This is a genomic window from Pseudidiomarina fusca, assembly GCF_032227045.1.
Lineage (GTDB): Bacteria > Pseudomonadota > Gammaproteobacteria > Enterobacterales > Alteromonadaceae > Pseudidiomarina > Pseudidiomarina fusca.
In genome coordinates this window covers 1-84841 of the sequence record NZ_JANFPJ010000015.1, presented here as the reverse complement: position 1 = coordinate 84841, position 84841 = coordinate 1, and the positions used below count along the sequence as shown (strand labels likewise).

Here is an 84841-nt window from a genome sequence, read left to right as displayed (position 1 = left end):
CTGCCAATGTGGGTTGGCTAAATTATGAACAGCAAAGATCAACAGCAAAGATCAACAGGCCCTAATCAGTTTCAGGTAGCGGCAAGCTATGTGTTTGCTGAAGATGACTTCGTTGACGATGGCATCTCGCTAAGCTTGGCTTATGGCGATAAAAAACTGAAACAAACCCAGTTTCATGCAGCCATTGCCGTAGATGATAGTGTTAATGGACGCGATATCGTGCGTGCCATGGGGATGACCAAAGTAGGTGATACTCAGCTTGGTCTGTTGTGGCAAGATCAAGAAAATGTTGATGGTACTGGTCAAGCCGATGGGTGGGTCGCGAATGTGATTCAGCCGTGGCAGAATTTCAGTTTTAAATTCCAATATCAAATGATGGATTTTGACGATGGTGATAAATCAGCTATTGCCGCTGGCGCTGACTATAAACTCGGCGACAACACCACAGTTTACGCTTGGTATACCGGCCGTGATCTCGATAATATCGATGCACAGCAACGATACCTGGCGATTGGTATCGAGCACAAGTTTTAACTAGCAGCAAAGCAAGGTAAACTAATGCCATCAATTCCAACAGATGCAGATGATGGCGAACTTTATCTTTATCGCCGGCTACGTAGTCATTGGTTTACTGCTACAGCGTAGTCGGCAATTTCCACAAAATACCGGTCAAATTCTTAATGCCTACGTGATTTATGTGGCACTACCTGCCGTGGTGTTGCAGAAAATCCCTAGCCTAACCTTTGGCAAAGAGCTGCTTTACCCAGCCATTATGCCGTGGCTGTTATTAGTACTAACGGTGCCACTTATAATGTGGTTAGGTAAGTTGTTTAAGTGGTCGCGCAATACCTTGGGTGCCATGTTAATTGTCATCCCGCTTGGCAATACCTCGTTTGTTGGGTTTCCTATGATTGAGGCTTTTTTTGGCCCCGAGGGGATCCCATACGCACTGCTTTATGACCAACTAGGGTCATTCTTTATTCTCTCCATTTATGCCACCATTATTGCTGCGGTCTATGCTCATGATGAGGGGCAAGCAGCACAGCGACCTTCCTTGGCACAATTATTGATGAAAATCGCCAAATTCCCGCCTTTTGTTGCGCTTGTTGCAGCCTTTGCTCTAAGGCCCTTTAGTTATCCAGAAGTAGTGAGTAGTTTTATCGATTCGCTCGCCATTACCTTGGTGCCAGTAATCATGGTAGCGGTTGGTTTTCAGCTGAAATTCAGATTGCCACAAGAAGATCGAGGGCCATTGTACTGGGCTTTAGGTATAAAGTTAGTGCTTACTCCAATGATTGCCTTATTAGCTTTGTGGGCGTTTGATTTGCAGCAACTGGCGGTTCAGGTCACCATCATGGAAGCAGCCATGCCGGCGATGATTTCAGCCGGCGCGCTGGCTATTATGGCCGGCTTAGCGCCGATCTTATCAGCCGCAGTGGTGGGCTACGGAGTATTGCTGTGTTTTATCAGCTTGCCACTCTGGTTTTATCTGCTGCAATGGCTGGCTCAATCAATTTAGTCTCCAACCTTGGTGGCCTTAAACTCACCTTTGGCGACACGGACGTTAAACACCTGTTGTGGAGCAAGCTCAGCGGGGTCACGAATCACTTGGCCTTGGTCGTTCTGCAGCACCGCATAACCACGCGCAATAGTCTCTAAGGGGCTAACCACTTGCAGTGTTTGAATGGTGCTTTGTAGTCGCAGATGGGCTTGTTTTAGCACGCTGCGCATGGCGGTTTGTTGGCGCTGCTGCAATTGTTGCAATTGTAACTGCGCAGGTGCCAGTAGCCGTTTGGGATGAGCTGCTAGCAAACGTTGTTGCAGTTGTTGTTGATGTTGCTGATGCAATTTAGATTGCCGCAGCAGGGCAGATTGGGCACGGTTGCTGAGTTCATCTAAGCGTTGACTATTTTGCTGTAGCTGACGTTGGGGATGTTGTTGCTGTAAACGTTGCTGTAAATACCGTTGCTGGTGTTGCCAACTCGTCATTTGGGCCTGCCAAACGCGGGCTAAACGATGCTCTAAGTGAGTAATTACTTGCATGGTTTCGCGCTGATCACGGGTTACTAACTCAGCCGCTGCCGATGGTGTAGCTGCGCGTACGTCGGCGACAAAATCAGCAATAGTAAAGTCGACTTCATGCCCGATTGCCGCAATGGTCGGAATCGGGCAGGCAAACAACGCATGAGCCAGTTGTTCGTTATTAAAACACCATAAATCTTCTAATGAGCCACCACCGCGACTCACAATGAGTACATTAACCTCGTTTCGTGCGATTGCCCGTTGCAACATCTGTAGCAGCTCTTGCGGAGCACTTTGGCCTTGTACGCTAGCAGGGTAGATAATCACCTCTACCGCTGGGTCGCGGCGTTTCATTACGGCTAAAATATCGCGCACGGCCGCTCCTGTGGGGGAGGTGATCACGCCTACCCTATTAATGCGGGTCGGCAGTGCTTGCTTGGTTTGAGGATCGAACAAGCCAGCTGCTTGGAGTTTGGCTTTAAGTTGTTCGTATTGTTGCTGCAGGAGGCCGGCCCCAGCGTCTTCCATATGTTCTATGATCAGCTGATAATCGCCGCGCGGTTCATACACGGTCAATTTGGCCCGTACTAAAACCTGCATGCCTTGTTGCGGCTGTATCCGTACCCGTTGATTAGCATTGCGAAACATCGCTGCTTTAATTTGCGCACGCTCATCTTTTAAGGTGAAATACCAATGGCCAGAGCCAGGAGCGGCAAAGTTTGAAATTTCGCCAACCAGCCAAACCGAGCCAAAGCCCTGCTCTAATACTTGCCGAACTTCGCTATTAAGGCCATGTACGGTAAAGATGTGCGACTGCTGCATGATAAAACCCACTGGAAAGTTGAGAAATCAGTTTACTGAAAAGCGCTTTGCGAGTAAAATCTGCACGCAACATTAAGTCAGCCAGTGAGATGTTGCCATGCTACGAATTGCCCAAGAAGCTCTTACCTTTGACGACGTTCTTCTCGTCCCAGGACACTCCACCGTTTTACCCCATACAGCCGATTTGCGCACGCGTTTAACGCGCTCGATTGAATTGAATATTCCCCTTGTGTCAGCGGCCATGGATACGGTAACCGAAGCAGCATTAGCCATTGCTCTAGCGCAAGAAGGCGGGCTAGGCTTTATCCACAAAAATATGACCATTGCTGAGCAAGCCGCACATGTCCGTAAAGTTAAAAAATACGAAAGCGGTGTGGTTTCAGACCCAGTAACAGTTACTCCCGACACTACTTTAGGTGAAATCAGAGCGCTGGCCATCGAGCATGGCTTTCATGGATTTCCTGTGGTTGCAGAAAGTGGTGAGCTAGTAGGTATTATCACCGGTCGAGATACTCGCGCTGAAAAAGATGATAGCCGCTTAGTTAGCAGCATCATGACCCCTAAAGACAAATTAATTACCGTGAAAGAAAATGCTGGCAGTGATGAAATCTTAGGTTTGATGCATCAACACCGCGTAGAAAAAATCTTGGTCGTAAACGACGATTTTCATATGCTTGGCATGATCACCTTGAAAGATTTCACCAAAGCTGAAAACAAGCCTAACGCCTGTAAAGACGATTTAGGGCGGTTACGAGTGGGTGCTGCGGTAGGTGTGGGTCCAGGTACAGAAGAACGCGTAGCGGCATTGGTTGAAGCCGGGGTAGATGTACTGTTGATTGATACCTCTCATGGCCATTCACAAGGGGTTATTGACCGAGTGATGTGGGCACGCAAAACTTACCCAGACTTGCAAATCATCGCAGGTAATGTGGCAACGGGTGCTGGGGCGAAAGCCTTGGCTGATGCCGGGGTAGATGCGGTAAAAGTTGGGATTGGTCCTGGCTCGATCTGTACTACGCGCATTGTTACCGGTTGCGGTGTGCCGCAAATTACGGCTATTTCAGACGCCGTAGACGCACTTAAAGGAACCAACATTCCGGTTATTGCTGATGGCGGGATTCGCTTCTCTGGAGATATTGCGAAAGCTATCGCTGCTGGAGCTGATTGCGTGATGGTTGGCAGTATGTTGGCGGGTACTGAGGAGTCACCCGGTGAAGTAGAGCTTTATCAAGGCCGTTACTACAAATCCTATCGTGGCATGGGCAGTATTGGTGCTATGAATCAGCGTCACGGCTCGTCGGATCGTTACTTTCAAGCAACGAACGAAGCAGAAAAACTGGTGCCTGAAGGGATTGAAGGTCGCGTTGCGTACAAGGGACCGATTGCCACTATTATTCATCAACAAATGGGAGGTTTACGTTCAGCCATGGGCTTAACCGGCTGTGCCACCATGAAAGAAATGCGCACCAAACCGCAGTTTGTCAAAGTAACAGCGGCGGGTATGGGTGAATCCCATGTGCACGATGTGCAAATCACCAAAGAAGCACCTAACTACCGGATGGGATAAGCAATCATGCAAGATATTCATGCGCATAAAATATTAATTTTAGATTTTGGTTCGCAGTACACTCAGCTGATTGCTCGCCGTATTCGTGAACTAGGTGTTTATTGTGAACTTTGGGCTTGGGATGTGAGCGAAGCTGATATCCGCGAGTTTAAGCCGAACGGTATTATCTTGTCAGGGGGGCCCGAATCTGTCACTGCAGCTGACTCTCCGCGCGCACCTGATTACGTGTTTAACGCTGGGGTACCGGTATTTGGTATCTGTTATGGCATGCAAACCATGGCGGCCCAGTTAGGTGGTCAAGTGCAAGGCTCTAGTGAGCGTGAATTTGGCTATGCGCAAGTAGAACGTATTGCGCCCTGTCCACTGTTTCATCACATTGAAGATAGCGTTCACGAAAGCGGCAATCCTAGCATTGATGTCTGGATGAGCCATGGTGATAAAGTGATTGAAATGCCACCGGGTTTTACCCTTGTGGCGCAAACACCAACCTGCCCGATTGCGGCTATGGCCGATGACACCCGCGATTTTTATGGTGTGCAGTTCCACCCCGAAGTAACTCATACGCGCCAAGGGATGCGGATGCTAGAGCACTTTGTGGTAGAAATCTGCGAGTGTGAACAAAACTGGACGCCGGCACACATTATTGATGATGCAGTTGCTCGAATCCGAGCCCAAGTAGGAACCGGAAAGGTGGTGTTGGGCTTATCCGGTGGGGTAGATAGTTCGGTTACTGCCATGCTGTTGCACCGTGCCATTGGTGACCAGTTAACCTGCGTCTTCGTTGATAACGGTCTGTTACGCTGGCAAGAAGCAGAGCAAGTTATGGAAATGTTTGGTGACCACTATGGTCTAAATATTATTCATGTTGCTGCCGAAAATCGTTTCTTAGATGCCCTTGCTGGTGAGCAAGAGCCCGAGGCTAAACGTAAAATTATTGGTCGTGTGTTCGTTGAAATATTTGATGAACAGGCGAGTCTAATTAAAGACGTATCTTTCTTAGCCCAAGGTACGATTTATCCGGATGTGATTGAATCGGCTGGCTCGAAAACGGGTAAAGCCCATGTGATTAAATCTCACCATAACGTAGGTGGTTTGCCGGCCGATATGAAGCTGAGCTTGGTGGAGCCATTACGTGAATTATTCAAAGACGAAGTGCGTAAAATTGGTCTTGAGTTAGGGTTGCCATATGACATGCTTTATCGTCACCCCTTCCCAGGACCAGGCTTGGGCGTAAGGGTCTTGGCTGAAGTTAAGAAAGAATATTGCGACTTGTTGCGTCGTGCTGACCACATCTTTATTTCAGAATTACGCAAAGCTGGTTTGTACCATGAAGTAAGCCAAGCTTTTGCGGTCTTCTTACCGGTACGTTCAGTTGGCGTTATGGGTGATGCTCGAAAATACGATTGGGTGATTGCACTACGCGCCGTAGAAACGATAGATTTTATGACCGCACGCTGGGCACATTTGCCATACACTCTGTTAGAAACCGTATCTAATCGTATTATTAACGAAATTGATGGTATCTCACGGGTGGTATACGATATTTCCGGCAAGCCGCCAGCTACCATCGAGTGGGAATAGGCTAAGATGCTGCGAGTTCTGCTTAGCTGTTGCTGGTTGTTATTGATAGTTGGCTGTACGCCAGCTCCAGAGCCCAGTCAGCTAGAGCAAATCAAAGCCCGCGGCGTATTAAAGGTAGGGACCTTGATGGGTCCCTCAACCTATTACCTTGATGCCAATGGCGAAGCAGGCATTGAAGCGGCCTTGGCGCAGCAATTTGCTGATGAACTCGGCGTAGCCCTAGAAATGGTGCCGCGCTATAACGTCAAAAACTTACTCGATTTACTGGCTAACAACGAAGTAGACCTGTTGGCAGCTGGGTTAGATCGTACTCCCCAACGCGACCAACTGTTTCGTTTTGGCCCTCCTTACCTTGAGGTAAGCCAGCGAGTCATTTACAAACAAGGCTCGCGTGATCGGCCGCGCAGTTTAACCGAGCTAGATGGTGAACTGGTGGTGGTGGCTAACAGTAGTCACCACGATTGGCTGCAAAGTATTAGTAGTGATTATCCTGAGCTGAAATGGCGCGCGACTGATGATCAAGACACCCAAGAGCTTCTGCGCCGCGTCATGTTAGGTGAGATCGACTTTACCATCGCGGACAGCAATACACTTGATATCCAACGTCGTTATTACCCCAATCTAAGCGTGGCCTTTACGGTACGAGACCGAGTTGATGTGGGCTGGATGCTAGCATCCCAGGTGGATGGCTCTCTTTATGCTGAAGTGATTGATTTTTTTGGTGAACTGCGTGCGTCAGGCCAGTTGGCACAGTTGATGGACCAGCATTTTGGCCATGTTGCTAACTTTAATTACGTGGATGCTAGTTTGTTTATTCAAGCAGTAGAAACTACCTTACCGCGTTACCGCGAGATGTTTGAACGCCATGCAGGTAGTCTCGATTGGCGTTTATTGGCCGCTATCAGCTACCAAGAAAGCCATTGGAACCCGCGTGCTTTATCGCCAACTGGGGTTCGCGGCATGATGATGCTGACCCTGCCTACGGCTAAGGCTATGGGCGTAACCAGTAGACTTAACCCCGAGCAAAGCATTCGTGGCGGAGCACGCTATTTTGAGCGAATGCTGCAGCGAATTCCGGCCCGTATTCAACATCCTGACCGCATTTGGTTTGCGTTGGCTGCCTATAATATTGGCTTTGGCCATCTTGAAGACGCACGGATTTTGACTCAGCAGCAGGGCGCCGATCCTGATCGCTGGATAGATGTGAGAAAACGTCTACCTTTATTACGACAGAAAAAATATTACCGACAAACCAAGTATGGTTTTGCTCGAGGTGATGAACCGGTGCGGTATGTAGGAAACATCCGTCGTTATTATGATACCTTGATTTGGCTTGATAGCCGTGGACGCATTCCAGCCAAACCCATGCAAATTCTGCTTCCGCAAGGTAGTGGTGACGAGATGAACTAATGCGTAGAAACCGTCGGTTGGTGTCGCCTGAAAGACGCCGTGCTTTGCTAAGAAAACGTCATCGATTACAACTGGAGCGCCGCCAAAAGTGGTTCCGGTTGTGTGAGAAAACTGATAATTGACCCTCGATAATTTGGAGAGAGATCTGTGGAAATAGTACGTGGCGCTCCGGCCTTGTCAGAATTTCGTACCGAAAAGCTATTGCAACGATTACAGGCTGCTGAGCTTCCGGTTACCGAAGTTTATGCAGAATTCATGCATTTTGTAGATGTAGCCCAAGCGCTCGACGATGCGTCGCGTGAGGTATTGGGGAAATTACTCAGTTATGGCCCTTCGATGGCGCAGCACTTGCCTGAGGGTAGCTTACAAGTGGTGGTGCCACGCCAAGGAACGATCTCACCTTGGTCATCAAAAGCAACGGACATTGCGCATAACTGTGGGTTGACCCAAGTTAAGCGCATCGAACGCGGTATTGCCTACTACCTCAGTGGTGAGCTGAGTGTTGAGCAATTAGCTCAGGCAGCCGCTTTGTTGCATGATCGTATGACCGAAATGGTGTTGGCAGAATTGCAGCAAGCAAGCATCTTATTCGAACATGCCGAGCCGGCTCCACTGCAAAGTATTGATATTTTAGCTGGTGGTCGAGCAGCCCTGGCACAAGCCAACGTGACCATGGGGCTAGCGCTTGCGGATGATGAAATTGATTATTTGTTTGAGAATTTCAGTGCGTTAAAGCGTAATCCAAACGACATAGAACTCTATATGTTTGCACAAGCAAACTCTGAGCATTGTCGCCACAAAATTTTTAACGCCGATTGGACTATTGATGGCGAGCAGCAGCTTAAATCATTGTTCAAAATGATTAAGAACACCTACGAAACGCACCCTGAAAACGTGTTGTCGGCATATAAAGATAATGCTGCGGTGATGGTAGGGTCTGAAGCTGGGCGCTTTTACCCATACCCAGCCGGCAGCGCCGCCGCAGGTGAATACAGCTATTTTCATGAGCCTATTCATATTTTAATGAAGGTGGAAACCCATAACCATCCTACAGCCATTTCACCGTATCCGGGTGCCGCCACGGGGTCTGGGGGCGAGATTCGTGACGAAGGTGCAACGGGGCGCGGCTCGAAGCCTAAGGCCGGGTTGGTTGGTTTTACCGTGTCTAACCTGCGTATTCCTGGCTTTGAACAGCCTTGGGAAGAAGACTTCGGTAAACCAGAACGGATTGTTACCGCACTGGATATTATGCTCGAAGGACCCTTAGGTGGCGCTGCTTTTAATAATGAATTTGGCCGCCCAGCTTTAACAGGTTATTTCCGTACCTATGAAGAAAAAGTAACCAGCCACAACGGCGAAGAAATCCGTGGTTATCATAAGCCTATTATGATTGCCGGCGGTATGGGGAATATTCGCGAGCAACACGTTGAGAAGGGTGAGATTCCGGTCGGCGCCAAGCTTGTGGTATTAGGCGGCCCGGCCATGAATATCGGTTTAGGTGGCGGTGCGGCATCATCGATGGCATCTGGTACCTCTACCGAAGATCTCGACTTTGCTTCGGTTCAGCGTGATAACCCAGAAATGGAGCGGCGCTGCCAAGAAGTGATTGACCGTTGCTGGCAACTGGGCGACAAGAACCCCATTGCATTTATTCACGATGTAGGCGCTGGTGGTTTGTCGAATGCCATGCCAGAGCTGGTGGGTGATGGTGGCCGTGGTGGTATTTTTGACTTACGTAAAGTGCCCAACGATGAGCCAGGTATGTCGCCGCTCGAGATTTGGTGTAACGAATCGCAAGAACGCTACGTGATGGCTATTGCGCCAGAACATATGGATGTTTTTGAACAGATTTGTCAGCGTGAGCGGGCGCCATTCGCAGTGATTGGTGAAGCCACTGAAGCGCAACATTTAACCATGACAGATCCGGTATTTGCTAATAAGCCCATTGATTTGCCACTGAACGTGCTACTTGGTAAACCACCGAAAATGCATCGTGACGTAAGTTCAGCGCAAGTTCAGGGACAAGCGCTTGAAACCAGCTCAATTAAGCTTAACGACGCCGCCAAGCGCTTGTTACGATTGCCAGCGATTGCAGAGAAAACCTTCTTGATTACCATTGGTGATCGGTCTGTGACTGGTTTGGTTGCGCGTGACCAAATGGTGGGACCATGGCAAATACCTGTAGCCGATGTGGCGGTAACTGCTGCTAGCTACGATACCTATGCCGGTGAAGCTATGGCCATGGGTGAACGCACACCACTGGCGTTATTAAACTACGGCGCGTCTGCACGGATGGCCGTGGGCGAGGCTTTGACCAACCTTGCTGCCGCTGATATCGGCGATTTAAGTTTTGTAAAATTGTCGGCAAACTGGATGGCTGCTGCTGGTCACCCAGGCGAAGATGCTGGTCTCTATGAAGCAGTCAAAGCGGTCGGTGAAGAACTTTGTCCAGCGCTTGGAATCACCATTCCGGTGGGTAAAGATTCGATGTCGATGAAGACTCGCTGGCAGGATAGTGCCGGTAATGAACAAGCAGTAACCGCACCGCTGAGCCTTGTCATTACTGCCTTTGGTCGCGTACGTGATGTGCGTCGAACGCTAACCCCGCAGCTGCGGATGGATAAAGGCGACTCTAAATTAGTCTTGATTGATTTGGGGCAAGGGCAAAACCGTCTGGGTGGTTCAGCGTTAGCCCAAGTTTATCGTCAGTTAGGTGATGTCACGCCTGACGTGGATGACGCCGCCTTGCTGAAAGGCTTCTTCAACGCCATCCAACAACTGGTGCACAACAAGCAATTACTGGCCTATCATGATCGCTCTGATGGTGGTTTGTTTGTGACGGTGGCAGAAATGGCCTTTGCTGGTCATTGTGGGGTTGAAGTAGCCCTTGATGAAGTTGGTACAGACGATCTTGCGGCACTCTTTAGTGAAGAATTAGGCGTTGTCATTCAGGTAACTGTTGAGGACTTGCCGGCAGTGCAGGCAGTATTTGCTGAACATGGGTTAGCTGATTGTGTGAAGGTTATCGGTCAGCCTGTGCGCGAAGATGTGGTGCGATTTAATCGCAATGGACAAGAAGTGCTGTCTCATTTGCGTAGTCACTACCGTGCTGTGTGGGCAGAAACTACTCATCAGATGCAGCGTTTACGAGATAACCCAGAGTGCGCTGACGAAGAGTTTGAAGCTAAGCAAAACCTTAATGATCCTGGTTTGTTTGCCGAACTGACGTTTGATGTGGCTGAGGACATTGCGGCTCCGTACATCAATACAGGGCGTGATCCTGTGGTGGCTATTTTGCGTGAGCAAGGGGTGAACTCGCACATGGAAATGGCCGCAGCTTTCGATCGCGCCGGCTTTGCTGCGATTGATGTGCACATGAGTGACATTTTAAGCGGTCGCATCAGCTTAGATAAGTTTGATGGTTTAGCTGCTTGTGGCGGTTTCTCCTACGGTGACGTACTAGGTGCAGGCGAGGGTTGGGCGAAGTCGATTTTATTTAATGGCCGTGCCCGCGATGAGTTCAGTGCTTTCTTTGAACGCCAACGCACGTTCGCGCTAGGGGTGTGTAATGGCTGTCAGATGTTATCAAATCTGAAAGAACTAATTCCTGGTGCAGAAGCTTGGCCACGTTTTGTTACTAACCGTTCAGAGCGGTTTGAAGCGCGTTTTAGCTTGGTTGAAGTGCAGCCTAATGACTCGTTGTTCTTCTCTGGTATGGCTGGCTCGAAAATGCCAATTGCGGTATCTCATGGTGAAGGGCGGGCTGAATTTAGTGGCAACAACCTAGAGTTAGTACAGCAACAGCAATTAGTGACCTTGCGCTACATTAATAATAAGGGCCAAGTTGCTAGCAGCTATCCGGCTAACCCCAATGGAACCCCAGCAGGGATCACCGGGTTAACTACCAGCGATGGTCGAGTGTCTATTATGATGCCGCATCCAGAGCGGGTATTCCGAACTGTGGCTAATAGCTGGCATCCGGAAGAATGGGGTGAAGATAGCCCGTGGATGCGTATGTTCCGTAATGCTCGGGTCTATCTAGGCTAAGATAGTCCTGCGTAGGACACCAGCAAAACCCGAGATCATGTAAGCAGCTGTAGACGCTTACTTGGTCTCGGGTTTTTCGTTATTGGATCGGTGTAATTTCTCAGCCGCTTGTTGCGCGCGGCGTTGTTTAAAAAAATCCTTTAATTGCTGCGCACAGCTATCTGCTAGTACGCCACCTATAACCTCAACCTGATGATTCATACTGCTGTGGTTTACTACTTGGATGGCGCTACCCGTTGCGCCTGTACGCGGATCGCTGGCGCCAAACACGAGAGTTTTGATGCGGGCATGAGTGATCAGCCCAGCACACATTGCGCAGGGCTCTAGGGTCACATATAAAGTCGTGTCTACCAGGCGATAATTATTTAGTTTTTGACCAGCTGCGCGAATCGCCATCACTTCTGCATGGGCGGATGGGTCATGCAAATGAATCACTTGGTTAAAGCCTTCACCGATAATTTCACCTTGTTGTACTAAGACAGCCCCCACGGGGACTTCACCCAAGGCTTGAGCCTGCTCGGCTAGTTGGCGTGCACGTTGCATAAAATGCTGGTGCTGTTGGTTGGAGTCGAGCATAGATAGAAAGACGCTTCGTTGTAAAATGATGGCCTATCATAAAAAAAAGCCCCCGCAGATGCGAGGGCTTGTTTCAACTATAGCGTTATTAGGCTTAGAAATCGTATTTAAAGCCTAAACGGATGCTCCACAATGATGGTGCACCTGAACGACCTTGTACGCCGTCAATACGTGAGCTCAATGACTCAAATACATATTGGTTTTGGTCGTTAATTGATACGTTAGCTACGCCAATTGAACGAGGGAAGCTTGCTTCATACAACACGCCCCAATCATCGTTTAACAGGTTAGTTAAGTTATCAACCACAAAGTACAGGCTTGATTTGTGACCATCGGCAAAACCAGGTAGGTCTTGTTCGAATTTGAAGTCAACTTTGTGCCACCAGCTGCTGTAGAACTCGTTACGAGGTGCAATACCACCAGCGTACTTGTCTAAGCCAGCTTCTTCGATAAAGGCAAAGAATTTGTCAGTATCAAAGCCAGCAGCAAAGATTGCATTCGGGTCAGTTAAACCCGTTGGTACGTATAACAATGCACGAGCAGAGCTAGTGATATCACCGAACACGTTACCGTTCATAGTGTAGCTGTACGGACGACCTTTGTTAGCGCTACCGAATAAGCTGAACTTAGTATCGTAACCATCTAACCACTCAGTGGTGTAGGTAGCACGGAAAGTAAAGCGGTGTGGAATTTCGTAGTTAGAAGTTGCCACGCCTGGGTTTTGTAAATCAGCAGCCGCTACGTTGGTGTAGTTTGAGTAAGCTACCGAGCTGGTCATTGGGTTAACGTCTTCAGCTTTGTTCCAAGCGTAAGCCAAGGTCCAGTCTAAACCAAAGTCATGGGATTTGCTTACCGCCAATGACAATGAGGTTTGCTTACCAGAGTCACCATCAACGTTGGTTAACAAGAAGGCATCAGAGCCTGAACCGGCATAGATTGGACGACCGTCTGGAGCTGTATCCACTTGCGTACGGCGTAAGTCTTTGATGATTGCAGCATTGTCTTTTTCAGTGTGCAACAAGTCAGCCATGAAAACATAGCCGTTATCAAAGGCGTAGGTGGCACCAATGGCATATTTCCATTCTTTAGGTAATTCAAAGTTAGGATCTAATGCGTTAACAGGGCCAACACCAGCAGCGTTTGCTACTTCGTCATACATGGACTGTGGAATGTCGATTAATGGATTACCAGAGCCAGTGTGAGGGATATCAAACAGGCTGCCACCATTTAAGAACAGGTTTGATTCGTACAAGCTCACGCCGTTGTTTGAGTAGTTGTTAGACAACCAAACGTTCGGGTTACCGCCAGAATACAAACCAATACCACCACGTACTTCAAGCTCTGGGCTTACTACCCAGTTCACGCCTAAGCGTGGCTGTACTAAACCTTCACCGTCTAAAGTAGCGGTGTTGGCGTAGCCATAAGTGCTTTGGAAGTTAGCGTTCAGCGCTGGCTCATCACTGGTGGTGTACCAGTCATAACGTAAACCAGCAGTTAAGGTTAAGTCTTGGTCGATAAAGTAGTATTCATCTTGTGCATACAAGGTGTTTACTGAGTACTTGAATTGACCAGCACCATCATTTGGATCGTTACTACCAGCGGCGTTTTCATAGATCACGCGGCTAGGAGTACCAGCTTCAAAGGCATCGATAGAGGCAAACCGGAACTCACCTTGTGCTTCTTGAATAAACAAGTTGTACACGTCGTAACTTTCGCGCTCATAACCGAAGGTGAAAGTATGATCTTCATACAAGTAAGTACCAGCAACTTTGAAGAAAGTTGTGTCGTAGTACAACTTGTTGGCATGACGAGAGTCGTCAGCACCAAGATAAATAGTGTTGCCATTGTGGCGGATTTGAACTTCACCTACTTCAGTACCGCCAAGTGGGTTAACGCGAGCGTCTAACTCAGAGTAACCAGCACGAATTTCGGTAGAGAAGTTGTAGGTCCAGTCTGAGTACAACTGTGCTACATAAGAAGTGAATTTAGAACCGCGCTCATAGAAGTGGTTAGAGAATTCTAGTTCGTTGTCATCACCGTCAGACTCAGCGATAGAGTAACCGTCGTTGTAGTTGTAGGTAAAGGCCGCACGATGCTGGTCATTAATGTACCAGTCTAATTTCGCTAAGAACTTCTCGTCTTCTACTGGAATACTAGCTGGGAAACCGCCTGGCTCGAAGCCGTAAACATCACGGGCGATGTTAGCAATTCGGTCAAGATCTGCTTGCGTAACGCCTAGTACTGGCGTGGCTGCAGAGCCATCTTCTGGGCCGCGATCGAACGTATCAGCGCCTTCTAGTTTTTCATAAGCAATGAAGGCGAAAAGTTTATCATCAATTAATGCGCCACCACCGTTGAAACCGTAACGACGTTCATTGAAAGCACCTACGTTGATCGAGTCACCTTCAAGCTTATCGCCTTGCAGGCTGTCGTTGGTGTAATCAAAGAAAACGCTACCAAATAGCTCGTTTTCACCTGATTTGGTTACGGCGTTGATGTTACACGCGGTAAAACCACCGTATTGCACGTTAAAAGGAGCTAACTCTACTGCTACCTGTTCAATAGCATCATAAGAGAAAGGCATCCGCTCGGTAGGGTAACCACTTGAATTCAAACCAAAGTTATCGTTCATGCGCACGCCGTCAACAGTCAAGCTGTTGAAACGCGGGTTAGCACCGGCGCACTGAATGTCACGTGCGTTAGTTTCATTGATATAGATACGCGGGTCATTACGTACAATATCTTTGATGTCGCGGTTTACTGTAGGAGCACTTTGCAAATCAGCTAGGCTGAAGGTTGCAGTTGGACCATTAGTACCAGAAGTCGTAGTGAGTTGCGAACCAGTGACAGCAATGCGTTCTACGGACTGCTGAGGCACTGCCACGCTTAAGTTTTCGGTCTCGCCCAAGGTTAAGAAGACGTTCTCAATAACCTCGCTGTTACCCATCGCATCGGTGACAGTTAACGTGTATGGACCACCTACGGCAAGGCCGCGGGCAGAGAACAATCCATTGTCGTTAGCTGAAAGTGTACTAGTAGTACCGGTGCGTTCATCCTTTAACGTTACCGTTGCATTCGCGATAGCTTGTCCGGTTGCTTCGCTCGTTACCACACCACGAATACTTGATGTAGTTTCTTGCGCAATGGCCGCTGAGGAAATCCCGATAGCCAAGGCAACTGCGGCGGCTATACGGCTGGGTTTACTATTGAACATGATGTTGTTTCCCTAGTTGTGTTAAACAAACAGTTTTATCAATAAAAAAGTTGGGTTGCGAAGTGTAGGTAATAACTATGACAAATTGATGACTTTGTCGTTTAAAAAAAGCCCCCGCATTGCTGCGAGGGCTTCTGTATTGCTAAATTAGAAACGATAGCGAACACCAATCTTGGCCTGCCATGATGAGCGAGTAGGCTCATAACGGGTAGGCGATTGGTTCAATACGTCCCAGCCGTCGCCACTGTTATATGGCCGACCATAAACGTAACGGCCTTGATCGTCGATATTGACAGAGGCGATTTGACGCGCGTTATCACCGAAAGGTAAGACGTGCTTCTGGCCTGCATCTTTATCGAACAGAGCAATCAGGTTACGAACGTTGATGTAGAACTCGCCCTTATGGCCGTCAACAAAACCTGGAATCTCTTGCGAGAATTTAAAGTCTAGGTTGGTGGTCCAAGGAGCACGACGAGTGTTACGTGGAGCGTAACCGCCAGCATATTGATCAAGACCCGTTTCTGCTAAGTAACCAGCAAAAGTGTCATAGTCTAAACCGCCGGTGTATACCACGTTCGGATCATCGGCACCTGTTGGAATGTACGGCAAGTAGCGAGCAGTACTTTCGAAGGTTGATTGGTCACCAAACTTGTTGAAGCGGAAGGTGTCTAGCACATAACCCCATGGACGACCTGAGTAACGTTCCCAGAATAAGCCAAAGGTAGAAGTGTAGCCACTGAACAATTCAGTTTTGTAGGTGATATCGGCCATCAAACGGTGTTCAACCATGTACGATGCCGTACCGGCTTCAACATTGTTCGGGTCGATAGCAACTGGGTAACGGAAGTTAGATACCGCAGTGCTTGAACTACCTGCTACTGCTTCTTGTACGTCTTGGTTGGTGTAGCTAGTACGTAAGCTTAAACCGTTGTCCCAAGCTTTACCAAGAGTTGCAGTAAAGATACGGCTGTTACCACCGTCACCATTGGTCAACATCAGGTCATAACGCTCAACGCCGTTATCATCGCCTGGAGCCATTGGTTCGTGGTCATCTAATGGATCGTCAACAACATAAATTGGACGGCCGCCGTCAGCAGTAGTTACCGGGTTACCGTTTTCGTCAAGTAATTGACGACGCGCTAAATCTACCCACTGCACGTCATCTTTACGACGGCTGTAGATGTATTCTGCACTCGCAAACCACTCTTCGCCCATGAATGGGATATCGAAGCTTTCGAAATCAACCGCTAAGCTGGCGCGCCAGTCGGTTGGTAACTCGAAGTTTGGATCGATAGCATTTACGTAACCGTCTTGAGTTAATGATTGTTGTACTAACTCAGGAACAGTCGTTGGGTCTACGTTGTTGCTGTAAACCGAAGATGGCAAGCTGCTGGTATTGAACTGCGAGAATGCCATACCGCTGTTGGTATACGAGTTGGATACCCATACGTTTGGACGACCACCGCCGTAACGACCGAAGCCACCACGTACTTTGATATCGTCAGCTGCTTGGTATTTGAAACCAAAGCGCGGCAAAATTAAGTCTTTACCGTCTAAGTTTTCAGTGTTGGCGAAGCCATAACGCTCAGCAAACAATGGGTTATAAGTTGGCTTGTCTTTTGCGAAAATACGCTCGTAACGCACACCAAACGTTAACTCAAGATCCCAAGTAGGAGCCCAAGTGTCTTGCAGGTATAGCGCTTGATAACCTTGAGTAAAGTCGGCCGCAGCATCGTTTACGTCACCGGTTAAGCTGCCCGCGTAATAGAAACGGTTAGCAGTTTTGTTACGGAAGTTATCTAGGCTCCAGAATTCCCATGAACCCAACGCGTTCTGTACGAACAAGTTGTAGATATCAGTAGAAGAGTACTGGTAACCAAATGACAACGCGTGGTCGCCAATTAAGTATTCACCGTTTAATTGCAATTCTAAGGTGCTGTTTTCACCGTAGTTAGCATGGCGTGAGTAGTCAGGACCAAAAGTGATTTCGTTACGGTCGCCATCTACTTGGACAGTAACAGAACCCATGGTGCGGCCGTTCATTGGCTCTTGCAAAGCTTCAACATCTTTGTACGACAATTTCATGTCAGTTGAGAAGTTAGAGCTCCAGTTTGAGTACAGCTGCAACGCGTAAGCATTTAAGGTTTGCTCGTTGTTGTACCAGCTAGAAGATAAAGCTAATGAGCTATCGCTACCGTAATGGCCACGAATTGAGTTACCTTTGGTAGCCTGATAAGTAAAGGCTGCACGGTGCTCATTGCTGATGTTCCAGTCTAATTTCAACAACAATTTTTCGTCGTCTTCTTCAGCTGGCATGTTCCAGTCGCCAAGTTGGCTATCGGTTAAGCCGTATACTTCACGAGCGATAGATAAAACTTCTTCTAAAGCTTCTTGAGATACATTGGCAATGTTAGATGCATTTGAGCCGATAGGACCACGATACGGGCTTTCTGATTCGCTCGATTTTTCGTAGTTAGCGTAGAAGAATAAGGTGTCTTCGATGATTGGACCGCCGATACCGATACCGTAGGTTTTCTCATCATAATCTACGTTTGGTACGCCAGAGCCTGGCTCATAAATAGATTCGCTAGGGTTACCAGCTAAAGAATCGCTAGTGTACTGAACGAATACAGAACCTTTTAATTCGTTGGTACCAGATTTGGTTACCGCGTTAACTTTAGCACCAGTAAAGTTGCTTTCTTTAGCGCTAAACGGCATCACATCAACGTTAATTTGTGCAATAGCGTCGATTGAAATAGGTGAACCTTGGGTTGGGTAACCGTTGTTGTTCAAACCGAAATCATCGTTCTGGCCGATACCGTCGATAGTGATTGAGTTGTATTTTGGGTTGTTACCAGCAACAACTAATTGGTCGCCGTCGCCAAGCTGAGTGGCTAATGGGTTCAAACGAACGATTTCTTTTAAGTCACGGCCGTAAGTAGGCAGTGATTCAATTTGTTCTTGGCCAAACGAGCTTGAAGAACCGTTGTTCATTGAAGCATAGTTGATGGCGCGACCAGTAACGCTGATACGCTCAGCAGCTTGAGTCTCAAGTTGCGCATTCAAACGGTAAGTTTCGCCTAATTTCAGGTAAACTTCTTCGTAGGTGGCGTCACGGTATACGTCTGAGTCTAAGGTTACACGGTAAGGACCGCCAACACGCAGACCACTGGCAATAAATGAACCTGATTCGTCAGTCGTTACTTCTAAACGACTGCCTGAAGGCATGTGTTCGATTACTACTTTGGTGTTGGCTGCGCCAGCACCTTGTGGACCGACAATAGAACCACGCATTGCTGCAGAGGTATCTTGTGCAATAGCAGTTGCTGAGACTAAGCCCAATGCAACGGCGATAGCACTGGCGGTGCGTGTTAATCGCATAGATGTACTCATCTTTATTTCCTGGGTTGGTTGCTTTTAATAAAAATCGAGTTAAGGCATAACCGCTTGTTTTGACGCCTTAATGACATTCGTGCGCATTTATAGCACGCAGATATGTCAAAAATGTGACAATATTTTACGCAATTTTCTTTTCAATTGCATCGTTAAATTAGAACCTTTATTGTTTTTATTTGTCTCAGTTCTCCCACTAACGGAAATCATCAAGTGAAAAAGTCAATCTTAGTGCCTGTTATAGCGGCATTTGCAGTAGTTTTGACCGGATGTGATATGGCCAAACCAGAACCTGTTGAACCGGTAAGCTTACGCGTGGCAACCTTCAATGTCAGTATGGATGCTTCCAATTATCTACCGAACGACAAATTGGTCGCGGAAGGGGCCGGTGCATTAACCCATGCGCTTGCTGACCAACATCCACAAATTCAAGCAATAGCCGAGATCATTCAACATGTTCGGCCTGATATTTTGGTACTCAATGAATTTGACTATGTGCCAGCTGAGCAAGGCATAGAGGTATTCTTAAAAGACTATCTGGCGCATAGCCAGCGTGGTGAGTCTCCGATCGATTATCCGTACTACTTCATTGCCCCAGTGAATACCGGTGAACCTAGCCCCTTTGACTTGGATCAAGATGGCCATGCTAGCGGTGTAGGCAACGATGCTTGGGCGTATGGCAATTATCCAGGACAATACGGGATGGTGGTGCTGTCTAAGTATCCCCTTGCTGATGAAGCGATTCGTACGTTTCGCAATTTCAAATGGAAGGATATGCCGGGCGCGCTGCAGCCACTTAAACCCGGAACTCAAGAACCTTGGTACCCAGCCGCAGCTTGGCAAGAGTTTCCGTTAAGCTCAAAATCTCATTGGGATGTGCCGGTCATGGTCGGTGATTTTGCTTTGCACTTGTTAGTGAGCCATCCTACGCCGCCGGTGTTCGACGGGCCTGAAGATCGAAACGGCCGTCGCAATCATGACGAAATCAGATTCTGGGCTGATTACCTCCAGCCGCACCTCAGTGATTACATCTACGACGATCAGGGTCGCAGCGGCGGTTTAGCTCCACAACAGCGGTTTGTGGTAGCGGGCGATTTAAATGCGTCAGTGGAGAGCACCGATAATTATCCTGGCACTATTGCGCAGCTGTTGCAGCACCCGGCGGTTCAAGCAGAGCCCACGCCAACCAGTGCTGGCGGCAGCGCTCACACCCCGAACAATCCTCATGCCGCAACTCATACGGCCGGATGGCGTAAGCGCGCTGATTACGTGCTGCCATCAGTCTATGGTACGCGGGTGATTCAAAGTGGTGTGTTTTGGCCGACAGTAGGACAACCCAAGGCAGATTTAGTAAGTGAACGGCAACGCTCTTCAGACCATCGATTAGTTTGGGTGGATCTGCAACTTATTGCCGCAGAATGAAATAAATGTCATCTATTTGCAGCATTTTCATAAAAGTGTCATAAAGTATCTGAATAATTGGCGCTGTTGGAAAATAACAGGTAACGCACATGTCTAGAAAGATACTGATTGTTGAAGACGAAGCTCCGATTCGTGAGATGCTGAGCTTCGTCATGGAGCAGCACGGCTATCAAGCTGTGGAGGCGGGTGACTACCAAACAGCCCTAGAAAAAGTGGTTGAGCCCTTCCCTGATATGATTTTGCTGGATTGGATGATTCCTGGTGGGTCTGGTATTCAGTTAGCGAAAAAGCTAAAAGGCGATGATTTTACCCGCTCGATCCCGATCATCATGCTAACGGCACGAGGCGAAGAAGAAGATAAAGTACGTGGGTTAGAGGTGGGTGCCGATGACTACATGACTAAACCTTTCTCGCCAAAAGAGTTAATGGCCCGCATGCGGGCGGTGTTCCGCCGTGTCGCGCCAACTGCGTTAGATGAGCCGCTCGAGGTAGAACATTTGAAGTTAGACCCAGTATCGCATCGCGTGAGTGCTTTTAATGACCGTTTAGAAATGGGCCCCACCGAGTTTAAATTACTGCACTTTTTTATGACTCATCCAGAACGGGTTTATAGCCGTGAGCAACTGCTAGACCATGTGTGGGGCACCAACGTTTATGTCGAAGACAGAACCGTTGATGTGCATATACGACGTTTGCGCAAAGCGTTAGAATTGCATGGTCATGATCGCCTCATTCAAACCGTACGGGGCGTCGGTTATCGGTTTTCAAAAAACTAAACAGCGATAGACAAGCGGATGCGCACCAATGGATAGACGCTACTCGGTTTTCTTTATTCTACGGGGCTTACTGTGGTATGTGCTGCCGTTAGCGGTCGTTGGTGCGTTGTTTGATGTGTTTTGGCCATTGATGGCCATCGCTTTGTTTATGCTGGTGGCTTGGCATTATTATTATCAATACAAATTGGTGGATTGGCTGTGGCATCGACGCACCTTGTTACCGCCAAATGCTCCCGGCAGCTGGAGCTATATCTACGATGGCATTTATCGAACCCAGCGTCGTAGTCAGCAACGCCGCCGCGCCCTCGCTAGGTTACTGCGCCGTTTTCGTGAAGCCTCAGAAGCCATACCCGATGCTGCTATCGTGTTTCGTAAAGATGGTAGCCTCATTTGGTGTAACAAGTTAGCGCAATTCTATTTCGGCCTGAAATGGCCGGCCGATACCGGTATCCGTTTACCTAACTTAATTCGTCATCCTGAGTTTGTTGCTTATTTGCAAGCAGGCAACTTCAACGAAGATATGCACCTTGCCTCGCCTGTTCGTGAAGAAGTTGAGTTAGAAGTTCGCATCATGCCGTACAGTGATGATCAGTACTTACTGATGGCGCGCGATGTAACTCAAATTAAGCGCTTAGAACAGATGCGTAAAGAGTTTGTCGCAAACGTATCGCACGAACTAAAAACGCCACTGACCGTATTGCAAGGTTATCTCGAGATGCTTGAGCAACCGGAGTCGATGCCGCCAGCGATGCTCAGCAAAGCTGTGCGAGACATGGACGCGCAAAGCACGCGCATGCGCAACCTAGTTGACCAATTGTTATCGATGTCGCGTTTAGATGTTCATCGGACGGATATTTTTGAGCGCAAAGTGGATGTTCCAGCCATTTTTCGGCAGCTAAAACTCGATGCCGAACGTCTTAATCAAGACAAACAGCACAGCATCGAATTTGATATCGCTGAGGTGAGCATGTTTGGCATTGATGATGAGATGCGCAGCGCCTTTGCCAATCTAGTCACTAATGCTATTCATTACACGCCACCGGGCGGGCACATCAAAGTACGTTGGCAGCCAGTGGCTAACAGCATGGAGTTTAGTGTTACTGATAATGGTCCTGGGATTGGTGGTGAACATATCCCGCGTTTAACCGAGCGCTTTTATCGGGTAGATAAAGATCGTAATAGCAAAAAGGGTGGTTCAGGGCTAGGTTTAGCCATAGTGCAGCAAGTGCTTGAGCATCATCATAGTAAGCTTCAAATAGATTCGCAGCTGGGGCGAGGGTCTAAGTTCTGGTTTCGGATTTCAGAAGAGCTTGTCATAAAAGCATCATAATTTCGTCATAGTTGTCATTAAACTGTCACATTGACGACTTAAACTCTCCGGTATGAACTCAAAAAACTGGTGTCACTTAGATTGACTAAGATGAATACAAGACAACTCTCGGAGTTATTATGAAACTTAAATCTGCAATGATTGCCCTTAGCCTAAGCGCGGTTGTGAGTGCTGGAGCTTACGCACAAAAAGCAACAGATGACCTACCTGAATATGAAAAAGTAAGTGGCCTATCAGGCAACTTATCATCGGTAGGTTCAGATACTCTGGCGAACATGATGACCTTTTGGTCGGAAGAATTTAAACGCATGTACCCTAATGTAAACATGCAAATTCAAGCGGCCGGATCTTCTACTGCGCCACCAGCGCTGACTGAAGGTACTTCAAACTTTGGCCCTATGAGCCGTGCTATGAAGGCGAAAGAAATCGAGGCCTTTGAAAAACGTCATGGCTACAAGCCAACCCCAGTGCGTGTTGCTATCGATGCGCTAGCGGTGTTTGCGCACAAAGATAACCCGATTGAAGGTTTAACCATTGCTCAAGTTGATGCGATTTTCTCGAGCACTCGTTTATGTGGTGCCAACGAAGAAGTTCGCCGTTGGGGCGACCTAGGTTTAACTGGCAGCTGGGTGAACCGTGATTTGCAAATTTACGGTCGTAACTCAGTATCAGGAACCTACGGCTACTTCAAAGAGGTTGCCTTATGTGATGGCGACTTCCGTAATAACGTTAATGAACAGCCGGGTTCTGCATCGGTAGTACAGTCGGTATCAACATCGCTTAATGCCATTGGCTACTCAGGTATTGGTTACATGACCTCTGGTGTTAAAACGGTGCCTTTAGCTGTTGAAGAAGGCAGTGAATATGTGGATGCAACTACTGAAAATGCATTAGCCGGTAAATATCCGTTAGCACGCTTCTTGTATGTTTATGTCAATAAGCATCCAAACAAGCCGCTTGACCCAGCAACCGCCGAATTCTTAAAAATGGTTCTATCTAAGCAAGGCCAAGAAATCGTTGATAAAGACGGGTACATCCCAGTACCACGTGTGGTGGTAGAGCAAGAACTTGAGCGTTTAGGCTTAAATTAAGCATTGCCCAAAAATCCCTCAGCCAAGGCTGGGGGATTTTTTTATGTCCGTAACAAAACTCCCCTTTAAATGGAAAGGTTACGCATGATGGGTTGTTGCAGAGAAATGAGTGTTTCAGTGGCTTGAACTTCCGCAATAGCCTGAATTTTATTGATCAATAAATCTTGCAGTTCGCTGATGGATGGCACCATCACTTTAATAAAAATACTGTATTGGCCGGTGGTGTAGTGCGCTTCCACCACCTCAGGTAAAGCCTGTAGTTGCTTTAATGCGCTTGGGTAATCGCCTGCTTTAGCTAAATTAATACCAATAAAGCAACAAACATCAAAGCCTAACTGTTTGGCATTAACATGCACGTGAGTGCCACTAATAATGCCGGCTTGGCGCATTTTTTCAACGCGTACGTGCACCGTTGCAGGGCTCACCTGTTGCTGCTTAGCGATTTCCGCATAACTGGTTTTGGCGTTCTGTTGCAAAGTACGCAAGATGTCTTTGTCTAATTTGTCGATCATTTATTTGGCTCGTAGTTAAAGCATGCGATATTAGATAATATCTATTAAAATAGGCTTTTTATCAACATTATCTATCGCCTAATGCAACTTTGATTAAAGGCTATTGAGATTCATGAATTTTATGGTGATTATTGTTTATCTCTCTCATGCTTAGCCGAAGGGTTAATGTAACTAGGATAAATAAAATGACCGGATATTCAGAACAACTCAAATTACAACAGCAAATTGCTAAGCTATATGCCTCTATCACAACTGCATTGGCGCAAAGCTTAAGTTTAACTGAAGTGCAGGCGCCGCTGATGGTTGCTAGTGGCTCTGGCTTGCAAGATAACCTCAGTGGGATTGAGCAGCCGGTGCGGGTCTTTGTGAAAGCGCAGCAGCAAGATTACGAGGTAGTGCACTCCCTAGCGAAATGGAAGCGTAGTGTGTTAGCGCTACTCGAGTGCCCGGTTGGTACCGGTATTCTGACTGATATGAAGGCCTTACGGCCGGACGAAGAGGCGCTGACAGCGCGGCATTCAGTGTTGGTCGAACAATGGGATTGGGAGCAGGTGATCCTGCCACAGCAGCGTTGTGTTGCTTATTTACAGCAGTGTGTGCAACACATCTATCAGGTGTTACGCAAGGCGCATCAGGCGTTTGCACCCAGCCCGATAAGTCTGCCCGAACAGGTCACGTTCATTCATGCAGAGCAGCTCCGCCAAGCCTATCCGCAGTTAACACCGAAGGCCCGCGAGCGAGCTATCACGCAGCAACATCAGGTGGTGTTTATTACGGGAATCGGCACCACTTTAGGTGATGGTAGTCTGCATGATAAGCGTGCACCGGATTACGATGACTGGAGTACGGTCGCTAAAGATAGCCAAGGCTTAGCTGGGCTTAACGGTGATTTATTGGTGTGGCATCCACAGCTAGATGATGCGTTAGAATTATCATCGATGGGAATACGGGTGGATGCTAGCGCGTTGCAGCAGCAGTTAAGCCTGCGCAGTTGTGAAGGCTATGCGCAGCAGGCTTGGCATCAACAACTGTTGCAAGGTGCTTTACCTTTGTCCATTGGCGGCGGTATCGGACGCTCTCGCGTAGCCATGTGGATTTTACAGCAGCATCATATCAGTGCAGTGCAGGCTCCAGCTATTGAACTGCAGGCGTTATGCGGTACCCAGGCTGCATGACAGAAAAGTGTCAGTTATATGACAGCGCTGTAACATAACTGTCATAGAAGCCGTCTATACTATGTCGTAGATAAAAATGGTAGTTAACCTAAATCAACGAGGCAGCAATGGCGGCATCACCACGCGGACAGTTGGGAGCCAGTAATGTGCGTTTATTTAAAGACCGAGCAGCGCGCTGGGGGGTAACCTTTGGTGGCGGCTTGGTGTTAATCGCACTTCTCCTAATTTTCTTTTATCTCTTGTATGTAGTCGAGCCCATTTTTCGTGGGGTTGATATAGAACAACAGCAGTCTTTTGCAATTCCTGGCCAAGGCGAAACCGTGGCGATGGGGATGGAAGAACAATCTGAGATAGGCTATCGCTTTGATAACCTAGGCGGCTTGAGCTTCTTTGCGTTGAAGCAAAAGCCAGGTACTGATTGGCAGCCAGGGCAAGTGCTGTTGCAGCAACAGGTGGCTGAGCAACCCACCGCATTTGCGGCAACACAGCCACAGAATAAGCGCTACGTCTACGCTGTTGCCGATGGCAAGGCTCGCGTCATCGAGCCGAAATTTCGTACCCAATTCAATAATGGCCGTCGCTTAACCACTCCGGTCGTTGATTTTGCCAATGACGGTGAGCTTTATCAGGTAGATCCGCAAGGGCGTCAGCTACAGCAAATTGCCTATGAGTACGACGGCGATTCGTCACTGTTTGCAGCGGTCACCTCGGATAACGTGGTGGTCGTTAATTACTTACAAGCCACCAAGAGCTTCTTGACGGGCGCGGTAGAGTTAAAAGCGAAAGTAAGTGAATTACCAACCACTGGTAACGTAGATAACCTGGTGGTAACGCCCGATTTGCGCCAAGTATTTGTGCGCCAAGGCAACCGTTTTGCGGTTTATGATGTGTCGCGCACCGGGAGCGTGAGTGAGCGTCAAGTACTCAATGTTGATAAACGTCGTTACGGTGCTATCACCAGCATGCAGTTGCTAGCTGGTGCTAGTTCCGTGTTATTTGGCCATGACCAGGGGTTAATTACCCAGTGGTTTGAAGTGGCTGGAGAAAACGGACGTCAGTATCAATACATTCGTGAATTCAAGGCCGGTAATAGTGCCATTACGGGGTTAGTTGCTGAGTACTATCGACGTACGTTCTACGCGCTCAACAGCGACGGGCAAGTTGGCGTCTTCCATACCACCTCGCAAGCGGACCTTTATTTAGCAAAACCAGAACAGTTGCATGCTGAACAGCTGGTGATAGATCCTCGAGCAAACACCTTGCTGATGCAAAGTGGCAACCAACTGCACAGCTTTAAACTCGATAACGAGCACCCCGAGGTGAGTTGGAGCGGAGTCTGGCAAGAGGTGTGGTACGAAGGCTACCCAGAGCCGCAGTATGTGTGGCAATCCACCTCAGGCTCAGATGACTTTGAGCCTAAGTTTAGCTTGGTTCCTATTTCTTTCGGTACCATCAAAGCTGCCGCCTATGCGATGTTATTTGCCGTACCTATTGGTTTAGCTGCCGCCGTCTACACTGCCTATTTCATGTCGCCAGGGGTGCGCAAAGTAGTGAAGCCAACGGTTGAAATCATGGAAGCGTTACCCACGGTTATCTTGGGCTTCTTAGCGGGGTTATGGCTAGCGCCGCTCATTGAGACTTATTTGCCGGGTATTGTGGCGACCCTGATTTTAATTCCTACGTCGATTATTTTAATGGCGTTAATCAGCTCCAACTTACCTAAAGCATGGCGCAGCAAGTTTACCGATGGCAGTGCTGCCTTAGTGCTGATTCCGGTGGTGCTATTAGCTGGTTGGTTATCATTTGAATTATCGCCATGGATAGAGTCCACCTTCTTTGGTGGTAACGTGCGCCAATACATCACCAACGAGTTAGGCATCACGTTCGATCAGCGCAACTCGCTCGTTGTGGGTATCGCCATGGGCTTTGCTGTGATTCCAACGATTTTCTCGATTGCCGAAGATGCGGTGTTCAGTGTTCCTAAGCACCTGTCTAATGGTTCGTTAGCCCTGGGTGCAACCACCTGGCAAACCCTCACCAAAGTCGTGTTGTTAACTGCCAGCCCTGGTATTTTCTCAGCAGTGATGATGGGCTTAGGACGCGCAGTAGGTGAAACCATGATTGTGTTAATGGCAACTGGTAACACGCCCATTATGGATTGGAACATCTTCGAAGGAATGCGCACCTTGTCGGCCAACATTGCGGTAGAAATGCCAGAGTCTGAAGTAGGTAGCTCGCACTATCGCATCTTGTTCTTAGCGGCTTTTGTGTTATTCATTTTCACTTTTGCGTTTAACACGGTGGCAGAGCTCGTGCGCCAGCGGTTACGCGATAAATACAGTTCAATGTAAGTATGAGGATTTCCATGAATACTTGGTTTAAATCAGGAAAACCCTACATTTGGCTCACCGCTGGTGCAGTAAGTGTGAGCTTAATTGCGGTCTTAGGTTTGCTTGCATTGATTGCGTGGCGTGGGCTTAGCTTCTTTTGGCCAGCGGCCATTCATGAAGTAGAAGTGCAAGCCAATGACGGCTCGAAGCGGGTCATCATTGGTGAAATCTACGACCGTGAAGAGGTGAGTCTGGAGCGTTTGCAAGAATCAGGCGTGGCGCTAGATGGCTATCAGGAAGATACGTTAGAGCGATTGCTGTTTAAAGTAGGTAATCGTGAGTTTGTCTCCCTTGATTTTATGTGGGTGATGGAACCTCAAATTATTCGTAACGAGACGCCTAGCGATTTAGCCGTGATTGAGCGTTCAAAAGATGGCAACTTCTATGGTTATGTGGTTGATGTTATTGAAAATGGCCAATCAGTAGCCACAGCTGAATCCATTCGTACGGTATTGTTCGAGCGAATTGAACGAGCGGTTGCGTTAAATGAGCAAGCTGCTGATTTACAGCAAGGCGAGATTGGTGCCATCAACTATGAGTTGAACCGATTACGCCTAGAACGTCGAGCGCTAGAACTCGAAGGCCAGTTAACCGCAGCTGAAGAACAGCGCATAGCAGCAGCCGAAGAAGCCCAGCGAGCGGCGTATCGGGAACTGGAGCAGCAACTCTTTGCTTATCGTGATCAAGCAAGCCGCGATAGCGTAGTGATGCGCGACATGCGCGGTGAAGAAGTGACCATCCCTATGTATCGGGTGCTGGATGCGACTTTCCCCAACGATATGGGATGGTTTGCAAAAGTGGCGCACTTCTTTACTCAGATCGGTAAATTTATTACTGAAGATCCACGTGAAGCCAATACCGAAGGCGGCGTCTTTCCAGCTATTTTTGGTACCGTATTTATGGTGCTATTAATGTCGGTGATTGTGACCCCGTTTGGCGTTATCGCAGCGGTTTATTTGCACGAATACGCGGGCAAAAATGCTATCACACGCTTGATTCGTATCGCTGTGATCAACTTAGCGGGTGTGCCTTCGATTGTGTATGGCGTATTCGGCTTAGGCTTCTTTGTATACATGGTGGGTGGTTCACTAGACCAAATCTTTTATCCAGAGGCCTTGCCTAGCCCCACTTTTGGTACTCCAGGGGTGATGTGGTCTGCTATTACCTTGGCTATTTTGACGCTACCTGTGGTCATCGTTTCTACCGAAGAAGGTTTATCACGCATTCCTAGTACCTTGCGTGAGGGTAGTTTGGCCCTAGGAGCCACCAAGGCAGAGACCTTATGGCGCATCATTTTACCGATGGCATCGCCAGCGATCATGACCGGCTTAATTTTGGCGGTAGCGCGAGCGGCCGGTGAAGTAGCGCCATTGATGTTAGTAGGGGTAGTAAAATCAGCGCCAATGTTGCCCGTTGATGGAAACTTCCCGTATTTTCATTTAGACAGAAAATTTATGCACTTAGGCTTCCACATTTATGATGTTGGCTTCCAAAGTCCAAACGTAGAAGCGGCGCGACCGCTGGTTTATGCAACCTCATTTTTATTGGTGACTGTGATTGTCGGTCTCAATTTGACCGCGATCAGTGTGCGTAACCACTTACGTGAAAAATATCGTTCGCTTGAGCACTAATTAGTGTTTGTAGCCATAAAATTTAAGCGCAGAAGGTTGATATTATGATTTCGGTAACTCCGACCAATACCCAAGCAGGCTCGTTAGATTTAGCTAATTTGAGTGCTGCAGATACTGCTTTAGAAATTCAGAATTTAAATTTGCACTACGGCGAAGCTCAGGCTTTGTATGATATTTCAATGAAGATCCCGAAAAACCGTGTGACTGCTTTTATCGGGCCGTCAGGTTGCGGTAAGTCAACGCTGTTGCGTTGTATCAATCGGATGAACGATCTCGTTGAAATTTGTAAAGTGAGTGGTGAAATTCGCCTCCACGAGCAAAACATCTACGCTAAAAATGTCGATGTTGCAGCTTTGCGCCGCCAAGTTGGCATGGTGTTCCAGCGCCCGAATCCGTTTCCTAAATCTATTTATGAAAACGTGGTTTACGGGATGCGCCTACAAGGGGTGAACGATCGTCGCCGTTTAGATGAAGTGGTAGAGCGTTCGCTAAAAGGTGCAGCACTCTGGGATGAAGTGAAAGATCGCTTAAACGAATCAGCGTTTGGCTTATCAGGCGGTCAGCAACAACGTTTAGTGATTGCTCGCGCGATTGCCATAGAGCCAGAAGTGTTGTTGTTGGACGAGCCAACCTCAGCCCTAGATCCTATTTCTACGCTCACGATAGAAGAGCTTATTACCGAGCTCAAAGAGCAGTTTACTGTGGTGATCGTTACTCACAACATGCAACAAGCGGCACGGGTGTCTGATCAAACTGCCTTTATGTACATGGGTAAGTTAATTGAATATGCTGATACCAACACCTTGTTCACGACCCCACAAAAAAAACAAACGGAAGATTACATCACTGGACGTTACGGTTAATTAGGAGCAGCCCATGGATAAAGTAAATATGAGCCGGCATATTTCCGGCAAATTTAATGAAGAATTAGAAGCTGTTCGTAACCAAGTATTGAGTATGGGTGGGCTGGTTGAGCAGCAACTGCGCGACTCATTGATTGCCATAGAAAAATCAGATCATGATATGGCTCAGCAAATTTTGCAGCGCGACTATAAAATCAACGCACTCGAAGTGCAGATTGATGAAGCCTGCGTACAAATTATTGCAAAACGCCAGCCAGCAGCGAGTGATTTAAGATTAATCATCGCAATTTTTAAAACCATTTCAGATCTTGAGCGAATTGGTGACGAAGCAGAGCGCATTGCGCGTGTGGCACTAGAAAGCTTTAACAATGACCAGCAGCAATTTTTGGTGAGTTTGGAAAATCTTGGCCAGCAAGTATTGTCCATGTTGCATGGCGTGCTTGATGCCTTTGCGCGGATGGATCTAGACTCGGCCTACGAGGTTCACCAAATGGATGCCCAAGCCGACCGTCAATACGAGGCTCTTACGCGGCAGTTGATGACCTATATGATGGAAGATCCGCGCGGTATTCCTAAGGTCATGAATGTCCTTTGGTCAGCCCGTTCACTCGAGCGTATCGGTGATCGCTGTCAGAATATTGCGGAGTACATTATTTTCTTCGTGAAAGGAAAAGACGTGCGCCATGTGTCACCCGAGTCGATGGAACAAACGGTTAAAGGAACACGTTAACTCGTTTCTTAAAGACACAAAAAAGCCGGTGGCAGTGATGCGACCGGCTTTTTTATTGAATAAAGCTTGTTAGTAAAGAACTCGTGCCTTAATGGTGCCATCAATACTGCGGATCGCAGCGAGGAGGTCGTCGGCGATACTGCTCTTAGGCGGCGTTTCTATGTCAATGACTACGTAACCTACCTCACTGTCGGTTTGTAAGTATTGACCCGCCACGTTGATATTGTTGTCCGCCAAAATTTGGTTGATGCGGGTTAGCATACCTGGGCGGTTGTGGTGAATATGCAACAAGCGGCGCGCTTTATCATGAGTTGGTAAAGCAACCTCAGGAAAATTAACCGCAGACAACGTAGAGCCATTATCTGAGTAGCGGACTAGCTTTCCGGCAACTTCAATACCGATATTCTCTTGTGCTTCTTGGGTTGAGCCACCAATGTGCGGGGTTAAAATACAATTGTCTAAGCCACGCAAGGGCGACTCAAACATTTCGTCATTGCCTTTGGGCTCCACCGGGAAAACGTCAATCGCAGCACCTGCGAGGTGACCGGATTTGAGTGCATCAGCCAAGGCGTTGATTTTCACAACCGTGCCTCTGGACGCATTAATTAACACCGCGCCAGGTTTCATCTGCGCTAATTGCTCAGGACCGATCATCCATTGTGTTTGCGGTGTTTCGGGTACGTGTAGGGTTACTACATCAGCTTGCGCTAACAGCTCGGATAAACTGGCTAGCTGCAGGGCATTACCTAAGGATAATTTGGTTTCGATATCGTAATAACGTACTTGCATGCCCAATTGCTCGGCCAGCACACTTAATTGGCTGCCAATATGACCGTAGCCTATGATACCAAGAACTTTACCGCGTGCTTCAAACGAGCCTTTGGCGGCTTTATCCCAGCCACCACGATGGGCCGCTGCATTTTTCTCAGGAATACGGCGTAACAGCATGATCATTTCTGCTAGCACTAATTCGGCAACACTACGAGTATTAGAGAAGGGCGCGTTAAAGACCACCACCCCATGCTGGCGCGCAGCAGCTAAATCAACTTGATTGGTGCCAATACAAAAACAACCGACAGCTACCAGTTTTTCTGCTGCTGCGAAGACTTTAGCGGTGAGCTGGGTGCGCGAACGAATCCCAATAAAATGGGCCTCTTGGCATGCTTCAATTAGTTCAGCTTCAGCCAGTGACGTTGGCAGCGCGCGAATATTGGTGTAACCATGTTGCTGTAACACTTTGATGGCGCTGTCGTGCACGCCTTCAAGCAATAAGATATTGATCCTATCTTTCGCCAATGACACCTGTGGACTCGCTAAATGAGACATTGTTACTCCAGAATTTGTAAACCGTCGCTACCGGCGATAATGGCAATGTTAGCGCCACGCTTAGCAAATAGGCCGTTGCTAACAACGCCTACGATATTATTCAATTGTAGCTCTAGTTGAACAGGGTCTAGGATATCAAAGTTGTGAATATCCAGAATGATGTTGCCGTTGTCAGTGACAAACCCTTGACGCCAGACGGGGTCACCACCTAGTTTCACGATTTCACGTGCGACATATGAGCGCGCCATGGGAATCACTTCAACGGGTACCGGGAACTGGCCAAGTCGGCCTACTAACTTGGATTGGTCGGCAATACACACAAACTGTTGGGCAACTGCGGCAATGATTTTTTCGCGGGTAAGAGCGCCACCGCCCCCTTTAACCATGCGTAAGTGCTGGTCAAGTTCGTCGGCACCATCAACATAAACGGGTAAATCTACACAGTTATTGAGTTCAATCACCTCAATGCCGTGAGCTTTTAAGCGTGCTGTTGAGGCTTCAGAACTAGATACCGCAGCTTCAATATCTTGTTTGATGGTAGCGAGAGCATCAATAAAATAATTAACCGTAGAGCCGGTGCCAACACCAACCACAGTATTGGGTTGAATGTACTTAAGTGCGGCTTCGGCGGCTTGCTTTTTGAGGGCTTCTTGAGCGGTAGACATGGTAGATTCCATAGTGAGTTAGCTATGGCTTTTCAGTATACAGTTTTACCGCAAAAAGTCCCAAACTTTTGCTGCAGTGATCACCTTATTTAAGGGGATATCCCAAGGGTTCACCGGCAGCTTCGGGGTTTGCTGGCAGGTCAGCGCTAGCCCAATCACTTGCAAGTGCGGGTATGCTCCGCGATGCCAAGCTGCAAGGGTACGATCGTAAAAGCCACCGCCCATGCCTAAGCGATTGCCTTGGTGGTCAAATCCCACCAGTGGCACCAGCAAAATATCTAAGTAAGCAAGTGGGGTGATATCTGCTACCTGCAACGCGGGTTCGGGAATGTGGTATTTATTGGGAACCCATAAGGTCTTCGGATGCACTTGTAAAAACAATAAATGACCGGTGTTGACTGGATGCAACACGGGCACCGAGAGTTGGTGTCCCATGCTTATCAAGCGTTGGTTCAGTTGAGGGGTCGGCAACTCCGCTTTAACACTGATGTAACTACCGATACGCTTGGTTTTTTGCAGCTCTGGTAGCGCCAGTAAGTGCTCGCATACTGCAGCAGCTTCTGCAGCTCGATCGGGAGCAGAGATAGCTGCACGTTTAGCCAGAAGTTGTTGACGTAATTGCTGTTGTTGCACGGCACTGATATCCTTGGCTTAATAACTAGAGCTCAATAACTAGCCAACCCATAACTAGCCAATCCATAACATAACAAAAAGAGTTATATCATGAAGCCTGTTCTGTTCGCCACGTTACTTACTTGTTTCTTGTTGGGAGCTACCGCAGCTCCTGCCCAAGCTGATTCAGCGAAAGCACCATCGCGCGCAGAGCAGGGCGAGGGGCCATTTCAGCGCTTAATTTTACGCGGAGTGACGCTCGTTAACGGTGAAGGCGCTCCGGCCCAAGGCCCAGTTGATATCGTGGTGGAGCAGGACCGCATCGTGCGTATTGTGAGTGTTGGTCATCCTGGCGTTCCGATAAAAGCACAGGGCCGACCGCAAGCACAACCGGGTGACCGTGAACTGGATTTAACCGGCAAATATGTTTTACCAGGCTTTATTGATATGCACGGGCACATTGGTGGCTCTGCTGACGGCATACCCGCGGAATATGTGTTGAAGCTGTGGTTGGCTCATGGCATTACGACGGTGCGTGAGCCGGGCAGCTTTAATGGTCTAGCCTGGACTAAATGGCACCAACAGCAAAGCCAGAGCAACCAAATCGTCGCACCGCGGATCATTCCATTTGTTGGTTTTGGCATGGGAGCCGAAGAGCCCATCTTTACTGCAGAACAAGCACGTACTTGGGTGCGTCAAATCAAACAACAAGGTGCCGCAGGCATTAAGTTTTTTGGCGCCACGCCCAAGGTAATGGCGGCTGCACTGGATGAAGCTAAACAGCAACAGCTGGGTTCGATGATGCACCATGCGCAACTGAATGTGGTGCGCACCAACGTGGTGGACTCGGCGCGTTTGGGTTTAGGAAGTATGGAACACTGGTATGGCTTGCCAGAAGCGCTCTTTAGCGGGCAGACCATTCAGGATTACCCAGCAGATTACAATTACAACGATGAGCAAGATCGGTTTCGGGCCGCGGGACGGTTATGGCAGCAAGCCGCGCAGCCTGGTTCAGAGCGTTGGAACCAAGTGCGCGACGAATTGATAGCCCTAGACTTTACTATCAATCCTACCTTAACCATCTATGAGGCTAGCCGTGATCTGATGCGTGAGCGTCAAGCTATCTGGCATGAGGAATACACCTTGCCGCAATTGTGGGACTTCTTTACCCCAAGCCGTTATGCCCATGGCTCTTATTGGTTTGATTGGACCACTGATGATGAAGTGGCATGGCGCCAAAATTACCAGTTGTGGATGACTTTTCTCAATGACTTTAAAAACCATGGCGGTCGTATCACCACGGGTTCCGATGCGGGCTATATTTATAAAATTTACGGGTTCGGGTTTATCCGCGAATTAGAATTACTGCGAGAAGCCGGCTTTAACGCATTAGAAGTGATTCAGGCTGCAACCTTAAATGGTGCACAAGAGCTGGGTTTAGATGACGATATTGGCAGCATCGTGGTTGGCAAAAAGGCCGACATGATCGTTGTGGATGAAAATCCATTAGCTAACTTTAAAGTGTTATACGGTACTGGGCACTATAAGTTAGACGACAATAATCAGCCGATGCGTACTAAGGGGATTCGCTATACCATCAAAGACGGCATCGTCTACGATGTCCAAGAGCTGCTCACCGACGTTCGCCGTATTGTGCAAGAGCATAAACGCACGAACAGCATCGCGGATGAATAACGAAGCGTACGAATAACGAACTATCTTTGAGAAGGGTGACTACCCAAAATGCCGCTGCGTGCCTTGGCCCTTGAACCCACTGGTTCAAGGCGGGGCGCAATTGAATCGACCGCAGGCTTCTCGATACGAGTCGAGCTTGCACAATAGCCGCTCAGTGAGCCCCTATACTACTAGCATCGGCTCAGGGACATCGGCGTGCTGGCGAACATTCCAGGTAGTCATTGTCTTGCATGCTTAACTGCACTCATCGAGTCAGCGAAGCGAACTTGGGTATTCTAACGTTTTGGGCCTTGCTCTGTCATGACCTGTTCTAAGGTTTCTTGCAGTAATTTTAGCTTTTCTTCCAAATCTTCGACCTGTTTGCGCAATTGTTGTTCAACTTGTGCGCCTTCGTGCACAAGATTGAGCGCAGCCATCACGGCAATTTGCTCCGCATGGGTTAAGCGCTTGTTGCTACGAATTTGCTCAAGTTTGTGGTTGAGTTTGTCGGCGGCGCGCTGTAACGCAACTTCTTGCCCAACTGGACAATTAATTTTGTAGTTGCGATCCATAAGTTTTATTTCCATTGCACGCTGGCTCATGCCTCTTCCTCATTTTTAATGCTACTGCGTTAGAGTGATTATGGCATGCCGACCGGGGTTTTGTCAGCTAGCCTGAAAGGGCCTGTGGTGATAGGATGGCAGCATAAATCATGATAGAGATGACGCTATGACAGATCAAAGCAGTGGTGCCAATAATCCATTCGCCTACGAAACTTTAACAGAATATTTTGAAAGCCAAGGTTTGCTCTCTAATGCCGCCGAAATTCATGGCATTTTAACCGGTATGATCGCTGGCGGGGCCAGTATTGAAGGGCAAGACTGGTTGTTGTTACTCAGCGACTTGGTTAACGAAGGGCAATCCTTTAACCCGCAGTTACGTGAACGCTGTACCGAGCTGGCACACTCCATCTGCGCCAGCTTGCGCGACCCCGATTTAGGTTTTCACCTGTTGTTACCAAGTGATAACGAATCTTTATACGAACGCTTAACTGGTCTAATTAACTGGGTGCAATCGTATTTAGTAGGGTTTGGTATTAATCAAACCAACCTGGCTGGCTTATCGGAAGACTTGCGTGAAGCCATTGAAGATATGGTTGAAATTGCCAAGTTAGATTTTGAAATTGAAGATGAAGAAGAAGCAGAGCGAGCTTACTTTGAAATCGTTGAGTATTTACGAGTATCAGCCATGTTGTGCTTTGGTGAATTAGGCCAGGCAAGCGGGGGCGCTTGTAAAACCAACAAAACGCTCCACTAAAATAGCGTTCACCTCAGTTCGTTTTACCTCATTCAAGTATTGAGAGCGAAAACCTTATATGCAGCAGTCTATTAGTTTGGCGGAATATCAGCAACGTCGGCAGCGAATTTTAGATCATGTCAGCAGCCATGCAGACCATGGGGTAGCAGTGATTGCTGCCGCTAGCCTACAAACACGCAGCCGTGATACCGAATATCCATTTCGGCAAAATAGTGATTTCTTTTATCTCACGGGGTTTAACGAGCCCGACGCCTTATTGATTCTAGCGCCGGGTAGAGCGCAACAAGTGATTCTGTGTTGCCAACCTAGCGATCCGGCAGCCGAAGTATGGCACGGTCGTCGCTTAGGTATTGATCGAGCAGTTGCCCACCTTGGGGTTGATGTGGCGCACAGTATCGAAGATGCTGAAGAAGTATTATTAGATGTGCTTAATCAAGCCGATGTGGTGTTTTCCAGCCATGAAGATAGCAGCTTGTTAGAGCAGCTACATGATGTTGCCAGTGCTCTGCGCCAAGCGCCAAAACAAGGCTATGTTGCGCCCTCTAGCTGGCAAGACTTGAGTCCATTCATGGCCGATATGCGTATCATTAAAAGTGCCGCAGAGCTCGATTTAATGCGTGCCGCAGCAGCCATTAGCGTAGCTGCCCATAAGCGCGCGATGCGTTTTACTAAACCGGGCTGCTATGAGTTTCAGGTAGCGGCAGAGTTGCACCATGAATTTGCGCGCCAAGGCGCTCACCACCCAGCTTACGGCAGTATTTGTGGGGGTGGCGCCAATGCCTGTATTTTGCACTACACCGATAACGCCGATGAGTTACATGATGGTGATTTAATCTTGATCGATGCTGGTGCCGAATATCAAGGTTATGCGGGCGATATTACCCGTACCTTCCCAGTAAACGGCCGCTTTAGCGAAGCCCAAGCTGCGCTCTATAACGTGGTGTTAAAAGCGCAGTTAGCAGCCTTAGCAGCGGTAACCCCAGGGTCATCGATGCCGCAGGCAACCCAAGCCATGGCACTGGCGCTCACGGAAGGCTTGGTCGAGCTCGGCCTATTAGCGGGCACGCCAGCGCAGCTAGTCGCTGAGGGCGCTTATAAAGCCTTTATGATTCATGGTCTGGGCCATTGGCTGGGTTTAGATGTGCATGATGTGGGCACCTATTCAGCTGCCGGTAAGAACCGTCCGTTTGAGCCGGGTATGGTATTGACCATAGAGCCTGGGGTGTATATTCCGCACGGCATGGCTGGGGTAGATAAAAAATGGCATGGTTTAGGCATTCGGATTGAAGACGATGTGATTGTAACCGCCACCGGGCACGAAAATATGACTGCAGCGGCACCTAAAACCGTCGCTGAAATAGAAACTTGGATGCAAGGGTAACAGCAATGGCAGCAGCGCCACGACCAGCTGACACACTAAAACCTATAGTGATTGCCGGCGGCGGCCTCGTTGGGGCGTTAACGGCTTTATTAGTAGCACGGCAGCGGCCGGATTGGATCGTAACAGTGCTTGAGCCACAGGCCAGTGGGCCGGCGCAAGATAAACGTACCATAGCGCTGGCGGCCGCTACCATTGACGTATTACAACAACTGCAAGTGTGGCCAGAAGTAGCGTCTGCCGCCTGCGCAATTGAGCATATTCATGTGAGTGATCGAGGTCATCTGGGCATGACACAACTGCATGCTGAGCAACAAGGCGTGCCTGCGCTTGGCTATGTCATCGCGGCGGCACAACTCAACCAAGCGCTTTATCTGGCTTGCCTAGCGCAACCTAATATTGAATGGCGAGCTGGCGCTTGGTTTAGTCATTCACAACCAGAACAAGATAGTATTGCAGTGCACTACCATGTTGCAGATCAGTCGCATGTTTGCCATGCACAGTTGTTAGTAGGTGCAGATGGCTCACGCTCACAAGTGCGCAGCGCGGCTGGTATTCAGATGCAGCAAACGGATTATCAGCAGGTGGGCATTATTGCCATGCTTGAACTGTCTGAGCCGATGCAAGGCTGGGCTTATGAGCGCTTTACTGATACTGGGCCACTGGCGTTGTTACCGGTTAGTGACCAAGTCGCTTCGTTAGTTTGGAGTCTGCGTCCAGCAGAAGCCGAACAGATGATGGCTGCTAGCGACCATGAATTTATGGCCAAGTGCCAACAAGCCTTTGGCTATCGCGCGGGGCGGCTGCGTAAAGTCTGGGACAGAGTGCAGTACCCATTGCAATTGCATTTAGCCGAACAACATATTGCTCAGCGTTTGGTGTTAATAGGTAACGCCTCGCATACCTTGCATCCGATTGCCGGGCAGGGATTTAACTTGGGTGTGCGCGATGCAATTAGCTTAAGCCAACAGCTAGCGACGGCAGCCGATGCCGGGCAGTATCGTGTGTTGGCAAGTTACCAGCGTGAGCGCCAGAGCGACTATAAAGCCATTATTGGCTTAACTGATAGCTTGGTTCGAGGCTTTTCTAATCAACTGTTGCCACTGGTGATTGGGCGCAACATCGCCTTAAGTGCCTTGGCGTGGTTGTTGCCACTGAAGCAGCAATTTGCCCGTAAAACCATGGGTTATAGAAATTAACGAGAAGATAGGATAACCATGCAGCCATTTACCTTTATTGTCGCTGGGGCCGGTATGATCGGGCTGGCTACGGCCATTGGCCTGCAACAAGCTGGGCATCGGGTTATTGTGATTGAACGCGGTGAGCGGCCCGAGTACGGCAGCGCGCCAGAACTGCGGGTAAGTGCGCTAGCCCACAGTAGTAGGCACTTACTTGAGCGGTTAGGCAGTTGGCAGCGGATGCCAGCGTCACGCCTTGGCCCTTACACCGGGATGCGGGTGTGGGACTATGATAGTTTTGGCCGAATCGAGTTTGATGCCAGCGAACTAGCGCTGGTCGACATCGGCGCCATTGTTGAAAACAAAGTGCTTGAACAAGTGCTGTGGGACCAAGCTGTGGCGGCAGGGGTGTCGATTATGGCGACCACCGAGTTAGTGCAACAACAGGTTGATGATCAGCGAGTACAGGTAACCCTAGCCAATGGGCAAACATTAACTGGCGATTATCTGATCGCAGCCGATGGTGCTCGTTCTACCGTGCGTGCACAAGCAAACTTGCCGCTTACTTTTTGGGACTATCAACAACAGGCCCAAGTAGCGGTGCTTACTACCGAGTTACCGCATCAAGGCATTGCACGCCAAGTGTTTTTGCCGACCGGGCCATTAGCCTTGTTGCCTTTAGCGGATGCCCATCAAGTATCGATCGTGTGGTCGGCGGATACCGAACGAGCGCAGCAACTGAGTACCCTTAGCGACAGTGATTTTATTCGGCAGTTACAAGTAGCCAGCGATAATTGCTTGGGGTTGTTGCAGCTGCAATCGGCGCGAGCTACTTTTCCGCTGCGTATGCAGTACTGCCAACGTTGGGTGCAGCAGCGTCTGCTGGTGCTAGGTGATGCTGCCCATAGTATTCACCCCTTGGCCGGTCAAGGAGCTAACTTGGGCTTTGCTGATGTGGCTGACTTATTGGCTATTTTTGCGCACCCAGAGCTTCAGGTCGCAACCCTGCCAAAACAATTACGCCAATGGGAGCGGCAGCGTAAGGCCGCAGCGGTAACCATGATTGGAGCAATGGAAAGCTTTAAACGTGGGTTTGCCGGCAGTGCGCCTTGGGCCAAGTTAGGGCGCGGCTTAGCGTTGCAGCTCGCGCATCGAGTGACGCCGTTAAAGCAACAACTGATGCGCGCAGCTCTGGGCGCATAAGCCTATATACGTTCTTGAATAAACTGAGCCAATTGAGTGGCGGCCGGGTTATCACTATCGGCCTGCCACATCACGACGCTCACATTACCCAGCTCAGGCAAAGCATGTGATCCCACATGGCGGACGTGAATGAGATTGTCGGGCAACGTACTTTGCGCTAAGACCGTAATCCCCAAACCACTATCGATGGCCGCAGTCAGCCCAGAAAAATCCGCATTGGTGTAGCTAATACGCAAAGGGATGGTGTGCTGGCGCAGTACTTGTAAGGCGCGACGCCGATAAATACAGCCTTCTGGCGCGACCACCAGCGGCACTGCTTCGGCGGCGCTATCGGTTACCGCCGCTAATTGGTTGCTGGCAATACTACTCACCCACACCAGTGAATCTTGCTTGAGCAGCACTAAACCAGCACGGGTAAGTCGCTTATCAGGTTCCTTGAGGGCAATCACTAGATCAAACTGCTGCTGTTCTTGGGCGAGTAATTCTTTGCTTAGCGCAGAGGTCACCGACAAGGTTACGTGGGGGTAAGATTGTGCAAATTGTCCTAATACCTGAGGCAATAACTTACTGGCAAACTCACTGGGAATACCAAGCCGTACCACGCCGGTCAGCGATGGCTCAGCGATTTTAGCAAAGATTTGGTCGTTAATATTAAGCAGATGTTTAGCTTGGTCCCAGAGCTCACGACCGGCTTCGGTAAGATGAATGCGACCACCGCTGCGCTGCAATAGCTGGCTTCCAAGCAACTCTTCTAGTCGTTGCAATTGCAAACTAATGGCGGGCTGCGAGCGACTGAGCTGTTGCGCAGCGGCAGTGTAGCTTTGCAACTCGTACACGCTGATAAAGGCGCGCAGAGCTTCTAACGATAAATGTTGCATGATGATCAGCTCGGCTGGTTGATGCGTATTAATAAATAATATTAATAGCTAGTTTAACCATATTAATATTTTAAATAAATGTATAAGTAATATTCATTTGTTGCCTTGCCCTTAGGGTCTTATAATTAGGGCCACAAATTTTAAGAAGTAACTAACCCAACAGGATACTTTGGTCATGGCTCAACGCACTCCTTTGTACGACGCACATGTGAAAGCAAATGCGAAAATGGTGGATTTTCACGGCTGGGATATGCCGCTTAACTACGGCTCGCAGATAGAAGAACACCACGCTGTACGTAATGACTCTGGCGTTTTTGATGTATCGCACATGACGATTGTGGATGTTGCCGGTACCGAAGCAAAAGCTTTCTTACAGTACTTACTAGCCAACGATGTCGCTAAGCTAACCGTCTCAGGTAAAGCTTTATACAGCGGCATGTTAAACCAAGCTGGTGGCGTGATTGACGACCTGATTGTGTATTACTTTACCGATGAGTCTTACCGTTTGGTGGTTAACTCTGCCACGCGTGAGCAAGACATGGCTTGGATTAACGCGGTAGCTGCAGACTTTCAAGTAACTATTACTGAACGTCCGGAGTTGGCCATGCTTGCGCTGCAAGGTCCAAAGGCGGAAGAAAAGCTAAAATTGGTGATGGGGGCTGACAAATTTACAGGTGTAGCCAGCATGAAGCCCTTCATGTCGTTGCAAGTAGGCGATTATTTTATTGCAACTACGGGCTATACCGGCGAAAAAGGCTACGAAATTGCCTTACCAGCTGAGCAGGTGGTCGCACTTTGGGATGCGCTACTGAATGTTGGGGTACAGCCTTGTGGTTTAGGTGCTCGTGATACCTTGCGTTTAGAAGCCGGCATGAACTTATACGGCCAAGATATGGATGAAACCGTGACTCCGCTTGAATCCAATATGGGCTGGAGTGTGGCTTTTGAGCCAGCTGAACGCGATTTTATTGGTCGAGCAGCACTTATTGAACAAAAAGCACAAGGCCACGCCAAATTGGTGGGCTTAGTGATGAAAGAGAAAGGCGTTCTGCGGCATGGCCAAAAAGTGATTGTAGGTGATAGCGAAGGCGTGATCACGTCAGGTACCTTCTCACCTACCTTAGGTTTCTCCATTGCGTTGGCGCGAGTGCCAGCAACCGTGGGCGCTACCGCCGAAGTGGAAATTCGCAAAAAATTAGTTACAGTAAGCGTGGTTAAACCAAGCTTTGTTCGTAACGGTCAATCCGTACTTTAGTCAGTTTTACAGAATCATCGAGGACACAATAATGAGCAATATCCCAAAGGAATTAAAATACGCATCAACGCACGAGTGGGTTCGTAACGAAGGCGATGGTATTTTCACGGTTGGCATTTCTGAGCACGCACAAGATTTGCTAGGCGACATGGTGTTTGTAGAACTACCTGAAGTTGGCGCCACTGTTGCAGCAGGCGATGATGTTGCCGTAGCTGAATCAGTAAAAGCGGCCTCAGATATCTATGCACCTATTGCTGGTGAAATTGTGGCGGTAAACGAAGAGCTAGAAGACGCTCCAGAAACTGTTAACAATGACCCGTACGGTGACGGCTGGTTATTCAAAATTAAAGCTGACGATGCCAGCGAAGTTGAAAGCTTGCTAGATGCAGAAGGTTATCAAGCAGTTATCGATGAAGAATAAGAAGAGATAAAATGCTCAAGCCCCGGTTGTTCGCACCGGGGTTTTGCGTTTCTTATCTCTGTAGTAACGCGCAATTTACCTGTAATCGCGTAATTAACCCGTAATTAAACCCGTAACTAGGGGATTTGAAGTAAATGACTACGACCACGCTGAAGCAGTTAGAAAATCATGGTGAATTTATTGCCCGCCACATTGGCCCTAGCGCTGATGAAACTCAGGCTATGTTGGCTGAGTTAGGGGTGAGCTCATTGGCTGAATTAACCACAGACACAGTACCTGGTGCGATTCGACGCGAGCCGTTTTTGTCGATTGGTGAGCCCATGACAGAACGCGATGCGTTGGCCAAATTGAAAGCCATCGCCAGCAAAAACAAGGTCTTTAAGTCATTTATCGGTATGGGTTATTACGATACTCTAGTTCCGAACGTGATTTTGCGTAACGTGCTAGAAAATCCAGGTTGGTATACCGCTTATACTCCGTATCAGCCAGAAATCGCGCAAGGCCGCTTAGAAGCTATTCTTAACTTCCAACAAATGACCATCGATTTAACGGGCCTAGAACTAGCTAGTGCGTCTTTGTTAGATGAAGCGACTGCAGCTGCAGAAGCTATGGCGATGGCTAAGCGTGTCAGCAAAAGCAAATCAAATGCATTCTACGTAGCAGATAACGTCTACCCGCAAACCATCGATGTCGTCAAAACACGAGCAGAAATGTTTGGCTTTGATGTGATTGTTGGGCCAGCTCGTGAAGCCGATAACCACGATGTGTTTGGTGCTTTGTTACAGTACCCTGATCGCAACGGCGAAATTCATAACATCGAAAAACTAATTGCTGACATTCAAGCCAACAAAGGTGTGGTTTCAGTTGCCGCCGACATCATGAGCTTAGTGTTGCTGAAATCACCTGGTGAGATGGGTGCAGACATGGTGTTAGGCTCAGCCCAGCGCTTTGGTGTACCTATGGGTTACGGTGGCCCACACGCCGCATTTTTTGCAACCCGTGACAAATACAAACGGTCGTTGCCAGGTCGTATTATTGGCGTCTCAAAAGACAGCCGCGATAACCAAGCGTTACGCATGGCGATGCAAACGCGCGAGCAGCATATTCGCCGCGAAAAAGCCAACTCAAACATCTGTACTGCACAGGTATTGTTAGCCAACATGGCTTCGTTTTATGCCGTGTACCATGGTCCACAAGGCTTGAAAACTATTGCCGCGCGCATTAATCGGTTAACCGATATCGTGGCTCTTGGCTTACAAGAAAAAGGCGTGAAACTGGTCAATAGCCACTGGTTTGATACCTTAACCTTCAAACTAGAAGGCGACGTGAGTGGCGTGATGGCACGTGCTGAGCAAGCCCAAATAAACCTACGTATTGATGGTAATGGCCAATTTGGGGTAAGCCTTGATGAAGCTAAATCACGTCACGATGTTGATGTGCTGTTTATGGTGCTCTTTGGTGCCGACCACGGCCTAGAAATCGAAGTGTTAGACTCACGAGTTGCTGCTGGTGAAGTCGAGTCTATCCCAGCTGCACTGCGCCGTGAAAGTGAGATTTTAACTCACCCAGTATTTAACAGTTATCATTCTGAAACTGAAATGCTGCGTTATATCAAGCAGTTAGAAAACAAAGATTTGTCATTAAACCACAGCATGATCTCGTTAGGCTCGTGCACCATGAAGCTGAACGCCACCGCAGAGATGATTCCAGTCACTTGGCCAGAGTTTGGTCAGCTGCACCCGTTCTGCCCAGTAGAGCAAGCACAAGGTTACGCTGAATTACTAAGCACCTTATCAGGCTGGTTAGTGGACATTACCGGTTATGATGTGATGTCAATGCAGCCTAACTCAGGCGCACAAGGCGAATACGCCGGCTTGTTAGCGATTCAAAAATATCACCACAGCCGTGGCGACGTGCACCGTAACATTTGCTTAATCCCTAGCTCAGCGCATGGTACTAACCCAGCCTCAGCACAGATGATGAGCATGCAAGTGGTGGTGGTAGATTGCGACAAGAACGGTAACGTAGATATTAACGACCTGAAAGCTAAAGCAGCTGAAGCCGGTGATAACCTATCTTGCATCATGATCACCTACCCATCTACCCATGGTGTGTATGAAGAAGGTATCAAAGATATTTGTGAAATCGTGCACGCTCACGGTGGTCAAGTGTACCTAGACGGTGCCAACATGAACGCCCAAGTAGGGGTAACCTCACCAGGCTACATCGGTGCCGACGTATCGCACCTGAACCTGCACAAAACCTTCTGTATTCCACACGGTGGTGGTGGTCCTGGTATGGGCCCGATTGGTGTTAAAAAGCACTTAGCACCTTTCTTGCCTAACCACAGCGTGATTAAAATAGACGATACCGCAGCCGATAACGGTGCCGTATCTGCTGCGCCTTATGGTAGCGCCAGCATTTTACCTATCTCATGGATGTACATTGTGATGATGGGCTCGCGCGGCCTGCGTGAAGCCACCGAAGTAGCCATCTTAAATGCCAACTACATGGCTAAGCAGTTGAGCAAGCACTACCCCATCTTGTACAAAGGCCGCAACGACCGTGTTGCGCACGAGTGCATCATTGATTTGCGCCCACTCAAAGATAGCTGTGGCATTACCGAAATGGACGTAGCAAAACGCTTGCAAGACTACGGCTTCCACAGCCCAACCATGAGCTTCCCAGTAGCCGGAACCTTAATGGTTGAGCCAACGGAATCTGAATCTAAGGCAGAGCTAGACCGCTTTATTGAAGCCATGATCAGCATTCGTGAAGAAGCCAAGCGTGTAGAAAATGGTGAGTGGCCAGCAGATAACAACCCGTTGCATAACGCACCTCATACGCTAGCTGACATCGTTGACGCGAACTGGGACCGTCCATACAGTCGCGAGCAAGCCGCTTACCCAGTAAGCGCGGTGAAGGTAAACAAGTTCTGGCCAAGCGTGAACCGTATCGATGACGTATACGGCGACCGCAACTTGATGTGTAGCTGCCCGGCGGTGGATAGCTATCGGTAGGTTAGTTTTTGATTTATTTAAAAAGGCGAGCTTCGGCTCGCCTTTTTTGTGGCCAATAAAGTCGTATTTTTTAAAATGTCACTTTCCGTGGTGGATTGTTGAATCCTTAGATCAACAAGCAGCCCGTATCGGCGTCACGTTGTCTTCACTGCATTCCCTTCAAAAAAGCGACCACGCTGCGGCCAAGCGAGCTGTGTTCATAACCACCTTCAAGCATGGCCACGATGCGGCCCTCGCAATGGTGTTCGGCGAGTTTTTTAAGCTCGGCGGCCATCCAGTGGTAATCGATTTCCGTGAGCTTAAATTGTGCCATGTCGTCTTCTAAGTGCCCATCAAATCCCGCTGAAACTAAGATCAGTTGGGGGGCGAAAGCATCAATGGCTGGTAACCAGCGATCACGCACGGCGGCCTGCCATGTGGGGCCATCACAGCCCGCTGGTAGTGGAATGTTGATCACTTCGTGGCTGATGGTTTGGGTACCAGTGTTGGGGAAGAGCGGATGTTGAAAAGAGCTGCAAAATAGCACGCGCTCGTCATTCAAAAAGATGTCTTCGGTACCATTGCCGTGGTGCACATCAAAATCCACAATAGCCACGCGTTCTAAGCCGTATTGCTGCATGGCGTATGCGGCGGCAACAGCGATGTTGTTGAAAATACAAAAGCCCATTGCGGCGTCCCAACTGGCATGATGGCCTGGGGGGCGAATGGCACAAAAGGTGCGTCTATTGTCGGCGGTCATCACCTCGTCTACAGCACAAATGCCGCTGCCGGCTGCGTACAGGGCAGCGCGTAAGGTACCGGCTGTCATCATGGTGTCGGGATCTAACCAAATGTGTTCACCGGGCTCGGTTGGAGCGCGCTCAAATACGTCATTAATGTAATTGGCTGAATGCACGCGATAGAGGTCTTCCTTGGTGGCTGGTTTGGCGTCTTTTTGAGTGAGCGCAAATTCCATCCCCGACCGAATGATCTGATCGTTAATGGCGGCAATTCTGGCTGGCTCTTCTGGGTGCACTTCAGAAACCCGATGCAGACTGCAATAATTGTGGCTAAAAACCGTGATCGACATACTAAGCACTACCTAAATCTAGTTGTAAATAGACTTCACCTGGTTCTTCGGAGGGCTTGCGCACAAACCCTGCTTTTTCAAACACGGCTAACATTTTGCCATTTTCGGCTCGTACGTAAGCTAACATGCGCTCGAGCCCGCGTTGTTTGGCTATGTACTTCATTTCACTTAATAATCTGCTGGCCATGCCCTTACCGTGTTGATTCTCACGGGTTACAAAGGCCACTTCGCAGCTTTTTTCATCGTGCAGTAAATAGTATCTGCCAACCGCCTGAATTTGTGCCATTGAGCCTTTTTGTCTGACGATACAAAGAGCTAAATCGCGAGATTGGTCGACGCTCACCAAGGTACAAGATTTTTCTCGGCTCATTTGCGTGGGCACCGTGTTGTAGCGCATCTGCAAGGTTTCTTTGGTATGCGAATAAAAGAACTCTTGTAAGCGGCGTTCATCACTGGGGTTGAGTGGTCGTAAATCAAAAAACTCGCCATTAATGGCAATTTCTTTAAAGCCTACGGCACCTAATTCAGGTACTTCTACCGAGTGCAGCACCTGGTAATGAGGCACCCAGTAGTGTTTACGAATGTCTTCTAATAGTTGTTGGCGGAACTTCGGATGCGCCACGCGGATGAGTTCTAGGGCGCGTTCGCGAATACTCTTACCGCGCAGTGAGGCTACGCCAAATTCGGTGACCACATAGTGTACATGAGCACGTGAGGTGGCCACGCCGGCACCTTGCGAAATATGCGGTACAATGCGCGACACGGTGCCGTTCTTAGCGGTTGAGGGTAGGGCAATGATGGGTTTACCGCCGGCACTCATGGTAGCGCCGCGGGTAAAATCAACATGTCCGCCAATGCCGCTATAAAAATGATGGCCAATTGAGTCTGAAACCACTTGCCCGGTGAGGTCCACCTCGATGGCGCTATTGATGGCCACCATTTTATCGTTGCGGGCAATATTGGCGGGCGAGTTCACGTACTCAGATGGATAGAATCCGATATGTGGGTTGTTATTCACAAAATCGTACAGTTGTTTACTACCAATGCAGAAACTAGTCACGGCTTTATGTTGGTGATAGGTTTTCTTGCGATTGTTGATCACGCCACTTAGCATCAACTCCATAATACCGTCAGTAATAAGCTCGCTATGCACGCCAAGGTCTTTGTGATTCACCAGATACCGTAAAACGGCATCGCAGATTTTGCCAAAGCCAATTTGTAAGGTGGCGCCATCTTCTACCAGTAAGGATACGTACTGGCCAATCCTCTCGGTTACAGCATCTAAAGCGGGCGCTTTGATTTCAGGTAAATCTTGCTCGGCCTCAAAAAAGGCATCAATTTGCCCTTTGTGAATAAAAGCTTGGCCAAAAGTGACGGGCATTTTGGGGTTCACTTGGGCAATAACTTTTTTGGCTGATTTTAAAGCGGAAGAAACAATGTCTACGGATACCCCAAGGCTATGATAGCCGTACTGATCCGGTGGGCTGACCATAATTAAGGCGGCATCGAGCGGTAAAATATCATCACTAAAGAGTGACGGGATATCCGACATAAAGGCTGGCGTATAGTCGGCACGGCCTTCGGCTACTGCTTGACGAACTTTTTCACCACCGATGAACAGGGTATTTACCTTAAAGGTTTGCGAGAACTCAGGATTCACCCAATGGTTATCGCCGAGTGCGTAAATCTGTACGATTTCGATATCATGCAGATGTTGGCTTTGGTCGGCGAGGTGGTGCATCAAAGCATGTGGCACGGCAGCATGGGTACCAATAAAAATGCGGTCGCCTGATTTGAGCAACTGGTTCCATTTCACGGGTTTACCATCAACCAACAGGTGTCGATTGAGTGGCGGGGTAACGTTGGTATCGATAGTGTCCATCTGCGACTCCTTCTGCAGCTATGCTGGCAAAGTAACTCACACAAGGCTATGCGCTTTTAGTCCAATGTGCTGGCGGTTGATAGGTTTTAACGCAATTGCGGCCTGCTGCTTTGGCTTGATAAAGGGCTTGGTCAGCTTGAATTAACAAACTGCTGGCGCTACTGAGTTCTGCTTGTTCTGGGCTGTAAGTGGCTAAGCCAATACTGATGGTGATAGAGCGGTCAATAAGATCAGCCGGTGGCGTGGCGGCAGCAATACTTTGCCGTAGTCGCTGGGCAATATCTAAGGCTGCTGCAGCTTCGGTTTGTGTCATTAACAGGGTGAACTCTTCGCCACCCCAACGCGCAATTTTGTCGCCAGAGCGAAGTTCTTGCTGCATTAATTTGGCAATCCAGCGTAAGATTTGATCGCCAACAGCGTGCGAGTAGGTGTCATTGATGGTTTTAAAGTGATCGATATCAATCACAGCTAAACTCAACGGTAACTGATGCTGTTGGGCGGTTGCTACGGCCGCTTCAAAATCGCGATTAAAGCTGCGTCGATTAGGTAGCTCGGTGAGCTCATCGTATTGTGCTAAGTGAGCAAAACGCTGGGCTTGCTGTTGCAGTGCTTGAGTTTTTTCAGCGACCTGTTGCTCTAATTGTCGGGCACGATTTTGTAGCACCCTAATGCGCATGCGAACAAACAGCCAAAGACTAAGTGCTAACAGCACCGCTAAGGCTAGCCAGAAGCTGGCGCGCTGATAAAGTTTAGGCGGCACACTAAAGTCGAAGGTCGCGGCTGTTCCCTGTAGGTCTGAATTACCGTAATAAGCGGTGACCACAAATTCATAGGTGCCCGGTGGTAAGTTGGTGAATTCGGCGAAAGTTGCTTGAGTATGACGTGGTTGTTGTTCGTAGCCAATCAATTGGGTGCGATAGCGAATTTGGTTGTTCATGCTAAAACCCAAACCGGCATAATGGATGCTAATGCGATTGCCATCGAACTCGGCTTGGCTCACGGTGTCGCTGAGTGAATTGCCATTAATGACGACCTCTTCAATGGCCGAAGGTGGAGCATACTCATGAAAACGTCCCAATTGGGCAGGGTCGATCACTGCGACACCATAAGCTGTGGGTACCCAAACATGGCCTTCGTCATCAAGCAATAAGGCTGGATTAGAGCCGCCGTTCGCTTGGCTACTGACTAAACCGTCTGCTTCTCTAAACGTATCAAGCACAAGAGGTTGCGGTGCTTGGTCAGTTGCTGTTAGTGCTCGAATCGAACTTAACGAGGTGCGCATGATGCCGCGATTCGAGCTCATCCAGACATTGTCATAGGGGTCTACGGTCACTTGGAAGATTTTTTCTACGCTTAGGCCATGCTTACGCCCAACCACCTGTCCAGTCTGGCTGGCTGGATCATAGATAATCAAACCGCGGTCGGTGGCAAACCAAAGGTGACCTTGATAAGGGAAAATATCAAACACATATTCGGCTTGATTAAAGGCGCTTAAATCTACTTTTTCGAAGCGATCGTCGCTTAGTACGAAAAGACCGCGCGCAGTGCCTAGCCAAAGCCGCTGCTGCTGGTCTTGGTACAAGCTAACACTAAAGCGGGCTTGGTCAGCTTGGGGCGCAGCTTCAATGCCTGTAGCAGGGTGATAGCGGTTGAGGCCATTGGGCGTCGCAATCCATACGTAGCCATCGTGAGTACCAGTGATAGCCCGGATTTCATTGGCCAGTAGCCCGTCGTCACGAGTCCAGACTTGTTGTATTTTGCCATCGCGCCATAAGCCTAAACCATGAGTATAAGAACCAATAAACACGCCGTATTCAGGATGCTCGTACAAACTGAGAATAGAGTGGTGAGTAAAATCGTCGTTAAAGCTTTGCCATTGGCCCTGTTCAAAGCGATTAAGCCCACCAGCCGAGCCCACCCAAATACTGCCATCACTATGCTGGATCAGAGTGCGAACAAAATTGTCAGCGACGCCATTGGCTTGCGTGAAGGTTTCGAACGGGGTATCACGCAGCCTCACCATGCCACCATTGGTGCCAACCCAGATGCTGCGTTCATGGTCTTCGTAAATACTGATCACACGTGCGTTGGGTAAGCCATTGTCAGTGCTGAGATGTTCTAGGCCTCGGGCACTTAGGCGGTAGAGGCCATCATCGATGGTGCCAAGCCAGAGGTTTGCACTACTGTCGGTATAAAGCCGAATCACATTTTTATTGAGTAGCTGAGGGTGCAGCGGCGCAAAGGTGTTACCGTCGCCAATAAAAACGCCTTGTTCGCCGGCTACCACCACTTGGTCTTGGTACTGAGTTACCGCAAACATACTGGATTCGGGTAAGCCGTGCTGTTGATTCAAATAGATGACTTTGGCTTTGGTGACACTAATGAGTCCGCGATCAGACGCGACAAACAGCTGAGTTTGGTCTTTGCGCAATATATCGTAAGCGTGCATGGCTCGTGAGCCACGAGTCTCTAAATAGGGTTCGACTTGGCCATTGGCTTGCTGCTTCAGCAAGCCAAATTCTTCGGTGGCTAGCCAAATGGTGTCATCAGGATTAGCCACAGCTTTGTTGATGAGGGTGGAGGGCACCTCATAGTTTTGCCAGTAATAACGGCCTTGTGCATCTTGTTTGCGCATTACGAAGGTACCGCGGGCACCTACCACCACTAGCTCACCCGCATCGGTTACAGTGACGTTCTGTACCCCTGCATCAGCTAAACCTATGTCGCTGTAGAGATCGTAAACTTTAAATTCAGCACCGTTAAAGCGCACCAAACCTTCCCAAGTAGCTAACCAGAGGTAACCGTCAGGTGTTTGCGTGATGGCATTGATGGTGTTGTGAGGGAGGCCATCACGACTGGTCCACAGTTCTTGAAAATAGGAACTGAGTGCTGGCGTGCTCGGTGCTGTAGCTGTGGCAGTTTCGGTTGCGGCGCTAATAGGAACCCATGCAGAAAAGCATAAGCTGCACAGCAACATGACCATACGCATGACGCTAGTAGTACAAGATCTATGTTGACCTTTCGTTGGGATTGCGGCGACTGGCTTTAAGCGTATTAGCATAGTTGTTAGGCTTTTAGCTCGTTAAATGCTACTAGCTTTTATAGCACAACTAACATACTCGGTGCCATGACCAAATCGATATTATCGCCGAAAAAATAAACTTGGTCGCAGGGTGGTTGTAGTTTGGTCATAGATTGCTTTTAATGGGGGTAAGTCTAATACAATCAAAATCAAGGACTACCTATGAATCCGATGAAACATCTCCTATTGGCCTCGGCGCTGGCGGTAAGTTCAGCTGCGCTGCTGCCAACCGCTGCAGTAGCGGTTACAGCAACAGAAAGCAGCGTGCAGGCGAAAATTGCGGCAGACCAAGTGGTGGTTACTGAGCATCGTGCGCAAATCAATGGCGAACGCTTTAAATACACGGCAACCACAGGTACCCAGCCGGTGTTTAATGAGGCTGGAGAGGCTACTGCTGCGTTATTTTTTACCTACTACGAACGCCAAGATGTTAAAAATCGTGAGCAACGGCCGTTGCTGATCTCCTTCAATGGAGGCCCTGGTTCTGCATCTGTATGGATGCATATTGCTTACACAGGGCCCAAAGCGCTGCGAGTAGATGATGAAGGTTTTCCTATCATGCCGTATGGCGTAAAAGATAACCCTCATTCAGTATTAGACGTGGCTGATATTGTATTCGTGAATCCAGTGAATACCGGTTATTCACGGGTGTTGCCAAAGGCTGATGGCAGCATGCCGTCACGAGATGAGCAGCAGCGGATGTTTTTTGGCGTGAACAGCGACGTAAAATATCTAGCCGATTGGATTAATACTTTTGTGACGCGGCATGAACGCTGGCGTTCACCTAAATACTTAATTGGTGAAAGCTACGGCACCACACGCGTATCAGGTTTGGCCTTAGAGTTACAAAACCGCCAGTGGATGTATTTAAACGGCGTGATTTTGGTGTCTCCAACGGATATCGGAATTGAGCGTAATGGTCCGGTTAAAGCTGCTAACAGACTCCCTTATTTTGCTGCTGCCGCTTGGTATCATAAAGCTTTAGATGCAGATCTACAGCAATTAGATTTGTTAGAGTTGCTGCCACAAGTAGAGCAGTACACGCTTGATACTTATTTGCCTGCGCTAGCTAAAGGAGCCATGTTATCGGCTGCTGAAAAGCAACAAGTTGCTGAACAAGTGGCGCGTTTCGCTGGTTTAGACACGCAAACGGTACTGCGAAGCAATTTGGATATTAGCACTAACTTTTTCTGGAAAGAGTTACTACGCGAGCGCGGTCAAACCGTCGGTCGCTTAGACTCACGCTATTTAGGTATTGATAAAAAAGATGTAGGTGATAGCCCAGACTACAATGCCGAGCTTACTTCGTGGCTGCATTCGTTTACCCCGGCTATTAATTATTACCTGCGTGAAGAGCTCAATTATAAAACCGACGTTAAATACAATATGTTTGGGCCGGTGCATCCGTGGGACCGCTCGAATAACAATACCGGTGAAAATTTACGTCAAGCAATGGCACAAAACCCTTACTTGAATGTCTTAATTCAGTCTGGCTATTATGATGGTGCCACCAATTACTTTGATGCCAAATACAATATGTGGCACATTGATCCTAGCGGTAAAATGAAAGACCGTATCGGTTTTAAAGGCTATCGTAGTGGCCATATGATGTATTTACGGGCAGAAGATTTGCGTTTATCGAACCAAGATTTACGTGAGTTTATTCTGCAAACTGTGCCCGCTGCAGGGCAGGCTGCTAAATATTAATCCTTTACTTTGGGTAATCCACAAGGAGTGTTGTGATGGGTGATTTATTAAGAATTATAATCGCGATTTTGTTACCTCCACTGGGTGTATTTTTACAGGTGGGGCTGGGTAAGCACTTTTGGATAAATATTGTTTTAACCCTGCTTGGCTATATTCCTGGCATCGTTCATGCGGTGTGGGTTATCGCTAAAAAGTAAGCGGTAGTTGTGATCGACTGCTGGTATTCACTCGGTGGATACAACTAATGTCGCATGCAACAAAAAGTGTAAATCTGAGCAATCCTGTCTATAATCCCGCTATATTTTTTTAGCGGGATTTATTTTTTCTATGAATAATATAAAAGATATTGATCTGAACCTCTTGGTTTACCTCGATGTGCTGCTGCGCGAACGTAATGTTACCAAAGCGGCGGCTCAGCTCAATATTACCCAGCCGGCGATGAGCAACGGCTTGAAGCGTTTACGGACGCTGTTAAATGACCCCATTTTAGTGCGTACCAGCGAAGGCATGTTACCCACAGAAACAGCACTACGGATGCAAGAACCAGTACGCCAAATTCTGTATTCAGTAGAAGAAATGGTGCAACCGGCACGAGATTTTGATGCTGCCACCAGCGATCGCGTGTTTCGCATCATGGCATCAGATTATGCCGCATCAACTTTGATGCCAAGACTCTTAGAGAAATTGAAGCGTCAGGCTCCTGCCGTAGCTCTAGATATCATGACCCCTAGTGATATTAGTTTTCACGATGTCGAAAACGGTAAAGTTGATCTAGCGATAAACCGTTTTGATAAGCTGCCGCAATCGTTTCATCAAAAGAACCTTTGGGAAGATGATTTCAGTTGTTTAGTGCGCAAAGATCATTTGCTGGTACAAGATTATACCCTTGATAATTACCTTGGTGGTGAACACGTTTGGGTGAGTAAAACTGGCTTTGGGGTAGGTGTGGGAATGGACCCACACGACGTCCAGAAACTTGGCTGGGTTGATGAAGCTTTGGGGCAGTTGGGCCATAAGCGCAAGATTCGAGTGTTTACGCGTAATTACCATGTAGCTATGCACCTGGCCCGCCAAGGACTGATTGCCACCTTGCCCACACAGGCCGCCACCTTGTACCAAGATGACGACGAGCTGGTAATGCTACCGCCGCCGTTTAAGATAGAGCCGCTTGAGCTGACGATGATTTGGAGCCCGTTACTGCAACACGACGCTGGTCATCGTTGGTTCCGACAGTTGATTGTAGAGACCGCTGAGCAAAAATAGCCAAGATGACAACGACCGACTTGCCAACCTTATATGCGCGTAAAATTCTGCAGGGATTTCATCGTCATTACAGTGTTTTTCAAGAGGTAACGGCCGCAGCGCGGCAGCGTTTCGCTGATGGCGATTGGCATGCCGGACAATATGCTGCTACCGCCCGGATTAGTTTTTATGATATTCGGGTGCGAGAAACCACCAAAGCTTTGGCTGAGTTAACCCAGTTACAACTGGATGAACAAGTCTGGTTGGCAACACGGCAGTTGTATCAGGATTATCTACAGTTTCATCCGCAAGCAGAGTTAGCGGAAACCTTTTATAACTCGGTCTTTTGTAATTTATTTCATCATAGGTATTTTAATAACGCTTATATTTTTGTTGAAACCACCTTATCGGATGCGATTCCGCTTGCCGTAGAAACAGAATATCGATCTTATTTTCCGGTAGTGACGGGCATGCATCGTACCCTTGCACAGATCATGCAGGAGGTTGATTTAGGCGCGCCCTTTGCTGATTTATCAGAAGATATTCGGCTGCTGCGTAAGGCATTTCGTGAACAAACAGCATCACAGCAAGTGAATGCTTACCAACTCCGTATTGATGTTTTAAAAGCCCCGTTCTTCCGGAACAAAGCGGCTTATGTGGTAGGGCGTATTGTCAGTTCACAGCGCAGTTACCCTTTTATTGTCCCAGTGTTGCGGGATGAGCACGGGCATTTATATCTCGATGCCTTGATCACTGATGTGGACCAAATGGCGATCATCTTTGGCTTTGCCCGTTCTTATTTTATGGTGCAGACCAAGGCACCTTCGGCATTGGTGCGCTTTTTAAAAGATTTAATGCCGAAAAAGACCCTCGCTGAGCTTTATTCTGCGATTGGCTTGCATAAGCAAAGTAAAACCGAATTCTACCGTGATTTCTTACACCACTTAGCGGCCAGCGATGACCAGTTGGTTGCTGCTGCGGGTATCAAAGGGATGGTGATGACAGTATTCACACTACCTAGCTATCCTTATGTATTCAAGGTGATTAAAGATACCTTCGGTGGTGGTAAATCTATAGATCGGCAGACCGTAATTGATCGCTATCGAATGGTTAAGCGGCACGATCGGGCTGGGCGCATGGCTGATACCTATGAGTTTGCCAACGTAGCAATTCCGTTAGCCCGCATTGCACCCGATCTCCTACAAGAGTTGCAGTCTACCGTAGCTGGTAGTCTTAGCATGGATGGCGAACAATTAATTATTAGTCAATTGTTTGTTGAACGCCGTATGACGCCACTGAATATCTTTTTAGATTACGCCAGTAACGCCGAGATTGAAGCTGCGATGAAAGATTATGGTCAAGCGATTAAAGACATGCTGGCGGCGAATATCTTTCCGGGCGATATGCTATTAAAAAACTTCGGCTTAACACGCCATAAACGGGTGGTTTTCTATGACTATGACGAAGTGCAATACCTCACTGAAATGAACTTTCGGCAGTTACCTAAACCACAAACTTATGAGCAGCAGCTTGCCGCAGAACCATGGTATAGCGTGGCTCCCAATGATGTCTTTCCTGAGCAATTGACCACCTTTGCGGTGCCGCAGCCGCACCTACGCAGTATGTTAATGAAGCATCATCCAGAATTAGTAGATGCAAGCTATTGGCAGCAGCAACAGCAAGATATTCGAACGGGTGTGATTAGTGACGTGTTTCCTTATCCTGAAGCGGTTCGCTTTGTGCGTTGCGTACGAACCGCTGCAGAACAAGATAAGCGCTAAGGCTAGTGGTTAAAAACCTCAAACAAAGCACTGTTTAACCAAAGGTGAGCATAGATACTAACAATGTAGCCTAGGGCAATTACTGGGGCCCATTTTAAGTGGCTAGCAAAAGTATAATAGCCACGAGCTTGGCCCATTAATGCTACCCCTGCAGCCGAACCAATCGACAGCAAGCTACCACCAGTACCCGCGGTAAGGGTGATTAAGAGCCATTGGCCGTGTGACATATCTGGGGTCATGGAGAGCACCGCAAACATCACCGGAATGTTATCAATAACGGCTGACATCAAGCCTAAAGCAACGTTGGCATAGGTTGGGTTCCATTGGGTATAGAGGGTATCTGACAACATGGCGAGATAGCCCATGAAGCCTAAACCACCCACACAAATCACCACACCGTAGAAGAATAAGAGAGTATCCCACTCGGCCCGTTGTACCCGACTAAAGACGTCGAATGGTACCACGCTACCTAACCGCTCTAATCGTGCCATATCGCCGGCACGCTCAGCCATGGCACGTTTGCGAGCCAATGAACCTGGTAGCGTCATGCGTAAGAAGTAACCAAAGAATTGTAAGTAACCTAAGCCCATCATCATACCCAGCACCGGCGGTAAATGCAGCCACATGTGGCACGCTACTGCGGTAGCAATGGTAAATAAGAATAGGAAGGTAATGCGTAACGCACCGCGCTTGAGCTCAACTTCTTCGTTTAGCGCCGATGGCTTACGGTTCTCAATGAAGAAGCTCATGATTACAGCCGGCACTAAGTAGTTAAGGAGTGATGGGATAAACAGTACGAAGAATTCTTGGAATTCAACCATGCCCGCTTGCCATACCATCAGGGTGGTGATGTCACCAAAGGGGCTGAAGGCACCGCCAGCGTTAGCTGCGATGACAATGCTCACGCACGAGACGCTGATGAATTTTTTATCGCCATCGGCAACTTTCATCACCACCGCACACATCAATAATGCTGTGGTTAAGTTATCGGCTACGGGCGAAATAAAGAAAGCTAAAATACCGGATAACCAAAACAACTGTTTGTAGCTGAAGCCTTTCTTAATCATCCAGGCTCTTAAGGCGTCAAAGAGGCGGCGCTCTTCCATCGCATTGATGTAGGTCATGGCAACCAATAAGAACAACATCAGCTCGGCAAATTCGAGCAAGTTGTGACGAAATGCCTCTTCGGCAACGCCAGGTAAGCCTTGGTCGGCGTACACCCAGCCGATCATGATCCAAATCAAGCCTGCGGCAACCAGTACCGGTTTTGATTTACGCATATGCAGGCGTTCTTCGCCCATGACCAACATGTAGGCAATGGTAAAAATAACGATAGCGGTAATGCCAACGGCACTATAGGTAAGGTCTAATTCACCAGGTGCAGCTAAGGCTGCGGGCGAGAATAGGCCAACGGCCAAAACAAACAGTATGAGCATCCACATGTGCTTTTCTTCCTTCAACACAAATACGGAGAGGGGGGGGATGATTAATGCGCGCGCATACTAACATAAAAAAGCCGCGTGGGGCTTAGACCGCGCGGCTTATACTCACTATTTTTTGGAGTAATTCTTAGGTGGTAGTTGTAAACACCAGCTTACGCTGGTTTTTTGAACTGATCTTCTTCGGTAGAACCGGTTAATGCAGTTACTGAAGACTGACCACCTTGAATGACATTGGTCACTTCATCAAAGTAACCGGTGCCAACTTCTTGTTGATGGGCAACAAAGGTGTAGCCTTTGTCGGCCGCAGCAAACTCTTGTTGTTGTAGCTTCACATAAGCAGACATATCGTTACGAGCATAGTCGTAAGCTAGTTCGAACATGTGGTACCACATGTTGTGCACGCCAGCCAGAGTGATGAACTGGAACTTGTAACCCATTGCCGCTAGTTCACGTTGGAACTTAGCAATGGTGGTATCGTCTAGGTTGCGTTTCCAGTTAAAGCTAGGTGAGCAGTTATAGGCCAGCAACTTGCCAGGATACTTAGCATGGATAGCCTCAGCAAATTTACGTGCCTCGTCTAAATCGGGTTTAGCTGTTTCGCACCAGAGCAAATCAGCATACGGGGCGTAGGCTAGGCCGCGTGAAATCGCTTGATCAATACCAGCATTGACTCGATAGAAACCTTCTGCGGTGCGCTCACCAGTGCAGAAAGGTAGGTCGTTGGCATCCACATCAGAGGTTAATAAGTCGGCCGCATTGGCATCTGTACGAGCTAGAATCAGTGTGGGTACGCCAGCCACATCGGCTGCTAAGCGTGCCGCAATCAGTTTCTGGACAGCCTCTTGCGTGGGCACTAGAACTTTACCGCCCATGTGACCACATTTTTTCACCGAGGCTAATTGGTCTTCAAAGTGCACCCCAGCGGCACCGGCACGAATCATCGCTTGCATCAGCTCATAGGCATTCAAAACGCCACCAAACCCAGCTTCTGCATCAGCAACAATCGGCGCAAAATAATCAATGTAGCCTTCTTGCTCTGGCCCAATTCCTTTTGACCACTGGATCTGGTCCGCGCGTGCAAAGCTATTATTAATTCGCTCTACCACCGTAGGTACTGAATCGACCGGGTACAAGGACTGGTCTGGGTACATGCTGAGGCTGCTGTTATTGTCTGCAGCAACTTGCCAACCAGAGAGGTAAATCGCTTGCAGGCCAGCTTTAACCTGTTGAACCGCCTGACCGCCGGTTAGGGCGCCAAGGGCGTTCACGTAGTTTTTGCCGAACTTCTCTTGAGCGGCACCGTTAACTAAGCGCCATAGTTTGTCGGCACCGTTACGAGCAAAAGTACATTCAGGTTGCACGCTGCCGCGTAAACGCACCACGTCGAGAGCGCTGTAGGTGCGTTCTACGCCCTGCCAACGTGGGTTAGTATCCCAATCTTGCTGTATTTGTTTAGCCATTTCGGCTTGTTGAACTGATGCAGTAGTCATGTCGGTTGTCCTGTTTAAGTTAAGGTTTATTATTTGAATTAATCAATGAGTTGGTAGCCAGGTAGAGTTAAAAACTCAACCAATTCTGGGGCTGTGGTAATCTCTTCAAGCAGTGCTGTGGCGCGTTCAAAATGCTCTTGCTGCCAGCGCTCTTCGCCAACCTCTTGGCGCACTACTTGGGCTTCTTCTGTTAAGTATTGTTGGAACAGAGCCGTGGTGACTACGGCACCGTTATCGAGCGTTTTACCGTGCTTGATCCATTGCCAAATGGAGGTGCGAGAAATTTCTGCCGTAGCGGCGTCTTCCATCAAGCCATAAATCGGCACACAGCCTTTTCCGGAAATCCATGCAGCAATGTATTGCAGCGCCACTCGGATATTAGTGCGCATCCCAGCTTCGGTGCGTTCGCCTGGGCTTGGAGCAAGCAGCTCAGCGGCGGTGATAGGAGCATCTTGCTCACGCAATACAGCTAATTGATTCACGCCTTCTAAGCCATCAACAAAGACTTCGCGTACGGTATCAGCAAGACCCGGGTGAGCAATCCAAGTACCATCGTGTCCATTGCTACGTTCGAGTTCCTTATCGGCTTTGACTTTAGCCAGAATAGCGGTGTTTTCCGTGGCATCTTTACTCGGAATAAAGGCTGCCATTCCGCCCATCGCCAGAGCACCGCGGCGGTGACAGGTCTTTACAAGTAGGCGTGAGTAAGCGTTCAAGAAAGGCTGGTTCATGGTCACGACTTGGCGATCTGGAAGCACTCGATCAGGATGATTTTTAAGGGTTTTGATGTAGCTGAAAATGTAATCCCAGCGGCCGCAGTTAAGCGCTGCAATGTGTTCGCGCATGGCGTACAGAATCTCTTCCATCTGGAAGACGGCCGGTAAAGTCTCGATGAGGATGGTGGCTCTGATGGTACTGCGTGGTTGCTTAAAATAATCTTCGGTAAAGCTAAATACATCCGCCCACCATTGGGCTTCTTCAGCATGCTCAAGCTTAGGGACATAATAGTAGACGCCAGAACCTTGGCTGGTGCGGGTTTGATAGTTCAAGTAAAAATACAAAGCAAAATCAAACAAGCCGCCAGGAATCACCTCGTTATCTACCATCACGTGTTTTTCTGGTAGATGTAAACCGCGCACTCGGGCAATGAGAAGGGCAGGGTTATCAGCGAGTTGATAGTGCTTACCGCTCGTTGGATCTCTGTAGTCGATGTCCTGACGATTGGCATCGTATAAATTCACCTGACCTTGCAGTATGCCATCCCAAGTGGGTGATTGTGAGTCTTCAAAATCGGCCATGTAGCAATCAACATTAGCGTTAAGTGCATTGATGACCATCTTGCGATCGACCGGCCCGGTAATCTCTAAACGGCGCTTGGTTAAATCTTTCGGCAGTTCGGCAATACGCCAGTCGCCTTCACGAATAGCAGCGGTGTTAGCATCAAAGTCAGGCAATTGGCCGCCATCAATCACCGCTTGGCGCTGCTGGCGATGGGCAAGAACTTGCTGGAGTTGTGGTCTGAATTTACGCACCAATTGCACTAAAAATTGTTGCGCATTGGTGTCGATGAGGCTTGCTGCTTTGCCGCTTAGCGGCGGCATTTGTAAGCCATCTACAAAAGAGTTGGTGGTGGTCATAATCTACCCAGTTGTTGTTGGTTAGTTAACAACAACAGAGTAGACTGGTCAGACCGTATTAATCAAGAATATGATTGTGTATTGCGATCATTTCTTTTGTGAATGTATCAGTCTTTGATACCAAGTGCGGGGTAACCATCGTTTGGCGTACCAAGCGATACGGCCCTGCCGGTGGGGCAGTACATGAGATCTTTTCTTATCGAGGGCGCGCATGATTTGTCGGGCGATATCTGCTGCGTTTAATTTACTGCTAGCCATCAGCTTATCTAATTTGCTTTGCATGCCGGTAATGGTTGAGCGCATGCCCTGGCCCAAATTGGTGCGAAAAAAGCTCGGGCAAACCACGGTTACCGCAATATTGTGTGGCTTTAATTCGTTCTGCAGAGTTTCGCTAAGGCTCACCACAGCTGCTTTACTGGCGTTATAAGCGGACATATTAGGCACATCAAGCAAACCAGCCATCGAGGCGACATTAACAAAGTGGCCGTGGCCTTGCTGCTGGAACAGCGGGGTGAAAACTTTGCAGCCTCGTACCACTCCCATCAAATTAATATCCATAATCCATTGCCAATCGCTCAGCGGGGTATCACTGATACTGCCGACTTGCGCTACTCCCGCGTTATTAACGACCACATCGACGCCGCCCCAAATTTCTTGCAGCTTAGTGGCTGCTGCGTTCAAGTCGTCAAATTGGGTGACATCGCAGGGCATGAAAATGGTTTGTGGCTGAATTTTTTGGAGGCTGCCAAGCACAGCTTCACCACGCTCGACATCTCGGTCAGCAATACAAACCCGCCAGCCACCTTTGGCGCAGATAAGCGCTAGGGCATAACCTAAACCGCTGGCGCCACCTGTTATAAAAATACGTTGTGGTTTCATGATGTTCCTATCGTCAAACAAAAGGGTTAAACAGATTAGATGAAGTATATTGGCATAAAATGCCTTAAATGAAACGCAGCAATCACCGCTTTAGATTTGTTACAGCCCCATGAATCTTTTATGACCATTGTGTTTTGTCACAAATCTGTCACTCACCCTCATTACTCTTGCCCCGTTGTTTTTATAACCCAAACCAGTTCCTATCCGGGAGAACACAATGAAATTGCATACTCTTTTCAAAGTTACTGCTATTGCATCAGCTTTGGCTCTTGTTGGTTGCGGCGGTGATATCGAAATCAACCCAAGCGTTGTCGATAACAGTGTTAACAACTCAAACAACTCAAGCGGTGGCGGCAGTGGCGGCGACGATAACGGCGATAACACTGCAGAAAATATTTGTGCGGTTAACAACGGCGTACAAGGTGCGTTTGATGGCCGTGATTGTGAGTACAATCTTGAATTTGCTAGCCGTAACATTGAAATCACCGAAGACTTAACTTTCGTTGAATTACCGGATGGTGGTGTACACGTATTTGACGGTGCGTTATTGGTTGGTGAAGACTGTGATACCACCACCAGCTGCACGATTGGTGAAGGCCCAACTGTAACAGTAGAGCCAGGCGCAACCTTAGCTTTCACCAGCGGTGAAGCCATTGTACGGGTAGCTCGTGGTGCTAAATTAGACGCTATCGGTACCTTCGACAAGCCTATCACTTTTACTTCGGCTAACGCCTTTACTCGCTTCGACGTAGTCGGTAATGGTCCGCGCTTTGCAGATTGGGGCGGCATTATCGTTAATGGTCATGGTATTACTAACCAGTGTACCGATGCGCAGCGTGATGCAGGCACCTGTAACGTGGCTTCAGAAGGTATCGTGAGCTACTACGGTGGTAACGACAATGCTGATGATAGCGGCTCGATGAAGTACGTGAAAATTTGGTATGCGGGTTCAGGCCCACGCGCCGGTGGTGATGGTGACGACTTAAACTCATTAACGTTGAACGCTGTTGGCTCTGGTTCATCGTATGAGTTTGTGCATATTCACCAAGGTTATGACGACGGTATCGAATTCTTCGGTGGTGCTGCTAACGTTAAAAACGTGGTCTTTACTGACACCCAAGATGACTCGATGGATATCGATTCAGGCTGGCAAGGAACTGCCCAATTCTTATATATCAAACACGGTACTGTGAACGTGGATGGCGAACAAGTATTCATGGGTAACGGTGGTTTTGAAGCCGATGGTGAGAAAAACGCCGGAGCAGAATACTCACAAGCCCCAGCATCACGTCCAACCATTGCTAACGTGACTGTGGTGACTACCGATGGCTTATCTACTCGTGATAACGATCCATCTATTGCGATGAAGTTTGACGATAACTTCTTGGGTCAGATGTACAACTTCTTGTTGGTGAAAGAAGATGTATCAACCAACGACTCGCGCTGCATTTTGTTTACTGGCGACGGTGAGAAAGGCGTGGTTGACGGTGACTTGAACTTCTACAGCTCAGTGATGGCTTGTGTTGCTGAAAACGAATTTACCTCAGGCAACTTATTCGCTAATGGTTTGAGCCGTCAAGAATGGTTCGACAATGGTGGTGAAAACGCACGTATTGGTGGTAACGCAACAGTATTTGCAGCGGATGGTTTCGCTACGGATATGAGCTCTAGTGACATTACTGTAACAGCGAACGACCTATCTAGCTTGGGTAACCCCTATTTAGAGCCGGTTGACTTTATTGGTGCAGTATCTAGCGATGATACTTCTTCTGAGTGGTACCAGTGGGTTGAAGCAGCTTTAGCAGCGGCTGAGCAAGATTAATCAACTGTTCTGATTAAGCCAAGATTAGGGGGCCGTTGTTATCGCAACGAGCCCCCTCCTTCAGACCTCGCAGGAGTTGATTATGAGCACCCAACATACCCTTAAACCGTTAGCTGTAGCGGTTAGCCTTGCCTTGCTGGCAAGCAGCCAGGCCTACGCTCAAGACCAATCTGCAGAACAAGAACCGGTTGCTGCAGCAGATACCACCATTGAAGAAGTTGTGACGACCGGAACGCGTTTACAAGGTAGTGCCGCAGCGGTCGTGGATGAGCGCAAAAATCAAGCTTTTGTGGCTGACATCCTTGGTGCTGAGCAGTTATCACGTACTGGTGATAGTGACGCGGCATCAGCCCTTCGACGGGTCACTGGTTTAACGCTAGTGGATGGTAAGTTCGTTTATGTGCGTGGCTTAGGTGAACGCTACTCTAGTGCTCGCTTAAACGGCGCCAGTATCCCTAGCCCAGACTTAACCCGTAACGTTATTCCACTCGATATCATTCCTTCAACTATCATTGAAAGCTTAGCGGTGCAGAAAGTGTTTTCGCCATCCATGCCGGCGGCTTTTGGTGGCGGTAATATTGATATCCGAACCAAATCTTTGCCGACTGATTTTCAAGCTAGCTTCGAAGTTGGTATCGGGCAAAGTGATAACGCCAGTAGCGGTTACACCTACAATCGTAACGAAGCTGGAGTTCCGCAAAATATTCGTGATGCTATCGTCAAATATCGTGGCGACTTTAGTTTACGTAACATCATTAGCAAAGACGGTTTAGTTGCCAATGAGTTGGGCTCAGCTAGTGACCAAGCTCGTGCTATTAATGCTGGTTTGGCGCAAGCCTTACCGCGTGACATTAGTCTGCAGCACGAATCGCTAGACCCTAACTACAGTATTAAAGCTAGTATTGGTAATAGCTTCGAAGAAGATTTCTTTGGGGGCAATATCGGCGTGCTGGCAGCAGCGGCCTACGACACCAAATGGAACGTTTCGGATCGTAAAAACGCAGTGTTAAGTGAAAATGCGGAAGCTGGCTGTGCTACCACACTAAACAGTGCTGAAGAGGTTGCTAATTCTTGTTACAACACCGTCAGCGAAACCACGCAAACAACTGAAACTGAGCGTTTGAATGGCGTGTTTAGTGTCGGCTATGAGCTAGATACCCATAGCGTTAGTTACACCAAATTGTATTTGACCGATGCTGAAGACGAGTCTGAATTTGGCATCATGCAAAGCCCTAACGGTAGTAACTTAAAAACTATTTATGGTTCAGGTATTGCTAACCGTGAGCATGAGTTTAAATACGAAGAACGTACCCTCGATATCGATCAAGTGCGTGGTCAACACACCCTGTTAGATTGGTGGGGTATAGGTTTTGATTGGCAGTACACTGAATCTAAAGCAGAAACAGATATCCCTACGGATATTTCCTATCGCTTTGATGACTTGTTTAACGGCCAAGGCGATTACCTGAATACCGTCGTTACCGGTGATGACAACCGCGCGGTATTCCAATACGTGGGCATGCAAGACCAAGTGAAATCTTACAGCGGTAACTTCTCATTGCCAGTTACCTTTGCGGGCTTAGACATTGAGTTTAAAGCCGGCTATGACTTTACTGATAAAGCTCGTTATTACACCACGGACCGCTTTGCTATGGATAATGGCTCTGGTTTGCGGGTAACGGTAAATGACGATCCGAATGGTATTTTGGGGATCACGGATTATCTAACCAATGACCGTATCAACGATAGTAACTTCTTATTGTCGTATCGTGAACCAACTTCACCGGACGCCGATGATTACTTAGCCGTTCAAAAAACCGATGCCTTGTACGGTGCCTTTGATATGTTCTTGAATAATCATTGGCGTTTGGCAGGTGGTGTGCGTTGGGAAGAGTTCAAACAGGTATCGTTGGCTACTTCTAGCTTGATTTTTGATCGTAACGATATCGAAACCTTCTATTCAGAAGAGCGAATTCTAAACGGTACCACGTTAGAAGATGATTTCTATCCTGCCTTGTCATTAACCTACATCAGTGATGATAATTATCAGTTGCGCTTTGGTTTTTCTGAAACCGTAGTGCGTCCAGATATCCGTGAAACAGTGCCTGTTGCCTACTACGACCCTATCACCGATATTCGGACCATTGGCCGAGCTGGTTTAGCTAGCAGCCCAATGACCAACTTTGATGCACGCTTTGAGTACTTTGCTGATAACGGCGATAACTACACAGTGTCTGCGTTCTACAAGGATATCGATAAGCCAATCGAATCGGTCTTGAGTGTCGGTGACGAAGAATACACCCTGAATTATGTGAACGGTATTTCGGCTGAAGTATACGGGATTGAGTTTGAGTGGTTACACGACTTAACCTATGTACATGACGGCTTATTTACCACCGGTAACTTAACTTGGAGTGATTCAGAAGCGGTGATTGATCCGGCGTTAGCAGGTAACTTAACTAATCCTACTAAGCGCTTAACGGGTCATTCTGAATACGTTGCTAACTTACAGCTAGGTTATGATTCGATGGATGGTAATCATTCTAGCTCGTTAGTGTATAACGTGTTTGGCGAGCGTATCTTGGCTGCGGGTATTGGTGGCCGCGGTGATGCTTACGAACAGCCATTCCACTCATTAGATTTGGTTTACAACTTCTACCCAGACTTTAATTCTAAAGTTAGCTTTAAAGTACAAAACGTATTGGGCGAAGACCAAGATGTAACTCAGTCTGGTATTACCGTGCAATCACGTGAAGTAGGGCGAGTGTTCAGCCTAAGTTACAGCTACGAATTCTAATCGTTTGTCGCAGGTTTAACTCGAATCAAAAAGGAAGCTCCATGAGCTTCCTTTTTTTATCTGTTTCTACTTGGCTTTGATGGTAGCCGTTTCATAATTTAAGACAAAGCGAATTTCGTTGCGGCCATCAATACTTACTTTGCTACTTACCACAGCGACTGGCCTAGGTGTCGCAGAGATCATACCCCAGGTAAACTCTTCCGTGGCTTGCGCAAGGTGAGCGGGGTATTCAATAACGCCTGCGCAAACATTACGATTACATTCCAATGCGGTAGGCACAAACTCAGGATGCTGGTCTAAATGCTGATTAAAGCTATCTCTGAAGTCATATTCAAAGTTGCTTATAATTTCCGAGGCAATACTCAGTTGGTCAATAAAATCATTGAACGCACGAAGGCTTAGTGCATTACTTGCGGCTTCTCCTGATAACCCACCAGGTTGGTCTAGCTGCTCAATTAAATAAGCCATCTGCTGAGCTTCTGTTAATTGCTCAAAGGGGATCCTGGTAGGTACAGAATCCTCGCTTACCTTTGGTTCTGTGTAGGGCGCCGCAAGAGGCTTTTCAGGGCTGATTATTGGTGTGACTGAGGGTGCACTAGCGCTGTTGCTGTGAAGCTGATTATTCTCGTCCACACGCTCATCGGTGTGAGATGGCTTAGGTTGTGATAAGGGGTCAGTGATATACCAGTAGCCGCCTACTGCAACTAGACCCGTGACGACCAACCATCTTAGCTTCATGTTTTATCTCCGTTGTTTAACTCCATGCTTAGATTAGCAGAGCAAAAACGAAAAAACCCCGCTATTTCTAGCGGGGTTTTCGGAATAATGGTGCCCAGAGGCGGAATCGAACCACCGACACGGGGATTTTCAATCCCCTGCTCTACCGACTGAGCTATCTGGGCAACGGGGCGTATTAAACGAGTTTTTGAGTCTTGAGTCAACCGATTTTTTATAGAAAATCACTTAAACAGGACCGTTTGCTCAGTAAATACGCAGATTGCTGGAAATTACACCTTCAAGTAGGTGCTTCCGGCTAAACACTTCTCGTAATAGTCTGTCCATCGTACACCTTCGCGTGGTGCAATGTGACCCTTACGAACTTCACGGTCAATCGACTTCTTCACAGTCTTTGCCATAAAGTCAGTGTTGTACTGCATGGTTTCAAGCACTTTTTCAGCGGCCGTGCCTGGTACCACTTCTTCAATATAGAAATCACCTGGCTCGTCATCGTGACAATAAATGTGCACTTCAGTTAAGCGGCCAAAGAGGTTATGCATATCGCCCATAACGTCTTGGTAAGCACCGGTTAAAAACATGCCAACATGATAAGGCTCGTTTTTACGCAGTGCATGCATCGGGATGTTATCACTAATCTCGGTACCTTCAATGTACTTGCTTAACTTACCATCGCTATCACAGGTGATATCAACAATAGAGCAGCGTACTTCTGGTTTTTCGTTCAGTCGTGTAATAGGAACAATTGGTAGTACTTGTCCAATCGCCCAAGTATCTGCGGCTGACTGAAAAATCGAGAAGTTACAGAGATACTGACTTGCCAGCATATCTTCAAGCTCTTCAAGCTCTTGGAACACGAAACTTTCGCGATCTAACGATTGATGAATCTCGCTGAGAATACGCCAATACATGGTATCTAGCTTGGCCATCTCTTCGAGCGATAAAATACCCAGTTTAAAAGCTTCGTATGCGCTTTGTTTGAATGACGCAGCATCGTTGTAGCGTTCTTGTGGGTGCATGTCGTTCGCATTTACCAGTTCCCGCATATTACTAACTAAAATATGTTCGTTGCTGCTGGCGCTGATATCAAACTGGGCACCGGTATTCTTAATTTCGCCAACAATATTGGTCACCACACAGCTGTGGTGAGCTGTGATGGCACGGCCACTCTCGCTTACGAGGTTAGGGTGGGGCACCTGCTCTAGGTCACAAATTTGCTTAACGCCGTAAACCACGTCTGCCACGTATTCATCGGTAGAATAGTTACGTGATGAATCTGTGGTAGAGCTAGTACCGTCGTAATCAATACCTAGGCCGCCACCAATATCGAGGTACTCAAGCGGAACTCCAAGCTGTACCAGTTTGGCATAGAGTCGAGCACCTTCAGATACCGCTTCTTTAACCTTACGGATATCAGACATTTGGCTACCGATATGAAAGTGCAGCAGCTTAGCGCAATGCAGCATATCTTCTTTCTTTAGGAGTTCAACAATGTTTAAGATTTCGGTAATACTTAGGCCAAATTTAGCTCGATCGCCGCTTGAGCCAGCCCACTTACCTGCGCTACGCACCATCATTTTGCTGCGTAAGCCAATCATAGGTTCTACCCCAAGCTTTTTCGCGAGCGGTATCAACATTTCTAGTTCACTGAATTTCTCAATGACGATGATCATTTTGCGGCGTAATTGACGGCCAAGTAGGGCCAGCGTTAAATAATCTTCGTCTTTGTAGCCATTCAATACGGTTAACGCATTGGGGTTTTCGTTGTAGGCCAATACCGCCATCAATTCAGGTTTTGAACCTGCTTCAAGCCCGTAATCGTAGGGTTCGCCGGCATCGATGATCTCTTCAACCACTTCGCGCATTTGGTTTACTTTAATCGGGAACACACCTACATAGCGACCTTGGTAGTCGGCATCAGTAATCGTTTTAGCAAAGGTTTCGTTTAAGATCTCTACCTGCGAGCGCAAAATGTCGTGAAAACGAATAACCGCTGGTAATTGAATACCTTCAGCTAAAATTTCATCCACTACTTCTTGCATATCGATGGTGACATCGGGGATGCGATGATTGGGGGCAATCTGAATGTTGCCATTGGCACCGATCGAAAAGTAGCCCGCGCCCCAGCGCTTTACACCGTAGAGTTCTTCGGCGTCATCAATACTCCATGGTTCTGCCATTAGCGAACTCCTTTTTCGTTTAAAATAATCAATAACTCGCGCACAATTTTAGCAGCGAACACATCTGAGTTGCCCGTTGGGTCGATTTCTGGAGATAACTCAACCACATCGGCGCCAACCAGATTTTTCTCGCGTAAAATTTTCATCAAGCTGACATACGAATGGAAATCTTCACCACCCGGTTCTGGTGTACCTGTGCCCGGTAAAAAGGCCGGGTCAAAATAGTCTAAATCCAAGGTCAAATAGACTGGCCGATCTGCTGGTATCGCAGCAACGCTGGCTAGAAAATCTTGGCGTGATTTGCGTACCGTGCCATGCTCGTTCATGTATTGATATTCTTCACGCGTACCTGAGCGAATACCGTACTGAATTAACTGATGTCCCGGGCCGAAATGATCTAAGCTACGGCGAATGATAGATGCATGAGAATAGTGATAGCCTAAAAAACCATCGCGTAAATCTGCGTGAGCATCTAAATGCAATAACACCATATCTGGGTACTGAGCTAAATATTTACGAATAGGCGCATAAGAGATGGAATGCTCGCCCCCTAGGGTAAGCACGCGCACGTTGTTAGCGGCTAAATCGATAGCACCAAAAGCTTCATCAAACTGATCGGTGGCGAACTGCCATTGCGCTTCGACATCGTCACTATCGCCTAGCGATAGATTACCTAAATCTACAAAAGGTAAATCAAACAAATCAGCGTCTAAGTAGGGCGAATAGCTTTCGATATCTTCAGAAACTGCGCGAAGACCATCTGGACCGTTTCGGGTACCTTTTCTGAAACAGGCGGTACCGTCAAAGCCGAAACCTATAATATGAGTGCCATTAGCATAAATAGCTTGCTCTACTTGGGCCCCAAAAAACTCGCGTACCGGTTGTTCGGTCGCAATAGTTAGGGTTGCGATTTGTTTAGGTTGATGTGTGCTCAATGTCACTCACCTCCATCAGTAAAAAAAGAGGCTGCGCAAGCGCAGCTATGGGTCTTTGAAAAGGGCGCATATTATCTGCGCAATTGGCTTAAATTGCCACTATTGCGACGGCTTGTTAGCACTCTTTTTTACTGGATTAAAAATCTCATGTTGAATTCGTAATAAATTCTCATCCAGCGGGTTTTTCTTGGTCCAAGTATCTACCAGTGGCACGGCCACCATTTGATTCGCTTTGATCCCTGCCATAACGCGCGTGGCGCCTTGTAAGATCAATTCGATGGCATGCACACCCAATTGCGATGCCAAAATTCTATCACTTGGAGCCGGCGCACCACCACGTTGAATATGGCCCAGCAAACAAGGTCGGCACGGCATATCAAACTCTGCTTCGAGTTGTTCCGATAGGGCTACGGCACCGCCTGGCCATTGATGTTCGCTGAGCACCATCACATAACTACCAGGGCCGCGCACCGCTTCTACGCGCTTGATATGTTTAACTAAGGCCGCCACCGTTAGCGGCTTATCGCGTTGCAGCTCTGGTAAAATCATCCGTTCTGCACCAGCAGCCATGGCACTGCTTAAACCAATAAAGCCAGCATGACGTCCCATGACTTCAACGATAAATACCCGATCCATCGCATCGGCCGTATCACGAATTTTATCCAAGGCATCCATGGCAATTGCGACCGCGGTGGCATAGCCAATGGTGGCATCGGTACCATACAAGTCGTTGTCGATGGTGCCTGGCACCCCAATAATTTGGCCCTGCCAATACTGACTCAAATGTTCAGCACCGCGAAACGAACCATCGCCACCAATCACCACCAGCGCAGAGAGCCCCAGAGCATCAAGATTCTCGGCTGCTAATTGCGCTGCTGCTACTTCTTTGAACCGCGGGCAGCGGGCACTTTTAATGATGGTTCCTGAATATTGTAAGACGTGCAGGACATCGGCTGCCTTTAGCGATAAATATTCATTGTTTAACAAGCCTTCGTAGCCATGACGAAATGCAATAACTTCCATATCATAATGCTCAGCGGCTAAAACTACGGCGCGTAATGCGGCATTCATGCCGGGGGCATCACCACCACTGGTGAGTACGCCAATCCTTTGTCTTGATGTTGTTGCTGACACACATTTACTCCTCTTGTCATTTATTTGATAAGCTTAACCAACTCACATCAATTTACAACGAAGAACCGCATGACAGAGCAAAAAAATCCACGAATCGATGTAAAATTAATGCAAGCTTGGGCGCAACAGTGCTTGCAACAGGCTGGAGCCACTGATCCTGTTGCTGCAGCTATGGCTCAGCACTTGGTTGCTGCCGACTTGCTGGGGTTTCGGACCCATGGTTTGATGCGCTTAAAATACAATGTTGATTGTTTGCAACAGGGCCAGACTAAACCAAGCGGTGAGCCGCGAGTGATAAGTCAACGCGGTGCGCTGGAATTGTGGGATGCCGACTTGCTCTCGGGGCTATACGTGATGCCGCAAGCAGTGGCTCGAGCCATCGCGATGGCGCGTGATTATGGAACCGGCACTGTGTTGGTGCGCCGTACCCAACATGTTGCCGCTTTGGCTGTGTATTTAGAACAGGCGGTAGCTGCCGGCATGCTGATTCAAATGATGTGTGCCACGCCTGGGCAAGCGGTGGTGGCGCCACATGGCGCTAAATCAGCTTGGTTTTCACCAAACCCTTTTGCGATCGGGGCACCAACGCTGAGCGATCCGGTCCTGTTTGATGTGAGCTTATCCATGACCGCCGCCGGTAAGGTTCGTAAAGCCTTGGCGGAGCAACAACAGCTGCCGTATCCTGCGTTGATTACTGCTGCGGGTGATTACACCTGTGATCCTGCTACCTTTGTGCAAGATCCGCCCAGTGTTTTGGCCAGTTTAGGTGGTGAATTGTTAGGTTATAAAGGCTCTGGGTTGAATTTATTTAGCGAACTGTGGACGCTCGCCTTGAGTCAATGGGGACGACATCAGGAACAAGCGGGTCTGGATGCCAATACCGTGTGGATTCAAGTGATCGACCCAAGTGCTTTGGGCGCTTCAGAAGCATTTCAGGCGCAAGCGCAAGCGTTGGTTGATGGGATTCATCAATGTACGCCGATTACAGCATCCCAGCCGGTTCGAATTCCGGGGGAAGGTGCGCTGGCACGGCGAAAACAGCAACTACAACAGGGCATAGAATATAGCCCTCAACTGTTACACCAGTTGGCTAAATTGGGCGACAAGCTAGGTTTAGACTTGCCGCCATGCCTTTAAGGCTGCAGGCGTTGGACGTTCCAGCCATGCTTGCCCAGCTGGTAAACAAAGCGGTCGTGTAAGCGATAACGGCCGCCTTGCCAGAATTCAAAGCGTTGCGGCTTAATCAGGTAGCCGCCCCAATGCGCAGGCATGGGAATGGTTTTTCCTTCATATTGCTCGGTGAGTTGATGATAGTGCTGCTCTAATTCACTGCGGCTTGCAATGGGGCTACTTTGGCTAGAGGCCAGAGCGCCTAATTGGCTCTCACGTGGGCGTTGGTAAAAATAGCTTTCGCTTTCTGCCTGACTGATTTTTTCCGCATGCCCTTCAATGCGTATTTGCTGCTCCAACGCTAGCCAAGCAAAATGCATGGCTACTTTGGGGTTGTGCGCAATGTCTTGCCCTTTAGCACTGTTGTAATTGGTGTAAAACACAAAGCCATCGGTCCGCACTTCTTTTAACAGCACCACGCGCTGATGAGGTTGCCCATCAGCGCTGACGGTGGCTACAGTAAAAGCAGTTGGGTCCGTTTGTGAAGGATGATCTTTGGCCGCTTGAAACCAATTCGCAAATTGCTGCATCGGGTCCTGCTGCAGCGAATCACGAGTTAACCGCCCTTGCGTGTAATCGCGCCGAACATGTTTAATATCTAAAGAATTTTCCGGTACATCAGCTTGGCTCATTATCATCCTTCCTTATGACTTACTTGGTCGTTGCTTGGTGATACACGCGTTCGCCAGCAACGTAAGTGGCTTGCACTTGGTTCTGCCATAGTATAGCGGCATCACGCGCAAAGGGATCATGATCCAACACAATGAAATCAGCCCATTTGCCCGGCTCTAAGGTGCCAAGGATCTGTTCCTGACCTGCGGCATAAGCGGCATCTAAAGTAAAAGCTTGTAACGCTTGCGTTAGGGTCAAGCTTTCGTGAGCGTACCAGCCACCTTGGGGTTGGTTATCACGGTCTTGGCGGGTTACGGCTGCATGTAAACCAAAGAAGGGGTTAGCAAGTTCCACTGGGAAATCTGAGCCAGCGGCAATAATAGTGCCTTGCTGGGCAAGTGTTTGCCAAGCATAGGCGCCTTTCATTCGGGCTTTACCAAGCCTATCTTCTGCCATGTTCTTATCGCTAGTGGCATGGGTAGGCTGCATCGATGCAATAATATTGAGTTGTTTGAACCGCACCAAATCATCCGGGTGCACCACTTGTGCGTGCTCAATTCGATGGCGCAGGTTGGTACCGCCAAAGAGCTCAAAGGCATGCGCAAACTCATCTAACACGATACGGTTAGCGCGGTCACCAATGGCATGAGTATTGATTTGAAAGCCATGGGGAATAATCAGCTGATATAGAGCGCGCATGTCTTCTTGTGAGGTAACCATCAAACCATGCTGATGAGGCGAGTCTGAGTAGGGTTCGAGCAACGCCGCACCGCGACTTCCTAGCGCACCGTCGGCATAAATCTTGACGCTACGAACGGTGAGTTTATCGTCATCGCTAACAATAGCTCCTTGCGCTAAAAGTTCAGCTAACTTGGGCTCGCTACCAGATAACATCGCGTAGACTCGCAAGGGCATGTTTTGTGCAGCAAGGTCTTGATAAGCTTTTAAGTTCAAAGCGTCAATACCGGCATCATGAACGCTGGTAATACCCTGCGCTAACAAATGGTCAAAGGCTAATTGTAGGGCTTGTTTAGTTTGTTCAATACTCGCTGCCGGTAGCTTCTGTTCGATTAAAGCCATGGCATTATCAATCAATACTCCGGTCGGCTCACCGTTGCTATCACGAATAATGTCACCGCCTTCGGGGCTTACCGTGGCAGCAGTAATGCCAGCTAGTTCTAACGCTTTGCTATTCGCCCACGCGGCGTGGCCGTCTACCCGAGTTAAATAGACTGGGCGGTCGGTTATCGCCTCATCTAAACTGTTGCGTTGCGGAAATTCTTTACTTGGCCAATTTTCTTGATTCCAGCCGCGTCCTATCACCCATTCTAATTGCGGGTTCTGTTTAGCAAAGTTGTTAACTGCAGCAACGGCTGCCGTTTCCGAGGCCGCGTCGCGTAAGTCTGCTTGCATCAAGTTCTGACCAAGGCCCAATACATGGCCGTGGGCGTCAATGAGTCCAGGCAAAATAGTTTTGCCTTGTAGATTAATTTGATTAGTAATATCAGCTAGATTAAGCTTCTTGTTCAGTTGTTCATAATCGCCAACTGCGGCTACTTTGCCATTAATGATAAGTAAGGTATTAAACTGCTTAAGTTGCGCATCTGTGCCTGGTTCACCGGTAAGGGTGTAGCCGTTTGCATTAGTAAAGAGTATTGTTTTAGCTGTTACCGATGTACACAACAAAAATAAAACAATTGTGCATAAACGAAGGGTGGTCATTATTTACTCCAATGTTGGCTGTTTTATTGCCATCTCGGCTAGTTATTAGAATTATCGTTGTTTAGAGCATTTTAGCGGTCTTTGCACTTTTTACATATATTTACAATTCAATAACACTGAAACTTCAAACATTCGTTAAACAGTGTACAATAGCTTCATTAATAGGGAAATGTTGCTGCACGTGGTATGCCATGAAAATACTCATTATCGATTCTCAATTTTTTGTGCGGGCAGGTCTAATTCAGGTATTAACTAGTTTTTCTGAAGACCTAGCCATTTACGAAGCGCCATCTTTCGAGATAGCGCAGGAATATTTGCGCCATCAAAGTGACTATAACCTGATCTTCTTCGACATGGATATTCCTGACGCAGAAGTACGGCCTACTTTGCAAACTCTGAAAAAAATGGCTCCGACAGCGCATGTTGTGCTGTTTAGTTGGGCGCGTCCGTTGTCTGAAGTACGCCAAGCTCTGAGTAACGGCGTGCGTAGCTATTTGCCTAAAGATGCCACGGCAGAAGAAGCTAAGTTAGCTATTCGAGTGTTGCTCAATAACGACCGTTACTTGCCGGATGAGTCACGACTAGCTGGTAGTGGTGCGCGCCAAGGTAGTGCTGAACATTTCTTATCGCCACGCCAATTAGAAATCATGCAATTATTGGCACAAGGTTTATCAAACAAAGAGATTGCTACTATTCTTGGTATTACTGAAGGAACCATTCGAGTTCATTTATCAGCAATCTTCAAAGCCATTAAAGTGTCTAATCGCACGGAAGCAACGCTCTGGTATTTATTGCGGCAGAAGCGTTTAGTTAATTAATGAATTGAGGTGGGTATATGCAGTTAGAGCAGTTATTAAAATCGCTCGAACAACGTCAACAGGCACCCACCCATTTATGGAACCCTCCTTATTGTGGCGAGTTGCCCATGCTAATTGATGAGCATGGGCAATGGCATTATTCTGGTTCGCCGATTCAACGTGCAGCTCTGGTTAAATTATTCGCCTCGGTACTAGTGAAGGAAGGCGAAGATTATTTCTTGGTAACTCCCGTTGAAAAAGTCAAAATTACCGTAGTTGATGTTCCTTTTATGATCACCACCTGGCAACGCCAGCAACATCAACAAGACCAAGTCATTGGTGTGACTACCAATATCGGTGAAAGCTTCCCGTTATCCACAACCCATCCGGTACAGATGCGTGGCCAAGTACCTTATGTGGATTGTGGTCGCGAACTTTGGGCTAAGGTGCACCGCAATGTGTTGTATCAATGGGCAGAGATTGCGGAGCCTGAGTTGTATACTAATGCTTTAGGTGAGCAGCGTGAACGCTTAGTGCTAACCAGTGCTGGGCAGAAGTTTACGTTAGCTGAGCTTGAGCCAGATCCCAAGTCCGAGTAAGTGTGCTTTAGTGAGAAAGTATGGCTAATAGGGCGCTAAAGCGCAGATTATTTGCGCACACGCCGACGCTGCTCTATTATAGCCGACCTCGATTTAGTTACTTTATAGAGACCAATGAATGCGGCCACTTAAGTTAACGCTGGCACAATTAGACTTTACCGTCGGTGCACTCAATCAAAATTTAAAAACTATTTTGGCGACCATGCAGGCTCATCAGGATAGTGACATCATTGTCTTTCCAGAATTAGCTCTTACCGGTTATCCGCCGGAAGATTTATTGTTTCGTGAAGACTTTGAACAGTTGGTTGCACAAGCTATCACGACAATTGCCACAGCCGCGCAGCACAGCGTCGTAGTTATTGGGCATCCGCAACGGGTTGGTAATGAGCTTTTTAATAGCGTGTCAGTGCTCTACCAAGGTCAGTTATTAACACGCTATCACAAGCAACGCTTGCCTCAGTACGGGGTGTTTGACGAGCAGCGTTACTTTATCCCGGGTCATCAAACAGGCTTTTTCGATTATCAGGGCTATCGCATTGGCTTGCTCATTTGTGAAGATATTTGGCATGCCGAACCTTGGGCGGCACTACAACGCGAAAAGGTAGACTTGGTGTTGTCGTTAAATGCCTCACCTTACGAGGTTGATAAGCATCAGCAGCGTTTCCACATTCTGCAACAACGTATCCATGAGAAGGCTTGTCCGGTTATCTATGTTAATAATTGTGGTGGCCAAGATGAGTTGGTGTTTGATGGCCATTCGTTGGTGCTTTCAGCTACCGGCGAGTTAGTGGCCGAGTTACCCCATTGCGAACCTTGCTGTGCGACTCTTAGCTATAGCTCCGACGCCGGTTTTAGTGGGATAGATGATTGGCGGCCGTACGCTAGTGAGCCGCTGGCGCTGATTTATCAAGCGTTGGTTCTGAGTGTGCGTGATTATGTGCAGAAAAACGGCTTCAAAGGCGTCACCTTGGGGTTATCTGGGGGCATTGATTCGGCGTTAACTTTAGCGATTGCAGCAGATGCTTTGGGTGCTGCGCAAGTTCATGCCGTAATGATGCCATTCAAATACACGTCGCAAATGAGCCAAGACGATGCGCAACTGCAAGCCGAGCGCATGGGCGTAAACTATGATGTGGTTGCCATAGAGCCTATCTATGATAGTTTCATGCAGCAACTGAGCCCGTTATTTGGCGATGATGCGCTGGGCACAACCACCGAAAACTTGCAGGCGCGAAGTCGTGGAGTGATTGTGATGGCGTTGTCTAACAAGACCGGTTCGTTGGTGCTTACTACCGGTAATAAAAGCGAGTTGGCGGTAGGTTACTGTACATTGTATGGTGATATGTGTGGTGGTTTTGCGCCTTTGAAAGATATTCCTAAGACCTTGGTGTTTGCTTTAGCTCGCTATCGTAACCAAGCGCAAGAGGTGATTCCTGAGCGGGTGATCACGCGTCCACCATCGGCCGAGTTAGCTCCGGATCAAAAGGATGAAGATAACCTTCCGCCCTATGAGGTGCTGGATAAAATTCTGACCTTGTATGTTGAGCAAGATTGGTCGGCAGCAGCTATTATCGATTGTGGTTTTGATCGGGCTGATGTCTTGCGTGTGATCAAATTGGTTGATATTAATGAGTACAAACGTCGGCAAGGAGCGGTTGGACCGAAAATTACATCGCGTAATTTTAGCAAAGATCGCCGGTATCCAATTACCAACCATTTTCGTTATGAAATAGAACGTCAATTAGAAGGCAGCAGCAAACCATGAAAAAAATAGAAGCTATTATCAAGCCCTTTAAACTAGATGACGTACGCGAAGCTCTGTCAGAAATTGGTATTGCCGGTATGACGGTGTCAGAAGTCAAAGGTTTTGGTCGGCAAAAAGGCCATACAGAACTCTACCGTGGTGCTGAGTACATGGTCGATTTTTTACCTAAGGTAAAACTTGATATTGTGGTGGCTGATGATCAAGTGGATCGTTGCATTGATACTATTTTAGAAACAGCACAAACTGGAAAAATTGGCGATGGTAAAATCTTTGTGACCAACGTTGAGCGGGTTATTCGGATCCGTACTGGTGAAGAAAACGAAGATGCCGTTTAGTCGGGGTGTTGGTTAAGCATTAAAAAAGCCCTAGTTAATGACTAGGGCTTTTTTATAGTGACGATAGCTTTTAATCTTGCCCAAGACCGCGGCGGAAGTATCGGCTATTCGGAAAGTTTTTCTGCAAGGTAGCAACTGTATCTTGCTGTAACTGGTCCAGATTTAACTGCTCGTATGAGTTGGCCATAATGATAAGTGCAGTTTCAGCTTCGGCAGTATCAGGGAAGTTCTCCAGCACGTATTTACCTCGGTTAGCGGCGGATAAAAAAGCTTCGCGCTTCACATAATATTGAGCTACTGCAAGTTCGTACTGAGCCAAGGTGCTTTTAATAGCGACCATACGCTGGCGCGCATCTGCAGCATATTTACTGTCAGGAAAACGACGAACCAACTCGGCAAAATCATCAAAAGCTTCACGAGTTTTAGTTGGGTCGCGGTCTGCACGATCAACTCCGAAAAACTCTTGAATAGTATTCTCGGCAGTACGTTGGTTGGTTAAACCACGCATGTATAGCGCATAGTCATAATCTTGATGATTGGGGTTTAAGCGCACAAAGCGGTCGATGGTTGCCAACGCTTTATCTAGATTACCAACCTTGTAATAAGCGTAGATTAGGTCTAATTGTATTTGGTGCGTCAATGGCCCGAACGGATAGCGCATGTTAATCGATTCTAAAATTTGTAGCGCGTTGTTAATGTTACCGTTCGCTAAACTTGATTTAGCTCGCTCGTAGCCTTTTTCTACGTCACTTAGCCGGCTATCATCAAATTGGTCATCAGGTGTTCCTGAGCATGCGCTAACTGCAATTACTGCTGCGCAAGCTAAAATAAGTCGTAATTTCATAATTAGTTTTTTTAATCTCTGTTGATTTAACTTTGGTGCAGCGGACCAAACAGGTACACTATATACATTCAATGCATTCTAGCGCAGCAACGGCTGCTTTCACAGGTCCTATTTATAATTTATGAGTGAACACATTTCTTTATCCGGCACAGTGCCACAATCTGCCAACGGTAAGCGCTTGGACCAAGCAGTAGCTGAGATGTTCCCTGACTATTCACGGTCACGGTTAAAAACTTGGATAACTGATGGACAAGTACGCATAGATGGTGAGGTCGTCGATCGGCCGCGAGAAAAAGTTTTGGCCGGTATGGATATTGAAATCGACGGCGTGCTAGTTGAAGTAAAACGCTTTGAAGCGCAGCCGATTGAGTTAGATATTGTCTACGAAGACGATGACATTATGGTGATCAATAAACCCGCGGGCTTAGTTGTTCATCCTGGTGCCGGTACTCCGGATGGCACTTTGTTGAACGCGTTGTTACATCATTTTCCTGCTATCGATCAAGTGCCGCGAGCAGGTATTGTGCATCGTTTGGACAAAGACACCACCGGATTAATGGTGGTGGCAAAAACTATTCCGGCGCAAACACACTTGGTTGCGGCCATGCAAAATCGTGAAATCACCCGCGAATATGAAGCTGTGTGTAACGGCCCCATGACTGCTGGCGGTACTGTTGAAGAAGCCATTGGCCGTCATCCAACGAAGCGTACGCATATGGCGGTAGTGGCGCTAGGCAAACCGGCAGTAACACACTATCGAGTGGTTGAACGGTTTCGTGCGCACACGCATTTGCGGCTGCGCTTAGAAACTGGCCGGACCCATCAAATACGGGTGCACATGGCACATATTCGTCATCCGTTAGTAGGCGACTTTACTTACGGCGGTCGGCCTCGACCTCCGCAAAAAGCTGGCGAGCCTTTGCTGGAAATGCTCCGCGGCTTTCGTCGGCAAGCGTTACATGCCGCACGCCTATCGTTGCACCACCCCATAACGGGTGAATGGTTAAGTTGGGATGCGCCAACGCCGGCCGATATGGTGGAGCTGCTGGCAGTGCTACGCGCAGATCGTAAAGAGTTTCCCATCGATTAACCATGCTTATCCCTAACTGGACATTACCTGCGGGTGTGAAAGCTGCGGTTACCACAACCGCAGCTCCGGGTAATGTGGCGGTTCATGTTGGGGATGATCCTGCTCAAGTCTTGCTTCGGCGCCGTCAGTTAGTGCGCCAATTAGCCTTACCCAGTAGTCCTCGTTGGCTACAACAAACCCATAGTACTCGTGTGCTAAACCTCTCAGCATTGCACTCAGATGCGCCAATGACGGGGCTGAACGCCGATGCTAGTTATACCAATCAGGCGCACCAAGTCTGTGCGATATTAACTGCAGATTGCTTACCCATTTTAATAGCAGCTAACGATGGCTCAGAAATCGCCGCTATTCATGCCGGATGGCGTGGCTTAGCACAAGGGATTATCACCAATACCTTAGCTAACTTTGCAACGCCAGCAAGCCAGCTCACAGCTTGGATCGGGCCCGCTATTTCTGCAACCGCCTATGAGGTAGGTGCTGATGTTCGCGAGCCATTTTTATCGCAAGGCCTTGTTGATGAGATTAGTTTTCGTCCCCATATTGCAGGTAAGTGGTTTGCTGATTTACCTGTTTTAGCGCAACGAATTCTTGCTCAGCAAGGAGTAGAACAGATAACTCAAAGCGGTTATTGTACCTTTTCAGACCAAAGGTTTTATTCTTACCGCCGCAATCCACTGTGTGGGCGAATAGCGACGTTAATCTGGAAAATTTAATTTCCCCCTTGAATTTGTCGAAATAATACCCACATTAAATGTCAGGATTAATGATTTTTTAAGAGGGTTATCATGCGATTCGATAAATTAACCAATAAATTTCAGCAGGCAGTGGCAGAGGCGCAATCTTTGGCGCTAGGGCGTGACCACGCCTACATAGAGCCATTGCATTTAATGCAAGCTTTGTTACAACAAGATGGCGGCAGCTTGCGGCCGTTATTTACGCTAATGCAAGTAGATTTGGCGGCTTTTCGTTCAGACTTAGCCGCAGCATTAGATAAATTACCCCAGGTAGAAGGTACCGGCGGCGATATTCAGGTATCGCCAGCCACAGCAAGTCTGTTAAATCTATGCGACAAATATGCACAGAAACGCAAAGATCAATTTATATCATCAGAGCTATTTGTGCTTGCTGCAACGGAAGATAAGGGTGCCTTAGGTGAGATTTTCAAGCGCCACCGAATCGCCAGAGCTGCGGTTGAACAAGCTATCGAACAAGTGAGGGGCGGAGAAGCTGTGGATGATCAAAACGCAGAAGAGAAACGCCAAGCGCTAACAAAATACACGATTGATTTAACTGAACGAGCAGAATCGGGCAAGTTAGATCCTGTGATTGGTCGTGATGAAGAGATCCGCCGCACCATTCAGGTGTTACAGCGTCGCACTAAAAATAACCCAGTGTTAATTGGTGAGCCAGGTGTAGGTAAAACTGCCATTGTTGAAGGCTTGGCGCAACGCATCGTCAACGGTGAGGTGCCGGAAGGCTTAAAACACAAACGAGTGTTGTCCCTTGACCTAGGCGCTTTGCTGGCTGGTGCTAAGTATCGTGGTGAGTTTGAAGAACGATTAAAAGCGGTGCTCAACGAATTAAGTAAAGAAGAAGGGCGTATTATTCTCTTCATTGATGAGCTTCACACCATGGTCGGCGCCGGCAAAGCTGATGGCGCCATGGATGCCGGTAACATGCTTAAACCAGCGCTGGCGCGAGGAGAGTTGCATTGCGTAGGCGCAACCACCCTAGATGAGTATCGCCAATACATTGAGAAAGATGCAGCGTTAGAACGCCGTTTTCAAAAAGTACTGGTGGATGAACCATCGGTGGAAGACACCATTGCGATCTTGCGCGGTTTGAAAGAACGCTACGAAGTGCATCACTCAGTGCAAATCACTGACCCTGCAATTGTGGCTGCCGCAACGCTTTCGCATCGTTACATCAGTGATCGGCAATTGCCAGATAAAGCGATTGATTTGATTGACGAGGCGGCATCAAGCATTCGGATGCAAATCGATTCTAAGCCGGAAGATTTAGACCGACTCGAGCGCCGTATCATTCAGTTGCAGTTAGAGCAAAAGGCTCTACAGAAAGAGCAAGATGAAGCGAGTAAAAAACGCCTTACCTTACTAGAGCAGGAGTTAACCGAGCAGCAGCGTAAATACCAAGAGCTAGAACAGGTGTGGTTAGCTGAAAAAGCGGTAGTGCAAGGTGAGCAAAACATTAAGGCTCAACTTGAGCAAGCCAAAACCGATCTTGAGATAGCGCGCCGAGCTGGTGATCTTAATCGTATGTCTGAGCTGCAATACGGCAAAATACCTGAGCTTGAGCGTCAGCTTAAGGCGGCAACTGAAGCCGATGAGCAGGGTATGAGCTTGCTAAAAAATAAAGTCACCGACGAACAGATTGCAGATGTGTTGTCGCGTTGGACTGGCATCCCGGTAAGCAAGATGCTTGAGGGGGAACGTGAGAAATTGTTACAGATGGAGCAACAATTACACCAGCGCGTGGTAGGACAAGACGAAGCAGTCACTTCTGTTGCTAACGCTATTCGCCGATCTCGTGCTGGTTTATCTGACCCGCAACGGCCATTGGGCTCATTTTTATTCCTAGGCCCAACCGGTGTAGGTAAAACGGAATTGTGCAAAGCTTTGGCTAACTTCATGTTTGACACTGATGAAGCCATGGTACGGATTGATATGTCCGAGTTTATGGAAAAACATTCCGTATCGCGCTTAGTGGGAGCACCGCCAGGATATGTTGGTTACGAAGAAGGTGGTTATTTAACCGAGGCGGTACGCCGCAAGCCTTATTCGGTGGTCTTGTTAGACGAAGTTGAAAAGGCACACCCAGACGTCTTCAATATTTTATTACAGGTATTGGATGATGGTCGTTTAACCGATGGCCAAGGTCGCACTGTTGATTTTCGTAATACGGTTATCATCATGACATCGAACTTGGGCTCTGATGTTATTCAGGAAAAAGCTCACCAGCAAAGTTATGATGAAATGAAGGCAGATGTGATGGGTATTTTACAACATCACTTCCGTCCAGAGTTTCTTAACCGGGTAGACGAAACGGTGGTGTTCCATCCATTAGCCCAGGAACATATTAAGAACATCGCTAATATTCAATTGCAGCGGTTATATCAACGTTTAGCTGAGCGTGATTACCGTATGGAGTTAACTGAAGCTGCCTTAGCCCATTTAGCTAAAGCCGGTTTTGACCCAGTGTTTGGTGCCCGACCGCTGAAACGAGCCATTCAACAGGAGCTTGAAAATCCGTTGGCGCAACAAATCTTGGCGGGTAAGTTACTGCCGCAACAATTAATAAAAGTAGATGTAGAGAATGAGCGGTTGGTGATATCTCAGTAAACCATACAACAGCAATGGGTGAAACAAACAATAGCCGAGTACCACAATACTCGGCTATTTATTGCCCCATATAAGCTATGCTATGCTGTGCGACCATTTTTGAAAGGACGAAGACGTTATGCCCAATAAACCAGACACAGCGAATACCGCAAAAGCGCGAGGCATTTATTTATTGCCTAACTTGTTAACAACAGCCGGTTTGTTCTCAGGATTCTTTGCGATTGTCGCGTCAATGAACAATATGTTTGAGTCTGCTGCCGTGGCGGTATTTATCGCTATGGTATTTGATGGGTTAGATGGACGCGTTGCTCGTATGACTAACACTGAAAGCGCTTTTGGTGCTGAATACGACAGTATGGCCGATATCGTGTCGTTCGGTATGGCGCCTGCATTAGTAATGTATAATTGGGCGCTCTCTGACTTAGGTAAATTAGGTTGGTTAGCTGCCTTTATCTTTGTGGCTGGCGGTGCATTACGCTTAGCCCGTTTCAATACCAACCTTGGCACTGCCGACAAACGTTACTTTCAAGGTTTAGCTATTCCTAGTGCTGCCGCAATTGTGAGTGGTTTAGTATGGGTGGGTAGTAAATATGAAATCGATCCAACCAGCATTAATTATTTGGCTGCCTTTATTACAATCGCTGCCGGTCTATTAATGGTAAGTAATTTCCGTTACCACTCGTTTAAAGATGTCGATTGGCGCGGACGCGTTTCATTTATTGCTATCTTAGCTATTGTGTTGGCTTTTGTTGTAGTAGCCACCGAGCCATCACTAGTTTTGTTCTCTATTTTTATGCTTTATGCCATTTCAGGCCCAATCACTACGTTCCGGACTGTGAAAAATATTAAGTTAGAGCATGTTGTTGGTGATACCGACGACTGTAATGCTGAGCCATCAGTAAAGCCAGCGCAGCAAGCGCAATCGAACGAAGTAGAACTGGATAGCGCAAAAAGCGAGCAGGTGAAGGGCGATAAATAAACGATCGAACAAAAAAGGCGCAGTCAGCACAAAAAAGTGAAAAAAGATCTTGCGCCTTTGAATATGATCCTTATAATTCGCCGCCGTTGTCACCGAGAAGTTAGCGGCAGGGTCAAACCGCCAAATAACGAGTAGGAAATCAACCAAGGTTCAACTCAGTGAAAACTGAAAAAAAGATCGAAAAGGATCTTGACCTGAACCAGGGAAAGCGTAAAATACGCATCCCGCTTCACTGAAGAAGCGAACGCTCTTTAACAATATACCAAGCCAAGCAAA

Annotated in this window: 62 protein-coding genes, 1 tRNA gene and 1 other RNA gene; 38 read left to right on the top strand and 26 right to left on the bottom strand. The window is 48.0% G+C overall.

Annotated features, from left to right (window positions below; genetic code table 11):
* The first annotated feature begins 24 nt into the window (after positions 1-24).
* Both NOG12_RS09150 and NOG12_RS09145 read left to right on the top strand, forming a co-directional pair.
* A complete protein-coding gene (locus NOG12_RS09150; protein WP_313933066.1) occupies positions 25-534 on the top strand; it encodes a porin in 510 nt (169 codons plus the stop codon).
* Between the two features lie 43 nt (positions 535-577).
* A complete protein-coding gene (locus tag NOG12_RS09145; protein WP_313933065.1) occupies positions 578-1519 on the top strand; it encodes an AEC family transporter in 942 nt (313 codons plus the stop codon).
* Here NOG12_RS09145 and xseA read toward each other — a convergent pair.
* Positions 1516-2844: an exodeoxyribonuclease VII large subunit gene (gene xseA, locus NOG12_RS09140; protein WP_313933064.1), complete on the bottom strand. Its 1329-nt coding sequence runs from the start codon at positions 2842-2844 to the stop codon at positions 1516-1518. The genes NOG12_RS09145 and xseA overlap by 4 nt on opposite strands.
* Positions 2845-2941: 97 nt before the next feature.
* On the opposite strand from xseA, the gene guaB reads away from it, so the two are divergent.
* The 4 genes from guaB to purL all read left to right on the top strand — a co-directional run bounded on the left by guaB (position 2942) and on the right by purL (position 11449).
* Positions 2942-4411, top strand: coding sequence for an IMP dehydrogenase (guaB, locus tag NOG12_RS09135; RefSeq protein ID WP_110076102.1), 1470 nt, complete (start codon positions 2942-2944; stop codon positions 4409-4411).
* Between the two features lie 6 nt (positions 4412-4417).
* Positions 4418-5992: a glutamine-hydrolyzing GMP synthase gene (gene guaA / locus NOG12_RS09130; RefSeq protein ID WP_153826182.1), complete on the top strand. Its 1575-nt coding sequence runs from the start codon at positions 4418-4420 to the stop codon at positions 5990-5992.
* A 6-nt stretch (positions 5993-5998) separates the two neighbouring features.
* Entirely contained in the window at positions 5999-7402 is a 1404-nt protein-coding gene (mltF, locus tag NOG12_RS09125) for a membrane-bound lytic murein transglycosylase MltF (RefSeq protein ID WP_153826181.1), read from the top strand.
* Positions 7403-7549: 147 nt separating this feature from the next.
* Positions 7550-11449: a phosphoribosylformylglycinamidine synthase gene (gene purL, locus NOG12_RS09120; RefSeq protein ID WP_313933063.1), complete on the top strand. Its 3900-nt coding sequence runs from the start codon at positions 7550-7552 to the stop codon at positions 11447-11449.
* Between the two features lie 57 nt (positions 11450-11506).
* Here purL and tadA read toward each other — a convergent pair whose 3' ends face one another.
* From tadA to NOG12_RS09105, 3 genes are all read right to left on the bottom strand, one after another.
* Entirely contained in the window at positions 11507-12025 is a 519-nt protein-coding gene (tadA, locus tag NOG12_RS09115; protein WP_313933062.1) for a tRNA adenosine(34) deaminase TadA, read from the bottom strand.
* Positions 12026-12119: 94 nt separating this feature from the next.
* Positions 12120-15239 carry a TonB-dependent receptor gene (locus NOG12_RS09110; protein ID WP_313933061.1) on the bottom strand — a complete coding sequence of 1040 codons (3120 nt, stop codon included), beginning with the start codon at positions 15237-15239 and terminating at the stop codon, positions 12120-12122.
* A 147-nt stretch (positions 15240-15386) separates the two neighbouring features.
* Positions 15387-18632, bottom strand: a complete 3246-nt coding sequence (locus tag NOG12_RS09105; protein WP_313933060.1) for a TonB-dependent receptor — start codon at positions 18630-18632, stop codon at positions 15387-15389.
* Positions 18633-18908: 276 nt separating this feature from the next.
* Between NOG12_RS09105 and NOG12_RS09100 the strand changes: the two genes are divergently transcribed.
* From NOG12_RS09100 to NOG12_RS09085, 4 genes are all read left to right on the top strand, one after another.
* Positions 18909-20054: an endonuclease/exonuclease/phosphatase family protein gene (locus NOG12_RS09100; protein ID WP_313933059.1), complete on the top strand. Its 1146-nt coding sequence runs from the start codon at positions 18909-18911 to the stop codon at positions 20052-20054.
* A gap of 89 nt (positions 20055-20143) precedes the next feature.
* Entirely contained in the window at positions 20144-20830 is a 687-nt protein-coding gene (gene phoB / locus NOG12_RS09095) for a phosphate regulon transcriptional regulator PhoB (RefSeq protein ID WP_110076109.1), read from the top strand.
* Positions 20831-20858: 28 nt separating this feature from the next.
* A complete protein-coding gene (phoR, locus tag NOG12_RS09090) occupies positions 20859-22160 on the top strand; it encodes a phosphate regulon sensor histidine kinase PhoR (RefSeq protein WP_313933058.1) in 1302 nt (433 codons plus the stop codon).
* 137 nt (positions 22161-22297) lie between these two features.
* Positions 22298-23251, top strand: a complete 954-nt coding sequence (locus NOG12_RS09085; protein WP_369744196.1) for a PstS family phosphate ABC transporter substrate-binding protein — start codon at positions 22298-22300, stop codon at positions 23249-23251.
* A gap of 65 nt (positions 23252-23316) precedes the next feature.
* On the opposite strand, the gene asnC is transcribed toward NOG12_RS09085, so the two are convergent.
* A complete protein-coding gene (gene asnC / locus NOG12_RS09080; RefSeq protein ID WP_313933057.1) occupies positions 23317-23763 on the bottom strand; it encodes a transcriptional regulator AsnC in 447 nt (148 codons plus the stop codon).
* Between the two features lie 185 nt (positions 23764-23948).
* Between asnC and asnA the strand changes: the two genes are divergently transcribed.
* The 5 genes from asnA (at position 23949) to phoU (ending at position 30552) form a co-directional block, all read left to right on the top strand.
* Complete coding sequence (asnA, locus tag NOG12_RS09075; RefSeq protein WP_313933056.1) at positions 23949-24938, top strand: aspartate--ammonia ligase; 990 nt, start codon at positions 23949-23951, stop codon at positions 24936-24938.
* Between the two features lie 107 nt (positions 24939-25045).
* Complete coding sequence (locus tag NOG12_RS09070) at positions 25046-27289, top strand: ABC transporter permease subunit (RefSeq protein WP_313933055.1); 2244 nt, start codon at positions 25046-25048, stop codon at positions 27287-27289.
* A 14-nt stretch (positions 27290-27303) separates the two neighbouring features.
* Positions 27304-28959, top strand: a complete 1656-nt coding sequence (gene pstA, locus NOG12_RS09065; protein ID WP_313933054.1) for a phosphate ABC transporter permease PstA — start codon at positions 27304-27306, stop codon at positions 28957-28959.
* 44 nt (positions 28960-29003) lie between these two features.
* Positions 29004-29822, top strand: a complete 819-nt coding sequence (pstB, locus tag NOG12_RS09060) for a phosphate ABC transporter ATP-binding protein PstB (RefSeq protein ID WP_153826171.1) — start codon at positions 29004-29006, stop codon at positions 29820-29822.
* 13 nt (positions 29823-29835) lie between these two features.
* Positions 29836-30552 (top strand): phosphate signaling complex protein PhoU, encoded by a 717-nt coding sequence (gene phoU / locus NOG12_RS09055; RefSeq protein WP_110076117.1) that lies wholly within the window; start codon positions 29836-29838, stop codon positions 30550-30552.
* Positions 30553-30621: 69 nt separating this feature from the next.
* Here phoU and serA read toward each other — a convergent pair whose 3' ends face one another.
* From serA to NOG12_RS09040, 3 genes are read right to left on the bottom strand one after another with little or no spacing between them, the layout of a single operon-like run.
* A complete protein-coding gene (serA, locus tag NOG12_RS09050; RefSeq protein WP_110076118.1) occupies positions 30622-31878 on the bottom strand; it encodes a phosphoglycerate dehydrogenase in 1257 nt (418 codons plus the stop codon).
* A 2-nt stretch (positions 31879-31880) separates the two neighbouring features.
* Positions 31881-32543 (bottom strand): ribose-5-phosphate isomerase RpiA, encoded by a 663-nt coding sequence (rpiA, locus tag NOG12_RS09045; RefSeq protein ID WP_153826170.1) that lies wholly within the window; start codon positions 32541-32543, stop codon positions 31881-31883.
* Between the two features lie 45 nt (positions 32544-32588).
* The gene (locus NOG12_RS09040; RefSeq protein WP_313933053.1) at positions 32589-33176 is read right to left on the bottom strand and encodes a 5-formyltetrahydrofolate cyclo-ligase; all 588 of its coding nucleotides are present in this window, start codon (positions 33174-33176) and stop codon (positions 32589-32591) included.
* Between the two features lie 90 nt (positions 33177-33266).
* On the opposite strand from NOG12_RS09040, the gene NOG12_RS09035 reads away from it, so the two are divergent.
* The gene (locus NOG12_RS09035) at positions 33267-34850 is read left to right on the top strand and encodes an amidohydrolase family protein (protein ID WP_313933052.1); all 1584 of its coding nucleotides are present in this window, start codon (positions 33267-33269) and stop codon (positions 34848-34850) included.
* Between the two features lie 36 nt (positions 34851-34886).
* Here the strand turns inward: NOG12_RS09035 and ssrS are convergent.
* A non-coding RNA gene (ssrS, locus tag NOG12_RS09030) (6S RNA) lies at positions 34887-35070 on the bottom strand.
* A 55-nt stretch (positions 35071-35125) separates the two neighbouring features.
* Positions 35126-35431, bottom strand: a complete 306-nt coding sequence (locus NOG12_RS09025) for a cell division protein ZapA (RefSeq protein WP_153826167.1) — start codon at positions 35429-35431, stop codon at positions 35126-35128.
* A gap of 127 nt (positions 35432-35558) precedes the next feature.
* On the opposite strand from NOG12_RS09025, the gene NOG12_RS09020 reads away from it, so the two are divergent.
* From NOG12_RS09020 to NOG12_RS09005, 4 genes are read left to right on the top strand one after another with little or no spacing between them, the layout of a single operon-like run.
* On the top strand, positions 35559-36146 hold the full coding sequence (locus NOG12_RS09020; protein ID WP_110076123.1) for a UPF0149 family protein: 588 nt from the start codon (positions 35559-35561) through the stop codon (positions 36144-36146).
* A 58-nt stretch (positions 36147-36204) separates the two neighbouring features.
* Positions 36205-37527 (top strand): Xaa-Pro aminopeptidase, encoded by a 1323-nt coding sequence (pepP, locus tag NOG12_RS09015; protein ID WP_313933051.1) that lies wholly within the window; start codon positions 36205-36207, stop codon positions 37525-37527.
* Positions 37528-37532: 5 nt separating this feature from the next.
* Positions 37533-38723: a 2-octaprenyl-6-methoxyphenyl hydroxylase gene (ubiH, locus tag NOG12_RS09010; RefSeq protein ID WP_313933050.1), complete on the top strand. Its 1191-nt coding sequence runs from the start codon at positions 37533-37535 to the stop codon at positions 38721-38723.
* A gap of 18 nt (positions 38724-38741) precedes the next feature.
* The gene (locus NOG12_RS09005) at positions 38742-39905 is read left to right on the top strand and encodes an FAD-dependent oxidoreductase (RefSeq protein ID WP_313933049.1); all 1164 of its coding nucleotides are present in this window, start codon (positions 38742-38744) and stop codon (positions 39903-39905) included.
* Between the two features lie 2 nt (positions 39906-39907).
* Here the strand turns inward: NOG12_RS09005 and NOG12_RS09000 are convergent, their stop codons facing one another.
* Positions 39908-40783, bottom strand: a complete 876-nt coding sequence (locus NOG12_RS09000) for a LysR substrate-binding domain-containing protein (protein WP_110076127.1) — start codon at positions 40781-40783, stop codon at positions 39908-39910.
* A 175-nt stretch (positions 40784-40958) separates the two neighbouring features.
* Here NOG12_RS09000 and gcvT point away from each other — a divergent pair, with 175 nt between their 5' ends.
* The 3 genes from gcvT (at position 40959) to gcvP (ending at position 45479) form a co-directional block, all read left to right on the top strand.
* Entirely contained in the window at positions 40959-42038 is a 1080-nt protein-coding gene (gene gcvT, locus NOG12_RS08995; RefSeq protein ID WP_313933048.1) for a glycine cleavage system aminomethyltransferase GcvT, read from the top strand.
* Between the two features lie 31 nt (positions 42039-42069).
* Positions 42070-42459, top strand: coding sequence for a glycine cleavage system protein GcvH (gene gcvH, locus NOG12_RS08990; protein ID WP_110076129.1), 390 nt, complete (start codon positions 42070-42072; stop codon positions 42457-42459).
* Positions 42460-42593: 134 nt separating this feature from the next.
* Positions 42594-45479 (top strand): aminomethyl-transferring glycine dehydrogenase, encoded by a 2886-nt coding sequence (gene gcvP / locus NOG12_RS08985; protein WP_313933047.1) that lies wholly within the window; start codon positions 42594-42596, stop codon positions 45477-45479.
* A 145-nt stretch (positions 45480-45624) separates the two neighbouring features.
* Here gcvP and NOG12_RS08980 read toward each other — a convergent pair whose 3' ends face one another.
* From NOG12_RS08980 to NOG12_RS08970, 3 genes are read right to left on the bottom strand one after another with little or no spacing between them, the layout of a single operon-like run.
* A complete protein-coding gene (locus tag NOG12_RS08980) occupies positions 45625-46548 on the bottom strand; it encodes a histone deacetylase family protein (protein ID WP_313933046.1) in 924 nt (307 codons plus the stop codon).
* 1 nt (position 46549) lies between these two features.
* A complete protein-coding gene (locus NOG12_RS08975; protein ID WP_313933045.1) occupies positions 46550-48430 on the bottom strand; it encodes a GNAT family N-acetyltransferase in 1881 nt (626 codons plus the stop codon).
* Between the two features lie 46 nt (positions 48431-48476).
* Positions 48477-51419 (bottom strand): ligand-binding sensor domain-containing diguanylate cyclase, encoded by a 2943-nt coding sequence (locus tag NOG12_RS08970; protein WP_313933044.1) that lies wholly within the window; start codon positions 51417-51419, stop codon positions 48477-48479.
* A gap of 264 nt (positions 51420-51683) precedes the next feature.
* Here NOG12_RS08970 and NOG12_RS08965 point away from each other — a divergent pair, with 264 nt between their 5' ends.
* The 4 genes from NOG12_RS08965 to aceK all read left to right on the top strand — a co-directional run bounded on the left by NOG12_RS08965 (position 51684) and on the right by aceK (position 56242).
* Positions 51684-53219 (top strand): S10 family peptidase, encoded by a 1536-nt coding sequence (locus tag NOG12_RS08965; RefSeq protein WP_369744195.1) that lies wholly within the window; start codon positions 51684-51686, stop codon positions 53217-53219.
* A 35-nt stretch (positions 53220-53254) separates the two neighbouring features.
* Complete coding sequence (locus NOG12_RS08960; RefSeq protein WP_153826158.1) at positions 53255-53416, top strand: YqaE/Pmp3 family membrane protein; 162 nt, start codon at positions 53255-53257, stop codon at positions 53414-53416.
* 130 nt (positions 53417-53546) lie between these two features.
* Positions 53547-54482 (top strand): LysR family transcriptional regulator, encoded by a 936-nt coding sequence (locus NOG12_RS08955; protein ID WP_110076135.1) that lies wholly within the window; start codon positions 53547-53549, stop codon positions 54480-54482.
* Between the two features lie 5 nt (positions 54483-54487).
* On the top strand, positions 54488-56242 hold the full coding sequence (gene aceK / locus NOG12_RS08950; protein WP_313933042.1) for a bifunctional isocitrate dehydrogenase kinase/phosphatase: 1755 nt from the start codon (positions 54488-54490) through the stop codon (positions 56240-56242).
* A gap of 2 nt (positions 56243-56244) precedes the next feature.
* Here the strand turns inward: aceK and nhaD are convergent, their stop codons facing one another.
* The 4 genes from nhaD to NOG12_RS08930 all read right to left on the bottom strand — a co-directional run bounded on the left by nhaD (position 56245) and on the right by NOG12_RS08930 (position 61690).
* The gene (nhaD, locus tag NOG12_RS08945; protein ID WP_418055314.1) at positions 56245-57678 is read right to left on the bottom strand and encodes a sodium:proton antiporter NhaD; all 1434 of its coding nucleotides are present in this window, start codon (positions 57676-57678) and stop codon (positions 56245-56247) included.
* A gap of 158 nt (positions 57679-57836) precedes the next feature.
* Positions 57837-59174, bottom strand: a complete 1338-nt coding sequence (aceA, locus tag NOG12_RS08940; protein WP_110076138.1) for an isocitrate lyase — start codon at positions 59172-59174, stop codon at positions 57837-57839.
* A gap of 38 nt (positions 59175-59212) precedes the next feature.
* Positions 59213-60775 (bottom strand): malate synthase A, encoded by a 1563-nt coding sequence (aceB, locus tag NOG12_RS08935; protein WP_313933067.1) that lies wholly within the window; start codon positions 60773-60775, stop codon positions 59213-59215.
* 123 nt (positions 60776-60898) lie between these two features.
* Positions 60899-61690 (bottom strand): SDR family oxidoreductase, encoded by a 792-nt coding sequence (locus tag NOG12_RS08930; protein WP_313933040.1) that lies wholly within the window; start codon positions 61688-61690, stop codon positions 60899-60901.
* Between the two features lie 217 nt (positions 61691-61907).
* Between NOG12_RS08930 and NOG12_RS08925 the strand changes: the two genes are divergently transcribed.
* Together NOG12_RS08925 and NOG12_RS08920 are read left to right on the top strand one after the other, a co-directional pair.
* Positions 61908-63512 (top strand): hypothetical protein, encoded by a 1605-nt coding sequence (locus tag NOG12_RS08925; protein WP_313933039.1) that lies wholly within the window; start codon positions 61908-61910, stop codon positions 63510-63512.
* 82 nt (positions 63513-63594) lie between these two features.
* A complete protein-coding gene (locus NOG12_RS08920; protein WP_313933038.1) occupies positions 63595-66309 on the top strand; it encodes a TonB-dependent receptor domain-containing protein in 2715 nt (904 codons plus the stop codon).
* Between the two features lie 66 nt (positions 66310-66375).
* Here the strand turns inward: NOG12_RS08920 and NOG12_RS08915 are convergent, their stop codons facing one another.
* From NOG12_RS08915 to NOG12_RS08895, 5 genes are all read right to left on the bottom strand, one after another.
* Positions 66376-67047, bottom strand: coding sequence for a hypothetical protein (locus tag NOG12_RS08915; protein WP_313933037.1), 672 nt, complete (start codon positions 67045-67047; stop codon positions 66376-66378).
* 88 nt (positions 67048-67135) lie between these two features.
* Positions 67136-67211: transfer RNA gene (locus tag NOG12_RS08910), tRNA-Phe, on the bottom strand.
* A 105-nt stretch (positions 67212-67316) separates the two neighbouring features.
* Positions 67317-69224, bottom strand: coding sequence for a biosynthetic arginine decarboxylase (gene speA, locus NOG12_RS08905; RefSeq protein WP_313933036.1), 1908 nt, complete (start codon positions 69222-69224; stop codon positions 67317-67319).
* Complete coding sequence (gene speB, locus NOG12_RS08900) at positions 69224-70159, bottom strand: agmatinase (RefSeq protein WP_313933035.1); 936 nt, start codon at positions 70157-70159, stop codon at positions 69224-69226. The genes speA and speB overlap by 1 nt, the downstream gene beginning before the upstream one ends.
* Positions 70160-70258: 99 nt before the next feature.
* Positions 70259-71293 carry an ATP-dependent 6-phosphofructokinase gene (locus tag NOG12_RS08895; RefSeq protein ID WP_162014547.1) on the bottom strand — a complete coding sequence of 345 codons (1035 nt, stop codon included), beginning with the start codon at positions 71291-71293 and terminating at the stop codon, positions 70259-70261.
* A 69-nt stretch (positions 71294-71362) separates the two neighbouring features.
* On the opposite strand from NOG12_RS08895, the gene NOG12_RS08890 reads away from it, so the two are divergent.
* Positions 71363-72430: an Ldh family oxidoreductase gene (locus NOG12_RS08890; RefSeq protein WP_313933034.1), complete on the top strand. Its 1068-nt coding sequence runs from the start codon at positions 71363-71365 to the stop codon at positions 72428-72430.
* Here the strand turns inward: NOG12_RS08890 and pdxH are convergent.
* Entirely contained in the window at positions 72427-73095 is a 669-nt protein-coding gene (pdxH, locus tag NOG12_RS08885) for a pyridoxamine 5'-phosphate oxidase (RefSeq protein WP_153826150.1), read from the bottom strand. The genes NOG12_RS08890 and pdxH overlap by 4 nt on opposite strands.
* Positions 73096-73114: 19 nt before the next feature.
* Positions 73115-74797: an amidohydrolase gene (locus tag NOG12_RS08880; RefSeq protein WP_313933033.1), complete on the bottom strand. Its 1683-nt coding sequence runs from the start codon at positions 74795-74797 to the stop codon at positions 73115-73117.
* 191 nt (positions 74798-74988) lie between these two features.
* On the opposite strand from NOG12_RS08880, the gene NOG12_RS08875 reads away from it, so the two are divergent.
* The 4 genes from NOG12_RS08875 to glnB all read left to right on the top strand — a co-directional run bounded on the left by NOG12_RS08875 (position 74989) and on the right by glnB (position 78293).
* On the top strand, positions 74989-75615 hold the full coding sequence (locus tag NOG12_RS08875; RefSeq protein ID WP_153826148.1) for a LuxR C-terminal-related transcriptional regulator: 627 nt from the start codon (positions 74989-74991) through the stop codon (positions 75613-75615).
* 17 nt (positions 75616-75632) lie between these two features.
* Positions 75633-76193, top strand: a complete 561-nt coding sequence (locus NOG12_RS08870; protein WP_153826147.1) for a DUF1285 domain-containing protein — start codon at positions 75633-75635, stop codon at positions 76191-76193.
* Between the two features lie 118 nt (positions 76194-76311).
* Complete coding sequence (locus tag NOG12_RS08865; protein ID WP_313933032.1) at positions 76312-77958, top strand: NAD+ synthase; 1647 nt, start codon at positions 76312-76314, stop codon at positions 77956-77958.
* Positions 77955-78293 (top strand): nitrogen regulatory protein P-II, encoded by a 339-nt coding sequence (gene glnB, locus NOG12_RS08860; protein ID WP_110076152.1) that lies wholly within the window; start codon positions 77955-77957, stop codon positions 78291-78293. Before NOG12_RS08865 ends, glnB begins: the two co-directional genes overlap by 4 nt.
* Before the next feature lie 70 nt (positions 78294-78363).
* On the opposite strand, the gene NOG12_RS08855 is transcribed toward glnB, so the two are convergent.
* Positions 78364-79137 (bottom strand): outer membrane protein assembly factor BamD, encoded by a 774-nt coding sequence (locus NOG12_RS08855; protein WP_153826145.1) that lies wholly within the window; start codon positions 79135-79137, stop codon positions 78364-78366.
* 121 nt (positions 79138-79258) lie between these two features.
* Between NOG12_RS08855 and rluD the strand changes: the two genes are divergently transcribed.
* The 4 genes from rluD to pssA all read left to right on the top strand — a co-directional run bounded on the left by rluD (position 79259) and on the right by pssA (position 84565).
* Positions 79259-80227 carry a 23S rRNA pseudouridine(1911/1915/1917) synthase RluD gene (gene rluD / locus NOG12_RS08850; RefSeq protein WP_110076154.1) on the top strand — a complete coding sequence of 323 codons (969 nt, stop codon included), beginning with the start codon at positions 79259-79261 and terminating at the stop codon, positions 80225-80227.
* A 2-nt stretch (positions 80228-80229) separates the two neighbouring features.
* Positions 80230-80940 (top strand): peptidoglycan editing factor PgeF, encoded by a 711-nt coding sequence (pgeF, locus tag NOG12_RS08845; RefSeq protein ID WP_313933031.1) that lies wholly within the window; start codon positions 80230-80232, stop codon positions 80938-80940.
* 72 nt (positions 80941-81012) lie between these two features.
* Positions 81013-83586, top strand: a complete 2574-nt coding sequence (gene clpB / locus NOG12_RS08840) for an ATP-dependent chaperone ClpB (RefSeq protein WP_313933030.1) — start codon at positions 81013-81015, stop codon at positions 83584-83586.
* A gap of 118 nt (positions 83587-83704) precedes the next feature.
* A complete protein-coding gene (gene pssA, locus NOG12_RS08835; RefSeq protein ID WP_313933029.1) occupies positions 83705-84565 on the top strand; it encodes a CDP-diacylglycerol--serine O-phosphatidyltransferase in 861 nt (286 codons plus the stop codon).
* Positions 84566-84841 lie beyond the last annotated feature (276 nt).

Bases quoted from the DNA above. Each gene is read 5' to 3' on its own strand.
- NOG12_RS09150 (WP_313933066.1), top strand. From the start codon at position 25: ATGAACAGCAAAGATCAACAGCAAAGATCAACAGGCCCTAATCAGTTT.
- NOG12_RS09145 (WP_313933065.1), top strand. From the start codon at position 578: ATGCAGATGATGGCGAACTTTATCTTTATCGCCGGCTACGTAGTCATT.
- xseA (WP_313933064.1), bottom strand. From the start codon at position 2,844: ATGCAGCAGTCGCACATCTTTACCGTACATGGCCTTAATAGCGAAGTT.
- guaB (WP_110076102.1), top strand. From the start codon at position 2,942: ATGCTACGAATTGCCCAAGAAGCTCTTACCTTTGACGACGTTCTTCTC.
- guaA (WP_153826182.1), top strand. From the start codon at position 4,418: ATGCAAGATATTCATGCGCATAAAATATTAATTTTAGATTTTGGTTCG.
- mltF (WP_153826181.1), top strand. From the start codon at position 5,999: ATGCTGCGAGTTCTGCTTAGCTGTTGCTGGTTGTTATTGATAGTTGGC.
- tadA (WP_313933062.1), bottom strand. From the start codon at position 12,025: ATGCTCGACTCCAACCAACAGCACCAGCATTTTATGCAACGTGCACGC.
- NOG12_RS09110 (WP_313933061.1), bottom strand. From the start codon at position 15,239: ATGTTCAATAGTAAACCCAGCCGTATAGCCGCCGCAGTTGCCTTGGCT.
- NOG12_RS09105 (WP_313933060.1), bottom strand. From the start codon at position 18,632: ATGAGTACATCTATGCGATTAACACGCACCGCCAGTGCTATCGCCGTT.
- NOG12_RS09100 (WP_313933059.1), top strand. From the start codon at position 18,909: ATGGCCAAACCAGAACCTGTTGAACCGGTAAGCTTACGCGTGGCAACC.
- phoB (WP_110076109.1), top strand. From the start codon at position 20,144: ATGTCTAGAAAGATACTGATTGTTGAAGACGAAGCTCCGATTCGTGAG.
- phoR (WP_313933058.1), top strand. From the start codon at position 20,859: ATGGATAGACGCTACTCGGTTTTCTTTATTCTACGGGGCTTACTGTGG.
- NOG12_RS09085 (WP_369744196.1), top strand. From the start codon at position 22,298: ATGATTGCCCTTAGCCTAAGCGCGGTTGTGAGTGCTGGAGCTTACGCA.
- asnC (WP_313933057.1), bottom strand. From the start codon at position 23,763: ATGATCGACAAATTAGACAAAGACATCTTGCGTACTTTGCAACAGAAC.
- asnA (WP_313933056.1), top strand. From the start codon at position 23,949: ATGACCGGATATTCAGAACAACTCAAATTACAACAGCAAATTGCTAAG.
- NOG12_RS09070 (WP_313933055.1), top strand. From the start codon at position 25,046: ATGGCGGCATCACCACGCGGACAGTTGGGAGCCAGTAATGTGCGTTTA.
- pstA (WP_313933054.1), top strand. From the start codon at position 27,304: ATGAATACTTGGTTTAAATCAGGAAAACCCTACATTTGGCTCACCGCT.
- pstB (WP_153826171.1), top strand. From the start codon at position 29,004: ATGATTTCGGTAACTCCGACCAATACCCAAGCAGGCTCGTTAGATTTA.
- phoU (WP_110076117.1), top strand. From the start codon at position 29,836: ATGGATAAAGTAAATATGAGCCGGCATATTTCCGGCAAATTTAATGAA.
- serA (WP_110076118.1), bottom strand. From the start codon at position 31,878: ATGTCTCATTTAGCGAGTCCACAGGTGTCATTGGCGAAAGATAGGATC.
- rpiA (WP_153826170.1), bottom strand. From the start codon at position 32,543: ATGTCTACCGCTCAAGAAGCCCTCAAAAAGCAAGCCGCCGAAGCCGCA.
- NOG12_RS09035 (WP_313933052.1), top strand. From the start codon at position 33,267: ATGAAGCCTGTTCTGTTCGCCACGTTACTTACTTGTTTCTTGTTGGGA.
- NOG12_RS09025 (WP_153826167.1), bottom strand. From the start codon at position 35,431: ATGAGCCAGCGTGCAATGGAAATAAAACTTATGGATCGCAACTACAAA.
- NOG12_RS09020 (WP_110076123.1), top strand. From the start codon at position 35,559: ATGACAGATCAAAGCAGTGGTGCCAATAATCCATTCGCCTACGAAACT.
- pepP (WP_313933051.1), top strand. From the start codon at position 36,205: ATGCAGCAGTCTATTAGTTTGGCGGAATATCAGCAACGTCGGCAGCGA.
- ubiH (WP_313933050.1), top strand. From the start codon at position 37,533: ATGGCAGCAGCGCCACGACCAGCTGACACACTAAAACCTATAGTGATT.
- NOG12_RS09005 (WP_313933049.1), top strand. From the start codon at position 38,742: ATGCAGCCATTTACCTTTATTGTCGCTGGGGCCGGTATGATCGGGCTG.
- NOG12_RS09000 (WP_110076127.1), bottom strand. From the start codon at position 40,783: ATGCAACATTTATCGTTAGAAGCTCTGCGCGCCTTTATCAGCGTGTAC.
- gcvT (WP_313933048.1), top strand. From the start codon at position 40,959: ATGGCTCAACGCACTCCTTTGTACGACGCACATGTGAAAGCAAATGCG.
- gcvH (WP_110076129.1), top strand. From the start codon at position 42,070: ATGAGCAATATCCCAAAGGAATTAAAATACGCATCAACGCACGAGTGG.
- gcvP (WP_313933047.1), top strand. From the start codon at position 42,594: ATGACTACGACCACGCTGAAGCAGTTAGAAAATCATGGTGAATTTATT.
- NOG12_RS08980 (WP_313933046.1), bottom strand. From the start codon at position 46,548: ATGTCGATCACGGTTTTTAGCCACAATTATTGCAGTCTGCATCGGGTT.
- NOG12_RS08975 (WP_313933045.1), bottom strand. From the start codon at position 48,430: ATGGACACTATCGATACCAACGTTACCCCGCCACTCAATCGACACCTG.
- NOG12_RS08970 (WP_313933044.1), bottom strand. From the start codon at position 51,419: ATGCGTATGGTCATGTTGCTGTGCAGCTTATGCTTTTCTGCATGGGTT.
- NOG12_RS08965 (WP_369744195.1), top strand. From the start codon at position 51,684: ATGAAACATCTCCTATTGGCCTCGGCGCTGGCGGTAAGTTCAGCTGCG.
- NOG12_RS08960 (WP_153826158.1), top strand. From the start codon at position 53,255: ATGGGTGATTTATTAAGAATTATAATCGCGATTTTGTTACCTCCACTG.
- NOG12_RS08955 (WP_110076135.1), top strand. From the start codon at position 53,547: ATGAATAATATAAAAGATATTGATCTGAACCTCTTGGTTTACCTCGAT.
- aceK (WP_313933042.1), top strand. From the start codon at position 54,488: ATGACAACGACCGACTTGCCAACCTTATATGCGCGTAAAATTCTGCAG.
- nhaD (WP_418055314.1), bottom strand. From the start codon at position 57,678: ATGCTCATACTGTTTGTTTTGGCCGTTGGCCTATTCTCGCCCGCAGCC.
- aceA (WP_110076138.1), bottom strand. From the start codon at position 59,174: ATGACTACTGCATCAGTTCAACAAGCCGAAATGGCTAAACAAATACAG.
- aceB (WP_313933067.1), bottom strand. From the start codon at position 60,775: ATGCCGCCGCTAAGCGGCAAAGCAGCAAGCCTCATCGACACCAATGCG.
- NOG12_RS08930 (WP_313933040.1), bottom strand. From the start codon at position 61,690: ATGAAACCACAACGTATTTTTATAACAGGTGGCGCCAGCGGTTTAGGT.
- NOG12_RS08925 (WP_313933039.1), top strand. From the start codon at position 61,908: ATGAAATTGCATACTCTTTTCAAAGTTACTGCTATTGCATCAGCTTTG.
- NOG12_RS08920 (WP_313933038.1), top strand. From the start codon at position 63,595: ATGAGCACCCAACATACCCTTAAACCGTTAGCTGTAGCGGTTAGCCTT.
- NOG12_RS08915 (WP_313933037.1), bottom strand. From the start codon at position 67,047: ATGAAGCTAAGATGGTTGGTCGTCACGGGTCTAGTTGCAGTAGGCGGC.
- speA (WP_313933036.1), bottom strand. From the start codon at position 69,224: ATGGCAGAACCATGGAGTATTGATGACGCCGAAGAACTCTACGGTGTA.
- NOG12_RS08890 (WP_313933034.1), top strand. From the start codon at position 71,363: ATGACAGAGCAAAAAAATCCACGAATCGATGTAAAATTAATGCAAGCT.
- pdxH (WP_153826150.1), bottom strand. From the start codon at position 73,095: ATGAGCCAAGCTGATGTACCGGAAAATTCTTTAGATATTAAACATGTT.
- NOG12_RS08880 (WP_313933033.1), bottom strand. From the start codon at position 74,797: ATGACCACCCTTCGTTTATGCACAATTGTTTTATTTTTGTTGTGTACA.
- NOG12_RS08875 (WP_153826148.1), top strand. From the start codon at position 74,989: ATGAAAATACTCATTATCGATTCTCAATTTTTTGTGCGGGCAGGTCTA.
- NOG12_RS08870 (WP_153826147.1), top strand. From the start codon at position 75,633: ATGCAGTTAGAGCAGTTATTAAAATCGCTCGAACAACGTCAACAGGCA.
- NOG12_RS08865 (WP_313933032.1), top strand. From the start codon at position 76,312: ATGCGGCCACTTAAGTTAACGCTGGCACAATTAGACTTTACCGTCGGT.
- glnB (WP_110076152.1), top strand. From the start codon at position 77,955: ATGAAAAAAATAGAAGCTATTATCAAGCCCTTTAAACTAGATGACGTA.
- NOG12_RS08855 (WP_153826145.1), bottom strand. From the start codon at position 79,137: ATGAAATTACGACTTATTTTAGCTTGCGCAGCAGTAATTGCAGTTAGC.
- rluD (WP_110076154.1), top strand. From the start codon at position 79,259: ATGAGTGAACACATTTCTTTATCCGGCACAGTGCCACAATCTGCCAAC.
- pgeF (WP_313933031.1), top strand. From the start codon at position 80,230: ATGCTTATCCCTAACTGGACATTACCTGCGGGTGTGAAAGCTGCGGTT.
- clpB (WP_313933030.1), top strand. From the start codon at position 81,013: ATGCGATTCGATAAATTAACCAATAAATTTCAGCAGGCAGTGGCAGAG.
- pssA (WP_313933029.1), top strand. From the start codon at position 83,705: ATGCCCAATAAACCAGACACAGCGAATACCGCAAAAGCGCGAGGCATT.